The sequence below is a fragment of the Gammaproteobacteria bacterium genome (genome assembly GCA_028819075.1).
In the GTDB taxonomy this organism is placed as follows: Bacteria; Gemmatimonadota; Gemmatimonadetes; order Longimicrobiales; family Gaopeijiaceae; genus BD2-11.
The window spans coordinates 57,672-173,014 of record JAPPMM010000014.1; the positions used below are offsets into that span (position 1 = coordinate 57,672).

At 69.0% G+C, this 115,343-nt stretch carries 99 protein-coding genes, 1 tRNA gene and 1 pseudogene (2 of these 101 cut by a window edge); 27 read left to right on the forward strand and 74 right to left on the reverse strand.

The features are described 5' to 3' along the window. On the reverse strand, positions 1-559 hold the 5' end (the start) of the coding sequence (locus tag OXU32_01420; GenBank protein ID MDE0072630.1) for a Zn-dependent hydrolase. The gene continues 788 nt to the left of window position 1, outside the view; the window shows 559 of its 1,347 coding nt (coding positions 1-559); it begins with the start codon at positions 557-559; its stop codon lies beyond the left edge, outside the window. A gap of 155 nt (positions 560-714) precedes the next feature. On the opposite strand from OXU32_01420, the gene OXU32_01425 reads away from it, so the two are divergent. The 3 genes from OXU32_01425 (at position 715) to OXU32_01435 (ending at position 5,702) form a co-directional block, all read left to right on the forward strand. Beyond that, positions 715-1,191, forward strand: coding sequence for an acyl-CoA thioesterase (locus OXU32_01425; GenBank protein MDE0072631.1), 477 nt, complete (start codon positions 715-717; stop codon positions 1,189-1,191). Between the two features lie 206 nt (positions 1,192-1,397). After that, positions 1,398-4,373 carry a SusC/RagA family TonB-linked outer membrane protein gene (locus OXU32_01430; GenBank protein ID MDE0072632.1) on the forward strand — a complete coding sequence of 992 codons (2,976 nt, stop codon included), beginning with the start codon at positions 1,398-1,400 and terminating at the stop codon, positions 4,371-4,373. A gap of 12 nt (positions 4,374-4,385) precedes the next feature. Then, on the forward strand, positions 4,386-5,702 hold the full coding sequence (locus OXU32_01435) for a RagB/SusD family nutrient uptake outer membrane protein (GenBank protein ID MDE0072633.1): 1,317 nt from the start codon (positions 4,386-4,388) through the stop codon (positions 5,700-5,702). A gap of 141 nt (positions 5,703-5,843) precedes the next feature. On the opposite strand, the gene OXU32_01440 is transcribed toward OXU32_01435, so the two are convergent. Continuing rightward, on the reverse strand, positions 5,844-6,269 hold the full coding sequence (locus tag OXU32_01440; protein MDE0072634.1) for a hypothetical protein: 426 nt from the start codon (positions 6,267-6,269) through the stop codon (positions 5,844-5,846). A gap of 227 nt (positions 6,270-6,496) precedes the next feature. On the opposite strand from OXU32_01440, the gene OXU32_01445 reads away from it, so the two are divergent. Together OXU32_01445 and OXU32_01450 are read left to right on the forward strand one after the other, a co-directional pair. Then, positions 6,497-6,958, forward strand: coding sequence for a hypothetical protein (locus tag OXU32_01445; GenBank protein MDE0072635.1), 462 nt, complete (start codon positions 6,497-6,499; stop codon positions 6,956-6,958). A 107-nt stretch (positions 6,959-7,065) separates the two neighbouring features. Continuing rightward, positions 7,066-7,944, forward strand: a complete 879-nt coding sequence (locus tag OXU32_01450) for a leucine-rich repeat domain-containing protein (GenBank protein MDE0072636.1) — start codon at positions 7,066-7,068, stop codon at positions 7,942-7,944. Positions 7,945-7,977: 33 nt separating this feature from the next. On the opposite strand, the gene OXU32_01455 is transcribed toward OXU32_01450, so the two are convergent. The 9 genes and pseudogenes from OXU32_01455 to alr form a co-directional block, all read right to left on the reverse strand. Beyond that, positions 7,978-9,081, reverse strand: coding sequence for a fructose-1,6-bisphosphatase (locus OXU32_01455; protein MDE0072637.1), 1,104 nt, complete (start codon positions 9,079-9,081; stop codon positions 7,978-7,980). Positions 9,082-9,217: 136 nt separating this feature from the next. Further along, entirely contained in the window at positions 9,218-9,673 is a 456-nt protein-coding gene (locus OXU32_01460) for an RES family NAD+ phosphorylase (protein ID MDE0072638.1), read from the reverse strand. A 35-nt stretch (positions 9,674-9,708) separates the two neighbouring features. Further along, entirely contained in the window at positions 9,709-10,140 is a 432-nt protein-coding gene (locus tag OXU32_01465; GenBank protein MDE0072639.1) for a DUF2384 domain-containing protein, read from the reverse strand. 77 nt (positions 10,141-10,217) lie between these two features. Beyond that, the gene (locus tag OXU32_01470; protein MDE0072640.1) at positions 10,218-12,509 is read right to left on the reverse strand and encodes a DNA internalization-related competence protein ComEC/Rec2; all 2,292 of its coding nucleotides are present in this window, start codon (positions 12,507-12,509) and stop codon (positions 10,218-10,220) included. Between the two features lie 126 nt (positions 12,510-12,635). Continuing rightward, positions 12,636-12,956, reverse strand: coding sequence for a hypothetical protein (locus OXU32_01475; protein MDE0072641.1), 321 nt, complete (start codon positions 12,954-12,956; stop codon positions 12,636-12,638). After that, positions 12,953-14,353 (reverse strand): tRNA (N6-isopentenyl adenosine(37)-C2)-methylthiotransferase MiaB, encoded by a 1,401-nt coding sequence (miaB, locus tag OXU32_01480; protein ID MDE0072642.1) that lies wholly within the window; start codon positions 14,351-14,353, stop codon positions 12,953-12,955. Before miaB ends, OXU32_01475 begins: the two co-directional genes overlap by 4 nt. Further along, positions 14,353-15,573, reverse strand: a complete 1,221-nt coding sequence (locus OXU32_01485; protein MDE0072643.1) for a hypothetical protein — start codon at positions 15,571-15,573, stop codon at positions 14,353-14,355. The genes miaB and OXU32_01485 overlap by 1 nt, the downstream gene beginning before the upstream one ends. Positions 15,574-16,871: 1,298 nt before the next feature. After that, positions 16,872-17,246, reverse strand: a pseudogene (gene cdd / locus OXU32_01490) (cytidine deaminase). After that, on the reverse strand, positions 17,243-18,364 hold the full coding sequence (gene alr, locus OXU32_01495; GenBank protein ID MDE0072644.1) for an alanine racemase: 1,122 nt from the start codon (positions 18,362-18,364) through the stop codon (positions 17,243-17,245). The pseudogene cdd and the gene alr overlap by 4 nt, the downstream one beginning before the upstream one ends. A gap of 136 nt (positions 18,365-18,500) precedes the next feature. On the opposite strand from alr, the gene mazG reads away from it, so the two are divergent. Next, complete coding sequence (gene mazG, locus OXU32_01500; protein MDE0072645.1) at positions 18,501-19,337, forward strand: nucleoside triphosphate pyrophosphohydrolase; 837 nt, start codon at positions 18,501-18,503, stop codon at positions 19,335-19,337. A gap of 45 nt (positions 19,338-19,382) precedes the next feature. Here mazG and asnS read toward each other — a convergent pair whose 3' ends face one another. From asnS to OXU32_01635, 27 genes are all read right to left on the reverse strand, one after another. Then, complete coding sequence (gene asnS / locus OXU32_01505) at positions 19,383-20,681, reverse strand: asparagine--tRNA ligase (protein MDE0072646.1); 1,299 nt, start codon at positions 20,679-20,681, stop codon at positions 19,383-19,385. Between the two features lie 105 nt (positions 20,682-20,786). Beyond that, positions 20,787-22,886 carry an ATP-dependent DNA helicase RecG gene (recG, locus tag OXU32_01510; GenBank protein MDE0072647.1) on the reverse strand — a complete coding sequence of 700 codons (2,100 nt, stop codon included), beginning with the start codon at positions 22,884-22,886 and terminating at the stop codon, positions 20,787-20,789. Next, entirely contained in the window at positions 22,883-23,860 is a 978-nt protein-coding gene (gene ftsY / locus OXU32_01515; protein MDE0072648.1) for a signal recognition particle-docking protein FtsY, read from the reverse strand. The genes recG and ftsY overlap by 4 nt, the downstream gene beginning before the upstream one ends. A 5-nt stretch (positions 23,861-23,865) precedes the next feature. Next, complete coding sequence (locus OXU32_01520; protein MDE0072649.1) at positions 23,866-25,821, reverse strand: hypothetical protein; 1,956 nt, start codon at positions 25,819-25,821, stop codon at positions 23,866-23,868. 31 nt (positions 25,822-25,852) lie between these two features. Continuing rightward, positions 25,853-27,193 carry a M23 family metallopeptidase gene (locus tag OXU32_01525; protein ID MDE0072650.1) on the reverse strand — a complete coding sequence of 447 codons (1,341 nt, stop codon included), beginning with the start codon at positions 27,191-27,193 and terminating at the stop codon, positions 25,853-25,855. Between the two features lie 83 nt (positions 27,194-27,276). After that, positions 27,277-28,539, reverse strand: coding sequence for a cell division protein FtsZ (gene ftsZ, locus OXU32_01530; GenBank protein ID MDE0072651.1), 1,263 nt, complete (start codon positions 28,537-28,539; stop codon positions 27,277-27,279). A 91-nt stretch (positions 28,540-28,630) separates the two neighbouring features. Then, entirely contained in the window at positions 28,631-29,860 is a 1,230-nt protein-coding gene (gene ftsA / locus OXU32_01535) for a cell division protein FtsA (protein MDE0072652.1), read from the reverse strand. Between the two features lie 2 nt (positions 29,861-29,862). Further along, positions 29,863-30,618: a cell division protein FtsQ/DivIB gene (locus OXU32_01540; protein ID MDE0072653.1), complete on the reverse strand. Its 756-nt coding sequence runs from the start codon at positions 30,616-30,618 to the stop codon at positions 29,863-29,865. Continuing rightward, a complete protein-coding gene (gene murC, locus OXU32_01545) occupies positions 30,611-32,014 on the reverse strand; it encodes a UDP-N-acetylmuramate--L-alanine ligase (protein ID MDE0072654.1) in 1,404 nt (467 codons plus the stop codon). The genes OXU32_01540 and murC overlap by 8 nt, the downstream gene beginning before the upstream one ends. Continuing rightward, positions 32,011-33,171, reverse strand: coding sequence for a UDP-N-acetylglucosamine--N-acetylmuramyl-(pentapeptide) pyrophosphoryl-undecaprenol N-acetylglucosamine transferase (locus OXU32_01550; protein MDE0072655.1), 1,161 nt, complete (start codon positions 33,169-33,171; stop codon positions 32,011-32,013). The genes murC and OXU32_01550 overlap by 4 nt, the downstream gene beginning before the upstream one ends. Beyond that, positions 33,168-34,358: a putative peptidoglycan glycosyltransferase FtsW gene (locus tag OXU32_01555; GenBank protein MDE0072656.1), complete on the reverse strand. Its 1,191-nt coding sequence runs from the start codon at positions 34,356-34,358 to the stop codon at positions 33,168-33,170. The genes OXU32_01550 and OXU32_01555 overlap by 4 nt, the downstream gene beginning before the upstream one ends. Continuing rightward, positions 34,359-35,753 carry a UDP-N-acetylmuramoyl-L-alanine--D-glutamate ligase gene (gene murD, locus OXU32_01560; protein MDE0072657.1) on the reverse strand — a complete coding sequence of 465 codons (1,395 nt, stop codon included), beginning with the start codon at positions 35,751-35,753 and terminating at the stop codon, positions 34,359-34,361. It lies immediately after the preceding gene. A 58-nt stretch (positions 35,754-35,811) separates the two neighbouring features. Continuing rightward, complete coding sequence (mraY, locus tag OXU32_01565) at positions 35,812-36,918, reverse strand: phospho-N-acetylmuramoyl-pentapeptide-transferase (protein MDE0072658.1); 1,107 nt, start codon at positions 36,916-36,918, stop codon at positions 35,812-35,814. Between the two features lie 3 nt (positions 36,919-36,921). After that, on the reverse strand, positions 36,922-38,331 hold the full coding sequence (locus OXU32_01570) for a UDP-N-acetylmuramoyl-tripeptide--D-alanyl-D-alanine ligase (GenBank protein MDE0072659.1): 1,410 nt from the start codon (positions 38,329-38,331) through the stop codon (positions 36,922-36,924). Further along, entirely contained in the window at positions 38,328-39,818 is a 1,491-nt protein-coding gene (locus OXU32_01575; GenBank protein ID MDE0072660.1) for a UDP-N-acetylmuramoyl-L-alanyl-D-glutamate--2,6-diaminopimelate ligase, read from the reverse strand. The genes OXU32_01570 and OXU32_01575 overlap by 4 nt, the downstream gene beginning before the upstream one ends. Next, the gene (locus OXU32_01580; protein MDE0072661.1) at positions 39,802-41,769 is read right to left on the reverse strand and encodes a penicillin-binding transpeptidase domain-containing protein; all 1,968 of its coding nucleotides are present in this window, start codon (positions 41,767-41,769) and stop codon (positions 39,802-39,804) included. The genes OXU32_01575 and OXU32_01580 overlap by 17 nt, the downstream gene beginning before the upstream one ends. After that, positions 41,766-42,050, reverse strand: coding sequence for a hypothetical protein (locus OXU32_01585; GenBank protein MDE0072662.1), 285 nt, complete (start codon positions 42,048-42,050; stop codon positions 41,766-41,768). The genes OXU32_01580 and OXU32_01585 overlap by 4 nt, the downstream gene beginning before the upstream one ends. Then, a complete protein-coding gene (gene rsmH / locus OXU32_01590) occupies positions 42,047-43,006 on the reverse strand; it encodes a 16S rRNA (cytosine(1402)-N(4))-methyltransferase RsmH (protein MDE0072663.1) in 960 nt (319 codons plus the stop codon). The genes OXU32_01585 and rsmH overlap by 4 nt, the downstream gene beginning before the upstream one ends. 7 nt (positions 43,007-43,013) lie before the next feature. After that, positions 43,014-43,445: a division/cell wall cluster transcriptional repressor MraZ gene (locus tag OXU32_01595; GenBank protein MDE0072664.1), complete on the reverse strand. Its 432-nt coding sequence runs from the start codon at positions 43,443-43,445 to the stop codon at positions 43,014-43,016. A gap of 231 nt (positions 43,446-43,676) precedes the next feature. After that, positions 43,677-45,410 carry a hypothetical protein gene (locus OXU32_01600; protein ID MDE0072665.1) on the reverse strand — a complete coding sequence of 578 codons (1,734 nt, stop codon included), beginning with the start codon at positions 45,408-45,410 and terminating at the stop codon, positions 43,677-43,679. 184 nt (positions 45,411-45,594) lie between these two features. Next, the gene (locus OXU32_01605; protein ID MDE0072666.1) at positions 45,595-46,017 is read right to left on the reverse strand and encodes a thioesterase family protein; all 423 of its coding nucleotides are present in this window, start codon (positions 46,015-46,017) and stop codon (positions 45,595-45,597) included. 82 nt (positions 46,018-46,099) lie between these two features. Continuing rightward, on the reverse strand, positions 46,100-47,191 hold the full coding sequence (locus OXU32_01610; GenBank protein MDE0072667.1) for a DUF4097 family beta strand repeat-containing protein: 1,092 nt from the start codon (positions 47,189-47,191) through the stop codon (positions 46,100-46,102). Positions 47,192-47,314: 123 nt separating this feature from the next. Further along, complete coding sequence (locus OXU32_01615) at positions 47,315-48,187, reverse strand: molecular chaperone TorD family protein (GenBank protein MDE0072668.1); 873 nt, start codon at positions 48,185-48,187, stop codon at positions 47,315-47,317. 6 nt (positions 48,188-48,193) lie between these two features. Then, complete coding sequence (locus OXU32_01620; protein ID MDE0072669.1) at positions 48,194-51,124, reverse strand: molybdopterin-dependent oxidoreductase; 2,931 nt, start codon at positions 51,122-51,124, stop codon at positions 48,194-48,196. 40 nt (positions 51,125-51,164) lie between these two features. Beyond that, positions 51,165-52,730: a polysulfide reductase NrfD gene (gene nrfD, locus OXU32_01625; GenBank protein ID MDE0072670.1), complete on the reverse strand. Its 1,566-nt coding sequence runs from the start codon at positions 52,728-52,730 to the stop codon at positions 51,165-51,167. Positions 52,731-52,906: 176 nt separating this feature from the next. Beyond that, a complete protein-coding gene (locus tag OXU32_01630) occupies positions 52,907-53,203 on the reverse strand; it encodes an HU family DNA-binding protein (GenBank protein ID MDE0072671.1) in 297 nt (98 codons plus the stop codon). A gap of 118 nt (positions 53,204-53,321) precedes the next feature. Beyond that, positions 53,322-53,396, reverse strand: a tRNA-Val gene (locus OXU32_01635). A 375-nt stretch (positions 53,397-53,771) separates the two neighbouring features. Here OXU32_01635 and OXU32_01640 point away from each other — a divergent pair. The 5 genes from OXU32_01640 to OXU32_01660 all read left to right on the forward strand — a co-directional run bounded on the left by OXU32_01640 (position 53,772) and on the right by OXU32_01660 (position 58,085). Beyond that, positions 53,772-54,341 carry a hypothetical protein gene (locus tag OXU32_01640; GenBank protein MDE0072672.1) on the forward strand — a complete coding sequence of 190 codons (570 nt, stop codon included), beginning with the start codon at positions 53,772-53,774 and terminating at the stop codon, positions 54,339-54,341. Continuing rightward, positions 54,334-54,651, forward strand: coding sequence for a transcriptional regulator (locus OXU32_01645; protein ID MDE0072673.1), 318 nt, complete (start codon positions 54,334-54,336; stop codon positions 54,649-54,651). The genes OXU32_01640 and OXU32_01645 overlap by 8 nt, the downstream gene beginning before the upstream one ends. Before the next feature lie 115 nt (positions 54,652-54,766). Further along, positions 54,767-56,419, forward strand: coding sequence for an ankyrin repeat domain-containing protein (locus OXU32_01650; protein ID MDE0072674.1), 1,653 nt, complete (start codon positions 54,767-54,769; stop codon positions 56,417-56,419). Positions 56,420-56,842: 423 nt separating this feature from the next. Next, positions 56,843-57,355 (forward strand): helix-turn-helix domain-containing protein, encoded by a 513-nt coding sequence (locus tag OXU32_01655; protein MDE0072675.1) that lies wholly within the window; start codon positions 56,843-56,845, stop codon positions 57,353-57,355. A 10-nt stretch (positions 57,356-57,365) separates the two neighbouring features. Beyond that, on the forward strand, positions 57,366-58,085 hold the full coding sequence (locus OXU32_01660) for an integrase core domain-containing protein (protein MDE0072676.1): 720 nt from the start codon (positions 57,366-57,368) through the stop codon (positions 58,083-58,085). A gap of 441 nt (positions 58,086-58,526) precedes the next feature. Here the strand turns inward: OXU32_01660 and OXU32_01665 are convergent, their stop codons facing one another. From OXU32_01665 to OXU32_01700, 8 genes are all read right to left on the reverse strand, one after another. Next, positions 58,527-59,339: a DUF2442 domain-containing protein gene (locus OXU32_01665; GenBank protein MDE0072677.1), complete on the reverse strand. Its 813-nt coding sequence runs from the start codon at positions 59,337-59,339 to the stop codon at positions 58,527-58,529. A 338-nt stretch (positions 59,340-59,677) separates the two neighbouring features. After that, complete coding sequence (locus OXU32_01670) at positions 59,678-59,905, reverse strand: DUF2188 domain-containing protein (GenBank protein MDE0072678.1); 228 nt, start codon at positions 59,903-59,905, stop codon at positions 59,678-59,680. Positions 59,906-60,194: 289 nt separating this feature from the next. Beyond that, a complete protein-coding gene (locus OXU32_01675) occupies positions 60,195-61,610 on the reverse strand; it encodes an alpha/beta fold hydrolase (protein ID MDE0072679.1) in 1,416 nt (471 codons plus the stop codon). A gap of 2 nt (positions 61,611-61,612) precedes the next feature. Next, positions 61,613-61,933, reverse strand: a complete 321-nt coding sequence (locus OXU32_01680; protein MDE0072680.1) for a YbjQ family protein — start codon at positions 61,931-61,933, stop codon at positions 61,613-61,615. Continuing rightward, a complete protein-coding gene (locus OXU32_01685) occupies positions 61,930-62,400 on the reverse strand; it encodes a hypothetical protein (protein MDE0072681.1) in 471 nt (156 codons plus the stop codon). Before OXU32_01685 ends, OXU32_01680 begins: the two co-directional genes overlap by 4 nt. After that, a complete protein-coding gene (locus tag OXU32_01690; GenBank protein MDE0072682.1) occupies positions 62,393-62,968 on the reverse strand; it encodes a sigma-70 family RNA polymerase sigma factor in 576 nt (191 codons plus the stop codon). Before OXU32_01690 ends, OXU32_01685 begins: the two co-directional genes overlap by 8 nt. 368 nt (positions 62,969-63,336) lie before the next feature. Next, a complete protein-coding gene (locus tag OXU32_01695; protein MDE0072683.1) occupies positions 63,337-64,170 on the reverse strand; it encodes a DUF1028 domain-containing protein in 834 nt (277 codons plus the stop codon). A gap of 38 nt (positions 64,171-64,208) precedes the next feature. Beyond that, positions 64,209-64,862 carry a hypothetical protein gene (locus OXU32_01700; protein MDE0072684.1) on the reverse strand — a complete coding sequence of 218 codons (654 nt, stop codon included), beginning with the start codon at positions 64,860-64,862 and terminating at the stop codon, positions 64,209-64,211. A 238-nt stretch (positions 64,863-65,100) separates the two neighbouring features. Between OXU32_01700 and OXU32_01705 the strand changes: the two genes are divergently transcribed. Beyond that, positions 65,101-65,544, forward strand: a complete 444-nt coding sequence (locus tag OXU32_01705) for a cupin domain-containing protein (GenBank protein ID MDE0072685.1) — start codon at positions 65,101-65,103, stop codon at positions 65,542-65,544. A 57-nt stretch (positions 65,545-65,601) separates the two neighbouring features. On the opposite strand, the gene OXU32_01710 is transcribed toward OXU32_01705, so the two are convergent. The 10 genes from OXU32_01710 to OXU32_01755 all read right to left on the reverse strand — a co-directional run bounded on the left by OXU32_01710 (position 65,602) and on the right by OXU32_01755 (position 75,126). Further along, positions 65,602-65,829, reverse strand: a complete 228-nt coding sequence (locus tag OXU32_01710; protein ID MDE0072686.1) for a hypothetical protein — start codon at positions 65,827-65,829, stop codon at positions 65,602-65,604. Then, positions 65,792-66,820 (reverse strand): peptidase MA family metallohydrolase, encoded by a 1,029-nt coding sequence (locus OXU32_01715; GenBank protein MDE0072687.1) that lies wholly within the window; start codon positions 66,818-66,820, stop codon positions 65,792-65,794. The genes OXU32_01710 and OXU32_01715 overlap by 38 nt, the downstream gene beginning before the upstream one ends. Beyond that, positions 66,799-67,764: an RluA family pseudouridine synthase gene (locus OXU32_01720; protein MDE0072688.1), complete on the reverse strand. Its 966-nt coding sequence runs from the start codon at positions 67,762-67,764 to the stop codon at positions 66,799-66,801. Before OXU32_01720 ends, OXU32_01715 begins: the two co-directional genes overlap by 22 nt. Positions 67,765-67,837: 73 nt before the next feature. Beyond that, the gene (gene ileS, locus OXU32_01725) at positions 67,838-71,053 is read right to left on the reverse strand and encodes an isoleucine--tRNA ligase (protein MDE0072689.1); all 3,216 of its coding nucleotides are present in this window, start codon (positions 71,051-71,053) and stop codon (positions 67,838-67,840) included. A gap of 10 nt (positions 71,054-71,063) precedes the next feature. Next, positions 71,064-71,897 (reverse strand): purine-nucleoside phosphorylase, encoded by an 834-nt coding sequence (locus OXU32_01730; GenBank protein ID MDE0072690.1) that lies wholly within the window; start codon positions 71,895-71,897, stop codon positions 71,064-71,066. A gap of 47 nt (positions 71,898-71,944) precedes the next feature. Continuing rightward, positions 71,945-72,673, reverse strand: a complete 729-nt coding sequence (locus OXU32_01735; GenBank protein MDE0072691.1) for a YggS family pyridoxal phosphate-dependent enzyme — start codon at positions 72,671-72,673, stop codon at positions 71,945-71,947. A 100-nt stretch (positions 72,674-72,773) separates the two neighbouring features. Then, a complete protein-coding gene (locus OXU32_01740) occupies positions 72,774-73,457 on the reverse strand; it encodes a TonB family protein (GenBank protein MDE0072692.1) in 684 nt (227 codons plus the stop codon). Continuing rightward, positions 73,454-73,903 (reverse strand): biopolymer transporter ExbD, encoded by a 450-nt coding sequence (locus OXU32_01745; GenBank protein MDE0072693.1) that lies wholly within the window; start codon positions 73,901-73,903, stop codon positions 73,454-73,456. Before OXU32_01745 ends, OXU32_01740 begins: the two co-directional genes overlap by 4 nt. A 3-nt stretch (positions 73,904-73,906) precedes the next feature. Next, on the reverse strand, positions 73,907-74,332 hold the full coding sequence (locus tag OXU32_01750; protein ID MDE0072694.1) for a biopolymer transporter ExbD: 426 nt from the start codon (positions 74,330-74,332) through the stop codon (positions 73,907-73,909). An 83-nt stretch (positions 74,333-74,415) separates the two neighbouring features. After that, positions 74,416-75,126 carry a MotA/TolQ/ExbB proton channel family protein gene (locus OXU32_01755; GenBank protein MDE0072695.1) on the reverse strand — a complete coding sequence of 237 codons (711 nt, stop codon included), beginning with the start codon at positions 75,124-75,126 and terminating at the stop codon, positions 74,416-74,418. Positions 75,127-75,282: 156 nt separating this feature from the next. Here OXU32_01755 and ggt point away from each other — a divergent pair, with 156 nt between their 5' ends. Genes ggt through OXU32_01770 form a run of 3 tightly spaced genes read left to right on the forward strand, consistent with a single transcriptional unit; the run spans position 75,283 to position 78,996 of the window. Then, positions 75,283-77,118 (forward strand): gamma-glutamyltransferase, encoded by a 1,836-nt coding sequence (gene ggt, locus OXU32_01760; protein MDE0072696.1) that lies wholly within the window; start codon positions 75,283-75,285, stop codon positions 77,116-77,118. A gap of 13 nt (positions 77,119-77,131) precedes the next feature. Further along, complete coding sequence (locus OXU32_01765) at positions 77,132-77,401, forward strand: hypothetical protein (GenBank protein MDE0072697.1); 270 nt, start codon at positions 77,132-77,134, stop codon at positions 77,399-77,401. Then, complete coding sequence (locus OXU32_01770) at positions 77,398-78,996, forward strand: amidase (protein ID MDE0072698.1); 1,599 nt, start codon at positions 77,398-77,400, stop codon at positions 78,994-78,996. The genes OXU32_01765 and OXU32_01770 overlap by 4 nt, the downstream gene beginning before the upstream one ends. Positions 78,997-79,037: 41 nt before the next feature. On the opposite strand, the gene OXU32_01775 is transcribed toward OXU32_01770, so the two are convergent. Genes OXU32_01775 through OXU32_01790 form a run of 4 tightly spaced genes read right to left on the reverse strand, consistent with a single transcriptional unit; the run spans position 79,038 to position 83,614 of the window. Continuing rightward, positions 79,038-80,522 carry a tripartite tricarboxylate transporter permease gene (locus tag OXU32_01775; GenBank protein ID MDE0072699.1) on the reverse strand — a complete coding sequence of 495 codons (1,485 nt, stop codon included), beginning with the start codon at positions 80,520-80,522 and terminating at the stop codon, positions 79,038-79,040. A gap of 46 nt (positions 80,523-80,568) precedes the next feature. Next, positions 80,569-81,090 carry a tripartite tricarboxylate transporter TctB family protein gene (locus OXU32_01780; GenBank protein MDE0072700.1) on the reverse strand — a complete coding sequence of 174 codons (522 nt, stop codon included), beginning with the start codon at positions 81,088-81,090 and terminating at the stop codon, positions 80,569-80,571. Then, positions 81,087-82,763 (reverse strand): thiamine pyrophosphate-binding protein, encoded by a 1,677-nt coding sequence (locus OXU32_01785; GenBank protein ID MDE0072701.1) that lies wholly within the window; start codon positions 82,761-82,763, stop codon positions 81,087-81,089. Before OXU32_01785 ends, OXU32_01780 begins: the two co-directional genes overlap by 4 nt. Further along, positions 82,760-83,614 (reverse strand): tripartite tricarboxylate transporter substrate binding protein, encoded by an 855-nt coding sequence (locus tag OXU32_01790; protein MDE0072702.1) that lies wholly within the window; start codon positions 83,612-83,614, stop codon positions 82,760-82,762. The genes OXU32_01785 and OXU32_01790 overlap by 4 nt, the downstream gene beginning before the upstream one ends. Positions 83,615-83,721: 107 nt before the next feature. Between OXU32_01790 and OXU32_01795 the strand changes: the two genes are divergently transcribed. The 7 genes from OXU32_01795 to OXU32_01825 all read left to right on the forward strand — a co-directional run bounded on the left by OXU32_01795 (position 83,722) and on the right by OXU32_01825 (position 90,729). Next, positions 83,722-84,957 carry an alpha/beta fold hydrolase gene (locus OXU32_01795; protein ID MDE0072703.1) on the forward strand — a complete coding sequence of 412 codons (1,236 nt, stop codon included), beginning with the start codon at positions 83,722-83,724 and terminating at the stop codon, positions 84,955-84,957. Positions 84,958-85,160: 203 nt separating this feature from the next. Next, on the forward strand, positions 85,161-86,105 hold the full coding sequence (locus OXU32_01800; GenBank protein ID MDE0072704.1) for a hypothetical protein: 945 nt from the start codon (positions 85,161-85,163) through the stop codon (positions 86,103-86,105). A 30-nt stretch (positions 86,106-86,135) separates the two neighbouring features. Further along, entirely contained in the window at positions 86,136-87,278 is a 1,143-nt protein-coding gene (locus OXU32_01805; GenBank protein ID MDE0072705.1) for a hypothetical protein, read from the forward strand. A gap of 123 nt (positions 87,279-87,401) precedes the next feature. Then, positions 87,402-87,743: a helix-turn-helix transcriptional regulator gene (locus OXU32_01810; GenBank protein MDE0072706.1), complete on the forward strand. Its 342-nt coding sequence runs from the start codon at positions 87,402-87,404 to the stop codon at positions 87,741-87,743. Continuing rightward, positions 87,733-88,998 carry a HipA domain-containing protein gene (locus OXU32_01815; protein MDE0072707.1) on the forward strand — a complete coding sequence of 422 codons (1,266 nt, stop codon included), beginning with the start codon at positions 87,733-87,735 and terminating at the stop codon, positions 88,996-88,998. The genes OXU32_01810 and OXU32_01815 overlap by 11 nt, the downstream gene beginning before the upstream one ends. A gap of 91 nt (positions 88,999-89,089) precedes the next feature. Further along, positions 89,090-90,154: a DUF1028 domain-containing protein gene (locus OXU32_01820; GenBank protein ID MDE0072708.1), complete on the forward strand. Its 1,065-nt coding sequence runs from the start codon at positions 89,090-89,092 to the stop codon at positions 90,152-90,154. Between the two features lie 44 nt (positions 90,155-90,198). Then, on the forward strand, positions 90,199-90,729 hold the full coding sequence (locus tag OXU32_01825; protein MDE0072709.1) for a RidA family protein: 531 nt from the start codon (positions 90,199-90,201) through the stop codon (positions 90,727-90,729). A 13-nt stretch (positions 90,730-90,742) separates the two neighbouring features. Here OXU32_01825 and OXU32_01830 read toward each other — a convergent pair whose 3' ends face one another. From OXU32_01830 to OXU32_01870, 9 genes are all read right to left on the reverse strand, one after another. Continuing rightward, positions 90,743-91,666 carry an aldo/keto reductase gene (locus tag OXU32_01830; GenBank protein ID MDE0072710.1) on the reverse strand — a complete coding sequence of 308 codons (924 nt, stop codon included), beginning with the start codon at positions 91,664-91,666 and terminating at the stop codon, positions 90,743-90,745. Positions 91,667-91,773: 107 nt separating this feature from the next. After that, complete coding sequence (locus OXU32_01835; GenBank protein MDE0072711.1) at positions 91,774-93,399, reverse strand: DUF222 domain-containing protein; 1,626 nt, start codon at positions 93,397-93,399, stop codon at positions 91,774-91,776. 514 nt (positions 93,400-93,913) lie between these two features. Beyond that, positions 93,914-95,263 (reverse strand): hypothetical protein, encoded by a 1,350-nt coding sequence (locus OXU32_01840; protein ID MDE0072712.1) that lies wholly within the window; start codon positions 95,261-95,263, stop codon positions 93,914-93,916. Next, a complete protein-coding gene (locus OXU32_01845; GenBank protein ID MDE0072713.1) occupies positions 95,260-96,195 on the reverse strand; it encodes a hypothetical protein in 936 nt (311 codons plus the stop codon). Before OXU32_01845 ends, OXU32_01840 begins: the two co-directional genes overlap by 4 nt. Positions 96,196-96,206: 11 nt before the next feature. Beyond that, positions 96,207-98,438, reverse strand: a complete 2,232-nt coding sequence (locus tag OXU32_01850; GenBank protein MDE0072714.1) for a PQQ-binding-like beta-propeller repeat protein — start codon at positions 98,436-98,438, stop codon at positions 96,207-96,209. Positions 98,439-98,615: 177 nt separating this feature from the next. Further along, complete coding sequence (locus tag OXU32_01855) at positions 98,616-99,836, reverse strand: hypothetical protein (GenBank protein MDE0072715.1); 1,221 nt, start codon at positions 99,834-99,836, stop codon at positions 98,616-98,618. A gap of 32 nt (positions 99,837-99,868) precedes the next feature. Then, a complete protein-coding gene (locus OXU32_01860; GenBank protein MDE0072716.1) occupies positions 99,869-101,074 on the reverse strand; it encodes a hypothetical protein in 1,206 nt (401 codons plus the stop codon). 55 nt (positions 101,075-101,129) lie between these two features. Beyond that, a complete protein-coding gene (locus OXU32_01865; GenBank protein ID MDE0072717.1) occupies positions 101,130-102,305 on the reverse strand; it encodes a hypothetical protein in 1,176 nt (391 codons plus the stop codon). A gap of 97 nt (positions 102,306-102,402) precedes the next feature. Continuing rightward, positions 102,403-103,914 (reverse strand): serine hydrolase, encoded by a 1,512-nt coding sequence (locus OXU32_01870; protein MDE0072718.1) that lies wholly within the window; start codon positions 103,912-103,914, stop codon positions 102,403-102,405. A gap of 312 nt (positions 103,915-104,226) precedes the next feature. Between OXU32_01870 and OXU32_01875 the strand changes: the two genes are divergently transcribed. After that, a complete protein-coding gene (locus OXU32_01875) occupies positions 104,227-104,694 on the forward strand; it encodes a DUF2384 domain-containing protein (protein MDE0072719.1) in 468 nt (155 codons plus the stop codon). Positions 104,695-104,697: 3 nt separating this feature from the next. Beyond that, entirely contained in the window at positions 104,698-105,141 is a 444-nt protein-coding gene (locus OXU32_01880; protein MDE0072720.1) for an RES domain-containing protein, read from the forward strand. 432 nt (positions 105,142-105,573) lie between these two features. Here OXU32_01880 and OXU32_01885 read toward each other — a convergent pair whose 3' ends face one another. Beyond that, the gene (locus tag OXU32_01885; GenBank protein ID MDE0072721.1) at positions 105,574-105,918 is read right to left on the reverse strand and encodes a hypothetical protein; all 345 of its coding nucleotides are present in this window, start codon (positions 105,916-105,918) and stop codon (positions 105,574-105,576) included. Positions 105,919-106,109: 191 nt separating this feature from the next. On the opposite strand from OXU32_01885, the gene OXU32_01890 reads away from it, so the two are divergent. Further along, positions 106,110-106,586, forward strand: coding sequence for a hypothetical protein (locus OXU32_01890; GenBank protein ID MDE0072722.1), 477 nt, complete (start codon positions 106,110-106,112; stop codon positions 106,584-106,586). Here OXU32_01890 and OXU32_01895 read toward each other — a convergent pair. The 4 genes from OXU32_01895 to OXU32_01910 all read right to left on the reverse strand — a co-directional run bounded on the left by OXU32_01895 (position 106,504) and on the right by OXU32_01910 (position 112,705). After that, positions 106,504-107,832: a 6-bladed beta-propeller gene (locus OXU32_01895; protein MDE0072723.1), complete on the reverse strand. Its 1,329-nt coding sequence runs from the start codon at positions 107,830-107,832 to the stop codon at positions 106,504-106,506. The genes OXU32_01890 and OXU32_01895 overlap by 83 nt on opposite strands. A gap of 5 nt (positions 107,833-107,837) precedes the next feature. Then, positions 107,838-108,842 carry a peptidyl-alpha-hydroxyglycine alpha-amidating lyase family protein gene (locus OXU32_01900; GenBank protein ID MDE0072724.1) on the reverse strand — a complete coding sequence of 335 codons (1,005 nt, stop codon included), beginning with the start codon at positions 108,840-108,842 and terminating at the stop codon, positions 107,838-107,840. A gap of 237 nt (positions 108,843-109,079) precedes the next feature. Continuing rightward, positions 109,080-110,810 (reverse strand): amidase family protein, encoded by a 1,731-nt coding sequence (locus OXU32_01905; GenBank protein MDE0072725.1) that lies wholly within the window; start codon positions 110,808-110,810, stop codon positions 109,080-109,082. A 2-nt stretch (positions 110,811-110,812) separates the two neighbouring features. After that, the gene (locus OXU32_01910; GenBank protein ID MDE0072726.1) at positions 110,813-112,705 is read right to left on the reverse strand and encodes a gamma-glutamyltransferase; all 1,893 of its coding nucleotides are present in this window, start codon (positions 112,703-112,705) and stop codon (positions 110,813-110,815) included. A gap of 118 nt (positions 112,706-112,823) precedes the next feature. Here OXU32_01910 and OXU32_01915 point away from each other — a divergent pair, with 118 nt between their 5' ends. Continuing rightward, positions 112,824-115,127, forward strand: a complete 2,304-nt coding sequence (locus OXU32_01915; protein MDE0072727.1) for a hypothetical protein — start codon at positions 112,824-112,826, stop codon at positions 115,125-115,127. A gap of 114 nt (positions 115,128-115,241) precedes the next feature. Beyond that, on the forward strand, positions 115,242-115,343 hold the 5' portion of the coding sequence (locus OXU32_01920) for an HAD family hydrolase (protein MDE0072728.1). 594 nt of this gene lie beyond the right edge of the window; the window shows 102 of its 696 coding nt (coding positions 1-102); it begins with the start codon at positions 115,242-115,244; its stop codon lies beyond the right edge, outside the window.

Consider the following 115,343-nt stretch of genomic DNA (forward strand, 5'->3'; position numbering starts at 1 on the left):
CGGTCTGGACGTCGCGTTCGAACGGCAGGAACTCTCCGGCGAGGATGCGGCTGCCCGTCTTGCCGCCTTCCTCGTTGGAGAAGATGGCCACCTCGAGGGGATGGCGGGTGCGGTGGCCGGCCTCGGCGAGCCGGGTCGCGGCCTCGACAGCGGCCATCGATCCGACCTGGCCATCGAAATTGCCCCCTCCGGGCACCGAGTCGATGTGCGAGCCGAACATCAGCGGCGGTAGCGAGGAATCCCGGCCCGCCTTGCGCGCGATCAGGTTGCCGGCCAGATCGATGCCGACCTGGAAGCCGGCCGCGCCCAGGTGGCTCGCCACCCAGTCGAGCGCCTCGATGTTCGCGTCGCTGAAGGCCACCCGATCGATCCCGCCCGCCGCGTTGCGCCCGAAGGCCTCGAGCGCGCGCATGCGCTCGATCAGGCGACCGGCATCCACGCGAAGCTCCTGGCGCCCACCGTGGCGCAATCCGCGCGGCAGACTCCTCGTGCCTCCGGGGAGCGCAAGCCCGCCCAGCGCCATCGCACCCATCCGGGTAAAGTGTCTTCGATTCATCATGCGACCTCCGCGCCCATGAGACATTGAGCGAGCCCGACCATGCCACGCAGGTTGCCCGGTCCCGGTTCCCGCCGCAAGCGGCTGTGGAGCGTGGGCGCGGCCCGGAGCGGACACGTTCCGAACCCGCGCCCGGCGAACGGTGTACTCCCGCAACCATGAGCGACTACGATCCGACCCCGAAGAAGCCGGCCGCCTCGGACACGGTCATCACCGAACTGATGATGCCGAACCAGGTGAACAACCTGGGCAACGTCTTCGGCGGAGTGATCCTCTCCATGGTGGACCGCGCGGCGGCGGTGGCCGCCATCCGTCACGCGGGACGGCCCTGCGTCACCGTGTCCATCGACCGCGTCGACTTCAGGGAGCCCATCCGCTCCGGCGAGCTGGTCACCTGTTCGGCGCATGTGAACTACGTGGGCACCACCTCCATCGAGGTCGGCGTTCGGGTCGACGCCGAAAACCCGCTCACCGGGGTGAAGCGGCATACCAACACCTGCCTCCTCACCTTCGTCGCGATCGACGAAGCCTGCCGTCCCACTCCCGTCCCCCCACTCGACCTCACGGACCCCGACGACCGCCGCCGCTACGAGGAAGGCCGCAAGCGCCGGCGCAGGCGGCTGGAGCTGGCGTAGGCACAAACCGGTCGCACTCGGCGGAGGACGGTTGCGACGGCTGCCACGCCAGCGGCACCGGGCAGCAGACGACGCGTGGCCTGCCGCTCTTGTCACTTGCGCCGTCCACCACCTATTATCGCATGTCGCGCTCGGGTCATGTCCGGGTTATGTCCGGGTTTGGTCCGGCGCAAGTTCACCACGCGACTCGGGAAAGGAGGAGATCCGTGAGACGCAAAACCTTGTTCGCCCTCATCGCTATAGCGATGGCATCGCCAGCGCTGCTGCAGGCGCAGACGGTGACGGGCACCGTTCGGGACCAGGCCACGGGGGATCCGATCAACGCGGCCCAGGTCTTCATCGAGGGGCTCGACATCGGCTCGCTCAGCCAGGCCGACGGCCAGTACCTCATCATCAACGTGCCGGCCGGCTCGCAGACGGTCACCGTGCAGTCCATCGGCTACCGCTCGGAGTCGGTGGTGGTGAACGTGCCAGCCGACGGCTCGGTCGTTCAGAACTTCTTCCTCGCCTCTCAGGCGCTGCAGCTTGACGAGGTGGTCGTGACCGGCACGGCGGCGGCGAGCCGCGTGCGCGAGATCGGCAACTCGGTGGCCGTGCTCGATGCGGCCGTCGCTGAGGTTCAGCCGCTCCAGAACGTCTCCGACCTGCTGCGCGGCCGCCTGGCGGGGGTCGTCATCCAGCAGGGCTCGGGCGACGCCGGCGGCGCCTCCACCATCAAGATCCGCGGCAGCTCCACCATGCGCGAGGTCAACGACGGTCCACTCGTCTATATTGATGGCGTCCGGGTGAGCAACCGCATGGAGAGCGGCTCGCGCGATGTCTCCCGCATCGACGACCTCGACCCGGCGATGATCGAGAGCATCGAGGTCATCAAGGGCCCGGCGGCGGCCACCCTCTACGGGACCGAGGCGGCCAACGGGGTCATCAACATCAAGACCAAGATGGGGGCCGTCGGCGACGCCCAGTGGAACTTCACCTTCCGCCAGGGTGCGCAGTGGTTCCGGGATCCGGCCGGCCGCACGCCCACCAACTACGGGGTGAGCAACATCTCGGGCCAACTCGAAGAGATCAACATGTTCCGGGACTACCCGGCAGAGCAGGATCTCATGTTCGACACCGGACACACCCAGTACTACGGCATCGACCTTTCCGGAGGGTCCGACCTGTTCCAGTACTTCGTGGCCGGATCCGCTTCTTCGGACCGGGGCGTGACCGAGGACAGCTGGGCCAAGAAGTACAACGGCCGCGTGAACGTCCAGGCGCAGCCCAGCGAGGACCTGACGCTCTCGGCCAACGCCGGTGTCGCGCTTACGCGCATCCGGCTGGGCGGCGACCAGCCGTACGAGGAGGCGATCCGCGCCACTCCGACGACTCTCGGCACCCCGCGCAGAGGCTACCGGCGGTACACGCCCGAGGCGATGTATGAGAGGAACAACTACTACAACAACGCCAACCGCATGACGGCCGGCCTCACGGCGTCGCATACTCCCTTCGACTGGCTCACCCACCGGTTCACCTTCGGGCTGGACGTGACCGATCAGCTCGAAGATCAGTTGCAGCCTTTCCTGACGCCGGAATCGGCGCAGTTCTGGTCGACCAACGCGGCCGCGGGCGGTCGCAGGGCCAATCGTGAGGCGGTCGTCTACACCACCTGGGACTACGCCGCGTCCGGCACCCGTGACCTGACCGCCGACATCCTCTCCACGACATCGGTCGGATTCCAGGTCTACACCCGGACCATCGAAGACGTGACCGCCGACGGCGACCGTTTCCCGGCGCTCGGCCTCTCAAGCGTAAACGCCACCGCCGAGCGGTTCGGGTTCGACGGCTTCGTCGAGAACAACACCGTCGGCGTCTACCTGCAGCAGCAGTTCGGCTGGCAGGACCGGCTGTTCATCACCGGGGCCGTGCGCGCCGACGACAACAGCGCGTTCGGTGAGGACTTCGACCTCATCGTCTACCCGAAGGTGAGCGGCTCCTGGGTGGTCGCCGACGGCGGCACCGGGTTTGCCAACTCCTTCCGCCTGCGCGCCGCCTACGGCGAGTCGGGCCAGCAGCCCGACGCCTTCGCCGCGCTGCGCACCTTCGCCACGCGCGCGTCGCCCGCGGGCTCGGCGACCGTGAGGCCGAACGATCCCGGGAACTCGGAGCTGGGTCCCGAGCGCGGCGTCGAGATCGAGGCCGGGTTCGACGCGAGCTTCTTCAACGACCGCGTCACCATCGACTTCACCTACTACGACCAGCGCACCAAGGACGCGATCGTGGCGCGCAATCGCGCGCCGTCGACCGGATTCCTCGCCCAGCAGTTCGTCAACATCGGCGAGGTCAGCAACCGGGGCGTCGAGGTCGGGCTTTCCGCCCGCGTCCTGGAGTCGAACTCGCTGGATTGGGACCTGATCGTCAACGCCAGCACCAACCGGAACCGTGTCGAGAACCTGGGTCTGCCGTGCAGCGGCAAGCCGGAGCTGAGGGACTCCTGCTTCCTCCAGCTGGGATGGACCACGCGCCACCACGAAGGCTATCCGGTGGGCTCGCTGTTCGCGCCCAGCGTAGCGTTCGCCGAGTTCCTCCCGGGCTCCGACCAGATCAACCGCCAGACCCTCCTCTGCCACTCGGTGGACGAGGACGACGACGCCCCGTACATCCCGTGCAACGAAGAGGCATGGATCTACCAGGGGCACCCGGACCCGAACCTCGAGATCTCCGTGGGATCGTCGTTCACGATCGGTGAACGGCTGACCCTGGACGCGCTGGTTCAGGGCAAGATCGGCCAGACCAAGTACGACCTGCAGGGCTGGTGGAGGTACGGCGCCATCCAGCAGAGCGAACTCACCGCCTACCCGTTCGACCACGACATCCGCCTGGTCGCCGAGGCGCAGTTCGGTTCGACGGGCGAGTATGACCTGTGGGTGAATGAGGCGTCGTTCGTGCGCTTCCGCGAGCTCTCGCTCACCTACCAGATGCCGCAGGACTGGCTCGGGGTGGTACGGTCCACCCGGGGAAGCCTCAGCCTTTCCGCCCGCAACCTGGCCATGCTCTGGACCAACTGGCCGGAGTGGCCGCACCACGATCCCGAGGTCGTGGACCCGAGCAACACCTTCTCGGGCAACCGGGAGCCGCAGGAGGACTCCGCGGTTCCGCCGCTGACCTCCATCACCCTCACTGTCCGCCTGGGCATGTAAAGGAGGCTTGTCATGATAAAGCAGATGATCAAGGCTTCCGCCCTCGTCCTCGCGCCCATTGCGCTGCTCGCGTCGTGCGACGCGCTCGACGAGCTGCTGAGCGTGGAAGAGCCTTCCCGGGTGGTGGCGAGCGACCTGGAGAACCCGAATTCGGCTAATCTTCTCGTCGCCAGCGTGGCCAACGAGTTCCGCTGCGCCCATACCTATCACGCGACCGCGAGCGCCCTCACCGGAAACGAGTGGCGGGACGCATCCAACAATACCATTTCCAACATCTGGGACGCCCGCATCCACGACACCAGCGGCTACGGCTCCCAGTACGCGCAGCGCGACTGCGGGGACACATTCAGCCCGGCGCTCTACCGCCCCCTCTCCCGGACGCGTTGGCTTGCCGACTACGTGCTCGGCCTGCTCAATGAGTGGACCGACGCCGACGTCCCGGACAGGACGCAGATGATTGCCGAGGTGGCGATGTACGCCGGCTACACCTACACGCTGTTCGCCGAATCGATGTGCGAGCTGGTGGTGGTCGAAAACGGCCCCGTCGTGACTCCCGCCGAGGCCTTCGGCGTGGCGATCGAGCGCTTCGACCAGTCGGCGGCGGCGGGGGCTTCGGGCGATCTGCTCAACGCCGTGCGGGTGGGCAAGGCCCGGACTCAGCTCAACCTGGGGCAGACGTCGGCGGCCGCGGGCACCGCAAGCGCGGTGCCTGAGGGCTTCGAGTGGCTGCTCGAGTATTCCGGTGCCGAATCCGTAACCAAGAACAAGCAGTGGGAGTTCAACGTCGACAACAACATGGTCACGGTGGCGGAACCCTACCGGGACTTCCCCTGCAACTTCCCCTGGCCCGACGACATGATGTCGGAGTGCATGCGGGAGCTGGATCCGCGCGTCGCGGTGACCGACCAGGGGCGGGGCCACCCCAACACCGAGATCGCCCTGTGGTTTGCCGAGAAGTATCCGAGCGCGGGTTCTCCCGTGCAGCTCGCCAGCTGGGAGGAGGCACAGCTCATCATCGCCGAGGCCGCCATCGAAGCAGGCAACTACGGCCAGGCGTCATCCATCTTCAACACGCTGCGTGCGAACGCCGGCGCGTCACCCCACATGGCCATGATGGACATGAACGGCATGATGGACCAGCTCATCGAGGAGCGCGCCGCGGAGCTGTTCCTGGAGGGACACCACCTGTGGGACTTGAGGCGGCTCGGAGTCCGGCCCTATCCGCCGATCGGCCAGGACGACGGCTTCGGCGCCGTGTACGGCAACCAGCTTTGCTTCGACCTGCCGGCCACGGAGTTCCAGAACAACACCACCATCACGGGCGGCTGATGATTCGCCAGTGACCTGCGGCTTCGGGAAGGAGAGGAGGATCCGGAGGATCTGATTCTCCCCGAAGCGGAACCGGAGGTGGGCCCCGGCGGGGCTTGCCTCCGGTTTTTTTCTTGGCAGGTCTGCCGGGCGGGTTGGCTGTCAGCGCCCGGTGACGATCAGGATCACCCCGGACTGATGGCCCGTGCCCCAGCGCGTCGTGGCGTCGCCGGGGCCGATGAACTCCATCCCCCGCACCTCGCTCAGGGGGACCTGGAAGAGCGCGCTCAAGCCGCCCGGCCGGCGGATGTTGTCGATGTATACGACGGGGTACATGGCGCCGGCGGAGGTAAGGGAGTTGGAGCCGCGTGAGCGCAGCCACGCCGGCCGGACGCGCCGGAGAAACTGCATCGCGGTGTGCGCGTTCGCCCCTCGTTCGTCGATCTCGGCCCGCGACACCTCGTTCGGGGGATAGGAACGGACCTGGGCTTCATCGGCGGCGGGCGCATCCGGCGAGTTCCCGGGAGCGCCGCCGGCACCGCCACCGCAGGCCGCGAGCAGGAGCAGGAGCAGGGCGCAGCCGGCCACCTCGGGAGTCCTGACGGCGCTGGAGCCAGGGCAGAAAAACCCGCGAACCGGGGGTCGGAAGGGCCGCCGAAGCGGCGATGGGGTCGGGAAGGTCATGATCACCCCCGGGGCAACACGGAAGCCGATTGGTGTAGGCTGGAAGTACACAACCGCGTCGGATATGTTCTGGAACCCGGAGAGGGGCGAGGGGCTCGGTCAGGCCATCACGGTAGGGGGCGCACAAGGCCATGAAGAACAGGGACTGCCGGGAACGCGTGTTTTCGACTGCAGCCATCGTCGCCCTCGTGCTGCTATCGGGATGCAAGAGCTGGCATCCGGTGACGGACACCCCGGAGAGCTGGATCGCCCGCGAGAGCCCTCCGGAGGTCCGCCTGACGGCCGAAACCGGAGACCAGATGACGATCCGCCGCCCGATCGTGGTGAACGACTCGATCGTGTCGGCTTCCGCTCGGGTGGCGGTCGGACCATTCGCGCCCCCGAGGCGAGGCGTGCGGTTGTCAGACGTGCACGGTTTCGAGGTCCCCCGGTTCGACCCGGTCAAGACGGCCGGCATGGCCGTCGGCTTCCTGGCGGTTTCCATCAGTTGGGCGCGGACCGTCGGCAGACACGGCGGCGGGCAGCAAAGCCCCGAGCCGCCGGTCGTCAAGCTCGCGCCCGGCTTTCGGTTCATCTGGAGCGTGATTCCATGACCGGATCGATACACGCCCAACCGCGGCAACGCGACAGCCACGCCATGTGCGGTTGGCGGGGGCGTTCTCCATTCCCGGCCGGAGCGCGTGCCTGGACCTCGGCAGCCTTGCTGGTCCTGTGCGCGTGCGGTGACGCGACGGGACCCACGCTGAGCCCCGGCGAGCGCTGCGGCTCGGACTCGAGCGCGGTCCCGACCTTCGCCGATCCGGCGCTCGAAGCCGGCGTGCGCGCAGCACTCGACCTCGCCCCGGAGGAATCGCTCACCTGTGGACGCGTGGCTTCCCTCGAGTCCCTGGGGGTCAACGCCACAGGCATCCGTGACCTTTCGGGAATCGAGAACCTGACCGGCCTCACCGAACTTCTGGTTGCGCAGAACGCGATCGAGGATCTTGGCCCGATCGCCGCGCTCACCGACCTCGAGTACCTGGACGTGCGCGAGAATTCGATCACGGATCTGAGCCCGCTTGCCGGGCTGACGAGCATGTTCGCGCTCAGCTTCCGCGAAAACCAGGTCTCCGACCTGTCGCCCGTCCGGAACATGAGCCAACTCGAACAACTCGGTGGGTCGCACAACCGGATCAGCGATCTCACGCCGCTAGCGGGACTCGAAACGCTGCTGCGGCTGGAACTCTACGACAACGACATTGCCGACCTTGATCCGATCGTTGGCCTGTGGGCGCTTCAGACGCTGGATGTCGGCCGAAACACCCTCTCCGACCTGTCGGCGCTGACCGAACTCGACAACCTGCTGCTCATCGGCCTCGAGCGGACCATGATCACCGACGTCAGCCCGCTGATCGACATGATCTATCTGACCACCCTGCATCTCCACGACAATCGGGAGCTGAGCGACATCCAGCCCCTGATCGACAACCCGGGGGTCGGCAGGGATGACGAGGTGAAGCTTGAGCGCACCGCCGTCTCCTGCGAGGACATCGAAATGCTCAGGGCGAAGCGCGCCACGGTGACGTCGAACTGCCCGTAGGTGGCTGTCGGCGGGTGCGGGCGCCCGCAGGAACTACGCTGAATTCGCCGCCTCTCCTTCGAGATGGGAGGCGGCAACGTCCATCAACTCCCGCGCGCCGGCGAAGAGCGGGGTGCGCTGGTGAATGTCCCGGGGACGAATGTCGAGGATGTCCTCGGTGCCGTTGGTGGCCCTTCCTCCCGCCTGCTCCATGATCAGGGCCATGGGCGCTGCTTCGTACATCAGGCGCAGCTTCCCCTCCGGCTTCCCCCGGAAGGCGGGATACATGAAGAGTCCGCCCACCAGCAGGGTGCGGTGGATATCGGCCACCAGCGAGCCGATGTAGCGCGCCGAGAAGCCTTTGGTTCCCTCCGGCGGAGGCTTCTTGAAGTGGCGCACAAGCTGGTGCTGGCGAGGATCCCACCGCCGCGTGTAGGCCTCGTTCGTGGAGTAGTGCAGAGCGGACGGCGAGGGGATGCGGATGTCGCGCCGGTTGAGCAGGAACTCGCCGCTCTCGGGATCGCGGATGAACCCGTGCACGCCTCGCCCGCTGGTATAGACCAGCACGGTGGCGGCCCCATAAAGGATGTAGCCCGCCGCGATCTGGTCGCGGCCGGGTCGGAGGATTTCCGAGAGCGTCGGGCCGGCACCGGGCGCGAGGTCGGATCCGCCGTCCGTCGCATCATCCGAGGGGATGGCTTCGCCGGAGGGGGGACGGAGCGCACCGCTGGACCGGCAACGGGGCAGCAGGGAGAAGATGGTGCCCACCGGAACGTTCACCCCCAGGTTGGACGACCCGTCGAGCGGATCCAGTGCGAGGATGCAGCCTCCGTCCGGATGACTTGATGGAATCGGCATCAGCTCCTCGGCCTCCTCGGAGATGATGCAGGAAAGCATCTCGGCATCGGCGACCTCCTCCACGACGGCGTTGTGCGCGTACTTGTCGATGCGGGTGGCGGCTTCGCCGTGGACGTTGCGGTCGCCGGTGCGCGGCAGGGTGCCGGTCAGTCCCGTGCGCGCCACCACGCGGGCGATGCGGGTGCCTGCCCGGGCGAGGCCGGCAAGCACGTGAATCCAGTCCGGGGGTGTGGATGAGTGGGCAGCTTCCTCGCTTTCGAGGAACGCCCCGAGGGTGGGCACGAGCGTGCGAGAGCGCATTGGGTGGGGACGACGGAGAGGGGTGTGAGTGAGGATGCCTGGCGCAGCGCTGGCAATCTCGCACGAGCACGGGCTTCGGGACAGGGTTGGGGCCATCGGCATCGTGGCGCGGCTCGCTCCTCGCCTCAAGCCCGCATCATGTCAACAAACGAACATCGTAGGAGAAGTGACGAGACCCGATAAGCCGGACCCCGACGGCGTCCGGATGCATCGGATTCACGAGCACGTTGCTCTCTTCGGGAACGAGCACGGATGGAACCCGCAGCAGCAGCTCTTCCTCCCTCCTGGCCCAATCGTCACCGATCGCCCGGCACCGGGGCGGTGACGGAGTCTGCTGCCAATCGGTGGGCAGGGATGCGGGCGCGCAGGCCAGTTCGCTCACGTCGTCGGGAACACCTATGCGCAACGCAACCAGATCGTCCGGTGCGTCTTCCGCGTCGATGTGCAGCAGGTATTCCAGGGCCGCGAGCGAAAGGTGGGAGGCCGCGTAGACCGCGGGCGTTCCGCGAGAAGTCCACCGTGCCCCGTAAAGGCGGGCCCCCTCGCCATCGAGTGCCACACGGGCCTCGCGGGTGATCCGCCAGAGTTCCAAGCGCGATTCAGCGTGTAGTGCGTGTGGCCTTCGCGCTACGCGCCCAGCCCATGCTCGATGCGCCCCAGCACCCGCTCCACAAGGCGGGCGCCCACATCGCTGGCCAGAAGATCCAGGGGCCGCCGACCCTGGAGGGCACGGTTGGGCCTGCGGAGCCATCGTCTTGCCTTGGCAGTGTCGCCGATGGCTTCCTCGGCCGAGGCCACGACGCGGACCACCCGGGTGAGGCGGTCCGACTGCTCGCTGCTCAACCGGCGGCCCAGGCGCTTCCTGTGGGCAAGCGTACGCCGTGGGATGACCAGATCATGAAGTTCGGTTGCGTGCAGAGCACCGCCCTTCACCACGCTCTCAACAGCTTGGACGGGCAGCCCGTAACGGACCGCATCCTCAAGATCCAGTTCGGACCGGATGTCGCGACCGAGAGCCTGTGGCCCACCAAGATGTTCGGCCAGAGCCTGTGGGGTCATTCACCCTCCAGTGGCAATATTGCACAGATAAAATGGGCAAACGCCCGAACCGCGTCAAGGATTCCGTCCACTGGCGGCTAACACGCCGGGAGCACCGGGCAGCGTTCCACCGAGAGCGTGAAGTCCCCCGTGGGGAAGGCGCGAACGCGCACGATGCCCTGCATATCGGTGCGCGCGAGATCGACGCCGGCCCGCTCGAGGCGGTCGAGGATCGCCGCGTGCGGGTGTCCGTAACGGTTGCGGGCGCCCGCCGAGACCACCCCCAGTTCGGGCTGGGTGAACTCGAGGAGTTTCCAGGAGGTCGAGGTGCGGCTGCCGTGGTGTCCCGCCTTCAGCAGGTCGAGAGGCGGGATGTGGCCTGCGGCCAGGAGCGCCTCCTCCACAGCCGCGGGCGCGTCCCCGGGGAGCAGCGCGCTGAAGTCGCCGTAGCGCAGCAACAGGACGACGGACTGGTCGTTGGCCTCGTCGCTGGCGGCGGAGTCGGCGGCGCCTCCGGGGTGCAGCACTTCCAGGGTGACGCCGTCCGCGGAGACGCGGTCCCCGGCGCGCGCGGCGAACCAGGTGGCGCCCCGGGCCTGAGCCCGCTCCAGGGCGGCCACGTAGGCAGGACGCGCGGCGGGGGCTCCGGGGTCGAGGACGCGGAGCACGTCGAGTTCCGAGAGGACCGCGTTGGCGCCCCCGATGTGGTCCAGGTCCGGGTGGGTGAGGACAAGCGCCTCCAGGCGCGCGGCGCCCCGTCTTCTCAGGTAGGGGACGACGATGCGCTCGCCGGAGTCGAAGGTGCGCGAGCGCGGGCCGGTGTCGATGAGGATCCAGCGGCTGCCCGGGGTGCGGATGGCCACCGCATCGCCCTGGCCCACGTCCAGGAAGACCAGCTCCATGGCCCCACCGCTCCCGATGAGTGCGGGAATCGGCCAGGCCACCAGGGTGGCCGCCAGCGAGGCGGCCAACACGGCCGCGCGCACCCGGGGACGCAGGGGCACGGCAAGGCCCCGGACGACGAGCCAATAGATGGCCAGGGCGGCGGTCGCGGCCACGATCCACCAGCGGGGCGTCCACACGGCGGCCCCGGGAAGATCCACCACCAACGAGACGATGGCGCCGGCGAGCTGGAGAAACAGGTCGACACCTCCCGCGAAGATGCCCGCCAGGGGGAGAGAGATGAAGGAGAGCAGGATGGAAAGGAGCATTCCCGGGATGGCGGCCGCGACCAGTGGTCCGGCGACCAGGGTCACCGGAATGCCGGCGGTGGCGAAGTAGCCGAAGTGCCAGGCGACCAGCGGGAAGGTGGCGGCGGTCGCGGCGATCCCCGAGGCGAGGCCGGTGCGCAGCGCCGATGGAAGGCGGCCAAGCCGGCCCGTGCGCAGAACCCGGCTCACCGGGGGAGAGAGCAGGACGAGACCCGCCGCGCCCGCGAAGGAAAGCTGGAACGCGACCGAGACGATCGCGTCCGGGCGGGCCGCGAGCAGGGCGATGAAGGCCGTGGCGAGCGCGCCCAGTGACGATACCCGGCGCCCCAGCAGGCGGCCCGCCGCCAGAGCCGCCAGGATGAAGGCCGCGCGGGTGGCCGCCACCGGAGAGCCGATGGCGAGCACGTAGGCCCAGCTGCCGCCGGCGGCCGCCAGCGGCGCGCGGCCGGGACCGAGCCCGATGCGGCGCGCGAGCAGGTAGAGGATGGCGGCGATCACCCCCACGTGGAAGCCGGAGATGGCGAGCAGGTGGGCGATGCCGGCGCGCGCCCACTGGTCGCGGACCTCGCGGGCGAGACGCTCGCGGCGGGCCAGGATGAGCGCCTCGCCCAGGCCGGCGCGGGTCGGGTAGAGCGCGTCGAGGCGTTCGCGTACGACGGCCCGCAGACGCACGGCAAGCGGGACCGCCGGGGCCCCGGTGTCCACCTCGAGGGCGCGCACCACCAGGGTACCCGCGTACTCGGGGGGCATGCCCCGGCGCAATGGACGCGCCAGCCACTGGCCGCGAATCACCAGCGACGCGGCGGCGGGCGGAACCGACACATCGTCCCGGACGACGGCGCGCACCCGGGCGCGGCATCCCCCAGGCAGCCCTGAGCGGGCGATAAAGGGCGCCGCACCCTCCCCGGGCACGCCCTCGAAGTAGCCGCGCAGCTCCAGGGTGGCGCCGTCCGGGATCGCGAGCTGGCAGCTGCGGGCGCGCGCCCCGGCCGAGGCCGTGCCGTGGAACAGTCCGCCGCACAGGGCGAGAAGGAGACCGGTGGGGAGGGGCTGCGGGCGGAGGCGGCCGATGCGGGCTGGCCGGCTCGGCGGTGCGTCGGGGCCGGAGCGCGGCCATGCAAACTGCGGGCGCTCCCATGCAAATATGAGCCAGCAGAGCAGCGATCCGCCCAGCACCACCGGCGTCAGCCACGCCGGCAGGTGAACCAGCGCCGTCCCCAGCCCGAAGGCCAGGGCCAGCCAGGCTACCGGCGGAATCCAGGTGTTCGGCTGCCCTCCTCGGCCGGACTACACATCTTGCGCGATTTACGAATTCTTGCCGCCCCCCACGTCCTCCGCATCGAAGAGGTCGCGCTGGGTAAGGTCCGTAGCGCCCTCGGCGCGCGCCTCCTCGATGAGCCGGTCACGGAGGATCTTGCGCACGCGCAGATCGGTGTGAAGCCCGGCCAGAAGCATCACCAGCATGCCCACCAGGAGCGCCGCGAAAGCCACCATCGTGACCGGAAACCGGTAGAACTGGGCGAACCCCAGGTCGAGCGTGATGCGCTGGTCGCCGTTATGCGCGGTAAACCAGATCACCAGCCCGACAAAGGCCGCCACTCCGGTCAAGGCCAGCCATCTGCTCAAATCGGCTCCGCAGGCTGGGATCCGTTCGCCAGCCGGCGGCCCGTGAACGTGGCCCCGCTGGTTCCGGTGAGCTCGACGATCGCGTACGCGCCCTCGAGGCTGGTGGGCGCGGCAAAGGCGACCACCTTTCCACGCCGGGTGCGGCCCAGCATCTGCCCCGGACCCCGGGCTTCCTTTTCGACCAGCACTTCCTCGACCCGCCCCACCTCCGAGCGGTTGATCTCGGTCTGGACGGCACGGGCCACCTTGATCAGCTCCCGCAGGCGGGCCCCCGCCTCGCCGTCCTCGATGAACCAGTGCGCCGGCATGCGGGTCGCAGGGGTCCCCTCGCGGGGCGAGTAGCGATAGGTGTAGACGTCGTCGAAGCGGACCGTGCGCAGCAGATCCAGGGTGTCCTCGAAGTCGTTGCGGGTTTCGCCCGGGAAGGCGCAGATGACGTCGGTGGAAAGTGCGATGTCCGGGATCGCCTCGCGCACCATCTCCACCCGCTCGAGGAAGCTCTCCACCGTGTAGCGGCGCAGCATGCGCTTCAGGGTGCGGTTGTTGCCGGACTGCGCGGGCAGATGCAGCTGCTCGCACACGGCGGGCTCGGAGGCCATCACCGCCACGAGTTCGGGCGTGACGTCGTTCGGGTGCGGCGAGGTGAAGCGCACGCGCCGGATGCCGGGGATGCGGGCCACGCCGGCGAGCAGGCGCGCAAAGCTCCAGTCCCCCCGGGCGTAGGAGTTCACGGTCTGTCCCAGCAGGGTGACCTCGGTGACGCCGTTGGCGGCGATGCTCCGGATCTCCGCCAGGACCTCCTCGGGACGGCGGTTCTTCTCGGGGCCGCGGACGTACGGGACGATGCAGAAGGTGCAGCGGTGATCGCAGCCGCGCTGGATCGGAACCCACGCCGAGATGCGGGACGTGCGGCGCTGCTCGAGGCCTTCGTAGTTCTCCGCCGGATCCAGGGAGAGGACCGAGAGGCGCCGTCCGGGCTCGGAGAGGGCGTCGAGACGCTCCGGCAACTCGCGGTATCCGTCCGGGCCCATCACCAGGTCGACGTAGGGGGCCTGTTCCAGAAGCGTGTCGCCCATGCGCTGGGCCATGCAGCCGGTGACGCCGATCACGAGATCGGGGTTGTCGCGCTTCAGGCCGTTCAGCTGCGACACCCGGCCCAGGACGCGCCGTTCCGCGTGCTCGCGGATGGCGCAGGTGTTCACCAGAACCACGTCGGCCTGCCCGGGGGTCTCGGCCACGGCATAACCCCGCCGCTCGAGAACGCCGGCCATCAGCTCGCCGTCGCTGATGTTCATCTGGCAGCCGTAGGTCTCGATGTAGACGCGCTTGGGGGCGGCCACCGGCAGCCGGACGGCGGTACCGGATCCTGTCGCGGCGGTCGGGGCCCCGGCACCCACTAGAAGCTCGAAGCCCGGAAGGAAAACGTGTAGCGCGAGAAAGACTCCGAGACCGAGTCCGTGGCGCGGGTGCCCCTTTCGTACGAGAAGTCGAAGGAGGCGATGACGAGGTCCTCGGTCTCGAGCAGGTTCCAGCCGAAGCCGGCGGCGAAGCCGCTCTCGGTCGGGGTCGAGGCGTCGATGGAAAAGGGCAGCCCGGCCTTGCGGTAGCCGACCCGAACGGGGAAGCCGCGGCCGAACAGGCCCATTCCCGACCACTCGAACCCACCCCCGAAGGTGGTGACGGCGCCGCGCGCAGCCGCGCCCGCACCCGATTCGGCCGGCTTCCAGTTGGAGCGCCCGAAACCAATGGTGGCGGCTACCACGGGCGTGAGCATCGCGCTGGCCCCGATGCGGAATTCCGTGGGCAACTCGAAGCGGGCTTCCCCGCCCTCGGTCTGGCCCACCGGGGTCGCCCGCAGGTCGCCGGACCAGGTCAGGCTGCCGGAGATGCGCAGGAAGCCACGGAAATCCCACATGGCTCCGAGCCCGAAGGTTGTGCCCGTCATCTCCCAGCGGCCGCGCTCCCGAAAGCGGTCGCCGGTCGGCTGTTCCTCGTCCTCAACGACGCCGATGGTGCGCGAGAAGCTCCGCACCTGGGTCCCCGTGTGATAGCCGAGGGTGGCCGCGACGGAAAGACCTCCGGAAAGGGCGCGCGCGAAGCCGATGCGGGCCGCGCCCACGCTGCCATCGGACTCGTAGGTGTCGGCGACATCGATCGAGTCCTGCTCCTGCGCGAGACGAAGGGTCCGTTCGGCCTTCCAGTTCTGTTCCAGGAGGCCTCCGTAGGACAAGGTGGCAACCCCGTAGTTGCCCACCGGATAGGACAACGCCAGCAGCGGAAAGCGGGTGCCTTCGATCGGGACGCTCTGGTCGCCGATGGCCGCCGCGCCGCGGCTGGGCTGGATGGTGACCGAGATGCTGGGGACCGTGATGCGGCTGGCGCGGGCCGGATCCGTGGGAAGCACCGCGCCGCCGAAGAGGCCGACCCCCACCGAGCCCAGCGCGCGCGAGCGGCCGTCGAGCGCCTCCAGGGGAATGCCCAGGCCCTGGCTGCCGATGAGCGACTGGGCGGCGAGCGGCCGGGGCGCCGCGAGGGCGAGGAGCGCGACGGCTGCAGCCATGACGGGCACCTTGGCTGCTACCGGGACGGCGATGCGGGGACGGGCGCCGGGGCTCATCTCATGCTCATCCCGGAGAGCTGGCTCACGAGGATGCGAAGCAGCGGCGGCGAACTCGAGTCGGGTCCCAGGAACCGCATCAGCTCGAAGCTCTGAGGCTCGATGGCGGCCAGCAGCGCCACCGTATTGGGCGCCGGAACGCTGTCTTCGGTAATCCCGCGAGCCAGGTCCTTGATGAAGCCGGTGATGGGAATCTCGAGCACGCGCCCCTCCTCGCCGGCGAAGACCTCCGGAGGCACCTGCAGGACCGGGATCTGGATCGAGTTGCCCAGGGGCGCGCGCGGCAGGTGCTCGGGCGAGGGAATCGGGCGGGCGTCGACGAAGAGCGTGTCGGTGGGGCGCAGGGCCGCGTCGGTGGGCCCCGGGGTCAGGACGAGCGCCGCCTGAGTAATGCCGTCGGCGTTGAGCGGAACGGTACACTCGGCTGAAGGGCAGGCTTCGCCGCTGATGGGAAGCGAGGACGGCAACTGCACTTCGAAGACGGTGCGCCAGGCCGGGGCGCCGCCGATCTGCAGCGTGCCCTCGGGGAGGGAGGGAACCGGGTCGTAGATGAAGGTCAGGTGTTCCGAATAGGTGTCGGTGGTGACCATCGTGTCCGACCGGATCGACGGCAGCGCGTCCATGACCAGGTTTGCCGAACGCACCTTCACGCGCTCGCCGGGTGTGACCATCCGCACCAGCATGCCGCGGGCTTCGTCTTCGGTGTCCCACGCCTTGATGACGAGGGTGTCGATGGCGAAGAAGGCGGAGTCGGATTCCGCCGGATCCCACACCGCCGTGGCGATCGGCGTGGCGTCACCGCCGCCGGGGTCAGCCCAGGCGACCTGTTCCCCGAGAGTGTCCACGGCGTGGACGAAGGTGGCGGAGGGCGGATGCCAGCGCTCGCTGATGAGCGATGCGGACAAGGTCACCGGTCCGGAGGGGGCCGCCAGGGTATCGAAGCGGAGGACGGCACGCCCGCCCACCAGCGTGAGGTCCGGGTCGGTGACCGTGGTGCCGGCGGTGTCGCGAATGCTGGCGGAGCGCGGGATGGGACCGAATCGCACCAGCGTGCGCGCCTCCAGGCCGTCTTCGCCGAACTCGGTGGCGACCAGGGGAACGGCCACGTCCGAAGCGCGGCCGAAGCCCCCGAATACCTGAACGCCGCGGGCGAACTGGTCGTGGGAGAGATGGACCTCCGAGGTGATCACCGTGACGGGAAAGGTCAAGCCTTCCACCGCGGTGGGCGTCTCGTACCCGCAGGTGGCGGTGAGAAGCGCAGCCACGGCCGCAAGCGCGCGGGCCGCGCGCTTCAGCCGGAAGGGCGCGGGAAGGAGCGCTGCCAGGCTCCAGTCGGCGGTCCCCTCGGGTGACTCGGAGCGGACGGAGAGCCGGGGCGAAAATTCTGCGAGGGCCTGGCGGCAGAGCCCACAAGGGGAGGCGGGCGGACCGGACGAGGTGCTGACGGCGACGCGGGTGAACGACCGGTGGCCAGCGGCCACCGCCGCGGCCAGCGCCGAGCGCTCGGCGCACAGGGTGAGGCCGTAGGAGGCGTTCTCCACGTTGCATCCCGAGAACACGGCGCCCTCCGCCGTCTCCAGCGCCGCGCCCACCTGGAACCCGGAATAGGGAGCGTAGGCGCGCTCGCGTGCGGAGCGCGCATGGTTCAGAAGTCGCTCGAAAGCGTCCGTCATGCTTGCCAGATCCGCGGAAGTCGGCCGGTCAGACCGGTCAGGACCTCGTAGTTGATGGTGCCGGCCTGGTCCGCCACCTCCTCGACCGTGATTTCATCATCCCGGTCGGAACCGATAAATGTAACGATATCGCCGGGGCGCGCGGCGGGGACGCGCGAGATCTCTACCACCGTCACGTCCATGGAGATCCTTCCGACCAGCGGCACCCGCCGCCCGCGCACCAGGGCGTGCCCGCGGTTGCCCAGCGCGCGCGGCAGGCCGTCGCCGTACCCGATCGCGACCGTGGCCCATCGCTCGCGCCCGCGCGCGACGTGGGTGGCGCCGTAGCCCACGGAGCTGCCCGCAGGGACGTCGCGCACCAGGGTGATGCGGGCGCGCACGGCCGCCACCGGGGCGGGTCGCGGCAGGTCGGGCGCGGATGCTCCGCCGTACAGGAAGAGGCCGGGACGCACCGCGCTGGCCGCGTACTGCGGGCGGCGCAGGACGGCGGCGGAGTTGCAGGCGTGGACCCAGGCGTCCGCGGGCAGGGACAGGTGGCCGACGGCCTCCTGCAGGCGCGCCCACTGCCGGTCGATGGTGCCCGCGGCCTCGTCGGCCGAGTGGAAGTGGGTGTAGCATCCGCCCCAGCGGAGGGGGCGGGCGGCCAGCGCCGCCACTTCTCTCCCCCAGGACGGCGCCGAGCGCCAGTCGAGACCGGCCCTGCCCATCCCCGTGTCCACTTCCATGTGGAAGGTCGCGCCGCGTCCGCGGCGGGCGGCCTCCCCGGCCAGGGCGCGCAGGTTGTGCAGATCGGAGAAACACAGGGTCAGGCCCGCGTCCACGGCCGCGGGGAGGGAGGAAGCGGGGGGCGGGGTCATCACCAGCACCGGGCGCCCCACCCCGAGCGCCCGCACCTCCAGCCCCTCCTCCACCGTCGCCACCCCGTAGCCGCCGGGCTCATCGGTCTCCAGGACCGCTACCGCCTCGCGCACGCCCAGGCCGTACGCGTTCGCCTTCACCATCGGGATGACTGCGGCGGAGTCGCCGGCGGCTTCGCGGATGTGCGCCAGGTTTGCGCGCAGCGCCGCGGCATCGACCTCAACCCAGGCGCGCGCCCGGGGATCGTCGAGCCTCACCATGGGCGAAAGGTGCCGACGCCAGGGGCGGGGGGCAACAAGTCGGGACGCGGCGGTCCATGATGTCTGGACTTCTCCCCCAGGGTCCGGAATACTACTCCCGGCCGGCATCCCAACCCCGAATGACACTGCCCGTATCGTGACCACAAGCGAACGCAGCACCACGCATCCATCCGAAACCACGGCATCCGACGGCATCGCCCCTTCGGAGGGCGTTCTCGACCGCGCGCTCGCCATCGTCGAGTTCCTGCGCGCCAACTGTCCCTGGGACCGGGCCCAGACCGCGGAGTCGCTCATCCCCTACCTCATCGAGGAAAGCCGGGAAGTAGTGGATGCGATTCGCTCCGGGGACGCCGGGGAACTGGAGGGGGAACTCGGCGATCTGCTGCTCAACGTGGCCTTTCAGATCGTGCTGGCCGAGGCGGCCGGCGCCTTCGACCGGGATTCGGTGGTGGATCGGCTGGAGACGAAGATGAAGCGGCGGCATCCCCACCTCTTCGGCGAGGGCGAGCGGGAGGACTGGGAGGCGCTCAAGGCAAGGGAGCTTTCGGACGACGAGAGCGTTCTCTCGGGGCTTCCCGGCGGGTTGGAACCGCTCGTGCGCGCACATCGCATTCAGGAGAAGCTGAGCGGGGTCGGCTTCGACTGGGAAGACGCCGAAGGAGCCCGGCTCAAGGTGGCCGAGGAACTCGAGGAGATTCGGGCGGCGCTCGGCCGGGGAAATCCCCGGGAGGTGATGGACGAGGCCGGCGATCTCCTCTTCACGGCGGTCAACCTCGCGCGCCTCGCCGGCGTGCATGCGACCAACGCGCTCGCGCGCACCAACCGCAAGGTGGAAGCCCGCTTCCGGCGCGTGGAGGAACTCGCGCGCGACGGCGGCAGGCGGGTGGCGGAGATGTCGCTGGAAGAACTGGACGCGCTCTGGGACGCGGTGAAGGCGGAGGCGCGGGACGCGGAGGAGACGCCGGGCGGCTGACGCGCGACGGACGCCGCTCGCTCGCGGGCGAGGCGGAACCGGCCGTCAGGGCGTCAGGCGATTCATCAGGCGCGGGAAGGGGATGAGCTCGCGGATGTGCGGGCGCCCGGTCATCCACGCCGTGAAGCGCTCGATCCCGAGACCGAACCCCGAGTGCGGGAAGGTGCCGTAGCGGCGCAGGTCCAGATACCAGCCGTAGGCCTCCGCGGGGAGCTCCTCCTCGTCGATGCGCGCCGTCAGCCTGTCGAGGTCGTCCTCGCGCTGGCTCCCGCCGATGATCTCGCCGTAGCCCTCCGGGGCGATGAGGTCGTTGCACAGCACGGTGCGGGGGTCGTCCGGGTTCTCCTTCATGTAGAAGGCCTTCGCCCCCTTCGGATAGTTGTAGACGAAGACCGGGCGGTCGAAGTGCTCCGCGATGCGGGTCTCGTCGGCGCCGCCCAGGTCCGCGCCCCACCGGGTGTCGCTGCCGGCCGCGCGCACGATCTCCAAGGCCTCCGTGTAGCTGACCCGCGGGAAGGGCGCCTGGATGCGCTCCAGGGCCGAGAGGTCGCGGCCGAGCACCTCCAGTTCGCCGCCGCACCGCTCCAGCGTCCGCCCGACCAGGTAGACCACCAACTCCTCCTGGAGGCGCATGTTGTCCTCGGAGTCGGCGAAAGCGACCTCGGGCTCAAGCATCCAGAACTCGGTCAGATGGCGCCGGGTCTTGGATTTCTCGGCGCGGAAGGTGGGGCCGAAGCAGTACACCTTGCGGAAGGCTGGGCACGCCGCCTCCACGTACAGCTGCCCGGTCTGCGCCAGGAAGGCGCGGTCGCCGAAGTAATCGGTCTCGAACAGGGTGCCCGCGGATTCGCCGATCGCGCCGGTGAGGATGGGGGTGTCGATGCGGACGAAGTCGCGTTCGTACAGGAAGTCGTGAATGCCCTTCTCCACCTCGGCGCGGATGCGCAGGCCGGCGCGCTGGGCCGAGGAGCGCAGCCAGAGGTGCCGGTAGTCGAGGAGGAACTCGACCCCGTGCTCCTTGGGCTGGATGGGAAAGTCCACGGACGCGCCCAGCAGACGGACGTCCTCCACCAGGAGCTCGTAGCCGCCCGGGGAGCGCGCATCCGCCTGGACCGACCCTGTCACGCCGACGCATGACTCTTGCGTGAGGGCGCAGCCGAGCTCCCAGGCCTCGGGGGTGAGCTGCTTGCGCAGCAGGACGCCCTGCACCAAGCCGGTGCCGTCGCGCACCACCACGAAGGCGACACGGCCGTGGACGCGCACGTGCTCCACCCAGCCGCGTATCGTGACGCTCCGGCCGACGCTGGCGCCGAGCTCGCGTACGACGGTTTCGGGGGAAGCCATGGTGGTCTCCTGGGTGGGATCGGCTGGAGATGGACGGTCCCCGGGCGCGGACCGTCGGTAGCTAGTGTGTCACGGAGGAAGCGTCAAGTCCAACTGCGGCCGGGGCTAACCCACCGCGCGGAGTTGCAGGCGGTCGCCGAACCGGCCGGTGAGCAGATGGCGCCGCGTGGTGTTCTCCGGGGCGAGCAGATCGGGGTCGCGGTCGATGGTCGCGCGGGCGTGTTCGCGGGCGGCGCGCATGAGGTCCTGGTCGAGCGTGAGGTCGGCGAAACGCAGAACGGGCTGCCCGTGCTGCTGGGAGCCGAAGAAATCCCCTTCCCCGCGCATGGCCAGATCGGCCCGGGCGATCGCAAAGCCGTCGTGCGTGCTCCGGAAGACCCTCAGGCGCTCGGCGGCGGCCTCCTCCGCGTCGGCGATGGCGACGCAGTAGCTGCGGTCGGCCCCGCGCCCGACCCGGCCGCGGAGCTGGTGCAGCTGCGAGAGGCCGAAGCGCTCGGCGTGCTCGATGAGCATGACGGTGGCGTTGGACACGTCGATGCCCACCTCCACGACCGAGGTGGCCACCAGCACGTCCAGGTCGCCGGCCAGGAAGGCGCGCATTACCGTATCCCTCTGCGCGCCGGGAAGCTGGCCGTGCAGGAGGCCGACCCGGAAGTCCGGGAACTCCTCCGCGCGCAGCCGTTCCCATTCCTCCGTGGCCGAGCGCAACTGCAGCTTGTCGGACTCGCCCACCAGGGGATAGATGACGTAAACCTGCCGCCCGCGCGCCAGCTCGTCCCGGACCAGCCGGTACGCTTCGCCACGGCGGGAAGGCCGCAGCCAGCGGGTTGCCACCGGTTTGCGCCCGGGAGGCAACTCGTCCAGCACGCTCAGGTCGAGGTCGCCGTAGAGGGCGAGCGCCAGCGAGCGAGGGATCGGCGTCGCCGACATGATGAGGGTGTCGGGGGCAGGGTCGCGCTGGCCCAGGACCATCCGCTGACGCACTCCGAAACGGTGCTGTTCGTCCACCACCACCAGTCCCAGGCGCGCGAACTCCACCGTCTCCTGGATGAGCGCATGGGTGCCGGTCACCACGAGGCCGCTGCCGTCGGCCAGGGCGGCGAGCACGCGGGCGCGCTCGCGGGCATCGGTGCGGCCGGTGAGCAGCAGGGTCTCGACCCCGAGCGGGCCGAGCAGGCGCTCGAGGCTGCGGGCGTGCTGCTCGGCGAGCAGCTCGGTGGGCGCCATGAGGGCGGCCTGGTGCCCGCCCTCCACCGCGAGCATCATGGCGAAGACGGCGACGATGGTCTTCCCCGCCCCCACATCCCCCTGCAGCATGCGGTTCATGCGGCGGTCCGCGGTCATGTCCGCGTAGATCTCGCGCAGCACCCGGGCCTGGGCATCGGTCAGGCGAAACCCGAGCGACTCGTGCAGAGGACGGATCAGCCGGTTGCTGCGGCCGAAGCGGATGCCGTTGACGGCGGTGGTGCTCCGGTGGCGGGCGTGGGCGTGCATCAGCTGCAGGAAGTAGAGTTCGTCCCAGGCGAGACGCCTTCGGCCTCGCTCGGCCGCGTCGAGGCTCTTCGGGGCATGCAGGCTGGAGAGCGCTTCGGCCAGAACCGGCACGCCGATCTCGCGGCGCTCTCCGGGGGAGAGGTACTCCTCTTCCTCCACCTGCCGCAGGAGCGTGGACAGATTGCGCTCCAGCAGCTGGCGCAGCACCCACTGCGGTACGGACTCGGACGCCGGATAGACCACGAAGATGGTGCCGCGGGCTCCGCCCTCCTCTCCCTCGGAGGCGCCGCGGGCACGCCCGGATTCGAGAACGGCGAACTCGCGGGGCTGGATCTGGCGGCCGTGAAAGAAGCGCACCGTTCCGGCGGCGAGCAGCAGGTCCCCCTTGCGGATCCTGCGATCGAGCCACGGCTGTCCCGGCCAGGCGCAGGTGATGTGGCCGGTCTCGTCCTCGATCACGGCCTGAAAGATGCGCAGGCCCTTGCGCGTGGGGATGACCCCGGAGCTGCGCACCCGCCCGACCACGACGGCGGCGTCTCCCACTTCGAGCCCGGCCACCGGCTGAACGGTGGAGGCGTCCTCATAGCGCCGGGGCACGTGATAGAGCAGGTCGCGCGCCTTGCGGATGCCCAGTCCTGCAAGATTCTCCGCGCGCCGGGGACCGACGCCCTTGAGGTACTGGACGGGGGAGTCGAGCCTCGAGAAGCTCATGCCGGAGATCCGAAAACGCCCTCCAGAAACGCGTTCGCGTCGAAGGGCTCGAGGTCACCGGGGCCTTCTCCCACTCCGACCAGCTTGACCGGCAACCCGAACTCCTGCCCGAGGGCGACGACGATGCCCCCGCGCGCACTGGAATCCATCTTGGCGAGAAGAATCCCGCTCGGATTCACCGCGTCACGGAACACCCGCACCTGGGCAAGCGCGTTCTGACCCACGGTTGCGTCGAGCACGATCAGGGTCTCGTGCGGAGCGCCCGGCAGCTTGCGGGCGATGACCCGCCGTACCTTGGCGAGTTCATCCATCAACCCGGTGCGGGTGTGGAGGCGTCCGGCGGTGTCGACGATCGCTACGTCAACGCCGCGCGCGCGGGCCGCGTCGATGGCGTCGAAGGCGACCGCGGCGGGATCTCCGCCGGGCTGTCCGGCCACGAACTCGGCGCCGGTGCGGTCCGCCCAGATGCGCAGCTGGGAGATCGCGCCCGCCCGGTAGGTGTCCGCCGCGGCGAGCAGGACCTTCCTGCCCCGGGCAGCGAGAACATGGGCCAGCTTGCCGGCGGAAGTGGTCTTCCCCACCCCGTTGACCCCGACCATGAGATAGACGGCGATGCCCTGCGCGGGTTCGCGGAGAGCGAAAGCGACTTCCGTTGCCGAAGCCGCCGGAGCCCCTTCGGCCGATGCCACGGGAAGCAGGATCCTCGCCACTTCGTCCCGCAGGGCGTTGCGTAGCGCCTCCGGGCCGCGGAGCCGTCCGCGCCGCTGGAGTGCTTCGACGCGATCCACCAGCCGCAGCGCGGCCTCCACGCCGAAGTCGGCGGCCAGCAGGCGGTCCTCGAGTTCCTCGAGCGTCTCGGTGCCCAGACCGCGCGCGGATGGCCGGAGGTCGGGGAGGGCGAAGCCCGCGACCCTCCGCCACAGCGACCCGCGCGTACCGCTCCCTTTGCCGGTCAGTCGGCCCAGCGGCGTCACAAACGCTACCGGAGGCCCCGGCGGCGGCGGCCGATCCACTCGCCGCACAGCACCGTCAGGACGAGGATGAAGGGCAGGGGGTGCGTGCGCAGCGGACGGCCGACAGCCGCGTGGACGCCTCCTTCGGCCGCGTCCCCGCCCACCGCGTCGACGACGGGCGGCAACCGGAGTTCGCCGGTGTAGCGCTCGACGTCGAAACGGCCGCTCACCTCCTCGCCGCCGGCCCCCGTGGACAGCACGAAATCATAGGCGCCCGGGTCCAGCGGCGCGGTGGTGAAGGCCTCTGTGGAATCCACCGCGACCGTGGACTCGAAGACCGTTTCGCCGGCGTGGATGAGACGAAGGCCGAGTTCCTGCCCGGCCATTCCGGGCGCCTGCCAGCGAACGGGGCTCCCGCGCCCGATCACCGGCTCGGCGGGACCGGGTGGACCGGCGGCCGCAAGGCGCTCGCCGGCGAACAGCCAGTTCGCCACTCCAGCCCACAGGGACCGGTAGGCGCGGCGCGGCGTTGCCTCGCGGGCGGCCCAGCGCCAGTAGCCCTCGGCCAGGCCGACGCCTACGCGCCTGCCCTGCTCGGCGATCAGGACGACGGCGGCCTCTCCGGTGCCGCGCCCGCCCAGATGCACCTGCAGGGCGACCGTTCCCGAGTGCGCCGTTGCGGGGTGGAGGGCGGTGAGGGGCGGCAGAGCCCCGAGATCCAGGTCGGCGAACTGCCCGGCCACCGGCGAGGCGGGGAGGTCCGCGGCCACGTACCACTCGCCCTCGACCTCGCCCGCCACCGCCACCCCGCCCAGCGACGCACCCGCCCGGTCGGCCGGGAACATGAGCAGACGCCGGGCGTTGCGGGAGGCGTCGCGCACCCAGCCCGGAGCGGTCGCGCCGACGCCGTGCAGCACCACGATGTCGGCGCCGGCGAGCATCGTGCGCAACTCGCCCTCGGTTACCTCGTCCACGCTCTCATCGCCGCGGGCGATCGGCAGATACCGCGACCCGGCGACGCGCAGGTAACCGCGGGCGGGCAGCCCGGTCACGTCCTCCAGCACGGGAAGCAGGTGACGGGGCTCCCAGTCCGGAAGCAGGGAGAGCAGGACCAGCCCGGCCTGCGGGGGCGCTACGCGCACATGGCGCACCCGGCGGTCGTCGTCGGCAAAGCCGTCGTCCTCCAGCACGACGGTGGCCACGTAGCGCACCAGCCCCTCGGCCGTGGGAGCGGGGAGGTCCACGAGCGTGCGCGCGACTTGGCCGGGCGGGGGGATCTCCACCGGAATCGAGGCCACCAGGCGGTCCTCCTCCAGCACCTCGATGCGGGCGGCGGCACCCGGGGCGGCCTCGCCGAACACGGTGACCTCGGCGACAAAGGGTGTCCCCCGTTCGACACGCGCGGGCGGGGCGAAGTCGGCCACCCCCGCATTCGCCACGGTCCCGCCCACCACCTCAAGGCGGGCCTGCAGCCCGGGCACCACCGGAAGGCTGCCGAAGTCGGCATCGGTCAGGCGCCCGTCGCTCACCACCGTGACCGCGCGCGCGCCGGATTCGGCCGCCGCGCGCAGGGCCGGGAGGAGGCGGGAGGAGGTGGCCGAGGGCGCGCGCGCGTCCAGCTGGTCGGCCGCGCCCGCCGCCACGGCATCCCCGAAGACCAGGATCCGGCCTCCGCCGCTCGCGAGGCGCCGCGCTTCCTCGACCGCGTCCGCCCACGCCGTCTCCCCGCCGGGAGAACCGGCCGCCATGCTCAGGGAGCCGTCCAGCAGCACCAGGGCGCCCTGGCCGACGCCGTCACCCGCGCCGGCAGGCAGACGGGGATTCCAGATGAGCAGCGCCACGAGGCAGATCGCCAGCGCTCTTGCAAGGGCCAGCCATCGCCGGCCCGTCACCGGCAGTTCCCGGCGATGGTAAACCCAGAGAGAGAAGCCGCACGCCGCCGCCAGCAGGAGGGGCAGGACGATCCAGGAAAGCAGGCTCACTCTTCCGACCCGGCGCAGGCGCCGGATTGGGTCACTGGTCGTCCTGGGGCTCTGCCCCGCCCTCGGCTCCTTCCGCGACTACGGAAGCGCCCGGCAAGGCCCGGCCTGGCAGGAACGCCGGGCTGGCGAGAAGCGCGCTGCCCTCGGCAAGCTGCTCCTCCCACAGGGGCCACATCGCGTCCGGAATGGGATCTCCCGGAGGGGTGCGGATGTCCAGGGGATCTTCGACCCGGCCGTTCCGGCGCAACTCGTAGTGGAGATGCGGTCCGGTTGCCAGCCCCGTCATGCCTACGTACCCGATCGTCTGGCCCTGTCTCACCCGCGCTCCCGCCGCCACGCCGGCGCCGAAGCCGCTCAGGTGCGCGTAGCGCGTCACGAAGCCGTTGCTGTGCCGGATCTCCACCAGGTTGCCGTAGCTGCCGCTCCAGCCGCGGTGGGTGACCACCCCGCCGGCGGTCGCCATGACCGGAACGCCGACGTTGGCGGCGTAGTCGACGCCGTTGTGGGCCCGCCATGTTCGCAATACGGGGTGGAAGCGGGCGCTCTGCACGCGCGAAGAGATCCGGCGGTACTCCAGCGGCTTGAGAAGAAACTGCCGCTGCACCGACCTCCCCTCGGGATCGTAGTAAGCCCCCTCGCCATCCCCCGAGGCATCGAACCAGAATGCCCGAAAAGGGGTTTCCCGGTTGACGAACTCCGCGGTCACGATGCGTCCGTTGCCTCTCATGGATCCGTCGGGGCGGACGGCGCGCTCCAGGACGACGCGGTAGGAATCGCCCGGCTGAACCTGCCGGTGGAAGTCCACCTCCCACTGGAAGATCCGGTCGAGACCGTCCAGGAGCTTGGCGCGGTCGCCGGCGGGCATGAACTGAAGCGACGGGTTCCCCATCACGGCCATCCAGAGACTCGAGCGGATGGTTCCCTCGAAGAAGACCGTGTCGGTCACGACCGGAGTTCGCATCATGCGCGAGGTCCAGCCCTCCGCGGCCCGGTCCAGGTACATGACCGAGTCCGGGCTGAGCCCCACTTCCACCGCCGTCAACACACCGTCGCGGCGGTCTCTCCAGTAGGTTACCGGTGTGCCCGCAACGAGCCGGCGAGGATTGGCCGGCTCCCCGAAGGCCTCCAGCAGGTCGACCCGGTCATTGGTCGAGAGGGAGGCGGCGAGCAAGAGCGAACCCAGCGTCTGGCCGCGCCGCAGACTGACTCGCTCCGCCACTTGCGGGGGCGCGGCCGCGACGGAGGGCAGGGTACCGGCATCGTAGGTCACGGACCTGCCGGAGGCGAGCCATGCAGTCGCCCCCAGCCCCACGACCGCCGACACGATGGCCGCCGCCACCGCGACTCTCCGATCCGCCGCCACGCGCAGCATCCCGCTGCTGCCTCCACCACGCCCGTCGCCATGCCCGTCCGGCGCCTGCCTGGACCTGCCCCGATCCGCTCCTCCCACAAACGTCACCGGGCCAGCGTCACGAAGGTCGGCAGGTCAAGGATATCGACCGGCCCGCGAACGATGACGCGCTGGCGCTTCCGGGGCTGCACCGGCGTGGGGGTACTGGGAGTCTTGTTCATGCTCGCCGAACTTCTGCCTGTGACTGCCGCCGCCTGCCGTGCGGCCGCCCGCGCCAGCCGCGGGGACGGGATCGGCGACGGTCTCCGGTCCAATCCGGAGGGGGCGCCGTTGCTCGCCATCTCCGGCCGCAGGGCGCCGGGTTTTTCGGATCCGTTGCCGAACCCCGTGGCTATCACCGTGACCCTCACGCCCTGCTGCAGCTTGGGATCGTGGACCGCGCCGAAGATGATCTCGGCATCGTTGCCGGCCTCTTCCTGAATGATACTAGAGATCCTGGTCACGTCGTCAATGGCGAGATCCATTCCGCCCGTGATGTTGATCAGCACCCCGTGGGCGCCCTTGAGGGACACGTCGCCCAGAAGCGGAGAGGAGATGGCCTTGCGGGCCGCTTCCTCGGCCCTGTGTTCCCCATCCCCGAAACCGGACCCCATGAGGGCTCCGCCGCCGCAGGCCATTACCGTGCGCACATCGGCGAAGTCGACGTTGACCTCGCCGGCGACCCGAATGAGGTCGCTGATGCCCTGGGTGGCGTGCAGGAGAATCTCGTCGGCCTTCTTCAGGGCGTCCTGGAAGCTGGTCCCCTTGCCGACCACGGTCATGATGCGGTCGTTGGGGACGACGATCACCGTATCCACCGCCTTGCGCAGCTCCTCGAGGCCCTGCTCGGCCTGCCGGAGGCGTTTCCTGCCCTCGAACGAGAAGGGCCGGGTGACGATGCCGATGGTGAGCGCACCCATTTCCTTGGCGAAGCGGCCGATGATGGGAGCGGCTCCGGTCCCCGTCCCGCCGCCCATGCCGGCGGTGATGAAGACCAGGTCGGCCCCCTGAATCGCCCGGGTCACCTCCTCGGCGTTCTCGTGGATGGCCTGGCGCCCGATTTCGGGACGGGCCCCCGCGCCGAGGCCGCGCGTCAGCTTCTTCCCGATCTGGATGCAGATCGACGCCCTCGACTGACGCAGCGCCTGGGCATCCGTGTTCGCGGCGATGAGCTCCACGCCCAGGAGGTTCTCATCGACCATCCGGTTGACCGCGTTGCCGCCGGCGCCACCGCAGCCCACCACCTTCATGCAGGCGCTGGGGGTCTCGCTTTCGTCGAAGACGAACGTCGGGCCTGTCTTCTTCTCGTCGTAGTCGATGATCGTCATTGTCTCCTTCCTTGCTGGATGGATGTCTTCCCATTCCCGTGCTTGCGCCGGGCGCGGCACGAAACGTCCGCCGCCCGGTCCCGCTGTGTGCTCAGAAAAACTCCTTGAGCCAGGCACCAACCCTTCCGACCATTCCAGGGGTGTGGGCAAGCGCCCCCTGCCCCGTCTTGGCGAAGCGGTCGGCTCCGTATTGCGCCACTCCGACGACCGTGGAGAGCCGAGAGCGGTTCATCGAGTCGGCCAACCCGCTTACGCCTGCGCCAGGGGTGCCGACGCGAACCGGCGTCCCCAGCATCCTCTGCACCAACTCGCCGATACCGTCGAGGGCGGCAACGCCGCCGGTGAGGACGACTCCCGTCCCCAGCGGGGCGATCAGCTCCCGCGCATTCAGCTCCCGCTGACACCAGGCGACGATCGCCGTCAGCCGGTTCTCGAGGGCGTCCGCGACCGTGGCCCGGCCGATGCGACGAGGTCTCGAAGGCGTGGGCCCGGGGATTTCGATCATGTCCCTGGACCCCACGAGTTCGGCCAGGGCGCAACCGTGGTTCTCCAGCACCCGGCGCGCCTCTTCGTGCTGTATGTGAAGATGCTGGACCAGATCCCAGGTCAGTGCGACGCCCCCGGTCGGCAGCATGTCCGTGTAGTAGGGCCTTCCGTCGACGAAAATCGCCATCTGGCTGGTGGCTCCGCCCAGATCCAGCACCGCGACCCCGATCTCCCTCTCGTCCTCCCTCAGCACGGCGCGGGCGGCGGCCAGGGGCTCCAGGATGAGCTTTTCCACCCGATAGCCCGCCCGGGAGACGGCGCTGCGGATGTTGTTCGCGATCGCGGAGGCTCCGGTAACCAGGTAGACCTCCGACTCCAGGCGCGTGCCCGGCATGCCGACCGGATGCAGAATCCCGGAGTTGTTGTCGACCGTGTAGTTCTGCGGGACCGTGTGCAGCAGCTCGCGGTCATGGGGCAGCGCAACGGCGCGCGCCACCACGTGCAGGCGCGCCATGTCGTCGGCCGACACCTCCCTCGAGGAGATGGCGACGACGCCGTGCGAGGGGAAGGTCTGCACCTGGTCGCCGCTGATGCCGACATAGACGTTGGAAACGGTGCAGCCCGCCATGAGCTCGGCTTCGCGCACCGCCTTGGCCACGCGCTCGGTCATCTCCTCGACATCCTGCACGACGTCCCGGTGCACGCCGTTGGTGTGCACCTGCCCGAGACCCAGGACCTCGATCCAGTGGGCCGGATACTGGCCCCTTATCTCCGCGATGACGGCGGTGGTGCGCGTCGCGCCGATATCCAGCCCCGCAACCAGATGAGAAGCCATCTTCATCTCCTCGCGTTGCCCGGCTCGCCCGTTGACGCGTGCGTCACGACGACCTGATCGCTGAAGCGGAGGTCGGCCACGGTGACCGTTCGTTCCGGGGCCCGCGGGACGGCGTCGGCCAGAGCCGCAAGCCCTTCGCGCAGACGCCGGACGCTCAGCGGAGGTTGGAAATGGAGCGCCGCCCCGGTTTCCGAGAAGCGGGCCGTCAGAGTGCCCTGCGGGGTCCAGGCGATTTCCGATACGGAGCGCGCGAAGTCGGGATGAAGCTCGCCCAGACGATGCAACTCCGCGGCCATGGCCTGGATCTGCTGGTGCTCGGTGACCGTCAGCGAGCCGCTCGGGGGCTCCATGGGACGAAGGATGGGCAGGTCGAGCCGATGCAGGGCGGGATCGATGGGCAGGTACTCACCGGCGGGATCGACGGGATTCAGGGCCGGGGTCGCCACCAGGGCCACCGGCTGGCGCTCCTGGATGACGATCTCCGCGGTGTCGCCGGGCAGGGACCTGACCGTGGCCTCCTCGATCAACCGGTGTGTGCGCAGGCGTCCCTCCAGAGACCGTGCTCCCCCGCGCTCGTCCTCGTAGACCGGAATCCACTGGCGGATCTCCTCGGCGTCGAGATAGCGGGCACCCCGCACTTCCACGGCGGAGACGTGGAATCTCGCGAAGTGCGCGAGAATGTCGCGACGGTCGCCCAGGGCGGCCAGCGTGGCGGCCGCGAGCATCACGGGAACCGCAAACGCGAGCAGCTTACGCATCGTGCCCTCCCAGGCGGCGAAGGAGCGCAGGACCGGTCGACTCGATCGAGCCGGCGCCCAGGGTGAGGCATACGTCCCCGGCGCGAAGGGTGCCGGCCAAGGCGGCGGGAAGCGTGCTCAGGTCCGGGTGGTAGCGCCCACCCTCTCCCCGCGCCGCGGTCACCGCGTCGCACACGAGTTCGCCGGTGATGCCGGGGATGGGCGCTTCGCGCGCGGGGTAGATGTCCGAGACCCAGATCCGGTCCGCCGCGGCAAGGGCCGCACCGAGCTGGGCGGCAAAATCGCGCGTACGCGAGAACAGGTGAGGCTGGAAAACGGCCACCAGGCGGGCTCCGGGGAAGCTGCCGCGCGCTGCCGCGATCGCCGCCGCGATTTCGGTGGGATGGTGTGCGTAGTCGTCCACCACGGTCACCCCGCGCTCGCGGCCGAGCCGCTCGAAGCGGCGGCGCACCCCGCGGAATCCCGCCAGCGACCGGCGGATGTCGCTCCAGGCGACGTCCATCCGGCGCGCGGCCGCGGCTGCGGCCAGGGCGTTGAGCAGGTTGTGCGCGCCCGGGAGGCGGATCGACAGCTCGCCCCGATCCCGACCATCCTCGAAGATGCGCGCCCGGGCTCCGCCGGGACCGGTGCGCACCCGCGTCGCCCGCAGCTGGGCGCCCGCGCGGAAGCCATAGGTGCAGGTGCGCGCGCCGAGGCCCGCAAGCAGTTTCGACGCTCCCGGATCGTCCGCACAGGCGCATACCGTGCCGTCCGCGGGCACCGCGTCCACGAAGGTACGGAACGCCTCGCGCAGACTTGCGAGGTTCCCGTAGGTGTCGAGGTGATCGGCCTCCAGATTGGTGACCAGGGCCGTGCGGGGCGTGATGTGGTGGAAGGAGCGGTCGTACTCGTCGGCTTCGACCACGAACAGGTCGCCGCGTCCGTAGCGCAGGTTGCCCTCCCACCCCGCGACCCTTCCCCCGACGACCCCTGTGGGATCCCGGCCGGCCGCCGCCAGGATCTCGGTGGCGAGCGCGGTGGTGGTGGTCTTGCCGTGCGTCCCGGCCACCGCCACGACCGTTCCCGGGTTGACCCACTGCCCGAGCGCCTCCGCCCGCTTGACCACCGGGATGCCCCGCTCGCGCGCCGCGCGCACCTCCGGGTTGGACGGGCTGATGGCGGAAGAGACCACGACCGCGGAGACGCCATCCAGGTGATCGGCGGAGTGGCCGGCGGCAACGGGAATGCCCAGGGCCTCGAGCGACCGCGCGCTCAGGTCGCGCCGCAGGTCGCAGCCGGTCACCCGGTAGCCGGAGCGGTGGAAGAGCTCGGCAAGCGCGCACATGCCCGCACCGCCGATGCCCATGAAGTGCACCGTGCCCTCGCGTGCGCGGTCGCGCAGGCTGCGGGCGCTCACGCGGCCTCCCCCGAAACGGTCACCGACCGCGGCCCGCGCGGGAGCAGCCCGGCGAGCGCCGTGACGATGTCGGCGGCCGCGTCCGGCCGGGCGCGCGCGCGGGCCGCCCGGGCCATCGACGCCATGCGGCGGTCGTCGCGCGCGAGGTCCGTCATGGCCGCCCAGAGGGCGAGCGCGTCCGTTTCGCGCTCGGGCAGGTGCAGCGCCACGCCCGCTTCTGCGAGCGCCCCGGCGTTGCGGGTCTGGTGATCCTCGGCCGCGGTGGGAAGCGGAAGCAGGATCGCCGGCAGCCCGTGCACGAGGAACTCGGAGGTGGCCATCGCCCCCGCCCGGCTCACCGCCAGGTCCGCCGCGGCGAGCGCGCCCGGCATGTCGTCGATGTACGGTACCAGCCGCACCCAGTCCGGCGATCCGGCCCGCGCGAGTTCCCGCGACATCGCGGAGAAGTGCGCCGGGCCGCTGGCCCAGAGAAGCTGAAAGCCCTCCGGGCGCTCCGGCGCGTCGAGCACGGCTTCGAGGATGCGCCGGTTCAGCACCGCCGACCCCTGGCTGCCTCCCACCACGAGGGCGACCCGCCCGTCCGCCCCCAGCCCGAAGCGACCGCGCGCTTCACCGCGCCCGATTCCTTCAGGGGGGCGCACCGGATTCCCGCTCACCACCACCCGGTTGCGCGCCCGGCGCGGAATCGCCTGCTTCGCCTCCGGCCACGCGAGATGGATCTGAGCCGCGTGGCGGCTGAGCAGGCGTGTGGTGACGCCCGGCAGGCTGTTCTGCTCCTGAAGCGCCAGGGGAATGCCCATGCAGGCGGCCACCAGCCCCGACGGTGCGCACGCGTATCCGCCGGTGACCACCACCAGCTCGGGCCGCAGCCGCCGGAAGGTGTCGAAGACGTCGAGGACGCTCCCGAGGAGCGACTGCATCACCAGGGCGTTGTTCCAGAGGTGCCGGCGGTCCAGTCCCTCCACGTCCACCAGCGCATAGTCGAGGCCACAGTCCGGGAGCACGCGCGCCTCCACGCCACGGCGCGAGCCGACGAAGAACGGACGGATGTCGGGTCTCATCGCCGCGAGCGCACGGGCGAGCGCGAGCGCGGGGTAGAAATGCCCCCCGGTGCCGCCGCCGGAGAAGACGACCACGCCCGGCTCCCGCCTGGTCATGGAGCCGGCCTCGGACCCGGAGGGATGCCCCGGGCCACGGACAGCAGGATACCGATCGCGGCCAGGGTGATCACCAGGTTGGAGCGCCCATCCGAGATCAGGGGCAGCGGGAGCCCGGTCGCCGGCAGCAGACTCAGATTGACGCCCATGTGGAGGAACGCGTGCAGGGCGATGAGGCTGGTGCAGCCGACCGCCAGCAGCTCTCCCAGCAGATCGGCCGCGCGGCGGGCGATGCGGAAGCCGATCACGATCAGGGCGACGTAGGCGCAGACCAGCACGGCCACGCCGATCAGTCCCCATTCCTCCCCGATCAGGGCGAAGATGAAGTCGTTGTGCGCCTCGGGAAGGAATCCGAACTTCTGCTGTCCCTCCCCGAACCCTACCCCGCCGATCCCCCCGGAGCCGATCGCGATCAGCGACTGATCCACCTGGTATCCGGCGCCGGTGGTGTGCGATCCCGGGTTCAGGAAGACGATGAGGCGCCTGAAACGGAAATCCGTGGCGAACTGGTACACGATTGCCGGCGTGGCGAGCAGTCCCAGGAAGACGAAATGCCCGACGCGCGCGCCCGCCGCGAACACGATGATGCAGCCGAGCATCGCGATCAGGGCCGCTGTGGAGAAGTCCGGCTCCAGAAGGACGGGCACCAGCATGGCGGCCCAGATCAGGAGGAAGGGGCCGAGGCCGCGCGTGAGGCTCCGGAATCGATCCTGCTTCTTCACCGCCATGACCGCTGTCCACACCAGGATCGCCAGCTTGGCCGCCTCCGACGGCTGGAAACCAGCCGGGCCCACCTGCAGCCAGCGGCGCGCCCCGTTCCGCTCCGGGGCGAAGGACTCGGTGCCCGGGAGGATGATGAAGACCAGCAGCAACCACGCCGCCAGCATCATGGGCCACGCCAGCGACCGCCACCTGGTGTAGGGAATCCGTGAGAAGATCAGCAGGAACACGAGCCCCACGCCGGCGCCCACGGCCTGGCGGACGACGAAATGGTAGTCCGGAAGCCCCTGCCGCTGCGCCAGGAAGGAGCTTGCGCTGTAAAGGGTCACCAGCCCGAACGAGAGCAGGAGCAGCGTCAGCGTCATGACGGCCGCGCCTTCCCACCCGCCGCCGAAACGCGCGGCCGCGAGCGGCCGGGCGTCGTGCACGCCGGACGCGGAGTAGGCGGGGGCGGCCGTGGCGGGCACTCATGCCTCCCCTCGCGCGAGCGCGGCGAACCGGCGGCCCCGCGCTTCGTAGTCGGAAAACTGGTCGAAGCTCGCGCAGGCGGGGGAGAGGAGCAGGATATCGCCGGGCCGGGCCCATCGCTCGGCCGCACGCACCGCCGCGTCGAAGCCGGTGTCCACGCGAACCAGGGACGCGGCCCCCGCCAGCGCCTCCTCGAGGCGGAAGCGGGCATCACCGTACACGATCACGCGGCGGACCCGGCCGCGCATGGCGTCGGCGAACGGTGCAAGGTCCTCTCCCTTGTCCTGGCCGCCGGCCAGCAGCACGATCGGCCGGTCGAAGCTCCGGACCGCGCCTGCGGCCGCGGCCACGTTGGTCGCCTTCGAGTCGTTCACCCAGAGGACGCCGTCGCGCTCGACCACCCGCTCCAGCCGGTGGGGCAGCGGACGGAAGTCCCGCGCGGCCCGGGCGATCGCTTCCGTCCGGGCGCCCGCCAGGCGGGCCGCCAGCCCGGCCGCCATGGTGTTGGCGAGCCCCGCCCGGCCGGCCAGGGCCACATCCGCGACCGGCATCACCCGCTCCTCTCCCGCCTCCAACGCGAACATCAGCCAGCCATCGCGCGCGTAGGCGGCCAGCTCGCCGTCCGGGCCGCCCGACCGCTGCCCGGCGGCTTCGTCCGCGTCGAAGAGGTAGCGCGCACCCGGGACCTCGTCGTCCAGGGGCAGAGCGGCCGGCACGCCGCTCCCGAGCACCCAGCGGCTATCGGCGCGCGCGTTCGCGAACAGCCGGGCCTTGTCGGCGTAGTAGGCGGTTCGGCTCGGATAGCGGTCGAGGTGGTCGGGCGACAGGTTGGTGACCACGCCGATGTCCGGGCGGAACCGGGACACGGCGCCCAGCTGGTACGAGCTCATCTCTACCACCAGCCATTCGGGCGCCGGATCGCGCAGCGCCAGCTCCGAGGCGGGCGGACCCAGGCCGCCGCCGATGTTGCCCCCGAGGCCGACCGACACCCCCGCCGCCTCAAGCATGCGGGCCGCCAGCGCGGAGGTGGTGGTCTTGCCGTTGGTGCCGGTCACGGCGATCAGCGAGCTGCGGAAGAAGCGAAACGCGAACTCGGGCTCGGAGATCCAGCGCTTGCCCGCCGCCGCGAGGGAGGACAGCACAGGCGCTCCGGGCGGGATGCCCGGGCTGGCCACGATCAGGCGGCTTGTGGCGATGCGATCCTGATCGTGGCCGCCGAGCCGCACGCGTGCGCCCATGGCCTCCAGTTCCCCTGCGTGCGCGCGCAGCGCGGGCGTGTGGGCGTCGTCCGACACGCGCACCTCCCCGCCGTGCCGGAGCGCCAGCCGGGCGGCGGCCCGGCCGCTCGCCCCGAGGCCCACGATCGCGATGCGCTGTCCGCTCAGTGCCGCCATGAGATTCCGCCGTGCCGGAATGCGTAGTATGCGTAATCTGCCTGAAGTCCATCGCCATCTATCGAATCTTGAGGGTGCTCAGGGCGACCATCGCGCAGAGCACGCCGACGATCCAGAAGCGCGTGACGACCTTGCTTTCCGGCCATCCGAGCTTCTCGAAGTGGTGGTGAATGGGGGCCATGAGAAAGATCCTCCGCCCCTCGCCGTAACGCCGCGCCGTGAACTTGAAATACCCCACCTGGGCGATGACCGAGAGCGTCTCCGCCACGAATACCGCTCCTACGATGACCAGCAGGAACTCGGACTTGAGGAGGATGGCCATGACGCCGATGGCGCCTCCCAGCGACAGGGAACCCGTATCTCCCATGATCACCTGCGCGGGATGCGCGTTAAACCAGAGGAATCCGATCGCCGCTCCGGCCAGAGCGCCGGCGAACACCGTCAGCTCCCCCACCCCGGGCAGGTAGAGAACGCCCAGGTAGGCGGAAGTGTCCACGCGCCCGATGAGGTAGGCGAAGATGCCGAAGGTCGCGGCCGCGATTCCGCACAGCCCCGCGGCCAGGCCGTCGAGCCCGTCCGTCAGGTTGACCGCGTTCGAGGTCCCGGAGACCACCGTGGCCACGAACAGCACGTAGACCGGCGGGAAGAAGACGGCCACCATCTCCGCAAAGAACGGGACGCCCGTCCAGGTCGCCGGGACGGGCCACACCGGGTAGAACAGCAGGAACAGCCCCAGGGCCAGTCCAAGCGCCCATTGCCCGATCATCTTGTAGCGGCCCGCCAGCCCCGCGCTCGTCTTCTTGACAACCTTCAGATAGTCGTCGAGGAACCCGATGGCGCCGGTCCAGAGGAAGGTCGCGAGGACGACCAGGATCGCGACGTTGTCGAGCTCGGCCCACAGCAGCGTGGAGACGGTCGCGGCGGCGATGATCAGCGTCCCGCCCATGGTCGGTGTGCCGGCCTTCTTCAGATGCGTCTCCGGACCGGTTTCGCGCACGACCTGACCAAAGCGCAGCCGGGTCAGCCAGCGAATCATGCCCGGTCCCAGCAGGAAGCTGAGCACGAGCGCCGTCACCACCGCCCCGGCGGTGCGGAAGGTGATGTACGTGAACAGGTTGAAGACGATGTGCACGTCGGTGAACCGGGGCAGGAGATGATACAGCATGGTTCACCTCGCCCCGTTCCGGACCGCCGGCCCGAAGTCGGCTTCGATGAGCGGGACCAGACGCTCCAGCGCAACGCCGCGGGATCCCTTGAGCAGGATCAGCTCGTTGCCCTCCAGGAATCCGCGGAGCAGCGCGTATCCCTCCGCCGCGTCCGCGCTGGCGAGCAGCGCCGGTTCACTGCCCTGCCGCCCGGTCTTGCGCAGGCGTTCGGCGGCCGCGGCGAATTCGCCCAGCGCCAGCACGACGTCCACCGCCCGGGACAGGGCTTCGCCCAGCAGTTCGTCGTGCAGCGCCGCGCTCCGGTCGCCCAGCTCGAGCATGCTCCCCAGCACCGCCACCCTGCGGCCCGCCGACGGAATCAGCCCGAGCAGGTCGAGGGCGGCGCGGACGCTCTGCGGGTTAGCGTTGTAACAATCCAGCAGCAGGGTGAGGTCTCCCGCATGCAGCTGCTCGCCCCGCATGCCCTGCGGCCTGTACTGCTCGAGCCCGCGCACCGCCGGCCCGTGAGGTGTCTGCAGGAGGTCGGAGATGGCAAGCGCGATGAGGGCGTCGTAGACCGCGTGCCGTCCCGGCACCTGGAGGTGGACGCGCTGGTTGCGCCAGTCGAAGAAGTAGCGCCCATGGGAATCCGGGTGCGGAATCCGGGGGCGCAGGTTGGCGTCGGCGGCGTCGGACCAGCCGGCGACCCGTACGTTGGGGTGAAGCGCGCGAGCCCGTTCGGGGAGAGCCGGCGGCTGGTCGCCCACCACCACCGCGCCGCGTCCGTTCAACCCCGCGACCAGCGCCAGCTTCTCCTGAAACACCCCCTCCAGCGAGCCCAGTTTTTCAAGATGCCCGTCCGAGACGGTGGTGACCGCCGCGATGTCGGGCTCCGCGACCGCGGTCAGGGCCGCGATTTCACCCGGCTCGTTGGTGCCCATCTCCAGCACCAGCACCTCGGCCGCGTCCGGGGCGCCCAGAATCGTCAAGGGCAGCCCGATCCGGTTGTTGAGGTTGCCGGGATTGGCGTGCACCCGATAGCTGCGCTGCAGGGCTCCCCGGAGGAACTCCTTGGTCGTCGTCTTGCCCGAGGATCCGGTGATGGCCACGACCTGGGCCGCGTGGCGGCGGCGGCGATAGCGGGCCAGGTGTCCGAGCGCGGCCAGGGTGTCGGGCACGCGGTACACCGGCACGGAGGCCTCGATGGCGACCGCCCGCGAGACCACCACCCCCGCCGCTCCCGAGGCAACCGCGTCGGACACGAAGTCGTGTCCGTCGAAGTTCTCTCCCGCAATGGCCACGAAGAGTTCACCCCCGGCCAGGGTGCGCGTGTCGGTGGAAACGCTCGCGAACCCGGTGCCGGCAAACGCGGGGGCATCCCGCAGGGAAAGCGCCGCCTGCACGCGCGGGTGCGTCCAGCGAAACGTGGTCATGCGCCCTCCTCTCCGCCGGCGAGGTGAGCGAGCACGATCTTGCGCTCGTCGAAGGGCAGCGTCTCGCTGCCGATGACCTGGCGGGTCTCGTGCCCCTTTCCCGCGAGGACCACCAGATCGCCGGGCGCGGCCAAGTCGAGCGCCCGCCCGATGGCTGCGCGGCGGTCGGAGACGCGCTCGTGCCCGGTCCCTGCCATCCCCGCGACCACCTCATCGATGATCGCCTCGGGATCCTCGGTGCGGGGGTTGTCCGAGGTGACGATGGCCACATCGGCCCGCTCCGCCACCGCTCTGCCCATGAGCGGGCGCTTGGCGGCATCGCGATCGCCCCCCGCTCCGAAGAGCACGATCAGCCGGCCGTCGGTGAGGCGCCGCAGGGTGTCGAGGAGGCACACCAGCGCGTCCGGGGTGTGCGCGTAGTCGATGACGACCGGGCACGGGCGGCTGGCGACCAGTTCCATGCGTCCCGGGACGGCGGGCGCGCTCCCGAGCCCGTCCACGACCTCGTCCACGCGGCGGCCGGCGGCAAGCGCGATGCCCGCCGCCGCGAGGGCGTTCTCCACGTTGAAGCGCCCCAGCAGGGGCATCGACACGGGCACGGCGCTCCCCTCATACGACAGTTCGAAGCGGGTCCCCGCAGGCCCGAGTTCGAGAGAGGTGGCGGTCAGTGCGGCATCCGAATCCACGCCGTAGGAGAGACGGCGCCGCGATCCGCTGTCCAGGCGAACCCAGGCGGGCTCGTCCGCGTTCACCACGACGGTCCCCTCCGGAACCAGCAGCCCGACCGCGCGCGCCTTGGCGGCCCGGTAGCCATCCATGTCGTGGTGGTAGTCGAGGTGGTCGCGGGAGAGGTTGGTGTACGCGACGGCGTCGAGTTGAACTCCGTCGAGGCGGCGCTGGTCGAGCGCGTGGGACGACGCCTCCAGCCCGACGTGGCGAACGCCCGAGTCCGCAAGCGACCGCATCCACGCCGAGAGCTGCACCGGCCCCGGCGTAGTCAGGCCCGCCGTGCGCGGGCGCACGTCCCCGTCGGCGTCCACGAGCCCCAGCGTGCCGATCGCGGCGGACGGCCCGCCGGCCCTCAGCAGGTGGCGCGCCAGCAGCGTGGTCGTGGTCTTGCCGTTGGTACCCGTGACCGCGTAGACGAAGACGTCGCGGGATGGATTGCCGAAGAACTCGTCGGCGGCAAGCGCGCCCGCCAGGCGGCCGTCGCGCACCAACACCTGCGGCACCGGCAGGCCGGGCAGGGGCGTCTCCACCAGCGCCGCCACCGCCCCCCGCCCCACCGCCTCCCCGACGAAGTCGTGCCCGTCGTGTTCCGCTCCCCGCCACGCGACGAACAAGTCGCCTTCCTCAACCTGCCGTGAGTCGTGGCTTACCCCGCACACCCCTGCCTCCCCCGGGACATCCGCCCCGGGAGCGAGCGCGCCGGCGCCCGCCAGCCGCTCGACCACGCGCGCGAGCGAGACGCTACGGGCTCTGTCCACGTTCGATTCTCCCGACATCGATCGAAACGGTGTCGCCCTGCACGAGCAACGTGCCCGCGGCCGGCCAGGTGCCGAGCACGGCCCCCGGGGCGTCCCAGGTCACGCGCAGCCCGGCAGTGTGCAGCCGGCGCACCGCGGAGCGCGCCGACAGGCCACGGACGTCCGGCACCACCACCTCGGTCCCCTCCCCGCTCGCCCAGACCGCAGGCTCGGAGCCCGGGGCTTCCGCGCCGGCGAAGCGAATCACGGGGTTCTGCGGAGCGGGGCGGCGCGCCGCGTGGGCGAGCACCCGCCGGTCCACGGGCGGCTGCTGGGCGGCCAGGATGCCCTCCATGGTGGCGCGGATGACCGGGGCGGCCGCCGCTCCGCCGTAGTACACGCCCTCCGGACCGTTCAGCTTCACATAGGCCAGCAATTGCGGATCCTCGGCCGGGAAGAAGCCGACGAAGGTGGCGAAATACTCGCCCTCGGCGTAGCCGCCGTCCGCGCGGTACGCGCGACTGGTGCCGCTCTTGCCCGCCACCGCGAAGGAAGTCAGGCGTGCACGGGTTCCGGTGCCCGACTCGGTGACCTCGACCAGCACCCGGCTGATGTCACGGGCCACTCCGCTTTCGACGACCCGCCGAATGAGGCGCGGGTCGGGACGCTCGATCAGCGATCCGTCGGCGGCCCGCACTTCGCGGATCAGCCTGGGCGCCATCAGGCGGCCGCCGTTGGCCAGCGCGCCATACGCCATCGCGAGCTGCAGCGGGCTGACGGAGATTTCGTAGCCGATGGCCAGGGAGACAGGTGACTGCAGGGACCAGTCCTCCGGCTTGCGCAGGACGCCCGAGGTCTCGCCCGGGATCGGCAGGCCTGTGGGCATGCCGAATCCGAAGTCGCGCAGCATTTCGTATTGCTCGCGGTCGGAGAGGCGGTCGGCCACTTTGGCGACGCCCACGTTGGACGATACCCGCAGCGCGTCGGCCAGCGTCATCGTGCCGCCCTTGGGGTGCACGTCGTTCAGCGTGCGCCCGGCGACATGCCAGGTGCCGTCGCCGATGTCGACGAGATCCTCCAGCGTTCCCACGTCGCTGGACAGAATCGCCGCCACCGTGAAGGGCTTGAGCGTCGACCCGGGCTCGTTGGCGGTATTGATGGCCGCGAGGCCGGCCGCGTCGCCGTCCCGGATCGAGACGACCGCCAGGATCTCGCCGGTAGCCGGATCCGTCAGGAGGATGTCCCCGCCGCTGGACCCCGTCGTTTCGATGGCTTCCTGCAGCTCCTCGCGGGCGATTTCCTGCAGATCCACGTCGATGGTGAGCGAAACGCTTCCGCCCGGCACGGGCGACCTGACCGGCACCGCGCGGCCCGGGAGTTCGACGCCGCGCGCGTCGAGAAGCGTCATCTCCTCACCCGGACGTCCGGTAAGGACCCCGTCGTAGGACGCCTCGATGCCCCCCGCGCCGCTTCCGTCCAGGAAGCCGCCCAGCACACCCGCAACCAGATCGCCGTGCGGCCGAAAGCGCTCGTAGTCGCGCCCCAGGTATACGCCCCGGATGTCCTCCAGTCCGGCGCGCACCGTGGTTGGATAGCGGCCCGGAATGACGACCCACGCCTCATCGGAACTCGTGCGCCGCCGCGCCTCGGAAGCCGACAGGCCCAGTACGGTCTGGAGTGCGGAGCTCGCCTCGGCCGCGAAGCCGTTCTCGTCGCGCCTCAGTTCGCCCGGCGCCAGGCCCACTTCCACCACCTCCCGGCTCTGGGCCAGCAGGACGCCGTCCCGGTCCAGGATCGAGCCGCGGATGGACGGAACCGGGCGTGACATCTGGTGCTGTTCGGCCGACCGCTGGCGCCACTCGGCGTTCTCCACCTGCAGCATGGCGGCGCGCCCGACGACGGTGCCGGCCGATACCAGCCAGCCAATGAGGATCAGCCGCCGGGGCCATTGCGATCTTTGCGGAAGCCTCATGGGTTCACTCCCGACAGGTAGACGATTTCATCGGCGGCCGGATTGTGCATGCCCAGACGCTCGCGCGCTTCCGGGACCACCCGGCCCCGGCTCTCCAGATACTGGATCTCCCCGAGCAGGTCCTTTCGGACCGCCGACACCACTTCGATCTCCTGACCCAGATCGTGCAGCTCCTCCAGTACCTCCAGGGCTCGCATCTGGCGCCATGTGACCACGCTGAGCGAGACCAGCAGGGCTCCTATCGCGATCGCCACCCGCTTCGAGTCACTCATCCGTCTCACGATGTCTTCCTCCACGCGCGCAGGCGCGCGCTCCGGGCACGGGGATTCGCCGCCGTTTCAGCCGGAGCGGGCCGCACCGGACGGCGCGCGAGCGTCTCTCCCGCGGCCCGGCCGGCGCAGACGCACACCGGGAGCGCGGGGGGACAGGTGCAGTCGCGGCTCCACTCGCGGAACCGGTTCTTGACTTCGCGATCCTCGAGCGAGTGATAGGAGATCACCGCCATCCGCCCGCCCGCGTCCAGGGTGTCGCGCAGGGTGTCGAGGCCTTCCCGCAGCGCCCCCAGCTCGTCGTTCACCTCCAGGCGCAGCGCCTGGAAGACGCGCGCCTTGTCGCGAGGCGCCGGCGACCGTCCCATCGCGGCGCGCAGCGCTCCCACGAGATCGTCGCTGACGGCAAACGGGCGCGTCCTCCGCCGGCGCACGATCCGGCGCGCCAGCCTGTGCGCCCCGCGGTGCTCGCCCAGCTCCCGAAACACACGCGCCAGACTCCCTTCGTCGTAGCTGTTGAGCACGTCGGCAGCGCTCGGCGTGCGCGCATCTCTTCCGTCCATGCGCATGTCCAGCGGCACCCCGCGGCGGAACGCGAACCCCCGCCGGTCGTGATCCAGTTGCCGCGAGCTCACGCCCAGGTCGAGCAGCACCCCGCTCACGGCGCCCTCCTCGAGTTCAGGGGCGCGCGCGGCGTGGCGGAAGTCGGAGAGAAGGAAGCGTACCCGGTCACCGAAGGGCGCGAGGGTCCGTTCGGCCTCTGCGAGCGCTCCCGGATCGCGGTCCACCGCGACCAGGTGGACCCCGGGAGCCCGCTCCAGGATCGCGCGAGCGTGCCCTCCGCCTCCCACGGTGCCGTCCACGAACAGCCCGCCGCGCTCGGGCTCGAGAAGCGCGAGCACTTCCCGCACCAGCACCGGCATGTGATAGTCCTGGACGCCGGTATCATCGTCCGCTCGCCTCCGCACGCGCCGCTCATCCGAAGATCTTGTGCACGAACTCGGAGGCGTCGGGCGCGCCGTCCTCGAGATGCACATCGAAGAGTCCGGGGTTCCAGATCTCGATCCGGTCCAGTGAGCCCACCACGAGCACCTCGCCTTCCAGGGAAGCCGCCTCCTGCAGCCATCCGGGAATCAGAAACCGACCGAGCTTGTCGGGCGTGACCTCGACCGCGAACGAAGTGATGCGGCGCACGAACGCGTCGGCGTCGCGATCCGAGCGCCGGTATTCCATGAGGCGGTCCTGAATCGTCTCCCACGCTGCGCCGGGGAACAGGGTCAACGCGGGAGCCTGATACTGGAGCAGCACGAGAGATCCGTCCCCTGCAGCACGCCGCAGCGGAACCGGCAGACTCAGACGACCCTTGTCGTCGAGACGTTTCTCGTAGCGCCCCAGAAAGCCGTTCACGGTGGTCGATTGTGGGTTAAAGTGGATGAATGTGGAGACTGGGGGGAAACCTAAGGAGGTCAATGGGGAACGCGCAACCCCGGGGGGCGAACGCGGTTGCGGAGCGTGCCCCGCAGCTCGTCAGGAACGGCCCTTCTTGTGCGCGGGGAGGCGCCGTCCTGAATTCAGGGCAAAAAAAAGGCGCCGCGGACGAATCCGCGGCGCCATGGCTACGAGCGGGGCGTCCTGGCGCTACTCCCCTCCCCCGCGCCGGATGATGGCGTCCTGAATGTCGACGTAGGTCTGCGTCGCGGTGAGGATCTGGGTCAGGTTGATCGAATCGACGGTAGCAGCATACGCCCGGCCTAATTCAAAGAGCCGGAGCGCTTGCTGGAAGATCGGGAGCGTCTGGCGCGCGGAGTCGATCGTGCTCGGCTCCTGGAGCGCAACGCCGTGGTTGTAGAGCGACCACCCGTGCCAGAAGTCCAGCTGCGAACTCATGGTCTCCGAGACTTCGAACTCGTTCTTGGTCGTCTCCAGAAGCGAGATGGCGTAGGTCCAGTTGGTCGCCTGAACGCCGTCGTTGTACGCCTTGCCGAACACCAGGCCAGCCATAATGTCGGCGGACTGTTCGCCGCGCTCCACGGCCTCCTTCAGGAACCCGATGGCCGCTTCGACGTCATCGGCCTCGAGGAGCCAGCTTCCCTGGCGGGCCGAGAGATTCGGAAAATCGGGATCGACGCCCTTCGCGCTCTCGATCGCGTCAATCGCTTCCTGGGTACGACCGTTGCGCTGCAGGGCTTCGGCCAGCTGCGACCAGAGCGAGGCTTCCTCGGGATGCACCTCTACCGCGCGCTGCGCGAAGTCGATGGCGGCCGGATCGTCGAGCTGCAGGTAGGCCCTGACGACGTTGGTCAACTGGACGGGGGCAGTCTCCGCACCACGGGTGTCCAAAACGTGCGTATAAGCTTCGATGGCCCTCCGGTACAGCCGTTCGACTTCCGGCGTCGGCTCGCTCTGACCCTCCATGGCCTGTCCGGCCGCGGTGAAGGCGAATCCCCCCAGCTGCTCCCAGAGGTCGTCGTTGGTATCGTCCATCGCGACGCCTTCCTCGATCAGGACCATCGCGCCCTCGGCGTTTCCGGCGGTCGCGAGATCATACGCAACCCGCATGCGCACGGCGGCGCTTCCCGGGTTGAGTTCGAGGTAGGCGGTGTAGTGTCTCAGAGACTCCTCGTTCAAGCCGAATTCGGCGGAGAGCATCCCGGCGAACTGGAGCGCGTTCTCGTTGAAGGGGTTGAGGTCGAGGACCCGCAGCATTTCGTCGAGACCCTCCCGACGGTCTCCCAGCTCCATCACCGCCCGGGCGCGGGCGTAACGCGAACCCTCCGAACTGGGGTTGCCCTCGATCGCCCGGTCGCAGTTCTGGAGGGCGTTGGCCCACTGCTGGCTGCCGAAGTACTCCTGGCAGATGGCCGCAAAGCGCAACTGCTCCACGTATCCGTCGAAAACGCCGAAGATGTGTTGCGCGGCGAGTTCGTCGCCATCGTCATCCGGAACGGTGAAATCGTCTACCGTGAAGCTCTCTCCGGATGCCACGCTCACGAACTGGATGTCCATGATGGTCCAGTCGTCCCGTCCCTCCGTGTAGTTCGCGCACATGACCAGCTCGGCGTTGATCTGGGTCGCGAGCTGGCGCGAGCGGATGCAGTTCAGGTCGTCGCGGTCGATGTCGAACTGACGCATGGCGTCGCGGATTTCGTTGCGCTCGACCGGCTCGTGGGTGGGCAGCTGGTTGATGAGATCGCGAAGCTCTTCGGCCACGTCCTCTCCGAAGCCCCGGCCGGTGTCCTCTCCCGGGAAGAGGTCGGGGATCATGACCCTGAAGCGTCCCTGCACTTCCTGTTGCGCCGACGCGAGCGCCGGGAACAAGAGCGCCGCAAGCAACGCGACTCCCAGCCGGGGGAATGCCAACCTGAAGAACATCGCTCCTAACTCCGCCAAGGTTACCCGGAAAGCTATGCAAACTATACCCGCGCGCGGGAGACGGTCAACCGACCCCGAAATACAAAGGGGGCGTTGACACGCAGCGCGTCAAGAGCGAACCGGATTGGCCATCGGAGCCCCGCCGGCACGGTGTTCGATTTTTCCTGTAACCCGGGCGGGCGCGTCAGGATCCCCGCCGGGCGGGAAGCGGCCCCTCATGGGCGCGGATGCGTTCGGCGAGTTCGGGCGGAATCCGCTGGCTCGCCCCGGCGCCATAGTCGTACATCACCTGCACGGTGCTGCCCGAAACCAGCAGCCCTCCCTCGCCCGATCGCACCTCGTATTCCATGACGAAGTGCTTCTTGCCGAGAACGGATACTCGCGCGCCCACGTTGAGGCGGTCGGGGTAGAGCACCCGCGCGTGATATCGGATGCGGGCCTCGGCGAGGATGTAGTCCACATCTTCCGGCGTGCGGCGCCCCGCAATCTCCCGCCAGTAGGCGGCCCGCGCCTCCTCGAAGTAGGAGAGCGCCCTCGAGTGATGGGCGTGGCCGCCCACGTCGATGTCCTGGAACCGGACCTGAACCGGGTGCTGGAAGCGAAACACCCGCCGTCAGCGCCTCCGACGGACCGCGGACGCGAACATCCCCGGCCCGGCAACCTTCCGGGCCGGGGAAGTTGCCGGGATGTCAGCGGCCAAGGACGCGGATGGACCCCGAACCCGTGTCGACCACGATGCTGCCCCGGCCGTCACCGATGGTGCCGCGCAGATAGGAGCGCCGCCGCGTGCTTTCATCGATCGGGACCTCCACATCGATCGAGCCACTGCCCGTGTCCACTTCCATGCGCGCGCCCAGATCGCCCGGGACGCGCAGCGTCACGCCGCCCGACCCGGTGTCCACTTCCAGCCGCTCGACGTCGGCGACCAGGTCCACTTCCACGCTGCCGCTGCCGGTGTCCAACATGATGTCCGGCGCCTCCACGGCCAGCAAGGTAATGCGACCCGACCCGGTGTCCACCTCCACCGATTCCGAACGAATGTCCGACGCGTGCACACTTCCCGAGCCGGTGTCGACGAGCACGCGCTCGCCGGCCACGCCATCCAGCGTGACCTGTCCCGAGCCGGTATCGACGTCGAGGTCTCCGTTCGCGCGCGCCACCCGAACCGATCCCGATCCGGTATCGATGCTCAGGCTCCCGGAGGTGCCCGCGGATTCGATCGAACCCGACTGGGTATCGAGTTCGAGATCCCCTGCGACATCGCGCGCCTCCGTTGCGCCCGCGCCAAGGTACAGCGAGAAGCGCTGGCCGGGGGGCACCGCGATGGTGAGGTCGGCCCAGGCCTCGAGCCCGCTGCCCGAACTCCGGATGTCCACGCGCTCGCCGCGCGAGAATCCGCCGTGGCCGAAGGTCCCGTCGCCGCGGACTCGGACCTGGGTTCGGGAGTTCCCGCCCATGTCGCTGTAGACGACGCGGTCGGAGGGATAGCGGACACGCAGGGTCTGCACGCCTCGAATCTCGCCTGACTCGACGGTCAGGGTCTCCGCGTCCGCGCCCCGCGCATTCACGGTGACGACTACGTCGTTGCCGGTTGCCGGGACGACGCTCACCTCGCCCGCCAGGTTGTATACGGCGACATGGCTGCCTGCAATGCGGTATTCCTGTTGCGACGCCTGGACTGCGGTACCGTCCATCGCCGACAGGGCGACCGCGGCCGCGGCCACCGCCCCTCCGGCCCAGATGAGCTTTCTGTTCCAGGTGTGTCCGGCTGTTTCCGTCATCGATGTCCTCCGTGGGTCCGGGTCGGCTTGGATGGCGCCCATACGGGACGAGCAAGCGCGAAGTGTCGAGCGCGGAGATCCCGGGCGGGGCGGCGGGCGACAGCGGCGAAGGCGCGCAGTGACTCAGTCGTCCGCGAGCGTCCCCCCGGCTTCGCGCGCCAGCTCGACCAGGAGACGGTGGGCGGCGTCCGCCCTGGACGTCCAGAAGCGGGAAACGGCTTCGGCCTCCGCGCGGTAGCCCTCGTGCACTCCGCGCCAGCGGGCGGCCTCCAAGCCGAGCCAATCGAGCGTGTCCCCGGGACTCGAGGAGAGTAGCGCCTTCAGCACGAAGCGGCGCTCCCCGGCGCGTCGCCCGAGCCCCACCTCGCCGGCGCAGCGCGCCAGGTCCGCGCGCGTCAGGAGCATGCCGGTGCGCACGGGCGCGGTCAGCTGGCTGAGGAAGGCCTCTCCTCCGGTTATGCGCGGATCCTCCAGGGGCGGCGCCTCGCGCAGGTGCAGGGGCAGTCGATCCGGCGCGCCGAGTTCCGCAGCCTCGGAGAGAAGGGCGGCGCCCAGGAGTTCGGCCCATTGCCGATAGAAGGGGTGGGCGATCTCGCCTACGGCGTGCAGGTAGGGCGGCAGCCAGGAGAGCAGATGCTCCCAGAGGAGCGCCTTGCGGCTCTCGCGGCGCAGAATCCGGCCCGCTCCGGCAGACTCCCGCGCTTCGGCGTCCGCAAGCCCCGCATACAGGCCCAGCAGCGCGCTCAGGTGATCCGGCTCGCCGGGTACTTCCCTGCCCAGCGCGCGCCAGAAGCCCGCCACCCGGTCGGCGGCCTCACCACCCAGCATCCCGTCCGCGCCGACGTGGAACGAGGCGAACGGATACAGCTGGAAGAGAAAGAGCTCGGTGTGGTCGGCCGGCCGCGGGAGTCCGGGCAGATCGAGGGCGCGGGCGATGGGTGCGATGGCGGGGTGCGGAGGCTCGGCCAGCGTCGCCAGCGCGCGGATGACCTCCACGAGGTGCTAACCTGCCGCAGGATCGTCCGCGGGCAGCTGGTACGCCTCGCGCGTGGGACGCACCGGCCTGAGCAGCCAGTAGGGGCGGCGGGTGCCGTCGGGAGAAACGCTCCCGGCCGGGCGCGTTTGCTCGAGCCATTTGCGGAAGACCCGGCCGGAGAGACCGGCGTGCACGGAGATGTCGCCGTACGCGTCCCCCGGGCGTGCCGCGCTCACGCGCACCGCCTGGTGCCAGCAGTGCGATCCGGAAATCGGGTCGGGATGCACGGGGAAGGTCAGGTTCTGATGCACCCCCACGTCGGTCCACCAGATGCGGCTGGTGTCGGCATCCGCCGACTCGTAGGGCCCTCCGCCCTTGCGCCGCCTGAGCGACCAGCCCTCCTCGCCGCGTTCCAGGTCGACGGTGGCCATGGCCTGGTTCTGGCCGTGGTCCGTCACCTTCCAGCGGCCCATGTGGTGGCTGCACGCGACCACTCCGGGACGAATCCCCTCGGTGACCCAGGCGCGCACCACGAAGTGACCGATCTCGGTCTCCACCCGCACCAGGTCGCCGGTGCGGACGTCCATCCCGCCCGCGTCGCGCGGGTGGATCCAGAGCGGGTTAGTGTGGGCGATCTCGTCGAGCCACTTGGCGTTGGCGCTGCGAGTGTGGATCTGGATCGGAACCCGGAAGGTGGAGATGAGCACCATCTGCCCCTCTTCCAGGTTCTCGCGGTGGATGTGGCTGCGCGTGTATCCGGGAGTGGCCAGCTCGGGCCAGCCCCACTCCGCGAGGGTGCCCGACCAGAACTCCAGCCGTCCGGAGGGCGTGGGGAAACCTCTGACGATGCGGCCATCCACCTCGACTCCGGCGCGGCGGCGCCCGTCGGCGTCCCCGTCCACCACGGGCAGCGGCACCACGTTGGGGGAGTCGGGCTTGGGCGCGCGGGTGAAGGCGCGGCCGTCCGCGTCGATCCGGACATCGTCGAGTTCGGCGCCGGGGACCGGCTCCTCGTGCAGCGCGCCCGTCCTCGAGGCCACCTCGAACGCCCCGTAGCGGCGCATGTATTCGAGAGGCGTGACGCCTTCCCGGGCGGCCGCGTCGGGCAGTCCCGGAACGGAGTTCTCGAACATCCATCCGTAGTATTCGTCGACGCCGAGCTTCGTCCCCGGGCGCGCGCGCGATTCGAAGAACGAGCGAATGCCGAGGTCACCGTCGGGATCGACGCGCCAGGTGAGATCGATCCAGAACTCGTTCTCTTCCCACACCTCGCCCGGGTTGGTCTCGCGGGTATCGGAGACGGTCTCGCCCAGGCGCTCGCGCGCGGCGCGCAGCACGGGCTGGCGGAAGCCCACCCACTGACCCGCGTACTGCTCGTAGGAGTGCACGTCGTGGCGCTCGGAGCCGAGCCCCATGGGGAGCACGTAGTCGGCGAAATGCGCGGTCTCGTTCCAGGTCGGCGTCAGGGCGACGTGCAGGCCGACCCGCTCCGTGTCGGTGAGCATCTCAATCCACGAGAAGCCGTCCGGATTGGTCCAGACGGGGTTGTACACGCGCGTGAAGTAGACATCGAGGAAATCGCCGCTCCTCTTCAGGAGATGCGGCAGGAGGAAGGACATCTCCATCAGCGCAAGCGGATACTCGGCGGGCCAGGTGAGCTCGTTCCAGTGCTCGGGATGCGGGGGGAGATGGATGGGACGCGGCACGAACTTGTTCCACGAGTTGGGATGGGTGCCCCCCTCGGTGGCCACCGCGCCCATCAGCGCGTTGAGCAGGAAGAGGGTGCGCGCCACTTGCCAGCCGCCGAGGTTGCCCGCTGCCGCGCTGCGCCAGTTGTGCGTCGAGAGCCGGGTGCCGGCCCCGGCCACGATGCGGGCCACAGCTTCGATGGTATCCGCCTCCACCCCGGACTCGCGCGCCGCGTACTCGAAGGTGTACTCGGCGTACATCTCCTCGAGCTTCTCCTCGAATCGCTCGAAGTCGGGCGGAAGATCGGGGTGCGCCTCGGCCATGAACTCCCGCCAGTTCCACCAGCGGCGCACGAAGTCGCGGTCGTGGAGCCGGTTCGCGACCAGCCAGCGGGCGATGGACAGGAAGATGGCCGCCTCCGAGCCCGGATAGGGGGACAGCCAGTGGTCGGCGTGGGTGGCGGTGTTGGAGAGGCGGGTGTCGAGAACCACGAGCTTCGCCCCGCTGGCCTTGGCGTCGATGATGCGCTGGGCGTGTGGATTGAAGTAGTGCCCGGTCTCCAGGTGGCTCGACACGAGCAGGATGACGCGCGCGTGCGCGTGGTCGGGGCTCGGGCGGTCCATCCCCATCCAGAGGTGGTAGCCGGCCCGCGCGCCGGACGAGCAGATGTTGGTGTGCGAGTTGTGGCCGTCCACGCCCCACGCCGCCAGCATGCGCTCGGTGAAACCGTCCTCTCCGGGGCGGCCCACATGATACATGATCTCCTTCTGCCGCCCTTCCTCGAGCGCCCGGCGAATGCGTCCGGCGATGTCGTCCAGGGCCTCGTCCCAGCTCACCCGCGTCCACTGCCCGGAGCCGCGCTCGCCGGCGCGCTTCAGGGGATAGAGGATCCGGTCCGGATCGGTGACCTGGTTGGCGGTCGCCGGGCCCTTGGCGCAGTTGCGGCCACGCGATCCCGGGTGCTCGGGGTTGCCCTCGAACTTGCGCACCTCGAGCGTGTCGCGGTCCACGTAGGCCAGCAGCCCGCACGCGGACTCGCAGTTGAAGCAGGTGGTCGGCACCAGCATGTAGCGCTTCTCGACCCGCCGGGGCCACGCGCGCGAATCCAGTTCCACCCAGTCGTCCCAGCGCTCCTTCGGCGGAAACGAGGCCAGGTGCACGCGGCTGGGCCCCGGATAGAAGCTCTCACCGCGCTCTTCCGCCTCCCGGCGGGCGGCGGACACCCGCTCGTTCAGGCGCTTCAGGTCCGCCTGGCCGCCGTTCTTCATGGCTCGATCCCGTGGTCGCCGTGCTTCATCGCGCGATCCCTCAAGCCAGGGGTACGGCCTGTCCTGCCTGCACGTAGGCGTGCTCGTAGGCCAGCAGTCCCAGGAGCCCGGCGAGGAGGGCGGGCAGCCCGATCCAGGGGGCGGCGAGTCCGATTGCGCTGAGGAGGATGCCTGCCCGGAACCACGCGGCGAAGCGTCCCCGGGTCAGCTCGCGGACGGCCAGGTGCGCGTGGGCGGTGCCGTGCGTGATGGTGATCTCGCCCAGGACCAGAAGGAGGTGGGCGGCGGTGAGGGCCGCGAAACCTCCGGCCAGCAGCGGACGCACGCCGGGAGCCGCCAGGGGATGGACCGCGGCCGCGCCCGCGAGCAGCGCCTGCACCAGGAAGTGGGGCGGCAGCAGCGGATTCTGCCACAGGTCGCGGGCCTTCGCCTGGGCGAACAGGTAGGCCGTGTACACCGCCGTCATCGCGGCCAGCGGGACTCCGGCCAGCGCCAGCACGCGAACGACACCGGAGGCTCCCGCCCAGGCCGCGCCCAGGTGGCCTGCCAGCACGGCCCCGAAACCCGCCAGCACGAATCCTCCCCGCACCAGCCAACTTCGCCACTGGGGACGCAGGAGGATGTAGTGAAAGCGCCAGGGATGCTCCAGATCCCAGATCAGAAGGCCCGTGGTGACAGCCAGAAAGGCCATCGCCAGCAGCGGCGCGCCGAAGAGCCAGAGCGGGTCCGTCCACGAGAGCGCCCCGAAGAGGATGAGCAGCAGGGGCGCCAGATACGCTCCGGCCGCGATCGACTTGGTCCAGGTGTAGAGGCTGACGCGCGCGTCCCAGGGAGCGCTGTGGGGCACGTCGTAGCTCAGGATCGCGGCGGCGGACGAGTTGCCCGGCCCGGGGTGGCCCGAGGTCACCTGGTCGGCGCCGCTCCCCTGCTCGCTCCACATGAAGAGACCCCCCTCGGGCCGCGCCGCCGCCAGCGGGTCCAGAGTCGCCTGGCGCGCGTCCTTGTAGAAGAGCTTCGGGCGGGTCTCCTTCTCCGGGCGCCGGACCGTGAGGGCGTCCTCGTGCACCATCCGGGTCACCTTGGCCAGCGGATCGTTGAGATCCCCCACCAGGATCGCTTCCGTGGGGCACACCACCACGCACGCCGGTTCGAGACCGATGTCGAGGCGGTGCGCGCAGAAGTTGCACTTCTCCGCGGAATGATCCTCGGGGTTGATGAAGATGGCATCGTAGGGACAGGCGGCGATGCAGGCCTTGCAGCCGATGCACGCCTCCTTGTCGAAGTCCACGATCCCGTCGGACCGGCGGTACATGGCCGAGGTGGGACAGGCCGTTACGCACGGCGCATCCTCGCACTGGTTGCACCGGGTAACCTGGAACGCGCGGCGGATGCGCGGGAAGTGGCCGGCATCGACGTACTTGACGTACGTGCGTGTAACCCCCAGCGGAACTTCGTTCTCCGACTTGCATGCGGTGGTGCAGGCATGACAGCCGATGCACCGGGAGTGGTCGATGACCTTGGCCCAGCGCGCCGCCCTGCCCGCCGTCTCGTCGTGCGCGCGCGGCTCGCCCGCAGTTTCGACCGGCGAGGGGGCGGAGGGATTCACGTTTCGGTCGACCAGGGTCCTGAGGGTTGAGGATTCGGAGAGAGCATCCGGCGCGCCAGCGGGATATCGATCAGGCCACCTGGGCATGGGTCGGCCGGAATCGCGGGCACTGCCATCCAGCCACGTCCGGGCGCGCCGGAATGCTCTCCGTGCTGCGTACAGCTACATCCGAGGATCTATCCCCCTGCTACCCGGTCCCGCAACGGCTTGCCGGGCTTGAAATACGCGTACTTCTTCGCCGCGATGGTGATCTTTTGGCCGGTGGCCGGGTTGGTCCCGGTGCGCGCGGCGCGCGACTTGACCCCGAAGCTGCCGAACCCGGGGAGCGTCACCTTGCCACCCGCGTCGAGTTCGCCGGCGATGATGCCCGATCCGCCGCTTGTGTCGAAGATGCAGTTGAGCACGTCCGCTGCCTTCGCCTGGGAGAGGTTGGCCTGCTGCGCGAGAGCGGCCGCCATTTCCTTCTTGTTCATTACATCTCCTGCGTTGTGGGTGCACCCGACACCGCCGGACTGCCCCATCCGACGGAAGGACAGGACAGGATACACGGAATGGAGCGTTTGCGGAACCTCGCGGGGATGATCCCGGCCATGGGCGCTGACGGATTCGAACCGCCGACCTCCTGCTTGTAAGGCAGGCGCTCTGAACCGACTGAGCTAAGCGCCCCGGTGAACTTACAGTATCTGGGTACAGCATGTCCGCCAATTGTGTTCGTCAAGACTGGCTCCTGACGACCCCTCCGACGCTCCTCGAAAACCTGTCCGGGCGGACCTTCGTCGACCGGCAGCCGTCAGCAGTGCCAGCCGCGCTACGCCTTCGCCCGGGAGCCACGCACCTCGGTTGGCAACCATGTAACGCGGGCTCCTGCCCCGTCGGGCGGTAATGCTCCCCGAACAGACGCCCGCCCGCCTGCTGTCCGGCGAGACCGGGCTCGGACCACCCGCAGATCTGATGCTTGACCGTGCGACTTTTGCAGATTACACTTGTACGTCAATTAGTCTGTTTTACAAATCACATTTCAACAAGGAGCCTATTCCCGACATGAACAAGACCACCGCACACGACGATCTGGCCGTAGTCGACAGGATTCTTCATGCGGCGGATCGGACGCTGCACCTCCCACCACTGATTCTCGTCACGTGGGGCCTGTGCGCGGCCATCATCAACGGGGTTCATCAGGGCCGAGAGATGGGCTTCGCCGTGCCGCCCGACGCGTCCTTTCATGTTGCCCTGATGATGCTCGCCATCGGTGTCACCGTCTGGGCCTCAGATCGTCACGGCGCGGAGCGCGAGACGCAGGTCGACTCCCAGGTGGGAATCACCTTCGGCGTGGCCCTCGGCGTGGCGCTGCTCCTGAACGTGACCGCCCAAGGCACGGTGATCCCTGCAAGGGCGATGTCGTTGTTCTGGACCGGTAGCTGCAGTATCGCGCTACTCGTCGTAGGCATTCAGGCGAGCCGGCCCTTGATGCTGGGTGGAGTCGCGCTGCTTGCTGCGTCCGTCATCGCAGGTTTCGTTCCGCTCTGGTTCTCCGGCACACTTGCGCTCGGCTGGCTGGCCGGGCTCGTGGTTCCCGGCGTCGTGTTGTGGAGCAGGCGTGCCGATGTATGAACTCCTGCTCTCCCGCGTGCGTCTGGCGGTCATCGCGGAGCTGGTGTCGGTGGAGTGGGCTACCTTCACCCAACTTCAGCGATCGGTTAGGACCACCAACGGCAACCTGAGCGCCCACTTGGCCAAGCTGATTGACGGCGGCTACGTCACTGAGCGCAAGCGTTTCGTGCGCCGTCGCCCGCAGACCCGCTACCGGCTCACTGAGGTAGGCCGTACCGCGCTCGTGCGACACGTCGAGCAGCTGCAGGCCATTATCGCTTCCGAGCCCCCGGCCGAAGGCGAAAGCCCGCCGACGCGCTCTGCAGGGTGATAGGCATGGAGGGCCAACGCTCGATGTTGCCACGCTTCAAGACGGTTGAGGGGACGGAGGAACGCCCGCTTCTCCCCGGAAGAAACCCGGCTCTTCGTGCGGCGCGCAGGGGCTGGTGACCGACCCTCGCCCGCCCCGCACCCGCCCGCCGGCGATGACGGGCCGGTACATCCACGATGTCGACCCGGTCGACGGCGAGGAGGCATGGACCTTCTTCCAGGCGTGCCGGGACGGTGACCTGGATCGGGTACGGAAACTGATCGCTCACGATCCCGCCCTCGTCCACGCGCAGCACTGGTACACCCAGCCGATTCACTTCGCCGCCTACGCCAACCGGCCAGCGGTGGTGCGCGGGCTGCTGGAGGCGGGCGCCGAACCGGGCCGCGTCCGCTTCATGGACTCGGGATGGAAAAAATTGGTGCGACGCGCCCATGCGATGGGATTTGAGGAAGTCCGCAGCATTCTGGAGGCCGAAGCCCGCGCCCGCTTCGGCTACCATCCCCGCTTCGCCAATCTGCTGGATGCCATGGTGGCGCGCGACGAACAGCGGGTGGAGGAGGCGCTGCGCCACAGACCGTGCCTGGCCGCTGCGGCCGACCTCCAGGGCAACAACGCGGTGCACTGGGCAGTCATGACCCGCCAGCCCGGCCTGTTGCGGCATCTGGTCGACCAGGGCGCGGACCCGAACGCCCGCCGCAGCGACGGGCAAACCCCGTTACAGCTCCTCTACAACGGAGACTACGAATTCCGGGTGTGGCGCGAACTGAAGGGCGTCGCGCACCCTGGCGCGACCGACGTGCTAGGTGCCCTCGTGGCGGTCGGCGCGACCTTCGACCTGTCCACGGGGTGCGCCACGGGCAACCTGCAGCGGGTCCGTGCCCTGCTGGAGGAGAATCCCGCGCGCGCCCGCTCCCTCGACTCGGGACGGCGCAACCCACTCACCTACGCCGCACGCGCCGGCCATCTCCACGTCGTGGGCCTGTTACTCGACCATGGCGCCGATCCGAGCCAACCGGAAGAACTCGCCCCCGACGGGCACGCGCTGTGGATGGCGTGTGCACGGGGCGACACCGCCATGGTGGAGGTGCTGCTCGACCATGGGGCCGATCCCAATTCCGCCCCCGACTCGTCCAACAGCTGTCTGGGCATCACGGTGGCCCGGGCGGGCGACGCGACGACCACGATCGAGCGCCTTCTCCGCGACTACGGTGCGACCACACCGATCTGGTCCATGACCGCGGGCGACCTGGCCGACGCGATCAACACCCGCGCACCCGTGGCACGCACACGCGAGTTTGCCGAAGAGGCCCTCGCCCGCAACGATCTGGCGCTGCCCGAACTCCTGCTCTCGGCCGACCCGGACACGGCGCGGCGCCTCCACGGTGGCTCGCTACGCCGGGGGGATCCGAATGTCAGCGTCACCTCCCGACCGGTCCTTGAGCACCTCCTCGCCGCAGGTTTCGACCCCAATCGTCCCGACTGGCAGGGCAAAACCGCGCTCCACCACTATGCCGGACGCGGCGATGTTCCCAACGCGCGCCTGATGCTCGAGCACGGCGGCAACATCAACGCCCTCGACGACCAGTACCACGGCACGCCGCTCGCCTGGGCGGCCCGCAAGGGCCATCGGGACATGGTGCGGTTTCTGCTCGCCGTGGGGGCCGATCCCGCGCTCCCCCGCGATCTTCCCCCGGCGACCCCGGGTGCACGCGCTCATGGCGCTGGCGACGAACAGATCGTCTCGATGCTCGCGGAGGCGTGTCGCTAGGCCGGCCCGTTTCCTCGCGAGCGAGCGCCGGGGTTATCGGATGTGGTGGCGGTGCTGGCAGGGATCGGAGGGCCGGCTTCCTTGATTCCGAGTACATGAACGGCAGCGTAGGAACCTCCGTGTTGCGCAGTCGACGGTTTGGCCGACGGATGGAGTCCGACGACGGGACGTGTAGCCCGGCAGTTCGGCGCTCTCTGCCTGTGAAATCGACTCGCATCCTCGAGCCAAAGCAACGCCGTTGATGGCCTAAGGATCGTTGCACGTAGATCCTGGTGTCGCTCGCCCTGATACACCTCGTTTCGAACTTGAGCACCCGTGGCCGATGACTAGCGGCCGTTGAACTTGCTGTAGCTATAGTGCCCCCGATTTCTCTGGACAGTAGATTGGCAACCCATCCGGGGTCCAAGGGAGAGGAGGCACGGGATGTCTCGGAGGACGGACGAGCAGGACGGCGCGGGCCGCTTGGGGAGGCCGGCCGGCCTCCCCAAGCGGTGGAGCGCGCAGCGGAAGGTCGAGGTGGTCTTGAGGCTGCTGCGGGGGGAGGACATCGGCGAGGTGAGCCGGGAGATTCGCGTAGCGCCCCCGGAGCTGGAGCGATGGCGGCGGGAGTTCCTGGAGGGGGGCCAGCAGGGGCTGAAGAAGAAGAACCGGCCACGGCGTCGAGCTGATGCGGACCCGGGCGAAGCTGGGGGAGATGACGATGCGGGTCGAGTTGCAGGCGGAGCTTCTCGAAAAAAGGGGGTACGGGGACGAGCTGAGGAAGCTCTTGAGGCGCTTGGACGGGTGAGTCCGGCGACGAACCGCCCCTACCCGCTGACGATGGTGTGTGAGACCTGGCGGGTGGCGCGTTCGAGCGTGTACGCGTTTGCGGGGGCGACCTCCGGAGTCCGATCGCCGGGAGCCCGGAAAGCGCGGGCCGAAGACGGCACTGAGTGACGAGGAGCTGGTGGAAGAGATCCGGACGGTGCTGAAGCCGAGTCCGTTCCTCGGCGAGGGCCACCGGAAGGTGAAGGCGCGCCTTGCGGCCAGGGAGATCCGGGTCGGCAAGAACCGTGTGCTCAGGCTGATGCGGGAGCACGGGTTGCTGGCGCCGGTGCGGCGGGGCCATCCCCGAGGGGACCGGACCCACAGCGGCCGGATCCGGACCGGAAGGCCGGACGAACTCTGGGGCACGGACGCGTCGCGGTTCTGGACGAAGGCGGAGGGCTGGTGCTGGTTCTTCGCGGCCGTCGACCACTGCACCTCGGACGTCGTCGGCTGGCACGTCGCGAAGAAGGGCGACCGCTGGGCGGCGCTGGAGCCGGTCCGCCAGGGGGTGCGGGGCCACATGGGCGGCTTCGGCAAGGCGATCGCCCTGGGTCTCGGTCTGCGCCACGACTGGGGCTCGCAGTACAGGGCCAGGCAGTTCCAGGCCGAGATCAAGTGGCTCGGCATCCGCTCCACACCGGCCTACGTGGGTGAGCCCGAGTGCAACGGCGTCGCGGAGCGCTTCATCCGCACCCTCAAGGAGGAGTGCATCCATCTGCACGACTTCGAAACCCTCGAGGAGGCCAGAGCGGTGATCGGGGCCTTCATCGAGCGCTACAACAACGGCTGGCTCCTCCAGCGGCACGGGTACATGACCCCGGCCCGTGCCCGCGAGAAGCTCAGCCGGAAGGCGGCCTGATGTTTAGGCCGTCCACTTGTCCAGAAAACCGGGACCGGTACATAGCCACCTCACCGGTCGGCGACAGTCAGCGACTCGGACTTCATTAAAGTGCTCGGAGCGCTGCCCAGTACACCAGCGGTGACACGTGCCCACATCCTTGGCGCGTTCGACGTGATCGTCAACAGCGACGATCCAAGGGAGTGGTGGTACGGGCGGACGCTGGATCGCGACGAACGCCGGGGGACTATACCCAGCTCACGTCCTACATGGGGAACCTGGAGTCGAGCGGTGTACCCGCAGACAAGATGCGAGGCATCCTGGTGGCACCCGGCTTTTCCCAGAAGGTGCTCAACTCGGCGGCGATCGAACCCAGGGTCACGCTTCTTCGGTTTGACAGGGTACCATAGGAAGCCGCTGTCGTCTCAGCTGAGAGGTGTTGGGCTTTTCGAGATCGAACGCTCAGGCCAGCACCCGCTCGAGCGGCCGACTTGTCTCTGTACGCTCCCGCAGAGCCGTTATTCGCTCGCTCAGTTCGTCCAGGAACCCGGACAGCGTCATGCCGAACGCACTCGCGAACTTGGTGGCTGCGTCAACGGTGAGGCGTGCTGCTTCCTTTTCCAATCGGCGGACGTGCCGCCCTGACAACCCCGGGATATCCGTCTGCTTCAGTTGCCGATCATTTCTCATGTCAAGGAGGACCTGCGACACGTTCTCCATCTGGTATCGACGGATTTCCACGTCGGACAGATACATGGGATCTACGGCCTGCAGCATCTGAGAAGGACCCATATGGACATCCAGGTCGGGCCAATGCAGGTAGGAACCGGCTGAATCGATCACGAACCGGTCGACCACTGCTGGCTCAAGCCGCCTGACCCGGGGAAGCCTGTCGAGCGGAAACTCCCGTACGCTCATGTCCCCGAGGACCACCACCAGAAAGTCATCGAGGACGTATGCGTCAAGGATGCCCTCCCACGGGGACGGCCTGTTGAGCGCGATGACAAGGCGCTTAACAACCGTCGGGTCCCGGCACACCTGCAGCCGCCGATCCGGCTTGTGAAGTCGAAGCGTCGAGGCGAGACGAAGCACGGTCTGCTCCGGCACGTCCAGCACGACCAGATAGCGTGTCTCCGTATTCACCCAGTCCGGTAGCGTGACCCGGTCCGGTCGCATCAGCTCACTTGCCCGAGCCACGACCAGGGTCGGCTCCGGCCCGGTGCACGTGTTGGTAGAGAGCTGTCGCGCCAAACAGCGCAACTCGGCGTCCGGCAAGCAATCCTGCACCGTCCCGTAGAAGGCAACGTGGCTGAATGGTCTTTCTTCACTCATCGGCCTGACTCCGCTCCCATTCTTGCAGCAACTCCGCGCGATGCGTGGCAGCCAAGTGCAGGATTTGCTTCACCATCCGGGCGGGAACGTGCCTCACGGCGAACTTCACCTTGTGTTCCGGGGGCTCCTGCAGGAAATACACGCGGATTTCCCACGCGTCGCCAGCTCGTGCGTGGAAGTGTGGCGGTTCGTGGTCGCCGGTGTAAAACCAAAAGCGACAACCAGGTAGCTGAAATGCCTGAACCAGTGCCAAACGCTACTTCCAGTTGAGGATGATACGCTCATCCCGTCGGCGGGTAGGGGTCTCGGCCGTATGTGTTCTTCTCCCGGATCCTCCCATCGCGTCCGTGGATCAACAGCTCGGACTGTTGATTCCTAGCGATCTCACGTCCCCTGTCGATTGCTTCCTGTTGGGTGCCAAACACCTTCGTTGCCTTCTGGCTACCTGCGCGCTTGACGGCCCACCCATCCTTCGTTGGGACAACGTGCTGGTTACGCTTCCTTGGCATGATTTGTATCTCCTCTACCTGTGACCGGACATGATGGGAGAGTAATTGATGATCTGTGTCCGGTCAAGGGCCCCGTCCCCGGCTGGCCCTCGATGCACCCATCCGGTATCGTGGAGCGGTCGAACGAATCGCTCCGGTGAGACACCAAGCTTTGAGTTCCTGATGGCCTACGATCTGTGGCATGCCCGTACCCACAGATCAGGAGGCCGGAGTGAACGATGCGGTCGGCACACAGATGCGCTGGTTGGCCGGCGTCCTTGTTGCGCCCAGTTAGCGGATCCTCCCCCCCTTAGCGGCCACCGAAGCGAGCGAGGATCCAGTCCGAGATCGTGTCGAGGAAGCCTTCGACGAAGTTGTGTTCCAGCACTCCGTACTCGGAGGGTGATCCGGTGGTCGCTGCCTGGAAGAGATGATTGGCGCGCGGGAACACCTCCACGGTCACGTCCGGATTGCCGGCCAGCGCCGTTTCCAGAGGCGGGCGATTCTGGTCGACGACCACCTGCAGGTCCAGTCCGCCGAAGAGCGCGAGCACCGGCACCCGCGTGCCGCGAAGGCTCTCGGTCGGATCGTATGTGAGGAAGAAGCGGAACCAGGGAGTTTCCACCTGGTTGATCTGCCCGTCGATCTGGGCCTGCACGTAGGCTTCCTCGTCGGAGATCGCCCCGCGCTCCTCTTCGGTCATTTCGTCGAGCGCTTCCCGAAGCGCGACTTCCAACTCCTCACGGTAGGCGTCGAGAGCGTCTCCGGCTTCCACGGCCGCGAACAGTCGGCGCTGGAAGTCGGTGTTCCATTCGATACGGTCCTCGCTCACGCCGCCCGCGCGGGCGATGGCCGAGGCCTGCTCGTACAGGATCTCCGTGCCGGGAACGGTTGAACCCGCCAGCCACACGACGAACCGGACGGCGTCCGAACGCGAGGCCGCCACGGCCGCCACGATGGCCCCCTCGCTGTGTCCCGCGAGACCCACTCGGTCGGGATCGACGTCCGGATGCTCCGACAGCCGTGCGAGGCCGGCCAGCGCGTCGCCCGCGAAGTCGACCGTCGTCGAGCCGGAGACGCTCCCCGTCGAGCCGCCCACGCCGCGATCGTCGTACCGGAGGACCGCGATCCCCTGCCTCGTGAGATGATCGGAAAGCACCCGGAAGACCGGGAAGCCGAACACGACCTGATCCCGATCCTGAGGCCCCGACCCCGTGATCAGGACCACGCCCGGGAACGGCCCCGCCCCCTCCGGCAGCGTCAGCGTGCCCTCCAGGTGGGTTTCCCCGTTCTGGAACGACACCTCTTCAACATCGTACGGAACCGGCTCCTCGGACTCGGACTCTCCGGCGCCGGCCCGCGAGGCGGAAAAGGTTGTCGTCAAGCCTCCCTGCGTGAACTCGCCCTCGATCATGTCGCCCGCATGGGCTCCGTCCCAGACGGCGCGCCCGATCGGGGAATCGAGTTCGAAATGCACGCGGCCATCCACGTAGGAGACGGCGATGAGCGGCAGGCCCATCGCGCCCTGCGCGGGGATATCCATCGTGGCGGAAAACACGCCGCCGGCCTGCTCGAAGGTGACCGAGAAGGGCAACTCTCCCACCGGCAGGGCCACGGCTCCCGCCCACTCCCCCTCGATGCTCCCCCGGCTCGCGGGGTCCGGCTCCTGCGCCTGAGCCGGAGAGGCGATCACACACCCGCCTGCCACAATCATCCTCAGGACCATGGTCAGTTCTCCTCGACCTGTACGGCGGAGCCGTAAACGACGATCTCCGCCGACCCTCCCATGATGTAGGAGGTCGAGAAGCGGACGGAGAGAATCGCGTTGGCGCCGAACGCCGCGGCTTCGCTCGCCATGCGATCGATCGCCTGCTCGCGCGCTTCGGCCATCATCTTCGTGTACTCGTGGATCTCGCCGCCCACGATGGTCTTCAGGCCGGCGAGAATGTCGCGGCCCAGGTGGCGCGCCCGGATCGTGCTGCCGCGCACGAGGCCGAACTCCTTCACGATTCGGTATCCTGCGAGGTCGCTTCGGGGAGTGAGCATCATCGGACCACATCCTTGTACGGGTCATCCTTGCGCGTGAACAGGCGCTCGCGAACGACCGAGACGAACAGGATCACGAAGCCGGCGATGAGCGCGAGCAGGCCCCAACGAACGTAGCCGGGCATCGTCGTATCCCGGATCAACTCACTGACGGCGTTCCAGAGTGCCCACGTCCCGGCAGCGATCGTTCCGAGCGAGACCAGGACCCAGCCGATGCCGCGTTCGAGCCGGCGATAGACGTCTTCCCAGTAGGTGTCCCAGGTTTCCTCCGGGGGCTTCAAGGGAGTCATGGTATCGGTGACCTCCTTCAGGCGATGAAATGTCTCCAGCTCCTCGCGAAGATCCGGGTTTTCCTCGAGCGCCAACTCGAGTTCGCGGCGTTCCTCTCCCGAAATCTCCTCGTCTACTTCGGCCATCATCAGATGCCGCACCCGCTCGTCGCCGGGCGGGCTCATGTTGCTCTCACTCATCGGCCGCACCTCCCTCCTGGCGGGGCCGGGCTCCGGCCGTTTCGATCTCGCGCGCGAGGGACCGCCGCGCCTGATAGAGCCGGGACATCACAGTTCCGATGGGAATGCCCAGCAACTCGGCGATCTCCCGGTAGCCGAGTTCTTCGAACTCTCTCAGGACGAGCATCTCCCGCTCCCGCTCCGCCAGGCGTCCGATGGCCTCGCCGACCTGTTCGCGCAGTTCGGCGCGCTCCACCGCCCGGTCGGGCCTGAGAGGGCGCCGGCCCATCGTCGTATCGGTAAGCCAACCGCCCGCCTTCTCCAGTGTCAGGCGGCGTGACCGCTGGTCCCGTGTATGGTTGAAACAGAGTCGTCGGATGATGTGGTACAGCCAGGGGAAGAAGGGACGTTCGGGGTCGATCCTGGCGCGCGCGCGGAACGCCCTGGCGAACGCCTCCTGGGACAGGTCCAGCGCGTCGTCGTGGTTCCCCACGAGGCCGAGCGCGACATGGTAGGCGCGCCGCATGTATCGTGTTACGAGTTCGCCGAAGGCCGCGCGCTCGCCACGCTGCGCGCGAACAACGAGCACGCTGTCGGTTGCCTCCGAGGTGTCCAATCATGACTCCCATGTGCGCAGGCACCTGCTCGGACTGCGGTGACCTGTTGTACGCCAGGAGTTACACGAAGCCGCGGCGTTTATTCGCCGAACGGGGAATCGAGATACGGGATGAGCGAGGCAGGCGACTGGCGGAGCGGGTGACGATTTCGCCACTCCGGTGAACCTCCCGGGGATCGCCCATGGCCCCGGACAGAGAGGTGACCGGCGTACTCGTGCGGGTCGCTCACCAAGCGCTGAACGAGGCCTCGTGGAGACCGTCCGGGATGGCCTTCCAGCCGGGCGGGAACTACCGCTTCGCGCCTGCCATCTGTGTACAGCAGCCGCTCCGACGACAGGAGCTAACCCCCGGCGGACGCCCTCCACGCATCATACCGCATGCGCAGGGTTCGGACCGGATTGGCATCCTCATGCGGCAGCGTGTTCGTCGGGATGGCCGAGATATAGAGGTGGTAGTCCCCGTCGTTGTAGGGCGCGCGCAGGTTCTCGGGATGGTTGTCGGCGAATTCGCCCAGCGTGTCTTCCGGATCCGCGGCGAGGATGTAGGCGACGTGCGAGGTCTTGCCGTTGCAGTCGGCGTAGGCCTCCGGCAGGGGCTCGGTCTCGCAGGTGCAGCGGCTGTCGCCGCCCAGTTCGTCGGCCCTCTCCATGGCGCGCATGACGCGGTCAATGACGTCGTCGCTGCCCTCCTGCATGATGCGCGCGGGCTCGGTGAGCGCCTCGGTCGTGGCGATGATGTTGCCCTGGACCGAGTAGAGGATGTTGTCCGAGCTGCGCCCCTGGATGTCCAGCGACACGGCCCGGTTGCCCTCGCCCGAGCGTCCGGCGGTGCGGCCCTGCATGTCGATGATGCCGAATTGGCGGCGTTCGATGTTGGGATCCTCCTCCAGCATGCGGATGATCTCGACGGGATCGGTGCCGTTCTGCAGCTCGGCGAAGATGAGCTTCTGGTTCTCGTGGGTGCGGTCCACGCCCGCCTGGGCGGCGGCCACGCCCACGCCGGGCACGACCACCGCCTGCAGCAGCTTGAGCTGGTCGGGCCCGGTCGCCGCGCAGGTGGCGGAGGCGATCACGACGCGCCCGGTGTTGAGATCGATGGCGATGATCGACCAGGTGGCGAGCGCCGTGGAGGGCACCAGGAGGACGAAGGCAAGAGCGAGGAGCAGGCGTCTCATCGGACCCTCCGAAGGGCTTTCTTGGGGGCAGGTTGAGGCTACGGCGAAGTGCTGCGCGCCGGCCGCATGCTTCGGACCGAGATCGTGGTCTCGTGCAGACACGGCGAACTCTCGGTGAGGACGCCCTGGACGACCACCTCGGTCCCCATCTCCCAGTCGCCCTCCTCGCCCTCCAGCGCGTAGACATCGCCGAACTCGCCGAAAAGCACCGAGCACGGTTCGCCCACGTGAATAAGCTGGCCCCGGCGGGTGAGAATGCCGTTCTCGTCGGTGGCGTGGAAGTAGTTGGAGAGGGCGAGCGGCCGGAAATAGAAATCGAAGACGATGAACACCGTGGGTCGGTCGAGGTGCGCCCACTCAGGCACGGTGACGGTCATGTCGATCCGGCCCCGCTCCGTGGTCAACTCCTGGCCGATCTCCTCGAATCCGAACTGCGCGGCTCCGAGCCCGATGCGGGTCGGGGTGATGGCGGGCAGCCCCCCGGTGTTGATGCTCACGCGGGTTCCCGCGGGACCCGCGCGCGGGCGGATCGATTCGATGCGGCGCGAGGGCGCATGGCCTTCCACCACTTCGGCCTGCGCCGCGGCCTGGCGCGCATCCGCGAGACCGAGCACGAGGAACGGGATCGACACCGCCAGGCGTGCCGTCAGACGGACGCCAGCGATGCGGGACGGATTCGGAATCTGGTACATGATCATCCTCCTCGCCGAAGGCTTCGGCTGCACGAGGTCAACTTGCTACATCGTACTCCAGCGGAGGGGGTCGGGCCAGTGGAGGAAGGCGGACATGGTACACGGAGGTCACATCGATCCACAACTCGACGACCGCCTCGTTCCGGCGCTATCCTACGCGTTGCGTTATGGAAGGCGTCGGTTGACGCGATACGAGTTCGAGCGGGGCCGCAAGGCGGCGCGTAGCGGGGAGTCGGAGATGACCCGAAACCGAGGAGTTCCCGGACAGGTGGAGCGCCACGAAGGGATCGTCACGGTGCGGGCCGGCGGCAGGCACCGCGCGTGGAACGGGATCGAATACAAGACGGGAATGTGGGCCGAGAACGTGGGTTCAGGCGCGCTCTCGATGAACGTGGCGATGATCCCGCCCGGCGGCGTGGCGCGGGCCCATATCCATGTGGACTTCGAGGTGATGCTCTACATCCTTCAGGGCCACGTGCGCCATGAGTTCGGGCCGCGGCTCGAGAAGACGCTCGATAACGAAGCCGGGGATTTCATCTTCATCGAGCCCGGCGTGCCGCACGAAGTGTTCAACCTCAGCGACACGGAGCCGGTGTTGGCGGTCGTCGCACGCTCCGATGCCCGCGAGTGGGAGAACATCGTCGACTTCAAGCGGCCCGGACCCGGGCAGGATGGGGGTTAGCCGTCAGCCCCCTCGGGTCACCTCCCCCGGACTACCGGGGTGCTTCCGCGTCGTGAACTAGAGGACGAGCGCGAGCGGCAGGAGCACCAGGTAGCCGAGAACCAGCAGCAGGGGAGCCGCGGTGATCGATCCCTGCGCGAGCAGGGCGTACCCCAGGACGATGACCAGCAGCCCGGCGAGGCCGAGGATGCCGTTCTTGCTCGAAAAGCGCAGTGAGCCGGCATCCCGGTTGCGGTTTTTCTCCCGGCTACGGGCCGCCCGGCGGTTGGTTCGCTTCCTTGCCATGGGTTCCAAGATCCTTTCGGTCGCGGGGCGGGTCAAGCCAGAAGGCGGGATCATTCGGGAGTTCGGTGGCACGCAGGCGCGCCATGCGCCAGCGGCCGCGGCGGCGGCGCACGACCACCATGACGGCGAGCAGGGTCCCCAGGAACGCCCAGAAGACGAGCGACTGCGAAAGCACCAGGAGCCAGCCGTAGCGGCGGCGCACGTATCGGCCCCAGTCTCCCTCGAGCTGTCCGCTGGTGACACCGAAGGTACGACGCAGCGCCGCCTCGAAAGAGTTGCCCTCGCGCCAGCGGGACAGGAAGAGCGCGAGGCCACGCTCGCCGCTGGATGCCACCAGGTACTCGACGGCGGTCGCGGAGAGCATGTAGGCGATCTCGGCTGATGCCCGGTCGCTGGGCCACACCAGGGCGAGCGAGTCCAGCGGGGGCGTGCGGCCTCCCGCCATGGCGATGCGCAGACGCCACCCCTCGGCGGCGTTCCATCCCCCGGAAGCCCATTCCGCATACCCTTCGGAGAACCATCTCGGGATGCGCAGGCCCCGCAGGTATTCGTGCAGACCCAGGTGCGCCCATTCGTGCCGGGCCACGCGCTCCTCGCTCCAGCCGCGTGTGCGGTCGTCGGCGTACATGGGAAGGACGATGGTGCCGGTGGAGGGGATGGCCAGACCCGCGCTCCATTCCGGGACCCGACCGCCGGCGAATTCCAGGAAGTCGGCCTCGGAGGCCGCGAGGTAGACGGTCGCCGTGGCGGGGAGGCCCGGAGGCAGGCCCGGCAGCCCGGGCGCGTTCACCAGCAGGTTCAGCAGCCGCTCGGCACGCAGGGAATCGCCCGGGGCGTAGTGCATGGTGATCCCGGATCGCACGAGGGCGGAATAGCCTGACGCTTCCTGATCGGTGGGCGCATCGGGCGGTGGAAGTGGCGATAGTGCAGAGATGCACAGCAGGAGGATTCCGGGAAGGGTCATCGGGATCACCGGTGCGTTCGCGCCCACTCCGCGACCTCCGCCAGGTCGGGAGGGAGGGGGGAACGAAAGCGCATGCGCGTTCCCAGCAGGGGATGGGTGAGGGAGAGGGTGCACGCGTGCAGGAACTGGCGCCCGGTCCGGCGCGCCACCTCCCCCGCCCAGCGCCGGGCGGGCCCCGACACCCCCCGCTCCCGCCCCGCCCCGTATACGGGATCGCCCACCACCGGGTGTCCGATGTGCGCCAGGTGCACGCGGATCTGGTGGGTGCGCCCGGTCTCGAGGCGTACCTCGAGCAACTCCGCCGCCTCCCAGCGCTCCCGTACCGCCAGGTGGGTGACCGCCCGGCGCCCCCCTTCCACCACCGCCATGCGCTGCCGGGCCCGGGGATCGCGGCCGATGGGGGCGTCCACGGTCACTGGGGTGTCGCGCAGGTGCCCCCAGGCGGCCGCGAGATAGGTGCGGCCTACCTTGCGCGCGGCCAGCTCGGCGGAAAGCGCCCGGTGGGCCAAGTCGTTCTTGGCCACCACCAGCAGCCCGGAGGTGTCCCGGTCGAGCCGGTGCACGATCCCCGGGCGCAGCCGTCCCCCCACCCCGGCCAGGTCGGCGACGTGGTGGAGGAGCGCGTTCACCAGGGTACCTCGCGGGTGGCCCGGCGCGGGGTGGACCACCAGCCCGGCGGGCTTGTCCACCACCAGCAGCGCGTCGTCCTCATGGACCACCGCGAGGGGAATGTCCTCGGGAACGAGGTCGACCGGGTCGGGCGGCGGGATCTCCACATCGACGCGCTGCCCGGCCGCCACCGGCGCGGACTTCCTGGCCGGCTGCCCCTCCACCTGCACGCGGCCCTGCTCCACCAGCCGCGCCGCCCGCGTGCGCGACAGGTCGAGGCGGCGGGCGAGCCACGCGTCTAGGCGCTCGGGGCGACCCTCCCCGACGATGAGCGTTTCGCGCCGCGCGCCGGCCTCGGTCACGACGCCCCCCGGCCAGCCGGCATCGCGCACCGGAGGAACGGCCCGGAGGGTCGCGGCGCCATCCGACGGCCGGCTACCCGCCCGCGTGTGCCAGCGCGATCGCGGCGCGGGTGCCGTCGAACGTCACTTCCCTATGGCTGGTGTACGCCGCCGGCGCCCCATCCCCCTCCTCCGCGACCACGAGATCGACTGCCAGCGTCTCGCCCGCGATGAAGCTGCGGTGGCGGGCCGCGGCGGCGCGCACGCCCTCCGGGCCGGAGATGGCGAGCCGGATGCGGTCGGTGACCTCCAGGCCCGAGTCCCTGCGCAGTCGCTGCACCCGGTTCACCAGTTCGCGCGCGAGCCCCTCCGCGCGCAGCTCGTCGTCCAGGCCGGGGTCGATGGCGGCGGTGAAGCCGCTGGCCGAGCGCACCACCAGGTCTCCGCGCCCGACTTCCGCCACCTCGAGATCGTCGGGGCCGAGCGGGTGTTTCCTCCCGCCGACCGTGATGGACACCGCCTCTCCCTCGCGCCAGGCGCGCAGCGCCGGCTGCCCGAGGGCACGGATGGCCGCGGCGGCCGCGTTGCTGTGCTTCTGGAAGCGAGGTCCGAGCGTACGGAAATTGGGGCGCGCCTCGAGACGCAACAGGTCGCCGGCATCGCGCACGAACACGATCTGCTTGACGTTCAACTCTTCGCGCAACACCGCCAGCACCGGTGCCCGGAGGGCGATGCCGGGAATGGCCGCATGCAGCGTCCGCAGCGGTTGGCGCACACGCACCCCCGCCTGCTCGCGCGCCGCCCGCCCAAGCGTGACGAGCTGGCGCACCGCGTCCATCTCCCGCTCCAGCCCATCGTCCAGGCACCCCTCGTCCGCCTCCGGCAGAATGGACAGGTGAACGCTCTCCCCTCCGGTCAGGGCCCGGTGCAGCCAGTCCGCGGTGAAGGGCGCCGCCGGCGCGATCAGCTGGCTCACCGTGCGCAGAGCGAGGTGCAGGGTGCGGAAGGCGGCATCGGCGTCCGCGGCTCCGGTCTTGCCCCAGTAGCGCGGCCGGCTGCGCCGCACGTACCAGTTGGAGAGGTCCTCGTCGACGAACTGCGCAACCTTCCGGTATGCGGGGGTGAACTGGTAGTCGTCCAGGTCGGCCCGGACGCGCGCCACCAGGCGATGCAGCCGCGAGAGCATCCAGCGGTCGAGGAGCGACGCCTCGCGCGGGACGACCGTCCGTTCCGGCACGCCGCTGCCGTCCCCGCCGTCCCCCGCATCCCCGCCACCCGCGGGTCCCTGGTCGGCCCGCCAACCCTCCACGTTCGCATACAGTGCGAAGAAGCGGTACGTGTTGAAGAGGGTGTCGAAGAACTTGCGCGCCACCTCGGCGATGCCGCGCTCGTCGTAGCGCTTGGGCACCCACGGATTGCTCACCGTGACGAAATACCAGCGCAGCGGGTCGGCCCCGTACGCGCCCACCGCCTCCCAGGGGTCGACCGCATTGCCCTTCGTCTTCGACATCTTCTGGCCCTCGGCGTCGAGCACCAGGTCGTTGACGAGGACGTTGCGGAACGCCATGCCCCGGCCGAGCATCGCCGAGATGGCCATCAGCGAATAGAACCAGCCGCGGGTCTGGTCGAGCCCCTCGCTGATGAAGTCGGCCGGAAAGTGGCGCTCGAAGTGCTCGCTGTTCTCGAAGGGATAGTGCCACTGCGCGTAGGGCATCGCCCCGGAGTCGAACCACACGTCGACCACCGGAGAGGCCCGGCGCATGGTCCCGCCGCATTGGCGGCAGGGCCAGATCACCTCGTCGATGAAGGGCCGGTGCGGGTCGAAATCCTCGCCAAGAGGACCGGCGCGCTCCTCAAGTTCCGCCAGGCTGCCGATCCACTCGGTGGTGTCGTCGTCGCGGTCGCACACCCAGACCGGAAGCGGCGTGCCCCAGTAGCGGTCGCGCGACAGCGCCCAGTCCACGTTGCCGGCCAGCCACTCGCCCATGCGCCCGTCGCCGATCTCCGGCGGGTACCAGGCCGTGTCCCGGTTGATGGCGAGCATCTCGTCCTTGAGCGTCGAGGTGGCGGCGAACCAGGATTCGCGCGCGATGTAGAGCAACGGGGACTGACAGCGCCAGCAGTGCGGGTACGAGTGCGCCACCCGGCCGGCCCGCAGGAGGTTGCCGCGGCGGTCGAGTTCCTCCACCAGCAGGGGATCGGCGTCCTTGACGAACATCCCCCCCACCAGCGGCAGCCCCTCGTGGAAGCGCCCCGCGTCGTCGATGGAGCGCATGAGCGGGAGGCCGTGGCGCTGGCCGGCCGCGTAGTCGTCCGCGCCGAAGGCGGGCGCGATGTGCACGATGCCGGTGCCGTCCTCCGCCGTGACGAAGTCCTCGAGAATGATGCGCCACGCGGCATCGGAGCCGTCAGGGACCGGCACCACCTCCAGCGGCCGCGCGTAACGGACCCCCTCTAGCGAGCGGGCGTCGTGCTCGCGCACGATCCGGGCATCCTCGCCGAGCACGCGCTCGACCAGGTCCTTCGCCACGATCACGCGCCGGCCTTCCGCCTCCGCCTCGGCGTAGGTGAGGGCGGGATTGAGCGCCAGCGCCGTGTTGGAGGGCACCGTCCAGGGGGTGGTGGTCCAAGCCAGGAAGGCGCGTCCTTCAGGGTCCGGCCCCCCGTCCTCGGTGAGGAGAGGAGAGAGGAAGAAGAGCGACGGATCCTCGACCTCGCGATAGCCCAGCGCCACCTCGTGCGAGCTGAGCGCGGTGCCGCAGCGAGGGCAGTAGGGCACGCTCTTGTGGCCGCGGTAGAGAAGCCCTTTCTTCGCCAGCTCGCTCAGGATCCACCAGACCGACTCGATGTAGCTGCTGTCGCAGGTGACGTAGGGCCGCTCGTAGTCGAGCCAGTAGGCGATGCGCTCGGACAGCGCCTCCCAGTCCGCCTTGTAGGTGAAGACGGAATCGCGGCAGGTTCGGTTGAAGCGTTCGATGCCCACCGCTTCGATCTCGGGCTTCCCCGAGATGCCGAGCGTCTTTTCGGCCTCGATCTCGACCGGGAGCCCGTGCGTGTCCCACCCGGCGATGCGCGTGACCCGGCGTCCCTTGAGCGCCTGGTAGCGGCAGGCGAGGTCCTTCAGCGTGCGCCCCAGAACGTGGTGCAGGCCGGGGCGCGCGTTCGAGGTGGGCGGTCCCTCGTAGAAGACGAAGGGCTCGCGGCCCTCGGATGCCTCCATGCTGCGGCGGAAGAGATCCTCGTCGCGCCAGCGCTCGAGGGTCTGCTGCTCAAGTTCGAGCAGGGTGGCGGGCAGGTCCGGGTAGCGCATGGGGGACGTTCTACGCCAGCGAGGCGACGACCGCGCGGGCCACCGCGGTGAGACCGGGCTCCGCCTCCATGGCGACCCGGATGATGGTCGGCACGTCGACCTCCTCCAGCGCGTCCGGCAGGCAGACGTCCGTAACGATGCACAGGCCGCACACCCGCATGCCCATGTGGCGTGCGACGATGACCTCGGGCACGGTGGACATCCCCACCACGTCCGCGCCCATGGCGCGCAGCATGCGGTACTCGGCCCGGGTCTCCAGGCAGGGCCCGGTCACGGCCGCGTAGACCGCGCGCGCGAGCGGAATCCCCTGGGCGAGGGCGGCGTCCAGGGCGACCTGCTGGAGCCCCCGGTCGTAGGGCTCGGACATGTCCGGAAAGCGCGGGCCCAGCGCATCCGCGTTCGGACCCACCAGCGGGTTGTCGCCCAGGAGGTTGATGTGGTCGTCGAGCACCACCAGCTGCCCCGCCGGCCAGAGCGGGTCCATCCCGCCGCAGGCCGCCGAAACCACCAGGGTGTCCGCGCCCAGGGCGGCCATCACCCGGATGGGGAAGGTCACCTGCTGGAGGGTGTAGCCCTCGTAGCGGTGGAAGCGGCCCTGCATGGCCACCACGGGAACCCCGTCGAGCGTGCCCAGCAGCAGGCGGCCCTCGTGGCTCTCCACCGTCGAGACCGGGAAGTGGGGCAGCTCCGTGTAGTCGATGGCGCACTCAACGGCGATCTCGCGCGCCAGGCCGCCCAGCCCGGTGCCCAGTACGATGCCCGCCTTGGCGTGGAGCGTGCAGCGGGCGCGGACTGCTGCGACCGCCTCGTCGATGCGGGTGACGAGGTCGTTGGCGGAAGCCATGCCGGTCGGCGCAGCCGTCGTCGTGCCCGTCCCGGTCGCCGATGTCGTCATGCAACCGTCCCCGCCCGCCGCGCGGGCGGTCTCGGCCGCGGCCCCAGCAGCGCCGTGCCGATGCGGACCATCGTGCTGCCCTCCTCTATCGCAATGCCGAAGTCGTTGGTCATCCCCATCGACAGATGCTCCCCGCGGTATCCCTCGAGCGAGCCGAGTTCCTCGTGCAGCCGGCGCAGGGCGCGGAACGCGCCGCGCAGGACGCTCTCGCGATCGGTGAACGGAGCCATGGTCATCAGCCCGCGCACCAACAGCCCCGGAAGCTCGGTGATGCGCTGGACGGCCTCCGGCGCCTCCGCGGGGGAGATGCCGCTCTTGGTACCTTCCCCCGAGGTGTTCACCTGCACCAGCACCGGCAGGGGAGCGGCGCCGGCGGGTACGAAGCGGTCGAGCCGCTCGGCCAGCCGAACCGTGTCCACCGAGTGCAGCAGGTCGCAGATCCCGATCACCCGCGGGGCCTTGCGGCGCTGCAGGTGCCCGATCATGTGCCAGCGCGGGGCCGGCCGGCCTTCCAGCGCCCCCACCTTGACCTCGAGCTCTTCCACCCGGTTCTCCCCGATATCCCGGATGCCGGCCCCGAGCGCCGCCTCCACCGCCGCCAGCGGGTGGCTCTTGGTCACCGCCACCAGCGTCACGTCGGCGCCCGTGCGCCCGCTCCGGCGCGCGGCCTCCTCGACCTCGTCGCGGACGCGCGGCAGCGCTTCCCTCAGCCTTTCCGGATACATCGATCCATTCCGTCGCCCATGAACCAGTCGCCTACAAACCAAAGGAACCCCGCCGGAAGCTCCGGCGGGGTTCCTGTCCGGCTCGGACCGTCCGAAGCGACTAACGCGTCTGGAAGGTAATGGGAATCGCGATCCACACCGGCACGATCTTGTCCAGATTGAGCGCCGGGGTGAACTGGAACACGTTGGCGACGCGCAGCGCGGCCTCATCGAGGGAGGCGTGTCCCGAGGTCTGCGCCACCAGCGTCCTCTGCACCCTGCCTTCCTCGTCGATGAAGAACTGCACGTTCACGGTGCCGCCGATGCCCGCGTCACGCAGGATCGGAGGGTACTCCCGCTCCAGCGCGCGCTGTACCTCGGGCTCGTTGATGAGGTCGGGACGGACCGTGTAGGGTGTGAAGGTGGGCGCCGCCGAGATGTCGACCGCCTCCTCGTCCGGCGGCGGAGGCAGCTCCTCGACCGGATTGTCCTCGAAGGTGGTCGGCGCGATGGTGATGTCCTCGCTGATGTCGGCCGCGGCGATCACGGGGGTCGCGGGCCGGCTGATCGCCTGGGGCGGCGGGGGAATCTCGATCTCCGGCGGGAGTTCGATCGCCACCAACTCCTCGGAATCGAACGAGACGTCCTCCGCGGTCATGTTCGGCCAGAACATGAACATCACGAAGTGAACCACGGTCGCGGCCAACACCGATCCCCAGAACCAGGTGTTGAACGACCTCTTGAAGCGGTCGTTCGCCGTCAGGGTCGGGCCTTCCTGCACCTGTACAGATTCGTTGTCGCTCATCGTCTCTCCCTCGTCATGCGGCGTTCCAACTCGGTCGCGAATACCACGCGGACCACGTTTGCTTCCTGCAGTTCCTCCTGGACCTGGTTCACGAACTGATACGGCACGTCCGTGTCCGCGCGCAAGGAAATCACCAGGCGCCGGTCCGAGGCCGCGTACAGGGGCGCCACGATGTTGGACAGGGTCGTCATGGTGATGCTGCGGTCGTTCACCCAGACCTCGCCGTTGCGCTCAACCCATACGTGGAGGATGTCCTCCCTCTTTTCGTCGATCTTCTCGCTGGCCGCCGCCGCCGCCCACTCGATGGGCCGCTCCTTGCTGGTGCGGAAGACGGTCGTGACCATGAAGAAGATCAGAAGGAGGAAGGCGATGTCGGCCAGCGACGAAGAGGGGATCTCGTCGGAAGCCTTCGATTTGCGCGAAAATCCGCCCGCCTTGATACCCATCGGCTAATCCTCCAGCAGCTGCAGGGAAATACGTTCCGCCCCGGCGGTCTGCAGGGCGTCGAGGACATCCACCATGAACCTGTAGGGCGCGTTCGGGTGGGTCTTGACCGCGGCGATCAGGTTGGGGTTCTCGGTGACCCCCTGGCGCCAGATCGCTTCAACGTCGTTGGCGCGCACCTGCTGAATCTGCGTGCTCTCGCCCCGCTTTACGTCCACCAGGCCGTTGGGGAGAACCGAGAGGTGCAGGATGTTGCGCTGGCTGACCTGGACCTCTTCCGCGGACTCGGGAAGCACCACCGCCAGCCCGCTGTCCTTCGGGAAGACCGTGGTGACCAGGAAGAAGATGAGCAGCAGGAAGGCGATGTCCGCCATCGAGGAGGTGGGGACCTCGTCGCTGACCTTGGATTTCTTGTTCTGCAGTACGGCCATCTTCAGGTCCTCCCGCCGATTGTGGCTGTTCCGTAATCCTTAAGTTACCAATCCGCTCCCCGTATCGTTCCCGTCACGCCCGATCAGGCGGGCAGACTCGGCGGGGGCGGGGACAGGGCGGTGATCGGATCCCTGGCGACCACGGTCAAATGGCCGGCGTTCTCCAGATCCCAGGTGACGTTCAGAATCGCCTGCGTGCCCTGCTCCATATCGACGATCAGCTTGTCTATGCGCGTGACGAAGAAGTTGTATCCGATGTTGACCGGAATCGCAATCGCGAGCCCGGATGCGGTGGTGAGCAGCGCCACTTTGATCCCGCCGGCGACGAGCGCCGGATCCACGCTGCCCGCGGCCTCGATCGACGCGAACGCGAGGATCATGCCCGCCACCGTGCCCAGGAAGCCCATGAGGGGCGCCACGTTGGCGATGGTCGCGAGCACCACCAGGCCGCGCTCCAGGAAACCGAGCTCTATGGTGCCGACGGTGCTGACGGCCTGCTCGATCTCGCCCTCGCCCACTTCGCGCCCCTTGATGCGCCGGAGCCCGGCCATGAGGATGGCCGACGCCGGTCCCCGCTTGGAGCCTGCCGCCGCGATGGCGCCGTCGATGTCCCCGGCCCGGGCCAGCTCGTCGACCTCCGCCAGAACCTTCGCGGTGTCCTTGTGGGCCGCCCACAGGGTCCAGAACTTGGCGATCATCACGCCGAGCGCGATAAGCGAGCACAGGACCAGCGGATACATCATGAATCCGCCGTCGGCGAACAGGGTCAGGAGTCCGAATTGGTCGTTGGCCACCGAAGCCTTCCTTTTGACGGGATTCGGCCGGGATCGCAGATGCCCGGGCAGACGGAACTCTAGCGGGCGCGCACCGTGCGCGCTACTTCAGCAGTGCGAAACTATCTGCCCATCCGCCGGCCTGTCAACGCCGAAATCCCGCCAGGAGGCGACGCCATGAACGCAATCTTCCGCACCACCGGCCGGGACGCCGCGCGCGTCTCTGGCGCGATCATGTTCCTGCTCCTGCTCGCCGCTGCGGGCCCGCCTCCCGCGGGAGCCCAGGAGGCATCCGATCGGCCCGTCTGGCGCCCGGTCATCCTCGGCACCGAGGCCATGGTCGCGGCGGAGCATCCGCTGGAGGCGCTGGCCGCCGAGGAGGTGCTGCGCGCCGGCGGGAACGCCTTCGACGCCGCTTCGGCGGTCTTCTACATGACGACGGTCGTGGAACAGCACCAGGCGGGTATCGGGGGAGACGCCTTCATGGTCGCCTATCTCGCCGCCGAGGACCGCGTCCTCTTCATCAACGGAACCGGCTACGCGCCCGCGCTCGCGACGCGCGAGTTCTACGAGGAACACGGAGGCATCCCCGGCGCCGGGCCGCTGTCGACCGACGTTCCGGGCGCGGTGGGCGCCTTCGAGCTGGCCCACTCGCGCTACGGCAGCCTGCCCAGGGAACAGGTGCTGGCGCCCGCGATCCTCGCCGCGCGCCGGGGGCATCCGCTCGACTTCTGGGTTGCCGGGCATCACGAGCGCTCGGTGGAGAAGATCTCCCCCTACCCTGCCTCGCGTGAGCTGCTGATGCCGGGCGGGAGGCTGCTCGGAGTGGGCGACATCTACGTGCAGGAAGACCTGGCGCGATCGCTGGAAGAGATCGCGCGCGAGGGCGCGGACGCCTTCTACCGGGGCCGGCTGGCCCGGATGAGCGCGGACTACTACGAGGAGCAGGGCGGACTGCTGCGCTACGAGGACCTCGCAGGCTACGAGGCCGAGGAGGCGGATCCGATCCAGGTGAGCTACGAGGGGCTCGAGGTCTACCAGAGCGCGCCCAACTCGCAGGGCATCGTCATGCTCATGGCGCTGAACATCCTCGAGGGCTTCGATCTGGAGGCGATGGGCCACAACTCCGCGGAATACGTGCATGTGGTTACGGAGGCGATGAAGCTGGGCTTCGCCGACCGGAACCGCTACGTGGCCGACCCGCGCTTCAGCGACGTTCCCACCGAGGAATTGCTGTCGAAGGAATACGCGGCCGCGCGGCGCGGGCTCATCCGCATGGACCGGGCGATGAGCGTGGCTCCAGCCGGCGATCCCCGCAGGATGGCCGCCGTGGCCGAGGGACAGGCCGCGGAGTACGAGAGCGGGGCGCAGGACGTCTCCCGGCCCGAAGTTCTCTATCGGGAGGACGGCGAGACCTCGTCGTTCTCCATCGCGGACCGCTTCGGCAACCTGGTCTCGGTGACGCACAGCGTGAACTCGAGCTTCGGCAGCGGGATGGTGGTTCCGGGCGGCGGCTACTTCCTGAACAACCGCATGCCCTACTACGGGCTCGAGCCGGACGACGTGAACGTGCTCGAGCCGGGCAAGCGCACCCGCCACACCATCAACCCGGCGCTGGCGCTGAGAGACGGCCAACCGTACCTGGCGTGGAACACCCCCGGGGGCGACAACCAGCCCCAGGCGATGCTGCAGGCGTTCCTGGCGGTGGTGCACTTCGGCATGAACGTGCAGCAGGCGGTGGAGGCGCCCACGGTGACGAGCACCGCCTTCCGCGCGTCGATGTATCCGGGGCGCATGCGGGGCATGCTGACGATGCCCGAGGTGCTGTACCAGGGGGCGGGCGAGGCGCTGGCCGCCCTCGGGCACCGCGTGGAGGTGAGCCCGCTGCAGCAGCCCTACCGCCAGACGGCGTCCGGAGCCGGGGCGGTGAAGATGGTCATGATCGACCCGGAGACCGGCGTGATGTACGGCGGCGTGAGCCCGGCGAAGAGCGACTACGTGATTGGATGGTAAGGAGGAGAGAGCCATGCGCCCGCGACCCCAGACGCCCGAACCGACGGACGAAGAACTCAACACCTACATCCTGACCCGCTACCGGCTGCTCGGGATCGACATCTCGGTGCTGCCGGAGTCGGACGAGGACGCGCCGATGGACCAGGAGCGGCTGCTCGAGAACGGCCGCTCGATCCTCCGGCAGGACGTGGAGGCCGCCAACTTCCACATCGATCCGCAGTTCAATCTGCCCAGCGCCTTTCCGGCGCCGCTGGTGGCGTGGACCGGGGAGGCAGGATCATGAGCGGGGGTGGCGCCGGCCGCGCGGTGAGCGCCCGGGCCCGCGAGGCCCCCATCCCCCAGGACGAGCGGGTTTCGCGCCGCTGGTTTGTGGAGCGGATGGCGTGGGTTTCTTCGGCCGCGGCGGCCGGCACCCTGTTTGCGCGCACGCCGGCGGCCGCGAGCCCGCGCGGCCCGGCGGTGACGCCGGAAGCCTTCGGGGCGGGTGTCCGGCTTCAGGAGGTCGACGACCTCACGCAGCTCACGATGTCGGAGTCGATGACGCTGGTCCGGTCGGGCGCGCTGGCGCCGGTAGACCTCGTCGAGGCGTACGTCGACCGGATCGAGGCCTTCGAAGGGACCTACCAGGCCTACGCCGACCGTCCGTCGCGCGAGACGCTCCTCGCGCAACTGGCCCGGACGCCCGCCGACGAGCGGCGCGCCCCGCTACGGGGCATGTGCCTCGCGCCGAAGGACAACTGCTACACGGCGGATCTGCTGACCGAGGGCGGATCGCTTGTATACGAGGGCTTTCAGCCGGACTACGACGCCACCTGCGTAGCCCTGATGCGCGCTGCCGGCGGCCTGGTCGTGGGCAAGGCACAGATGGGCAACCTGGCAGGCGGCAGGGCGCGCGTTTACGGCACCACCACGCCGACCACGCGCAACGCCTGGACCCCGGACGACGTGCGCTACAGCCCGTCGGGATCGTCCTCGGGCACGGGCACGGCGGTGGCGGCCCGGCTCGCGGTCGCCGGGCTGGGAACCCAGACCGGCGGCTCGGTGATCGGTCCCTCCACCGCGCAGGGGCTGACGGCGGTCAAGCCCACCTTCGGCCGCATCTCCCTGCACGGCATCATCCCGCTCAGCTACACGCGCGACCACGTCGGCGCGATGGCGCGCGACGCCATGGACGCGGCCATCCTGCTCCAGGTGTGCGCGCAGCCGGATCCGAACGATCCGCGGACGCTCGGCCTCCCGCGGCCCCCCAACTACGCGCTCGCGGCGACACCGTTCGGAGGCGACCGGCCGCGCGTGCGCTGGACGACCCGGGTGGGCGTGTGGCCCGAGTATCTCGACGGCGACAACGAGCGCGTGAACGAGCTGAGGCGCGACTTCCTCACCGCACTCGAGCGCACGCCGGGCGTTCAGATCGTGCCGGACGTGACCCTTCCAGATGACTGGGAAACCCTGACGTCACCGCCCTTGGGCGGCTCCCACGGCGACCCGACCGCGTTCTTCATCGAGCAACTGCGCGATGACGTGCGCAACTTCGCCGACCGCCTGCCGCGCTTCCTGAACGGCATGCTCCAGAGCGCCGACACCTACGTAAAGGTCCAGCAGGCCCGCAACCTCCTTCGCCACCGCATGGTCACGCAGCTCTTCAACCAGTGCGACGTCGTGGTAACGAGCGCGGGCGGTTCGTTCGACGGGGTCGGGCTGCCGCTCGCGTGCACGCCCATCGGATTCGACACGGACGAGACCACCGGGGCGCGGGTGCCGCGCGGGGTTACGCTGGGGGCGCCGCCGTTCGGGGAGGAGCGGCTGCTCGCGGTGATCGCCGCGTACCAGGCGGTGACGGACTTTCATCGGGAGAGGGCGCCGGATCCGAGCGGGTAGCGCAGCTGGCGAGTGTTTTCCGCATCAAGACATTCTGCGCCTTACGCCTGCCCGCTCGAGCCACCTTGCGTTCTGCGCTGTCCCCGCACGACGTAGAACAGGAAGCCGGCGGCGGCGAGCAGGAGCCCGACACTGATGGGCGATGAGATGAAGATCAGGGGATCTCCGTCCGAGAGGATCAGGGCGCGGCGGAAGTTGGACTCGAGCATCGGGCCGAGGATGAGGCCGAGGAGCACGGGGATCACCGGGTAGCCGAAGCGCCTCAGGACGTAGCCGAGGATGCCGATGCCCACGGCGACGTAGATGGCGAAGGTCGTCCGCTCCGAGGTGAAGGCCGCGACCACGGCCAGCGGCGCGATCGCCGGGAAGAGGATGCTTCGCGGTACGCGCGTGATGCGCGCGTACAGTGGAAGCAGCGTCAGGCCGAACACCAGGATCAGCAGGTAGCTGGCGAAGAATGCGGCGAAGAGCGGGGCGACGAGGTCCGCGTTCTCGGTGAAGAGCTGGGGACCGGGGGTGATGCCGTGAATCACCAGGCCGCCGAGGATGACCGCGGTCACCGAGTCGCCGGGGATTCCGAGCGCCAGCAGCGGTATGAGCGCGCCTCCGGTCACGGCGTTGTTGGCAACCTCCGGAGCGACGATGCCCTCGGGGGCGCCCTTGCCGAAGCGATCCGGCTCGGGCGAGCTGCGGCGGGCTTCGCTGTAGGCCAGGAAGGCGGCCATGGCGCCGCCGGCGCCCGGGAGCGCTCCGACTGATGTGCCGATCACCGAGTTCTTGACGAAGGGCCTCCATCCCACGCGGCGCACCTCTCGCCACCAGCCCAGGGCGCCTTCCCGCCCGTCCGAGGGGTGATCCTGCGTCCTCGACGGCGGCAGGCTCGCCTGACGGTACAACTCCGTGAAGGCGAAGATGCCGATGACCACCGGAATCAGCGGCAGGCCAACCAGCAGGTTCACCGAGCCCAGGGTGTAGCGTGGGACCGGCACCAGGGGGTCGATGCCGACCGTCGAGAGCATCAGGCCGATGACGGTGGCGGCCATGCCCTTTGCCAGCGATTCGCGCGAGACCGTCGCGACCGCGACCAGCGCCAGCACCACCAGGGCGAACATCTCGGGGGACTGGAAGCGCAGCGCGATGCGCGCCAGTTGCGGGCTGAAGAGGACCAGAACCAGGCCCCCGGCCAGGCCCCCCACGACGGAACTGAAGGTTGCGATGCCGATGGCGGTGCCGGTCCGGCCCTGGAGCGCCATCGCGTTTCCGTCGAGCATGGTCATCGCGTTCGCGGGCGCCCCGGGAATGCGGAGCGCGATCGCCGCGATCGAGCCCCCGTAGAGGCCTCCGGTGAAGATTCCGACCATCATCACGATCGCGTTGGCGGCCGAGAGCTGGTAGGTCAGCGGCAGCAGCAGCGCGATGGCCAGGGTGGCGGTGAGGCCCGGGATCGCGCCGATGGCGATCCCCAGCAGGGAGCCGGCGGCGAGGGACAGGAGGAGGGTCGGGTCGAGGAATAGCTCGAGGTTCACGGAGCGCCTCGCGTGGCAGGGACGCTCGGAGCCAATCGCTCGCGACTCATCCCAGCAGGCCCTCCGGCAGGCGGGCACCCAGTACCACCCGGAACAGCACGTAGGTGAGGAGCGTCACACAGGGTGCCAGCAACAGGATCGTGCGTCGCTCGGCGCCGAAGCGTTCAGCAATCGCCCCGGTGTAGAGCAGGGTCGCGAGGATGTAACCCAGGGTCTGGAAGACGGTGGCGTAGACGATGGTCAGGCCGATGACGGTCCAGGCGCGGGTGGGGCCGGCGCGAGCGGAACCGGGGTCGGGAGAGCTGGAGACTGGGTCGTGACTGGTCGCGTCGGCCGTCCGGTTACCTTCGGCTGCGCGCTCGCGCCGCAGCTTGCGCCATCCGGAGAGCGCGATGCCGGCCGAAAGGAGCGCGAGCGCGGAAGCCAGGCCGATTGGGACGAGGGCGACGTCCGCATCTCCCGAGGAGGCGAGCCCGCCGGCCCCGAAACCGTAGGCGAGGGCGACGACGAAGAGGCTGGCGCCGGAGATGAGGTCGGTTCGCGGAGAACGGCCGCCGTCCGCGCTCACGCGATCCACTTCGAGACCGGGGCGTTGGCTTCCTCCAGCGGCTGGGTGACGACGTCGAGGAGGAACGGGCCGGGGGCGGTGAGCGTCTCCTGGACGGCCTCGCCCAGCTCGGCGGGGTTTTCCACGCGGCGGGCGCGCAGACCGTAGGCCCGGGCGATGGCGGCGTGGTCGGAGTCCTTGAAATCGACGGAGAAGTACCTGCTGCCGCGGCTTTTCTGGCCTGCCTTGATCCAGCCGTAGCCGGCGTTGTTGCAGACGATGAGGGTGACCGGGAGGTCGAGCCGCACCAGGGTCTCGAGCTCACCGGCGGAGATGCCGAAGCTGCCGTCGCCCATGACGCCGATGACGCGGCCGGCGTCGGGTCGGGCACAGTGCGCACCGACCACGGCGGGAAGCGCGTACCCCAGGGCCCCGAAGGCACGCGGGCTGACGAACCAGCGGCCGGCCTGCGGGAGGCGCCAGTAGGCGGAGAAATACGGGCAGGGCGTGCCCGGGTCGGCGAGGATGATGGCGCGGTCAGGGAGGCGGGGCAGCAGCTCGGCGAGCAGGCGCTCGGGGCGGACGGGTTGCTCCTCGGAGGCGAACAGCCCGGCCACGCGGTCGCGGTGGGCGCGGCGGGCGGAGGCGATCTCGACCGGGTCGAGGCGGGGGGTGGCGGCTGCCCGGTCGTGCAGCTCGGCGGTGAGGGCGACGAGGCCCTCGCGCGCGTCGGCGCGCATGCCCGCGGCAAGCGGGTAGCTGCGCCCGAGGACGCCCGGGTCGACATCGAGCTGGACGAAGCGCGCGTCGCCCGGGCGGGGGAGGGTCCACTTCTCGGTGGTCACGGAGCCGGTGGCGCACCCCACGTAGAAGACCACGTCGGCCTTGCGCACCAGGTCGTGGCGCCAGGGCAGGCCGCCGTTGCTGCCGATCACCCCGAGCGAAAGGGGGTCGGTCTCGGCGATGCTCCCCTTCCCCGAGACGGAGGTGGCCACGAAGGCGCCCAGTGCGCAGGCGAGCTCGCGCACTTCGGTCCAGGCGCCCGAGCGCAGCACGCCGGCGCCGGCCACGATCAGGGGGCGGCTGCTGCGGGCCAGCTCGCGGGCAACGGCGCGCACCTGGTCGGGGGCGGGGGCGACCCGCTCGGCGGGGTAGCGGCCGTAGCAGGCGTCGCCGTGAACGGCCGAAGCGGGGACCGAACCGCCCTGGGTGTCGAAGGGGAGGGCGATCTGACATGCGCCCAGGCGGCCGGTGGAGGCCTCCCGGAAGGCCGCGCGCGTCATGCCGGGCAGGTCCTGGGGGGTAGTGGGGGAGAACACGCGCCGGGTCACGGGCGCGAACAGCGCGGCCTGATCGAGGTCGGTCAGCGTGCCCACGCCCCGCTCGGTGGTGGCGATGTCGGAGGTGAGGCACACCATCGGCACCGACGACTCGTTCGCCTCCGCGACTCCGGGGAGGATGTAGGTCGCGCCGCCGCCGCTCGGGCCCTCGCACACCCCTACCCTGCCGCTCAGGCGGGCGTAGGCGTCGGCCATGAAGGCGGCGCTGCGCTCGTCGCGGGTGAGGACGTGGCGGATGGCGGGCGACGCGGCCAGCGCCTCGTACCACGGGAGCGACGTGTCGCCGCACAAGCCGAAGATCGTGTCGACGCCCAGGTGCTCGAGTACGCCGACCAGGGCCTGGCCGCCGTTCACACGTCCTCCAGCGCGGCCAGGAGACCCTCGACCCGCGGGGCGAGGTCGTTCAGGTATTCGCGCACGGCGGTCCGCCCGCGCCACGTCGCGCCCACGGCCCCGGCCCGTGCCCATTCCTGGAACTCGGGCGACGACGCCGCAGCCTCGCAGGCGCGCTCCAGGGTCGCGAGCCGATCATCGGGTGTGCCGGGCGGCGCCATCAACATCCGAAAGCTCCCGTATTCCAGGTCGTAGCCGAGTTCCGCAAACGTCGCCACGTCCGGCACCAGCGGACTCCGCTCGGGCGCCATCAGCGCGAGTACGCGCAGTTCCCCGCTGCGCACGTAGGACATCGCTCCGGGGAGGCTGGAGACGATGGCATCGACTTCATCTCCGAGAATCGCGCCGACCTGCGGCCCGGAACCTCCCTCGTAGGGGATGTGCCTCAGTTCGACGCCCATCGCCTGCTCCATGGCCGCGGCGTGCTGATGCCAGACTCCCTTCTGCCCCACGTTTCCGACCGCGATTGTGGCCGGGTTGGCCCGCGCGTCAGCCTGGAACGCCGCCAGGTCCGCCCATCGATCCGCGGGGACGATCAGGGCGCTGGGATGCTCGGTCACCATGCACACCGGCTCGAGCGCCCTCCAGTCCACCGGCGCCAGGCCGAGCAACTGGACGCTGAGCGCATCGTAGGTCATGGTCCCGAGCGTGTACCCGTCCGCGGGCGCGTTCTGCACGACGGTAAGGCCGACCGAACTCAGTCCTCCCGGGACGTTCTCGGTGACCACTCCGACGCCGATCTCCTCCTCGAACCACCTCATGAAGCCGCGCATGGCAGTGTCGGTGCCGCCGCCGGCCCGCCACGGGATCACATGGCGGATCTCGCGGCTCGCCATTCCAGGCAAGGTGACGGAGGCGCGCGTCGGCTCGCAACGTCAAGACCAGACGACACTACGACAACATCAGACGATTCCCCCCCATGCCCATCTCCCCCGTCATCGTCGTTCCCGGAATCACGGCGTCGGACCTCCACGACGAGTACGAGCTGCCGCCCGAGGCCGTCTGGACCACCATGCTCAAGCGCCGCTACGACCGCGTCACGCTGCACCCGGAGGACCAGCGCTACGAGCTGCGCGAGCCGGCCCGGGTCATGCCGCGCGGCCCCTTCCCGCTCATCTACGAGGATCTGATCGAGGAGCTGCGCGACGGGCTCTCCGACGACCAGCCGGGGCCCGTGCCGGTGTTCCCGTTCGGCTACGACTGGCGCCTGCCGCTGGACTGGACCGAGGAGCGGCTAGCCGCCTTCGTGCGCGAGGTCATCGACAGAACGTTGCTGATGAAGCACTACCGGGACGACGAGGCGTATCGGGCCAACCCGACCGTGTCCCTGATCGGCCATTCGATGGGCGGGCTGATCATCGCGGGGTACGCCGAGAGGCTCTTCGCCGAGCGCATCGGGAGCCCCGCGGACGGCAGCCACCTCGTCGACAAGGTCGTGACGCTGGGGACCCCGTTCCGGGGCTCGTACGAGGCCATCCTCAAGGTCGCCACCGGGACCAGCGAGCTTGGGGACGACTCCGGCAAGGCCCGGGAGCGGCGCATGGCCCGCATGACGCCCGCCCTCTATCACCTGCTGCCGGAGTCGGCGGGGTCGATCGCGTCCCAGGGCGGCATGGCGGTGAACTTCTTCCGGCCGGAAGCGTGGCAACCGAACGTGGTTCAGACCATCGAACATCAGGTCAGGGACTGGGACGTAACCGGGGCGGAACTCTTTCGGAAGATGCTCGACGAGGCACGGGCGCACCGCGAGCGCATTTCGGGGCTGGAGCTGCCTGATGCCGGCGATGGCTGGCTCGCCATCGCGGGCGTCGACTCCAGGACCCGCATCGGACTCAGGGTGACGCGCGACGAAAACGGCTTCCCGCGCTTCGACCTGCGGGGCGCGGAACGACGCAACGAGTGGGACTCCGACATCGGGGGCGACCGCCGCGACACCGGCGACGGCACGGTCCCGCTCGAGGGCGCGATCCCGCCCTTCCTGGACGAGGCGCGCGTGGTGTGCGTCACTCCCGGCGACTTCGGCTACTGGGAGATCCGCGACCGGGCGCTGTCCGCCGCCGCGGGCTTCCACGGGCTGCTGCCGAAGATGAACATGCTGCACCGGCTCATCCTCCGCTTCCTGCTGGGGCGGGGCGATCCCTACGGAAACACCTAGGGACGGCCGATGCCGGGGGTGCAGGAGTGGAACCCGCCGCTCGAGCTGACGGAGAAGAGCTGAGCAGGAACAGCGTTTTGTCGCATGGGTGTCGCGATTTGACAGGGTTCCGGGCGGGGGATACCGTCACGTAGCGATGCGTTCGCGACCCGCACCCGAACCCCGGCGCGCTCATGATCGCGTTGTATTATGACACACGTGACTTGCGCGACCGGATCGAAGGGTTGCTCGGCGACGCGGATCTTTACTCCACGCGGGACCGCGACGAGTTCCATTCGTTCATCGCCGCGACCGACATCGGCATCGCCGGTCTGCAACGCTGTTCGAGTTCCGACGTGGCCTGGCTCCGGGAGGTTTTCGCCCAGGGTCTCGCAAGGCCCTCCTGCATCGTGGTTACGCCGTTGTCGCTGGCTCGCCTCCAGCGGCTCCGGACGGCCGAGTCGCACCGGTTTCAGGTCGTATGGGAGGAGGAAGCGCACGACCACCTCAGGCCGACTCTGGGCCGGGTCAATGTGATGCATCGGGATCCGCTCCGGCTTCTGGGGCGTCGCATGCTCTGGTCCGGCTCGCTGCACTGGTCAATGGTGAAGGCGGTTGAGCGCATCTGCAGGCTCTCGGACGAGTGGCGATCCAGCCCGCCGGCGAAATCGGTCCGGGATCTCGCGCAGGATATCGAGGTGCCCGCGGAGACCTTCCGCCGGTACTGGAAGGAGAACATGCCGCTGCGGTGCGGTCCCAAGCAGCTCCTCAGTTGGGCCCTGCTCATGTGGGCGCTTGGCGAGCGGCCGAAGACTCGCTGGGACGCCATCGCCGGGAGGGCGGGTGTGCGCCGACGCACGCTCGAGCGCCACAGCGTGCGCCTGGTGGGGTGTACGCTCTCCGTCGCAACCCGCGAACCGACCCTGGTTCGGCGCCGCTTCCGGGCCTGGGTCTCGCAGGTGTCGGACGTGAAGCCGCCCGCCGCCCCCCCGCTGCCGTCGGCCGGACAGCAAACCCGTCCAGCGCGGGTCCAGCGTCAATGGGACGATGTCGTCGGCTCCCCCGGCTTCTTCGTCGCAGGTCGGCGCTGGACAGCGCTGCCGGGTTCGCCCGGGCGCCCGGACATGCGGGCGGAGTTCGTTGCCCAGGCGATGATGGCCGGGCAGTAGCTGTTGGAACGCTCCAGAGAGGTGATGTCAATGAAGATCGCACGCACGGGTGTGACTCTGTTCGTGGCCTTCGCCCTGGCCCTGCTGCCCGCCTGCGCGACCGAGAGTCCGGGCGGTGGGATGGCGTCGGAATCGTCGGGCCCCGTGGTCAAGGGGGGCGATGACCGAACGGGCGAATACGACGCCGTTCCAGGATGGTGGAAGCCGGCGCCGGACCATGTGGAGCCGTGGGGCTGGGGCCAGGTCTCCGGGGTCGCGGTCGACAATCCGGACCGCGTCATCGTCGGCATCTGGGGAGATCGGGATGCCCAGGGGAACGAGCGCGACGGCAGCACCAACTACGTGGTCGCCGTGGACCGGGACGGCAACATCACCGAGAACTGGTCCCAGTGGGATTCCATCTTCAACAAGCCGCACCAGGTCTACATCAGCCCCTACGACCCCGACCGCCACGTGTGGATCGTGGAGCGCGGCGGCGGCAAGAACGTCAACATGCAGCTCCTCAAGTTCTCCAACGACGGGAGCGAGCTGGTGATGCGGCTGGTTGATCGAGATCACCCGACGACCCGCGCGGACGCGCGCGCCAACCCGCACCCGGACCCGTACGAATACGGCGACCCGTCGGTGATGGCCTTCCTCCCCAACGGCGACTTCCTGCTGGGCGACGGCTACTGGCACTCGCGCATCATCAAGTACAGCGCCGAGGGAGAGTACCTGATGGAGTGGGGCGAACTGGGGAGCGGGCCGGGGCAGTTCGACCTGATTCACGGGCTCGCGGTGGACCGCAACCGCCGCGTCTACGTGGGCGACCGCACCAACAACCGCATCCAGATCTTCACCGAGGACGGAGAGTACCTCGACGAGTGGCCCGACATCACCGACCCGGTGGGCGTGTTCGCGGACGAGCACGATGCCATCTGGGTCATCTCGGCGGCGCTGAACCGCATCCTCAAGTACAACACTTACGGCGAGCTTCAGTACTACGTCGGTGCCTACGGGGGCACCCGGGGCGGCTTCCCCGGCGGCCTGTCACGCCCGCACCAGATGGACGTCGATCAGGAGGGCAACCTCTACATCGCGAGCTGGGACGGGGGCTGGATGGACAAGTACATCCCCAAGCCGGACGCGGACCCGGCCAAGCTGATCGGGAGGCCGCTGGTTCTGGACCACTAGGGGCGATTCGACCGACCCTGAGAAAGACCCGTCGAGGTGTGAGGAGCATCTTGACGGGCTTCTCTTTGTAGTGGATGTTGTAATTATTCAACATTCATAGCTTTTGGGTATGATAACATCCACATGCCAGTCAGACGCAAGATTACATCGTCCCCGCCCGCCGCGGTCGAGGAGTCTCTGAAGCGGGTGGGCCGCAACATCCGCATCGCGCGCCTGCGCCGTCAGTTGCGCATCCAGGACCTGGCCGAGCGCATGGGCGTCTCGCGGTTCACGGTCGCCGATCTCGAGCGGGGGAAGCCAGGCACCTCGGCGTCCGCCTATTTCGGTGCGCTCTGGTCCCTCGGCCTGCTGGACCAGGCGGACGAGCTCGCCGACCCGGACCGCGACGAGGAAGGCCGGGTCCTGGAGAACGCCCGCGCCCCCCGGCGCGCCGCCCGCCCCCGACGCCTCGACAATGACTTCTAGACGTGCGTGCTACGTCTTTGTCGTTCTGCCCGGGGAGACGGAGTTCACGGTGGCGGGCAAGTTTCGCGTCTCGGAGACCCGCGCGGGATCCCCGCTGGGCGAATTCGTCTATGGGCGGAGCTTTCTTCATCGCCCGGATGCCGTAGAACTCGATCCCGTGGAGCTGCGGCTGGTGGAGCGCGTGTACCGGACGGGACGGATGGAGGGCTTCTTCGGCGTCATTCGCGACGCCATGCCGGACTACTGGGGACGCCTGCTGATCGAGAAGCGCTCCGGTCGCACGATGCCGGAGGAGTTCGACTACCTGATGCTGGGGCCCGACGACCGCGCGGGCGCGCTCGGGTTCGGTTTGGAGCTGGAGCCTCCGAGGCCCCGGCGGCGATTCAACGCGGTGGTCGACCTGTCGCGGCTTCAGGCGGCCGCGGACGCCGTGCTCGCGGACAGGTTTGAGGTTACCGGCGCCGTGGCCGATCGCGCGCGCGAGCTGCTGCTTGCAGGCACCTCGATGGGGGGTGCCCGCCCGAAGGCCCTCGTCGAGGACGCCGAAGCGCTGTGGATCGCGAAGTTCCGCCAGCCGAGCGACCGCTGGAACCTGCCCCGGGTGGAGCACGGCCTTCTCCGGCTTGCGCGGCGATGCGGACTCGACGCGGCGGAGAGCCGGGTCGAACGCATCGGCAACCGCGATGCGCTGCTGGTGCGCCGCTTCGACCGGGACTGGACGGGTAACGGCTACCTGCGCCACCGCATGGCGAGCGCACTCACCCTCCTGCGTGCCGATGACTCGCCCACGGACCGCAGGCGCTGGTCCTATCTGTCGCTCGCCGACGAAGTGAGGCGCGCAAGCGCTTCTCCCAGGGAAGACCTCCGCGAACTGTTCGGTCGGATGTGCTTCAACGCCGCGGTCTCCAACCTGGACGATCATCCGCGCAACCACGCCCTGCTGGCGCGGGGACGCAGCTGGCGCCTGAGCCCGGCCTACGATCTGGAGCCGATGCCGGTGGTTGCCGTCGAGCGACGCGACCTGGCCATGGTCTGTGGTCCGCGGGGCCGCAGGGCCAGCCGGGCCAACCTGCTGGCAGCCGCCGGGCGCTTCCTGCTGGAGCGCGACGAGGCCAGGGCCATCTTCAATCATGTCACGGAGACGATTCGCGGCTCGTGGCACGAGACCATGCGGCGGGCCGGGGTGAGCGAACGGGACTGCGAGCGCATCCGGGACGCCTTTCTCTACGACGGGCTGTTTCTGGATGCGGGATGAGGGTCGGCAACGCCCGGGCGATTTGTTCGCCCGTGTGGGGATGCAGTATCATGTTCGCCCCAAGTCGGAACCATCTGCAGGAGTGCAAGCCATGACTCGCCGAACATCGATTGCAGTGCCGCTTTTCGCTGCCGTGCTGAGCCTCGGCGTCATCCTCGTGCCCGCGCACCGGCTCGACGCCCAGACTCAAGGCCCGGTCGCCTCTCCGGGCTCGATCGTCGACGTTCCGGGCCCCATCCTCAACGAGTTCGGAGAGGAAGTCGTCGCCACTTTCTCGATCGTAGCGCGCGATCCCGCCACCGACGAGCTGGGGGTGGCGGTGCAGTCGCGGGCCTTCCGCGCAGGGGCGATCGTGTCGTATGCCAAGGCGGGAGTGGGGGCGATCGCGACCCAGGCGGCGGCCAACCAGACCTACGGACCGCGCGGGCTCGAGCTCCTGGAGCTGGGGCTCTCGCCGGACGAGGTGGTGGAACACCTGACGGGTGCGGACCCAGGCCGTGACCGCCGCCAGCTCGCCGTGATCGACGCCGAAGGGCGGGTGCGGGCCTACACCGGATCGGGCACCAGCGCCTGGGCGGGGCACATCGAGGGCGAGAACTTCTCCGCGCAGGGCAACATCCTGGCCGGGGAGGCGGTGGTGCAGGCGATGGCGGAGGCGTTCGAGTCGTCGAGCGGGCCGCTCGCGCTCCGCCTCATGGACGCCCTCGATGCCGGCGAGGCCGCCGGGGGCGACGCGCGCGGCAAGCAGGCCGGAGGGGTGCTGGTGGTGAGGCCCATCGGCGACTCGGGCCGCACCACCGACCGCTGGGTGGACGTGCGCGTGGACGACCACGCCGAGCCGTTCAAGGAGCTGCGCCGCCTGGTGAACATGTCGGTCTCGCGCATCCACTCGCGGGACGCGCGCGAGCTGGCTGCCCAGGGCCGGTTTGACGAAGCCATCGCGGCCCAGAAGGAAGCGATCGCTATCGTGCCCGGGGAGGATCAGCTCATCTACGGGCTGGCGCGCCTGTATGCCCGAGCGGGCGATGCCGCGGGCGCGGTCGCCACGCTCGAGGAAGCCATCGCCATCGACGCGCGCTGGCGCGGACTGGCCGCATCGCAGGCCGATTTCGACAACATCCGCGATAACGCGGAGTTCCGGAGACTCATAGGATGAGACTCGGGAGGACCATGACCACGAGATTCCAGAGGACAATGACCATGAGTGTTCGCGCATTCTCCCGTTTCCACGCATTCTCCCGTTTTCGCGCATCCCCCGTTTTCCGCGCATCCTTCGCCTTCATCGTGCTCGCCATGCTTCCTGCGTGCGCCGGCGACGTGTCGCTCGACCTGAACCTCGAGGGGCTCCTGCGGGAGCGGAGCTACGTCAACCCGCGCTCAGCGGCCGATCCCGACGTGCCGCCGTTCAGCGCCGGGGTGATGGTGGGCAACACCTTCCACGTATCAGGGACGTTGGGGCTCGGACCCAACCAGACCGTGCCCGAGACCGCCCAGGAGGAGGCCCGCAACGTTCTGACCAACGTGCAGAACACGCTGGAGGCCGCGGGGCTGACCATGGACGACCTGGTGTCGGTGCAGGTGTACGCCTCGGACGTCGCGGACTACGACGCGTTCAACGAGGTCTACCGCACCTTCTTCACGCAGGAGTACCCGGCGCGGGCGTTCCTGGGCTCGGGCCCGCTGCTCTTCGGGGCGCGCTTCGAGGTACTGGGGTTCGCGGTGCAGCGGTAGCCGGCGAGGCTGGCTAGAACGTACTCACAAGCTCCCGCATGCGGCGCTTCGCGGCCTCGTCCGGGAAGCGGCCCAACGCCGAGTGCATGTTCTCCACGAGGTGCACGGGGTTCGAGGTCTCGGTGAGCGCGCAGGTCACAGCCGGGTGCGACAACACGTACTTGAGCGAGAACTGGGCCCAGCTCTCGCAGTCGAACTCGGCCGCCCAGTCCGGGAGCGTGTGGTCCGCGACCCGCCCGAAGTAGCTCCCGTTCATGAAGGGCCGGTTGGTGAGCACGGCCAGCCCCAGATCCTGCGCCAGCGGCAGGATCCTCTCCTCGGCGAGCGGCTCCATGACCGAGTAGTTCACATGCACGAAATCGAACGACTCGCTCCGCATGAAGGCCTCGAGCCGCTCGAAGTTGCGGTACGCGGAGACGGTCACGCCAACGTAGCGCGCTTCGCCACTGTCCTTCCAGCCGCGCACGTTGGGCCAGTGAACGTCGAGGTCGCGCAGGCTCTCGACCTGTAGCAGATCGAGGGTCGGGCGCCCAAAGAGCTGCTGCGACTGGCGCATCTGCGCGATGCCGGCGTCCTCGCCCTCGGTGTTGATCTTGGCGGCGAGGAAGAGACTGTCCTGGAACCGGGGCCGGGTCAGGATCCGACCGAACTCGCGGTCGATTTCCGGGGTGCGCGGCGAAGTGTCGACCACGCGGCCGCCCTGCTCGAGGAGCGTGCCGAGCACCGCCTCCAGGGGCTCCGTGCCTTCCGTGGGGATCTCAAGCACAGGCTTCGAAGATCCGAACCCGACGATGGGCAGGCGCTCGCCGGTGCCCGGGATCTCGCGGGTGGGGAAGGCTTGTTGGAGGGAGACCAGGCTACGTGGGAGCGAGAGCGCTGCGCCGAGTCCGGCGACGCGGGTCAGGAACTGTCGGCGGTTGGTGTCGTCGAATATCATCTCGCCTCCTCGCGCGGGATATCAGGCTCGGTTGCCGAAGGCAGGTCTCTGTAAGAATGCAGCCCAACTTCACGAGCCGCCACCGACCGATCCATCCCTCATCCCGATCATTCTCGCTTCCGGGGATCAGTTTCCAGCGACTCATCCAGGGCTTCCCGCGCGGCGGCCTCGATCTCCCATGGTACCTCCGAATCGTGGTAGAGCGCGGCCCCGTTTGAGAGCGTGATGCCATCGCGTTGCGCCGGGGCGCCGCGATGAGCCGCTGGGACTGGCACGCTGGCAACCGAGGTCTCGGTCGGGGCGCGCGGATGAACCGCTGGGAGCGGCGGCAGTCGACGCCTGGTCGGATCCGGCCTGCTCGGCGCGTCCACCAGCATCCTTCCCTTCGGCGTGAAGAACACCACTGTTCCGTCACCGTTCACAGAGACCTTGACCCGCCCCTCGTGAACGGCTCGATGATGCCGCCGGCAGAGGAGCAGCGTGTTCCGGAGGCTCGTCTCGCCCCCGTCAGCCCAGTGTTTCACGTGATGCGCCTCCGTGAACCGACAGCCACACCCCGGAAAACGGCATCCCCGGTCCCGCTCCTCCAGCGCCCGCCGGATGTGTGGCGGAATCGTGCGCGTCCGGCGCCCCACGCTCAACATCGACCCGTCCTTCGCGTGGACCATCGCCACCACCGCGGCATCGCACGCCATGCGCCGGGACGTCTCCGCGGAAACGCGAATCCCGTCCAGATCCGAGCGCCCAGGCTCGCCTTCGGCCGCAAGCGTCGCCGCGTCGCAGTGGACCATGACCTGGTAGCGCTCCGCCCGGGTGCCGGACCCGATGTGACGCTCCGAATCTGAACCAGCCGTCGATCGCCCCTCTGGCGTCGCGCTCGACTCGCCACCCCCGAATCCCGCGGCCAGGGCCCGCTCGGCCAAGAGACCCACGGCATCCGCCCGACGCTGCTTCGGCTCCGGGCGCGCATCGCCCGCCTCGCAACTGACACCCCTTCCACTTTCGGCCGCATCTCGGGCATCGCCTTCGCGCCGGAACAGCGCATCCGACGCCGCCTCCACCGCCCGCATCAGCACGGCTCCGACCTCTGGCTCGAGCCGCCCCTTCACCAGGTACATCCCGTCGCCGTCCACGACGACCGAGAAGGTGCGGCTGCGGCGCCGGGCCTGCTCGGCGGTCAGCTCCGCGTCGCGCGACAGCTTCTTCCACATGCGCACCGTCCGCTCCAGCTTCGCCGCCGAGCCCGCGCGCGCGAACTCGAGCAGCTCCGCCTCGCGCTCGGGGGTCGCAACCCGGGTGAGCGCCCGCACCTTGGCGTACGAGATGGTGCCGTGTTTCAGAGCGTCCGCGGTTTGAGGCAGGCGCTCGAGCGCGCGGGCGGTCCGCACCCGTTCGCGGGCCGTCCCGATCTTCGTGCCGGTCCTCCAGGCCAGCCATTCGGCGCAGGAGGAGTAGCCGCCGTCCTTCCACCCGCCCCGCCGGTCGAACTCGGCGATGAGGGTCATCATGCGCGCCTCGGCGGAGTTGATGCGGGCCGCCAGTTCCGCGATGCGCTCGCCCAGCTTGCGGAGTTCGTCGTCGTTATCATCGCCCGCGGCGCGATTCGGGGCGTTCTGGGGACCGGACGGCGCGGGGTTGGCGTCGAGTCGGACACCCGTCGGTTCCCGCACCATCGCAGGCCGGGAGCAGGACCTCCGGCGCGTGTCGTAGAGAGAGTTCGCAGAAGCGATCATCGGTCCTCCCAACGTGATATTGTACAATAACTTACGTACAAATATAACGGCACTGAAATCGGCCTATCAGGATGCCCTGTAGTGGCCGAAACGCGGTTGGGAGACCTTCAGCGAAGGAAGCCGCCTGCGAGTGGCGTCAGCGAGCCCGCCAGCGCCTCTGGCAGGCCGGAGAAGATGGGGTCTCGGACTCCGCCGAATCGCGGGCTCCGAAACTGTCAATGGCGGAATGGGTCACGCGCATGTGAATTCGGGACGCAGCGCACAGGTGTCGCCGACCCCTCGACCGGACTACAGCCCAATGGCCGACGCCACCGCCCGTCAATGGCGGAATGGGCCGGCCGAATGCGACTTCGGGACAGCCAAACTCGACTCGGGCCGTTCTGGTTCCGGCCAACGCGGAGCTGCGAGACCCGGGCTTGTCAATGGCGGAATGGGACACGCGGATGTGAATTCGGGACGCAGCGCTGGGGCGAACGCGGTACGCCGCTACGGCTCATCGAGCACGGGACGGCCGCTACGGCTCGTCCGACGCCAGCCTCGTGCGCTCCCGCAGCAGCCGCTGGTAGTCCTCTTCGCTCAGGTAGGTGATCCCCACCCAGGCGTGCGACATCTCGTCCACCCCGCGGGCGCCGAACAATACCCACTGGTCCGGATCCGGATTGATGGGATTGTTGGCGGTATTGTCGAACTGCGAGTGGAAGAGGAGGACTGTGCCTTTGGGCAGCAGCGGCTGCACTTCGTCTTCGTAGATGTAGGCGATCTGCCAGTTGTGGTTGTACTGGTTCACGCGGCTGAGCATCTCGCGGCGACCATCGGGATAGATGGCCTCCATCGACATCGCGGTGCCGCGCATGTGCATGTGGGGCCGGAAACTCTGCAAGAGTGCCGGCTGGTCGAGCACGTAGGCGTGTTCCAGGGTCAGGTAGCCGTGCGGCGGGATGATCAGGTCGCGGGCGCGCGGGCCCGTCCTGAATGTGCCATCGATGAGGTGGCGCTGTTCACCCGCGGATGACAGCTCCGGCTCGTAGCCTGGCGGGTAAAGCCAGACGCCGGCCTCGACCACGTCGTCCGGAACCGGGGTGCCGATCGGGAAATAGTGGAGCCCCCAGGAGATCCGCGCCGGCCCGGGAAGCAGGAGCTTTCCCACGCCGTCGGGCAGCTTGTCCCAGCGCTTGCCGACGCCCATGCCGACCAGCTCCATGCGGTAGCCGTCCTGCACGAAGCGCACGTGTCCGTGGTGCACGACCTTGACGCCCAGCGGATACGAGGGCTTGAACTCCGCCGCCCGGATCCAGCGGCGCTCGGCGAGCCCCTCGAACTCCACGGTGTGGTCCCACCACTGGTCCTGGCCGTTGGCGACGACCGTGAACGGCTCCGAGCGCACCACGAAGTCGGGCGGGCCCAGCTCCGCCTCGAGCTCCCATTCGTACGCGGGCGGATACTCGATGGGCGGCGGCATGTCGGCAGCGTCACCCTCGGGCGCGCCCGCGTCGGCCCACTGCACGATGGTGGCGATCTCTTCGTCGCTGAGCGAGATGTCGTTCTCGTACTCCTGGATGCCGACCGTCTTGTCGAGGTGCCAGGGCGGCATGATGCGCTGTTCGACGCGGTAGCGGATGAGCGGTGCGAACGGAACCGTCTGCTCGTAGGTGAGGAGCGGCATGGGGCCGATGCCGTCCGGCCGGTGACACTGCTGGCACGAGCGCTGGATGATGGGCGCGACATCCCGCGACCAGGTGGGCGCGTCGTTGCCGGTCGACATGGCGACCTCGACGCCTGCGGGGCCCGCGTCCGCATTCTGGGCAGCGGTGGGTGCGCCCCAGGCAAACCCGAGGATCAGCGGAAGTGTCATCAGGCGGCTCATCGGCCTACCTCCACATGCAGATATCCGTTGGTCCAGCAACACTGGAATTCGAACTCGGGCACCCGGTTGTACGCAAGTACGCGCACGACGTAGCTGCCCGGCTCGCTGAAGGTCGCGACCGTGGTCACCGCCGCCCCGCCCTCCGCGCTCCACGCCTCATGAGAGACCTCGAGCTCGGACTCGCCGAAGGCGACCCGGCCGGGCCCACGGTGCTTGAACCACTTGATGCGGATGGGCCTCTCGTCCTCGGGAAAGACGCCGTCGCGATGGGTCCACGCGATCAGCCGCACGGCTTCGCCCGCCATGACATTCGCGGGCCCCGCCGCCGTCACCCCGGCCGGGCCCTGGCCTCCGGGACCATCGCGCTCCAGCCGCAGCACCGGCGAGGAACTCTCCCGTCCCGGAAAAACCCATCCGTTGATCTGGTACTGTGTGCTCCGGATGCGTCCGGGAACCGAATACGTGCGCCCATCGTGGCGCAGGCTCCAGACCACGTCGCCGTCGCCGAAGTCGGACGGGACCTTCACCGTGAAGACCCCCCAGTGGCGGCGGTCGCCCTCGGGGACCGGGAGAAAGTGGGTGGGCTGGATGCCATCGAAGATGGCGGGCTCGATGACGTTGTCCGGGCCCTGCGGAATCTCCAGGACCTCCTCGGTGTTCACGTTGAAGTAGCCGAAGGAGAGGGCGTAGGAGCCGTCCGGCATCGGGTACCAGCCCTCGAAGATGGGGATCACCGGCCCGCCCGAGGGGCGCAGGAAGTCGAGGTTGAACTGGGTCTCGCCGGGCTCTGCGACCCGCTGCTGGGACGCGCGCGGGAGTTGAGCTTCGAGCGGCGACGATGCGAAGACGGACACCGCGAGCACCGAGGCCACGGCAAGGGCGTGTGCCCGAGCCTGCGTCCATCGCCCCAAACCGGGCGCACGAGGAGCCATGAGGGCCATCCTCAGGGCTCGCTCAGCTTGAAGACATAGAGCGCGTTGTGGCCCTCGGGACTCACCAGCTCCGGGGTCAGGAAGGTAGGGATGCGCCACGGGCTGCCTCCCCCGCGCGCCGTCGCCACCGCGACATACTGCACGCCGTCGACCTCATAGGAAATCGGATAGCCCATCACCGAGGTGCCCAGGCGGCTCCGCCACAGCACCTCGCCGGTGCGGACGTCGTAGGCGCGGATCCAGCGGTCGAAGTCGCCGACGAAGACAAGGCCGCCCGCGGTGGTCAGCGCCGCGGTCAGGAAGGGCGAGCGCTGCTCGATGCTCCACACCTCGTCGAGGGTCGCCACGTCGTAGGCGGCCAGCTTGCCGAAGTTGCCGTCGGTCCCGGGCATCTCCATCCAGGCACGGTCGCCCTGGTTGCCCCCGGAGCCGGGCTCGAGCACGGTCTCCCGCCCCGCGATCTCCATGCAGCTCTGGCTCAGCGGAGTGACCAGGAGGCCGGACTCCGGATGATATCCGCTCGCGGGCCAGTTGTGGCCGCCGGCGGTGGAGGGACATACGGAGAGCCACTCGCCGACTTTGGCGTTGGCAATATCATCTCTATATTTGACGGCGCCCGTCTCATAATCGACATCCAATATATTCTGATATACGGTCTCGGTAAGTCCCAGGAACGCCCCGTCGCGCCGGTCCAGTTTCCAGAGGATGCCGTGCTTGCCGATTGAGATGACTGTAGGTTCGCCATTCACGTCCAGCAGCACCCGCTCGAGCGCCTCGTCCATGTCCAGCGATTCTCCGGGGACGTGGATGTAGTACCAGGCGATGGTGCCGTCCTCGACGCGGAGCGCGAGGGTGGAGTTGGCGTAGGCGGTGGAGTCGGCGGTGGTGAGGCCCCGGCTCGCGGCCACCCAGGGCTTGGCCTGGGCGGTGCCGAAGTAGACCAGTCCGACCTCCGGATCCCAGCTGCCCGTCATCCAGACGTCGGCCCCGCCGCGCAGGCCGAAGGGGAGGTCGCCCCAGGTGTCGCCGCCGGGCTCGCCCGGACGCGCCACGGTGTGGGTGCGCCAGAGTTCGCGGCCGGTGCGGGCGTCGTGGGCGGTGATGAAGCAGCTCTCCTCATGGAAGCGCCCGCAGCCGTTGATGCCGTTGATGACCCTGCCGTCGGCGACGATGGGGCCGGTGCTGTTCGAGTAGCCCTTCTCGGGATCGGCAATGCGGGTCTCCCAGCGGACGGACCCGGTGGCGGCGTCGAGCGCGACCATGTGGGCGTCGGCAGTGGCTACGAAGACCATGTCCTCCCATATGGCCAGGGTGCGCAGTTGTCCGCGCGGGCCGCCCTCGAAGCGCCGGCGGTACTCCCATAGCGGGGTGCCGTCGGCCGCGTCCAGCGCCTGCACCACGTTGCCGGGATTGCTGAGGAAGAGGACCCCGTCGCGCACCAGCGGCGCCTGCTGACTGCGCCCGTCCTCCATCCCCCACGACCAGGCGAGCTGCAGGCGGTGGACGTTCGAGGCGTCGATCTGGTCGAGCGGGCTGTACCCCCACGAGCCCGGATTGCCGCGCCAGTGCAGCCAGTCGGCCGCGGGGGGGTCGGCCAGGTCGGCGTCGGAGGCGGGGGTCGGCCGGGCAGGGCGCCAGGTGCGCGTCACGCCGGTCGGGGTTTCGCTGACGTCGCCGACCCCGCCCGGTGGCGGTCCGGTCAGCGCGTGCGGCGAGTGGCCGGTGCCGGGACGGCCGGGGACGGGAGGGACGACGGCGGGCGCGGAGGTGTCTTGTTGGGACCCGGACGCATCGCCGGACGCCTGGTCCGCGTCGGCCTCCGCGCCGGGCGGGTCTTGCCCCGGCTGCAGCAGCGCTGCCCCGGCGACCGGCGCGCCCGCAAGCGACACCCCTCCCAGGGTTCCCCCGTTTTCCCGAATGATGTACGCAACGACCGCCGCGTACTCCGCATCGCTCAGGGATTCCGGGGCATCCTCCGGCATGGTCGACCGGATGTTCTCGAGCAGCTCGCCGATCGGCTCGTTCCCCCACGCCCGGAGAAAGCTCCGGCCGGCGAGTTCCGGGGCCTCGAAGTCACCGCGGAGATTGGCGAGGTGGCAGTCCGCGCAGGCCTCGCGGTACACGGCCTCCCCCGCCACGGCCTGCTCATGGGTGTAGGTCGGCCCGCCGGTTGCCTCCATCTGCTGGCCAGCAATCGGACAGGGCGCCGCCGCGGCGGTGATGGCCAACGCCACAACAGCCACCGGCAACAGCAGAGGCCTCATTCCTGGCGACACAAAACACCCCGGCCGAGATGATTACGGTGGGTTCGCATCCTCAGGATGCCGCCGCGCCGCGGGCGATGCAAGACGGAGGAGACGAAGAACGAGCCCGCCTGATCCTGGCCCTGCGGGCGATGCCGTCTGTGGCCGGTCGGAAGCTCAGGCTCCGTCTCGCGTCAGCCGCAGGACCTGCGGATGTTCGACATCCAGTTCGTCGCGCCAGACGCCGAGCACCGCCTCCATCGTGATGTCGGTAACGCTGAAGCGATCCGGATTTTGAACGGTCCCCAGCCAGGTGCCATCGGCATCCAGAATGAGCCATTCCTGCGGCCGGTCCTGTTCGCTTCCGCCTCGATAGAGTTCGAGCCAGACCGCGCCTGAAGGATCGACAAGCATGTTGGCGTATGCCGGCCGGGTGACAGGCGCGGGCAACGCCTCGACCGTCCTCCGGAGCCAAGGGGGAAGCGTCATGCCGGGAGGAAGATCGACATCGAGACGGGAAGCCCGTTCCGCTGCAACCTGACCGTCGGTCAAACCCAGGGGATAGTCGGGGATGCGCAGGATGCGGGCGATGTCCCCTGCAGGGCTCAGTTCTTCAACCTGCATGACGTCTGACGGACCGTAGAAGACGCGCGATCCTTGCGCGGCCATCTGCGCTTCCTTGGCGAACAGCGCCGGTCCGGTTCCGGCGTTGTCCTCATACGAGAACGAATAGGACTCACGTCCCGGCCGCACGCCGATACTGTCGATCCAGGCACCGTCCAGGTCGAACCGGACCAGCGCCGTGGGCGGACGAATCAGTTGGTTGGCAACTTCCTCCAATCCGGTCCACACGGTGGACTCGCCGAGCAGTGTGCCATCCCCCAAGTAATGAATGTCGTCAACATTGAAGGGCAGCGCGAAGACCCGGACCAACTCCATATCCGGACCCACCACGGTGACTCGTCCGTCGTAGTCGAGCACAAACACCGTGTCGGCTACGAGTTTCACCCGCTGAAGGTTGCTGAACTCCCCCGGGCCCTCCCCCGGACCACCCATCGCGCCAAGAAACTCCCCGTCGGCGGAGTAGAAGCGGAGCTCCTGCGAGGCTCGATCGGCGAGCACCAGGGAGCCGTCCGGGCGCTGTTTCAGGCCGCGGACCCGGAAGAACTCGTGGGCCGGGCCGCTGCCGGACAGAGTGAGGTCGACGAGCGGGTCAGGACCGATGCTCCACCGGCTGGAATCGCCCCAGAGCGGCCGCGTCGCCTCGACGATCTCGATTCCCGCGCTGTCCCGCTGGACGACAAGGGGCGAGCCGGAATCCTGGGTCACGCAGGAGGCCAGGCCGCACAGGAGCAGTACGGCAACACCCCAAAGGCCGGCGGTCGAATGTGTCGGCATTGTCATTTGGCCTTCCATTGATCTTCGGGTTGTCAGTTACGCGTCAGCCGCAGCACCTGCAGGTGCTCGACATCCAGCTCATCCTCGCGGACGCCGAGCACGGTGTCCATCGTGACTTCCATGACCGTGAAGCGCCGCGGAACCTCGACGATCCCCAGCCAGGTCCCGTCTGCGTCCAGGACCACCCACTCCCGAGGCTGGTCCTGCTCGCTCTCTCCCCGGAAGAGCTCGAGCCAGATGGCCCCCGAGGGATCGACAAGGATTTCGGCGTAGGCGGGTCGGGTCCTCGCGTCAGGCAGGTCTTCGGCCAACCTCCGGAAAACCGATGTCGATCCGGGCCGAAATCCCCCGAGACGGGCATCACGCTCAGCAGCCACCTGGGCATCGCGCAGGTCCAGGGGATAGCCGGGAATGCGAATGATGCGCACAAGACTCCCGGTCATATCCAGCTCTTCCACCTGCATGGTTATGGCCGAACCCCGAAAGATGCGCTGTCCGAGCACGGCGATGTGGGATGTCTTGCCGAAGAGGGGCGGGGCCCCCGCGACCATTCCGTCCCGGACGTATGCATAGCTCTCGGTGCCGCGCGTCTCGCCGATGCTGTCGATCCGAACCCCATCCAGATCGAATAGAATCAGAGGCTCCGCATGCCGATTCACTTCGTTGGGGACATTCCCCTGCGGCCCCGGCGAATAGCTCTCCGTCAGGATTGCGCCGCTGCCCAGGTAATGCAGGTTGTTCGTGAACGGAGCGAGAGTGAAGGTGCGAACCACTGCGAGGTCGGGAGCGGCCACCGTGACGCGTCCCCTGCCCAGTGCGAGCAGCGTGTCGCCCGCATGGTCGATCGCCTGCAGGCCTCTGAATTCGCCGGGACCGTCTCCCCGACCACCGAAGGACCCCAGGAAGTCGCCGGTTGCGGAGTACAGCCGCACCTCCCGGGAGCCGCCATCGCCAACCACGATAGAGCCGTCCGGCCGCTGCTTCACGCCTCGGACGCGGAAGAACTCGTGGGGCGTGCCGCCGCCGGAGAGCGTGAGGTCGACGAGGGGCTCCGGATCGATGCTCCAGAGGCTGGCGTTGCCCCAGAGAGGCCGCGTCGCTTCGATGATCTCGACGCCGGCGCTGTCGCGCTGGACAACAAGGGGCGGGCTGGGGTCCTGACCGGCGGCGAACGAAGGCAACGCGTATAGCAGGAGAACGGCGGCGCAGGGCAGTATGTCAGCCGGATGTGTCGTCATTGTCCTTCGCGTCCATGGACGTCGGACATCCAATCTACGTGTCTGTCGGGCCACTTCAATTCCGCCTCAGCCGCAGCACCTGCGGATGTTGGACATCCAGTTCGTCCCTCCAGATACCGAGCACGGCGTCCATGGTGATATCCGACACGGTGAATCGGTCCGGGATCTCCACGGTCCCGAGCCAGGTCCCGTCGGTATCCAGCACCAGCCATTCCTGGGGCTGATCCTGCTCGCTCTGCCCACGGAAGAGCTCGAGCCAGACCGCCCCCGAGGGATCGACCAGGATGTCGTCGTAGGCGGGGCGTGTGTCCGACGCGGGCGCGTCTTCGAACCCCTGCCGGAAGGGGGAGCCGGGCGAAAGTCGATCAAGAAGAAAACCCCGCTCTGCGGCGATCTGGGCGGCGCTCAGGTCCAGCGGATAGCCGGGCACCCGCAGGATGCGCACGAGATTCCCGGACGTGTCCCGTTCCTGCACCTGCATCAAGTCGTTGGCGCCACTGAAGATTCGCCGTCCCATGGTCGCGATGTGGGATGACTTGCCGAAGAACACGCCGACCGACCCGCCGGATATGTAAAGCTCGGGGCCCTGCATCTCGCCGATGCTGTCGATCCGCTCTCCTTCCAGATCGTAGGTGATCAGGGGCACCGGAGGCCGAATCCGTCCGGCAACGCCAGCCGGTGGCAATACCAGCGCCCGCAGCTCCGGCAGGATCGCTCCGGAGTCCAAATAGTGCAGGTCGAGCGTCAAGGGAGGGATGTTGAAGGTCCTGACCACGGTCAGATCCGGAGCGACGACAGTGACCCGTCCATCGGAATCCATGGCCAACAGAGTGTCTCCGGCATTCTCTATCACGTACAGGCTCCTGAATTCGCCCGGACCTTCTCCGCTCCCGCCGAAGGAGCCCCGGAACTCACCGTCGGCGGAAAACAGCCGTACCTCCAGCGAGCTCCGATCGGCAATCATGAGAGAGCCGTCCGGCCGCTGCTTCATGCTACCGGACCGAAAGAACTCGTGAGCCGGACCGCTGCCCGTGAGCGTGAGGTCCACGACTGGATCCGGATCGATGTGCCAAAGGCTCGAGTCACCCCAGAGCGGCCGCATGGCCTCGACGATCTCGATGCCGGCGCTGTCGCGCTGGACGACGAGGGGCGGGGCATCGATTCCACCTGCACAGGCGGCAACACAGGGCAGCAGGACTACCCACAGGTACATCACGGTCGGGCGATTCATGGGCCCCTCCGGCTCGGCAAGGGTCAGACGGTCACGCGCAGTTTCCAACTCAGCCCTTCCCCCGAAGGCCTGCGTCACCCTGGTTCACTCCGCCTCGCTACCAGCTCCATTCCGGATCCACGGCCTTCACCACCATACCGAGCGCCTCGTACTCGCGGTCGGTGCGGTCGGGGGCGTGGGCAGCCGCGGAACGGTGGCTCTGCACCACGATCACCAGATCCTGGGAGGGAATGATGTAGGTCCGCTGATGACCGGCGCCGGACGGGTTGTAGGCGTCCGGCGGTATCTGCGGAATACGCCCTCCCCTGCCCTCCTCATCCGCGGTGTTCAGCCAGAAAAGGCCGCCGTAGTAGGGCTCGGGCCAGGCCGGCGCGGGTGACCGCACGAAGTCCACGAACTCCTCGGTGAGCAGCCGCTCGCCGTTCCACATGCCGCGATTCAGATAGAGCATCCCGAACCGCGCCCAGTTGCGCGCGGTGCCGTAGTTGTATCCGGTGAGCAGGAAGTTGCCGTAGGGGTCCGTCTCCATGATGAAGCGGCGGATGCCGATCTTGTCGAAGAGCGCGCGCTGGGGCCAGCTCAGGTACTCCTCGCCCAGCTCGTTCTCGACCGTGCGCTGGACGATGTAGCCCAGCGTCCAGGGGTCGGAGTTGCGGTAGCGGCCAACCGTGTTGGGCGGGAACTCGGCCTCGCGGCTGAACGAGAACTGGAAGGCATCGATGGGGGCCACGTAGCCCATGCGGTGGTCCACCTGCCCGGGGATGAACGACTTGGCCATCTGCTCGGGGGTGGCGCCGCTGTTGCTGAAGCGGAGGCCGCTCGACATGCGCAGCAGGTCGGCGATGCGGATCTCGGCGCGCGGGTCGCCCGGGGAATTCTGCCACTCGGGCACGGGCGCGGGCTGCCAGATCTCCAGGTGACCCATCTGGATGAGGCGGCCGATCAAGGTGGCGGTCATGCTCTTGGCCATCGACCAGCTCTCAAGCTGCGTGTGCATGTTGATGCCCGGGCCGTAGTCCTCGGCCAAGACGCGGCCGCGGTGGACGACCATGAACGCCGCTCGGTTGTCGCCCTCGGTGAAGAAGGTCTCGACGGCCTGGTCGAGCAGCTCCGCGTCCACGTAGTCCGGCAGGGGCTCGTCCGGGAGCATGTCGCCCATGGGCCAGGGGGTGGTCTCGGCGTCGGGGAGCGCGCTCACGACTTCGCGTGGCGTGAAGTACACGCCGTCGGTGTCGTTCGGGAGGATCACGCAGCCCTGGTCGCCGAAGTGCCGCGCGCGGGCCGACACCCCGTCCTGCGAGACGGTGACGATGCGCTTGTCCTCGTCAACGTCGAAGACCAGGCTCCCGCTCTCGTAGTCGCGTACCTGTCCGTCGGTGTGCAGCACGCTGCCGTAGAGGGCTTCCGTGCGGTCGCGCTCCGACACCCAGATCCCCGAGCAGTATCGCTTGGCGGGGCCGCTGAGCAGGTAGTAGAGGGGCGGGCCGTCGGGGACCCCCGCTCCGGTCGCGGCATCGGCGGAGGCTGCGGATCCGGCGTCGGCTTCGGCGCACGCCAGGAGAGGCAGGGCAATGAACACGACCAAACCGATGACTGCGATGCTTCTCATGTTCCTCTCGCTCCTTCGTACCTGATGTGCCGCGGCGGAAAGCCGTCGGAGATCGGGTTGCCGCATCACCGGGAATGGAGCTGGTGATCGAGCGCAACCGTCGTACCGGCAACATTCCTCCCGGCGTTGCGGCCACGCAAGGACAGGCCAGATCAGCCCGGTGTGGGCGACAACACTGGTGACCGTCGCCATCCTGAGCGGGTTGACACGTAGTATCCGCTTGACTAGTTTATTTGGACGTTAGTGTCGTTCGTTTGCACTATTCACGTGGCAGCGGCATCCGTCAGCACACGAGGACGTCGAGGAACCCCAATGACCACTGCGACAGACCACTGCGGTGACTCCTTCAGCCTCAGGGAGCTAGCCGGACGCATGGTTCGCGAAACAAGCCCCGTCTACGGCGAGGGCTCCAGCCTGGAGGCAGTTCGCAAGGCGGTTGCCGAGGGGCTCCCGACCGAAGCGGTCAGACAGCTTCAGGGCGAACTCAAGCGTTTTGGCGTTCGCCGTGCCTCGGACTACGTGAACGGCATCGTTCCCCGGGCCACTCTGCAGCGTCGGGAAAAGCTCAAGGAGGACGAGGGCGAGACGGTATTGCGCGTGGCATCGATCATCGCGCTAGCTGTATACGTGGGAGGAAGCGAGGAGTGGGCTGCTCAATGGCTCACGTGTCGGCATCCCATGCTGGGAAGGGCGCGCCCCATCGATCGCGCCTTGTCCGCGGTTGGAGCCCGGCAGGTCGAGCACATCCTGTACTCGTTGCACTTCGGCCTGCCCGCCTGACGATTGGACGTTTACAGGATCCATCCCGCGGTCCATCCGGCGCTGGACGGCGTCGGTGCGAGACTCACCGGCGGGCGCTGGAATCCGCGGGGCATTCGGATGGTGTATGCCTCGCTTGCGTACGAGGGAGCACTGCTCGAGCAACTCGCACATGTCCCGGCCGGGGATCTGCCCGCCGGTCAGCGGGCTTCCCGCATCGTGATTCCCGATGACTGCGTTGTTCCGGCGGTTGGCGAAGCGGAACATCCGGACTGGCGGAGCGGAGCCAGGTCGCAGCGGATCGGGGCGGCCTGGGTGGAGTCGGCCCGGTCCGTTGCGCTCAAGGTACCTTCCTTCGTCGCGCAGCCCTGGGGTTGGAACGTGATCCTCAACCCGCTGCATCCGGACTTCGCGCGCGTGAGCGTGGCCGAGGCTGTCGACGTAGTTTGGGATGCACGCTTCCGTTGATTCGGCCTTCTTCAGGAGGACTCCGATGCGCGTGATCTCCGCCGAACTCGAGTTCGGGCGCCCCGTTGCGATGATCGTCGCTGCCGCCCTGTTGCTCACGGTCCCGCTGACGGGCCACGCCCAGACCCGCTCGCCCATCGACGAGGGTACCCGCTGGACTCTGGCGGGGGCGGGCGACGTGATCATGAACCGGCAGGTGATGCAGTTCGATCATCCCGGCGACCCTGCCTTCCAGGAGCTGGTCGACGTCATCCAGGGCGCGGACGCCGCCTTCATGAACCTGGAGCAGTCGGTCTTCCGGCTGCAGGAGTTCACCGGATGGCCCGCGGCCGAGAACGGGGGCAACTACGAGGTGGGCTCGCCCGAGACGCTCAAGGACCTGGTCGACATGGGGTTCGACCTCTTCAATCGGGCCAACAACCACACCACCGACTACGGGGTGGAGGGCATGCGGCTCACCGGCAAGCTGATGGACGAGTGGGGGCTGGTGCATGCGGGCGCGGGCGAGAACCTGGGATGGGCCAGCCGGCCGGGGTATCTGGAGACGCCCAAGGGGCGCATCGCGCTGATCGGGATGGCGTCGACCCACACGCCCATGTCGCGCGCCGGGCGGGCGGGGCCCACCGTGCAGGGCCGGCCGGGGCTCAACGCCCTCCGGCTGAGCACCCGCCACGAGGGATCGCCCGCGACCATGGAGGCCCTGCGGGAGGTGGCGCGGGCGCAGGGAATCGAAGTGGACGAGGACGAGGGAGTGTCCGTGCGGGCATTCGGGATCACGGTGTATCCCGGCGACGAGGACCGCTCGATCGTCACGCTGAACGACGTCGACCGAGAGCGGGTGCTGCACGAGGTGCGCAACGCCACCGACCAAGGCGACTACGTCGTGGCCAACAGCCATTCGCACGAGCCCGGCAACGCCTTCATGACGCCGCCCGACTGGATGGTCGAGTTCGCGCGCCAGGTGATCGATGAGGGGGCCGCCACCTTCATCATTCACGGGCCGCACCAGTTGCGGCGTCGAGATCCACAATGGCCGGCCCATCTTCTACTCGCTGGGCGACTTCATCTTCCAGAACGAGACCATCGACCCCATGCCGTCCGACCAGCGCGACCGCTACGGCCTCCCGCTGGACCGGCTCGCCTCGGAGATCTACGACACCCGCTTCCGGGTCGACGAGGACGGAAACCCCACCACCGGCTTCCCGACCGACTCGCGGTGGTACGAGAGCGTGGTGCCGGTGGTGACCTTCGAGGGAAGCGAAGCGGTGGAGATCGTCTTCCACCCGATCGAGCTGGGCTGGAAGGCGCCCAGGTCACAGCGGGGCACGCCGCGCATCGCTCCCGAGGATCTGGGCCGCAGGATCATCGAGCACCTGGCGGAGCTGTCGCGGCCGTTCGGGACGGAGATCGTGTACGAGAACGGGGTGGGGGTGTGGCGGAGGTAAGCCGGCTCACCACGAGGGTCGGCACGTCGAGTTCATCACGTTCCAGATGGACGACGAGACCGCCGGGTCCGAACGCCATCGGCATCCCCGGGGCGCCGTCGGGCAGTGTGCCCATGTACTCGCGGTTCGCGTTGAAGACATCGATCGGGCCGTCGTCGTCCCATGGATCCTCGCCGCGGCGCTGGATCCACAGTCCGCCGTCCCAGGTGGCTTTCAGTCCCCGCACCACGGGGATTTCGCGGTAGAACCCCCGCTCGCGAATCCTCTGCCGGCGCGCCTCCGGATCCGGCGCCATGAAAGGAAGATCTGTCGAGGGAGGCCTCTCCAGCCACTGCTCGAGGCGCTCGAGGTGGTAGGCGATCGTTGCTCGCCGCACGCGCGCGGAAACCGGTTCCGGCGAGAGCGGCCGTCTCAGCACGTCGGTCACCGATCCATCGGGAGAGGCGAGCTTGATGGCGTACGCCGTGGAGTCGGAGTAGGCGATGGTGCCGTCGGGCAGCACATCCCAGTGAAACCCCGGCTCGAAGTACCGGTCTTCCATCGACGCGACCACCTTCCCCCAATCCTCTGCATCGGCGGACGACAGCCCGGGTTCCAGGCGAGGGGCTCTCCATCCCTGCAGGATGGGCCTTGATGCCACCATGTCGCCGGAGAAGTCCAGTGTCTCGAGCGCGCGGTCGTTGACCCCCGGCGAAGCCTCGTCTTCCTGATACCCCACAAGCCGATTCATGCGGTTCATCATTTCGACCAGCACGCCGGCGACCCCTTGAGCGACGAGCCTCTCGCCCGACTGATCGGCCCGGATCTCTTCGTGACCGAGGGAGCTGGATAGAGGCTTCTCCTCCTCATCCATCCTGACGAACCGCTCAAGTTCGCCGTCCGGGCTGAACACCTGGATCGCGGCATGGCGCTGGTCGGGTACCGCGATGCGGCCGTCGCGCCACACCGCGAGGGCCTTGATTTGCTGGAACTCGCCCGGTCCCTCGCCCTTGCGGCCGACGGAACGCACAAGTTGGCCATCGGGCCCGATGACAACGACGCGATTGTCCAGAACATCCAACACGACCAAGTTGCCGGCTCCATCGAAGCTCGCGCGCAGGGCAGGCCCGAAGAAGGCCCACTCCTCCCGCGCGTCCGCGCCGCCTGCGCGGTAGACCTCGATCATGTCCACCGTCAACGACTGGTCCTGCGCCACGGCCGGGACGGCGAGCAGGGTTGCCACGATCTGGCACGCGACTCGTTTCATCGCAGCTACCGCACCCGCATGTACTTGCGCAGCATGCGCGGTCCCACCTCCGCCCCGTATACGTTGCCGAAGGCGTCCGCCGCCACCCCTTCGGCCCCGGTGGTGCCCCGCACATACACGTGCCAGTCGGGATCCGGGATGAAGGAGGTGACCAGCCCGTCTACCACGCTGCCGATGCGGATGCCGCGCACCCAGCCGGCGTTGGGTATGCCGCCGCCGGTGGAGGACTCGGAATCGGCCGAATAGAGCACGTCGTTGGCGTCGATGAACAGCCCGCTGGGCCGGCCGAACTGGGTCCAGGTGTCCAGGTGGTTGCCGTCCTGGTCGAAGATCTGCAGGCGGTTGTTCTTGCGGTCGCCGACGAAGAGCCGGCCCCGGGAATCCATCGCCAGCGCGTGGGGATCGCGGAACTCGCCGTTCTCGGCCCCGGTGCTGCCCCACTCCATGATGAAGTCGCCCGCGCTGTTGAACTTGACGATGCGGTTGTTGCCGCCGGTGCCGTGGCCATCGGCTACGAAGATGTCGCCGTTGGGAGCCACCAGGACGTCGGACGGCTGGTCGAAGGTGTCGGGTCCGTCGCCGGCCACACCGGCCTGACCCAGGCTCATCATGAGCTCGCCCACGGGGGTGAACTTGTGCACCTGGTGGCCGCGCCGTTCGCCCCCGCGCGCGTCGGTGACCCAGAGGTTGCCATCGGGGTCGACGTGAATGCCGTGCGGCCACTCGAACATCCCCGCGCCGAAGCTGCGCAGCAGATTGCCGTCTACGTCGAAGAGCAGGACGGGATCGAGGTCGTCGTGGCCCACGCAGGTGTTCTCGCCGCAGCGCTCGGCCACCCAGATGTTGCCGTCGGCGGCGGGATAGACGGCGCTGGTCGAGCCCCAGGTGCGGTCCTCGGGCAACTCGCCCCAGACGTCCGGCACCGCGCGGTAGGGATTGGGCGCGTGGTTCTGGGCGAGGACGGGCATCGCGAAGGTGAGGGACAGGGCGAGCAGGAGCAGCTTCTTCATCGTCTCATCTCCGATCGTGGAAGCACGCAGGAACGGTCAGGAGGGTTGAAAGGGCAATGTGGGGGATGGCCGCGTGCCCCGAAAGCGGTCAGGATGCGCTGGGTCTTCCTCCACCAGACCCTCTGTGGAGTGTTGCCAATCCCAAAAGGCAACAAATTGTTGCCTTTCTCGAAATGCAACAGCGCTTGGAGGGTATAAACGGAGGGAGACTTTGGTGCCACTGGGAACGGATCCCGCTCAGGGAAACCCTGGAGGCGGCACCCGGCGGCGCGTGGCCTGCTCGAAGGCGTACGCCAGCGCGATCAGTCGGGGCTCGCTGCAGTTGGCCCCGGTGAACCCCACGCCGAAGGGTGCGGGACGGGCATCGAACCCTTCCGGGAAGGCCGTCGCGGGCTCGTTGGGCACGAAACCGAAGGGCACCACCACGATCGGGGTGCCGGAGCGGGCGGCAAGGCCGGCGCCACGACTGCCCGGCGTGAAGATCGCGTCCAGATCGTGCTCGGCGAGCACGGCGTCGATGCCGCGGGTGCGGCTGAGCAGCTCGTCGCGCGCCATGTCGGCTTCGTTGCGGGCGCGGTCGGCCTCGACGTCCATCTCGTCGGAAATGTCGAAGCGCGACTGGCCGTACCTTGCGGCGCCGGCGTCCGCGTGGTCCAAGTTCCACTGGCGCAGCTCGGTCAGCGTCGTCACGGGCGCGTCCGGGCCCAGGCTCTCCAACCAGGCGTTGAAGTCGCGCTTCGCGCCGTACTTGAAGTTCACCGAGCAGTTCTGGTCGGAGCCCTTCGCCTGGTGGGCGCCCGCGCAGAAACCCCAGGCGGCGAAGTTCGAGTCCGGGTCGGGGTGGGTGTAGCTGGGGACGTCGGCGGGATCCACGACGACGGCGCCCTGAGCTTCGAGCACCGCGATCGCCTCCGCCATGAGGGCCGCTTGCGCCTCGGTGAGTCCGCCTCTGGCGTTCTCCTCCCCATTCAGGCGCACAGGGTCGTAGTAGAAGGCGCGCGGGATGCCGATGCGGGCGCCTTCGAGGCCGTCGGGGTTCAGGAACCGGGTGTAGTCGCGGTCCGGCGGCGGCTCGCAGATGGCGGTGGCCGGGTCGTTGGGGTCGGGGGCCGCGCTTTCCATCCCTCCGAGCATGATCGCCGCGTCGGCCACCGTGCGGGTCATGGGGCCGGCCATGTCGTGGTCGAGGGTGACCGGGGCGATGCCCCAGCGGCTGATGCGCCCCAGCGTCGGCCGGATCCCCACCAGCATGTTGGCGTTGGACGGGCTGATCACCGAGCCCCCGGTGTCGGTGCCGACGTTGCCGGCCCAGAAGCTCGCGGCGGTGCCGACCCCCGAGCTGGAACCGCCCGTGCTGAGCGCGGGGCGCCCGTCGCTGGTGGCCGGGCGCGGATCGCGGCGGGGATCGTACGGGTTGTAGGCGAACCCCGTGAGGGCGTTGTAGTTGCCCGGCATCGGCCTGGGCGGGCCCGCCATCCAGTTGGCGAACTCGGTGAGGCCAGCCTTGGCGATGATGATCGCGCCGGCCTCCCGCAGGTTCGTGGTCAGGGTGGCCTCGTAGGGCGGCACGTACCCCTCGAACGCGAGGGCACCCCCGGTGGTGGGGAGGTGGGTCGTGTGGATGTTGTCCTTGAGCGCAACCGGAATCCCGTGCAGCGGCCCGCGCACCTGGCCGCGCGCCCGCTCGGCGTCCAGCGCCTCCGCCTCGGCCAGGGCGTTCGGGTTGACGGAGACTGCCGCGTTTAGCCGGTCTTCATACAGCCCGATGCGGACCAGGTACTCGGTCACCAGCTGGCGCGAGCTGAGCTCCCCCCGCTCCATCGCCGCCTGCAGCTCCGGGATGCCGGCCTCGACCACGGAGAAGCCTGCTGTGTCCGGGCTCGGCGCCGCGCACGCCGACAACACGATCAAGAGCAGAGCCGCGGAGGCGTGAAGGGATCGAGGGATACGCACGAGGGGCGGGGTCACGTTCAGAATCCGAGCGACGCCGTCTCCCGGCGCACGTCCCCGGCCGCGATCATCAAGCCAGTCTCCGGATCGCGCCAGGTCACCGTGGGCGCGCACGCGCGCCAGTTCCACAGGCCCCAGGACTGCACGTCGTGCCCCATCGCCCGCAGTGCTTCCGCGGTCTCCGCCGGGATGCGGTCCTCCATGCGGAGCAGCGCGGGGCTGCGGTTCACCTCGCTCCCGCTGCCCGGGAAGTTGTAGCTGCCGAAACGCGGCTGGTCCACGGCCTGCTCGGGGGACATCCCCCATACCACCACGTTCAGGAAGACCTGCAGGAGCGACTGCAGCTGCTGATCGCCGCCGGGGGTGGAGAGCCCCATGAACGGGTGCCCGTCCCTCATCACCAGGAGCGGCGCGTTGGTGTTGCGCGGGCGCTTGCCGGGCGCCATCACATTCGCGAGCCCCGGGTCCAGGTTGAACTGGCCCATGCGATTGCCGAGCCCGAAGCCCCATCCGGGGATCATGGGCGTGAAGGTGTGGCCATCGCTCTCGGTGAGGGAGAAGAGGTTGCCCTCGCCATCCATGACGCTGAGCGACGAAGTGTCGATGGAGCCGTCCGACCCCTCTCCTTCCCCGCTCGCCATCACGAAGCTCGTCGGGGCGCCGTCGGCCACCGCCGCCATCGCCGCCGGGTCGCCCCACGGCGGCATGTCCTGAAACGCGCTCTTCTCGTCGACGAGCCCGATGCGCTCGCGCGCGTACGCCTTCCCGTACAATCCCTCCGGCGCGGGCGCGAAGTCTGGATCGCCCACGTACTTGTGGGTATCCGCCATCGCCAGGTCGATGACCTGGGAGAGGAGGTGGATGTACTCCGGCGTGTTGTAGCCGAGCGCCCGCAGGTCGTAGTTCTCGAGCATGTTGAGCATCAGGACGATGCGCGGTCCCTGGCTCCATCCGTCGCCCGTGTAGACATCGTAGCCCTGGAAGCTCGTGCCCAGGGGCTCCTCCCAGCGGCTCTCGTAGTTGGCCAAGTCCTCGTAGCGCACGATTCCGCCGTGCTCGCGGAAGAATCGGTCCACGTCGCGCGCCGGATCTCCCTTGTAGAAGGCGTCGCGCGCGGCACGGATTCCATCGGAACGGCTTCCGCCCGCGGCCAGCGCCCGCCGCTCCGCCTCCATCATGTAGCGGATGAGCCGTCCCAGGTCCGCGTTGACCATCAGGTCGCCGAGACGTTGCTCCCCGACTCCTTTCTGGAACCAGAAATCGCGGTTGTAGGGGAAGGCGAGGATCCCCTCCATCTGATCCTCGATCATCCACTTCTGCATCTTGTAGAGATGATATCCCTCCTCCGCGATGCGCAGCGTCGGCTGCGCGGCCTCGCTGAAGCTGAGGGTGCCGAAGCGGTCGAGCGCGGCGAGCCAGACATCGACGTCCGCCGGAATCAGCGCGTTGTTGATGGGCGACTTGCCGTGTTCGAGGAAGTAGTCGAGGGTGGCGAGCGCGGGCGAGGTCCCTGCCCCGACCCGGGTGATCACGCGGTCCTCCGCTGCGCTATAGAGGATGAGCGGCGCGACCCCGGTCCATCCCGCATAGTCCATCTTGAGCGCCTTGAGGGCCATTCCCGCCGTCACCCCGGCGTCGAAGGCGTTGCCTCCGGCCCTGAGCACATCGTAGCCGGCCTGCGTGGCCAGGTAGTGCCCTGAGGAGATCACCCCGTGCGTGCCCATGACGCGCGGCCGCATGGCCTCGACGTTGTCGGCGTCGTGGACGTGGCCGTAGCTGTTGAAGGGGGCGATAGTGGCGAAGACGCTCCCATCTTCGGCCGACGCGGCTTCCTCCCCGGCGCCCATCCCCGATCCGCGCCACGCGATGAGTCCCAGGGCCGCGACTGCGACCATCCATGTCAAATGTTTCATCGCTTTGGCCTCCTTGTGCGCGCAGATACCGCGGCAACCCGCACATTCCCATCAACGTCCATATGTTGAGAACCTACTTCCCCACATGCCCCAGGCAACCATGGCAGGTCGAACGATCGTGGCTGAGCGTACCCTGGTTACAGCCTGCCTGTTGGCCGCAGGTGTCGCCTCGCCGGCGGCGGCACAGCGACCGGATGCCGGACGGGGAAATGGTCCGACCGCTTCGCGCGTCTATCTGGACGAGACCGCCCGGTACCTGATGGAGGGCGCGCGGGGGGCGCGCGACTCCGCTCTGTCGGACATCGAGGCCTACACGGCGGTGGTCAGCGAGCGCTCGTCCGTCGAAGCGGCGGTGTTCGTCCGCGACCGGCCCATCGTCCGGCTGGAATCGGCGACCCGCGTCCGCTGGTCGAAGGATGGACCGACGGTCCTGCGGGTGCTGGGGGCCCGGTTGGAGGTCGGCGGGCAGCGCTTCAAACCCCCTCGTCCCGAGGGGACGGGGGCACGCTTCGCCAGTGACCCGCTTCGCGATCCTTTCAGTCTCTTCGTGCTCTCGATGTTCGGCTCCAACTACAGGGAGTCCTGGTTTGTCCCGTCGGTGACTCCTCTGGATGACGACGCCGATCGCTTCTACCGGTTCCGTTCCGGAGACACCATTTCCGTCCTCCTCGAGGGCGGTGAGTCGATCCAGGCGGTGAGCGTCACTGCCAGCCCGCGCTTCCTCGACCTCGGGCTGGTCTTTGCGGTCCTCTGGATCGACCCGGATACCTTCGGCGTGGTGCGCACGATCTATCGTCCCGCCAAGGCCATCGAATCGGAGGCAAGCTTGCGCTTTGGAAGTGACTGGGAAGGGGGCATTGGATTGGTGGTCGAAGGCAATCCGCTGGGCGACTTCGAGGCGCAGTCACCACCGCCTCCTTCTCTGCTCGAGCGCGCCCTGGCTTACGGGTACGCCGCCCTGGTTCCCCGGCTGGAACTCGGCATGCCGGCAGTGGTCGTCGACTACACCCTCTGGAATTCCCGCTACTGGCTCCCCCGCAGAGCCAGCTTCGCGGCCTACGGCGTCGGCGGAGACGAGATGGACGCCGAGCATTCGGAGACTCTGGTCACGGCGCAGGCGCGCCACGACTGGGATTTCGAGATAGAAGAGATCTCGACCGCCGACGGGGACCCGGCCACGACGGTGACGACAGAAGAGCTGGTTCGGTCCTGGCGCGAGCCTGGAGACACGGTCGACATCAAGGACGACTCCGAACCCGACTCCGGCACGGTAGTGATCGTGCCGCGAGACTGGCGCGCGCTCGCAGCCTCCGACCGGCTCCCGCCGTCGATCTGGGAGGAACGGGAGAGCGGAATCTACGCGGGCGAGCTCGAAGAGGCGGAGAATATCCTCGATCCCATTGGCTTGGCCCGCTTCCCCGGAGATCCGGCAGGCGCGGAGGTCGACCGTGGAGCCGGCCCGTGGTCCTTCGACCCGCCGATACTGTCCCCGGCTCTCCTCCGATACAATCCCGTGGAAGGCCTCTCGGCGGGCACCCGTCTCCTCCGTGACCACTCATGGGGACGGAGCGCGCTGACCGTACGCACGGCGATGCGGCGGACCGAGCCCAGCGTCGACTTTTCCGTCGAGCACGGCAGAACCGGTCCTCGAACACGCTTCTCGCTGTACCGCACCCTCCGCGCAACCGGCGGCAGGGTGGCCGGGAGGCGCCCGGAACGCCTCGAATTGGCCGCCGATTCCTCGTGGTACTACCTGGCGCAGGGAGCGGCCGTTCAGCTTCTGCCTCGGAGCGGCGAGCGCCTGTGGACATCGCTGCGCGTCTTTTCCGAGAAGACCACGACGTTGTACGGCGAAACGCGACGGCGCACGGGAGCCGATGTCTATCTGAGGCCGTGGTGGGGTGGCTTTACCGGGAGCAGGGTAAACGGCGGCGCCGACGTCTCGCTGCAGGGACTGATCGGCGACTTTCCCAGCGTCAGCCTGTCGGTCACAGGCAGGCTGGTCATCCCCCTGTCCACCGGCTGGGCGACGGCGCTGGAAGCCGGTGGCGCTCACATCCGGGGAGACCCGGCGCCTGAGGAAATCTGGCGTCTCGGGGGTTCGGGTGAATGGCTGCGGGGTTATCCGCGTGTCGTGCTGCGCGGGCGTGGGGTGTGGAGAAGCCGGGTCGAGTTCCAGCGCAGGGTCAGCCTGGCCGCCGTGTCAGCCTTCCACGACTGGGCGTCGGTGGATGGCAGCAGCCTGCAGTCGTTCGGGATCGGCGTCTCTCTGCTGAACGGTTTTCTGCGCGCGGATCTGGCCCGTCCCGTGTCGGCGTGGCACGAGCAGGGCGTCCCGGTTCCCGGAAGGCCGGGCGGCGGTGGCGACTCTGCACATCAGCCCGGATGGAAATGGCACCTGCGCGCGCTGGCACCGTTCTAAGGGGAGGCTCTGTCGCTATCGGGGCTCCTGCCGGCAACCACCCCGGCCGATCGGCGTTATCTTCCGTCCTCGTCGCTTCCAGTCTGCCGCCCCAGCCCCTTGCAGCCGAGTCCCATGGGAAGACCTGACGCTCACGCGCAGCGGGCAGGATCGTTGCACCCGGAGATCGTCCAGGCCCGCGCCGTGCTCTTCGACTTCGATTTCACGCTCGCGGAT

Bases quoted from the DNA above. Each gene is read 5' to 3' on its own strand.
- OXU32_01825 (MDE0072709.1), top strand. From the start codon at position 90,199: ATGAGTGTTCGCGCATTCTCCCGTTTCCACGCATTCTCCCGTTTTCGC.
- OXU32_01525 (MDE0072650.1), bottom strand. From the start codon at position 27,193: ATGCTGCGCGTGGCGGCGGATCGGAGAGTCGCGGTGGCGGCGGCCATC.
- OXU32_01695 (MDE0072683.1), bottom strand. From the start codon at position 64,170: ATGAGACGCCTGCTCCTCGCTCTTGCCTTCGTCCTCCTGGTGCCCTCC.
- OXU32_01465 (MDE0072639.1), bottom strand. From the start codon at position 10,140: ATGACCCCACAGGCTCTGGCCGAACATCTTGGTGGGCCACAGGCTCTC.
- OXU32_01550 (MDE0072655.1), bottom strand. From the start codon at position 33,171: ATGACCAGGCGGGAGCCGGGCGTGGTCGTCTTCTCCGGCGGCGGCACC.
- OXU32_01895 (MDE0072723.1), bottom strand. From the start codon at position 107,832: ATGAAACGAGTCGCGTGCCAGATCGTGGCAACCCTGCTCGCCGTCCCG.
- OXU32_01835 (MDE0072711.1), bottom strand. From the start codon at position 93,399: ATGATCGCTTCTGCGAACTCTCTCTACGACACGCGCCGGAGGTCCTGC.
- OXU32_01630 (MDE0072671.1), bottom strand. From the start codon at position 53,203: ATGAACAAGAAGGAAATGGCGGCCGCTCTCGCGCAGCAGGCCAACCTC.
- OXU32_01740 (MDE0072692.1), bottom strand. From the start codon at position 73,457: ATGAGCGACAACGAATCTGTACAGGTGCAGGAAGGCCCGACCCTGACG.
- OXU32_01745 (MDE0072693.1), bottom strand. From the start codon at position 73,903: ATGGGTATCAAGGCGGGCGGATTTTCGCGCAAATCGAAGGCTTCCGAC.
- OXU32_01805 (MDE0072705.1), top strand. From the start codon at position 86,136: ATGAAGATCGCACGCACGGGTGTGACTCTGTTCGTGGCCTTCGCCCTG.
- OXU32_01900 (MDE0072724.1), bottom strand. From the start codon at position 108,842: ATGAAGAAGCTGCTCCTGCTCGCCCTGTCCCTCACCTTCGCGATGCCC.
- OXU32_01890 (MDE0072722.1), top strand. From the start codon at position 106,110: ATGAGGGGGCCGCCACCTTCATCATTCACGGGCCGCACCAGTTGCGGC.
- OXU32_01810 (MDE0072706.1), top strand. From the start codon at position 87,402: ATGCCAGTCAGACGCAAGATTACATCGTCCCCGCCCGCCGCGGTCGAG.
- OXU32_01855 (MDE0072715.1), bottom strand. From the start codon at position 99,836: ATGCCGACACATTCGACCGCCGGCCTTTGGGGTGTTGCCGTACTGCTC.
- OXU32_01675 (MDE0072679.1), bottom strand. From the start codon at position 61,610: ATGGTCCTGAGGATGATTGTGGCAGGCGGGTGTGTGATCGCCTCTCCG.
- OXU32_01870 (MDE0072718.1), bottom strand. From the start codon at position 103,914: ATGAGAAGCATCGCAGTCATCGGTTTGGTCGTGTTCATTGCCCTGCCT.
- OXU32_01570 (MDE0072659.1), bottom strand. From the start codon at position 38,331: ATGACCACGTTTCGCTGGACGCACCCGCGCGTGCAGGCGGCGCTTTCC.
- ftsA (MDE0072652.1), bottom strand. From the start codon at position 29,860: ATGGCTTCTCATCTGGTTGCGGGGCTGGATATCGGCGCGACGCGCACC.
- OXU32_01845 (MDE0072713.1), bottom strand. From the start codon at position 96,195: ATGGCTCCTCGTGCGCCCGGTTTGGGGCGATGGACGCAGGCTCGGGCA.
- ggt (MDE0072696.1), top strand. From the start codon at position 75,283: ATGAACGCAATCTTCCGCACCACCGGCCGGGACGCCGCGCGCGTCTCT.
- alr (MDE0072644.1), bottom strand. From the start codon at position 18,364: ATGGTGAGGCTCGACGATCCCCGGGCGCGCGCCTGGGTTGAGGTCGAT.
- OXU32_01735 (MDE0072691.1), bottom strand. From the start codon at position 72,673: ATGTATCCGGAAAGGCTGAGGGAAGCGCTGCCGCGCGTCCGCGACGAG.
- murD (MDE0072657.1), bottom strand. From the start codon at position 35,753: ATGGCGGCACTGAGCGGACAGCGCATCGCGATCGTGGGCCTCGGGGCG.
- OXU32_01540 (MDE0072653.1), bottom strand. From the start codon at position 30,618: ATGCGTAAGCTGCTCGCGTTTGCGGTTCCCGTGATGCTCGCGGCCGCC.
- OXU32_01910 (MDE0072726.1), bottom strand. From the start codon at position 112,705: ATGAAACATTTGACATGGATGGTCGCAGTCGCGGCCCTGGGACTCATC.
- OXU32_01435 (MDE0072633.1), top strand. From the start codon at position 4,386: ATGATAAAGCAGATGATCAAGGCTTCCGCCCTCGTCCTCGCGCCCATT.
- OXU32_01445 (MDE0072635.1), top strand. From the start codon at position 6,497: ATGAAGAACAGGGACTGCCGGGAACGCGTGTTTTCGACTGCAGCCATC.
- OXU32_01710 (MDE0072686.1), bottom strand. From the start codon at position 65,829: ATGGCAAGGAAGCGAACCAACCGCCGGGCGGCCCGTAGCCGGGAGAAA.
- OXU32_01700 (MDE0072684.1), bottom strand. From the start codon at position 64,862: ATGTACCAGATTCCGAATCCGTCCCGCATCGCTGGCGTCCGTCTGACG.
- asnS (MDE0072646.1), bottom strand. From the start codon at position 20,681: ATGGCTTCCCCCGAAACCGTCGTACGCGAGCTCGGCGCCAGCGTCGGC.
- OXU32_01645 (MDE0072673.1), top strand. From the start codon at position 54,334: ATGTATGAACTCCTGCTCTCCCGCGTGCGTCTGGCGGTCATCGCGGAG.
- OXU32_01620 (MDE0072669.1), bottom strand. From the start codon at position 51,124: ATGAAGAACGGCGGCCAGGCGGACCTGAAGCGCCTGAACGAGCGGGTG.
- OXU32_01820 (MDE0072708.1), top strand. From the start codon at position 89,090: ATGACTCGCCGAACATCGATTGCAGTGCCGCTTTTCGCTGCCGTGCTG.
- mraY (MDE0072658.1), bottom strand. From the start codon at position 36,918: ATGCTGTATCATCTCCTGCCCCGGTTCACCGACGTGCACATCGTCTTC.
- OXU32_01580 (MDE0072661.1), bottom strand. From the start codon at position 41,769: ATGAGGCTTCCGCAAAGATCGCAATGGCCCCGGCGGCTGATCCTCATT.
- OXU32_01860 (MDE0072716.1), bottom strand. From the start codon at position 101,074: ATGACGACACATCCGGCTGACATACTGCCCTGCGCCGCCGTTCTCCTG.
- OXU32_01640 (MDE0072672.1), top strand. From the start codon at position 53,772: ATGAACAAGACCACCGCACACGACGATCTGGCCGTAGTCGACAGGATT.
- recG (MDE0072647.1), bottom strand. From the start codon at position 22,886: ATGAGCTTCTCGAGGCTCGACTCCCCCGTCCAGTACCTCAAGGGCGTC.
- OXU32_01670 (MDE0072678.1), bottom strand. From the start codon at position 59,905: ATGCCAAGGAAGCGTAACCAGCACGTTGTCCCAACGAAGGATGGGTGG.
- OXU32_01865 (MDE0072717.1), bottom strand. From the start codon at position 102,305: ATGAATCGCCCGACCGTGATGTACCTGTGGGTAGTCCTGCTGCCCTGT.
- OXU32_01425 (MDE0072631.1), top strand. From the start codon at position 715: ATGAGCGACTACGATCCGACCCCGAAGAAGCCGGCCGCCTCGGACACG.
- OXU32_01815 (MDE0072707.1), top strand. From the start codon at position 87,733: ATGACTTCTAGACGTGCGTGCTACGTCTTTGTCGTTCTGCCCGGGGAG.
- OXU32_01655 (MDE0072675.1), top strand. From the start codon at position 56,843: ATGTCTCGGAGGACGGACGAGCAGGACGGCGCGGGCCGCTTGGGGAGG.
- OXU32_01685 (MDE0072681.1), bottom strand. From the start codon at position 62,400: ATGAGTGAGAGCAACATGAGCCCGCCCGGCGACGAGCGGGTGCGGCAT.
- OXU32_01765 (MDE0072697.1), top strand. From the start codon at position 77,132: ATGCGCCCGCGACCCCAGACGCCCGAACCGACGGACGAAGAACTCAAC.
- OXU32_01600 (MDE0072665.1), bottom strand. From the start codon at position 45,410: ATGTTCTTCAGGTTGGCATTCCCCCGGCTGGGAGTCGCGTTGCTTGCG.
- OXU32_01705 (MDE0072685.1), top strand. From the start codon at position 65,101: ATGACCCGAAACCGAGGAGTTCCCGGACAGGTGGAGCGCCACGAAGGG.
- OXU32_01610 (MDE0072667.1), bottom strand. From the start codon at position 47,191: ATGACGGAAACAGCCGGACACACCTGGAACAGAAAGCTCATCTGGGCC.
- OXU32_01750 (MDE0072694.1), bottom strand. From the start codon at position 74,332: ATGGCCGTACTGCAGAACAAGAAATCCAAGGTCAGCGACGAGGTCCCC.
- OXU32_01875 (MDE0072719.1), top strand. From the start codon at position 104,227: ATGACCACTGCGACAGACCACTGCGGTGACTCCTTCAGCCTCAGGGAG.
- OXU32_01770 (MDE0072698.1), top strand. From the start codon at position 77,398: ATGAGCGGGGGTGGCGCCGGCCGCGCGGTGAGCGCCCGGGCCCGCGAG.
- ftsZ (MDE0072651.1), bottom strand. From the start codon at position 28,539: ATGACGATCATCGACTACGACGAGAAGAAGACAGGCCCGACGTTCGTC.
- ileS (MDE0072689.1), bottom strand. From the start codon at position 71,053: ATGCGCTACCCGGACCTGCCCGCCACCCTGCTCGAACTTGAGCAGCAG.
- OXU32_01840 (MDE0072712.1), bottom strand. From the start codon at position 95,263: ATGAGCCGCCTGATGACACTTCCGCTGATCCTCGGGTTTGCCTGGGGC.
- OXU32_01795 (MDE0072703.1), top strand. From the start codon at position 83,722: ATGCCCATCTCCCCCGTCATCGTCGTTCCCGGAATCACGGCGTCGGAC.
- OXU32_01830 (MDE0072710.1), bottom strand. From the start codon at position 91,666: ATGATATTCGACGACACCAACCGCCGACAGTTCCTGACCCGCGTCGCC.
- OXU32_01680 (MDE0072680.1), bottom strand. From the start codon at position 61,933: ATGATGCTCACTCCCCGAAGCGACCTCGCAGGATACCGAATCGTGAAG.
- OXU32_01485 (MDE0072643.1), bottom strand. From the start codon at position 15,573: ATGAGCCCCGGCGCCCGTCCCCGCATCGCCGTCCCGGTAGCAGCCAAG.
- OXU32_01455 (MDE0072637.1), bottom strand. From the start codon at position 9,081: ATGCGCTCTCGCACGCTCGTGCCCACCCTCGGGGCGTTCCTCGAAAGC.
- OXU32_01730 (MDE0072690.1), bottom strand. From the start codon at position 71,897: ATGGCTTCCGCCAACGACCTCGTCACCCGCATCGACGAGGCGGTCGCA.